Genomic DNA, 113578 nt, shown 5'->3' with positions numbered 1-113578 from the left:
AGCGCAGGCCGTTCCGACGCGGTTCGCCCGCGGCTGGCACTGCCTGGGCCTGACTCGGGGTTTCGGTGATGGGAAGCCGCACGCCGTCAACGCCTTCGGACAAAAGCTCGTTGTCTTCCGCAGCGCGAACGGCACCATCAACGTCCTTGACGCCTTCTGCCGGCACATGGGCGGTGATCTCTCGCAGGGCGAAATCAAGGGCGACGAGATCGCCTGCCCGTTCCACGACTGGCGCTGGGGCGGTGACGGGCGGTGCAAGCAGGTGCCCTACAGCCGGCGGACGCCGAAGTTGGCGCGCACCGCGGCGTGGACCACGCTGCAGCAGGACGGGATGTTGTTCGTGTGGAACGACCCGGAACGAAAACCGCCGCCCGCGGAGGTCACGATCCCGCGCATCGAGGGTGCCACCAGCGACGAGTGGACCGACTGGCACTGGTACACCACTGTCGTGCACAGCAACTGTCGCGAGATCATCGACAACGTGGTGGACATGGCCCACTTCTTCTACATCCACGGCTCGTTGCCCACCTATTTCAAGAACATCTTCGAGGGGCAGGTGGCCACCCAGTACATGAACGGCGGGAGCCGACCCGACATCGGTAGCCCCGAGGGGACCACGATGCTGGGGACCACGTCGGTGGCGTCCTACTATGGGCCGTCGTTCATGATCGACGACTTGACCTACCACTACACCGACGGCGACGCCAAGACGATCCTGATCAACTGCCACTATCCGATCGACTCGAATTCCTTTGTGCTGCAATACGGCATCATCGTCAAGAAGTCGGACAAGTTGCCTGGCGATGAGGCGCTGAAGACCGCGATCAGCCTGGGCGACTTCGTCAAGATCGGGTTCGAGCAGGACGTGCAGATCTGGCGGCACAAAGCGCGCATCGACAACCCGCTTCTGGTCGAGGAGGACGGGCCGGTCTACCAGTTACGTCGCTGGTATCAGCAGTTCTACGTCGACGCCGCCGACGTCCAACCGGACATGGTGGACCGCTTCGAGTTCGAGCTCGACACCACCCGGCCCTACGAGGCGTGGATGAAAGAGGTCGAGGCCAACATGGCCGCGCAGGGTGCCGGTTAGTGTGATGCCGCTCGATTCGCCTGTCCGGCAGGACAATCGCCTCGACGAGATGCCGATGTGCCCCGTTTGGTGCCGGAGGTGCGGCGCGCAGGTACTGGCTCGCAAAAGTAGCTGGAATCAGACCAGCGTGCAGTGGAACGCCGATGCGACGGCCCGGTGCGTCGAGCGGGCCGAAGCACAGAGGATTTCCACGCCCGGCGGTCGCGGCGTGTTCCTGGCGTGTTCGGCGTTGCAGGGGTCGATGCTCGAGGCCGTACGGCGTGGCGGTTTGGCGATCGTCGACGAAACTGTTTGACCCTTATTCCGCCGGCCGTCGAATTATGGTGGCGGTGAAGGAGTTTCCGTGCAGACAGGTCGACGTTCGGCGGTGAGGTGGTCCGTCATGCGAGCTGGAATGCGCTGATGGGCGCCTCTTCGGGGTAGACGGCGGGGCCGCCCAAGTCATAGCCGGCGTTGAGCGCGCCGATGAACGCCGGGTCGTGCAATGGCTCACTGGGAATGTCGAGCTTGATGCCCCTGCCGTTGAGGTCGTCGACCATGATGTCGATGGCCTTCTCGATCGTCAGGTCGTGCGAGCCCTCCATGTTCTTCTTCAGCTCGTCATGGTCGGTGAACACCTCTGCGGACCAGTGCACCAGGAACCGCAGTTGGCCGGTGGGGTGGCGGGCGATCACCTCGTCGCCGTTCTTGAGCAACCATTGATGCCGATCACCGGGGTCACCGGAAAAGACGGTGTCGAACGACAATCCGGCCGGAACTTGTTGTTCGAGTGGTCCGTTCGCTTCGCCGCGATGCACCATCATTTCGTTCTGCACCACCACGCCACGGTTGTTGATCGGCGGCAACACGCGTTTGGGGGCCTTGAGCGGCCCGTCGGGCCAGTAGGTGAATCCGCTCCCGGGATCGAGCGAGAACCAAGTGATCACCTGCGCCATCTTGATCAGGTACTCGCCGAACAGGCCGGACTTGCCCATCACGCTGGTGAGCCAGGTCGGCGCGTTCTCATGACGCACGCCGCGAAAGCTCGGCGAGTCCAGATGTCCCGGGTCGCGGTTGGCACAGGGCCCGTTGATGTTGAAGAGCATCAGCTGCGGCTTGGCGTACTGGGCGTTCCAGTAGCTTTTAGCCATCTCGAGGAACCGCGCGTTGTAAAAGCAGTCGTACAGCTCGGGGTAGAGCACCGCACCGTAATTGGCGAGGTAGCCGCGGAAGGTCGGGGTCAGGAACAGGTCGAGCGATGGGGTGAAGCCTTCTGGGAAAAGGCCGCTCATGGTGGCGATCAGCTCATCGGGTGACGCGAAGTGTTGCGCGATGATCAACCGCCACGGCCCTTCGGTGCGTACCACGTCGAGCAGGCGTTCGCGCTGATCGTCGGTATAGACGTTGTCGATCTCGCGCGGCGGCGCGGCCGGCCGTAACACGTCGGAAAGCTCCATCCGCCGGTCGTCGGTGAGCATCAGCTGTCTCCTCTGGAAGTTCGTGGTCTGATTGTGGGCGGCGTGGTGGCGATGCGCGCGGCGGTGACCCGGTCACCGGGACGTCAAAACTTCGACCGGATGGCCGAACTTGGCCCGTAGTAGCGCGCCGATCTCGGCGATGGCCAGCCGGCCCCGCGCCGTGGCATCGGAACGCATCAGAAATCCGTGGCACATCCCGGGATAACGGGTCAGGGTGGTCTGCACGCCGGCGTCCCGCAGCCGATTCGCATACCGCTCACCCCAATCCCGGATCGGGTCGCACTCCGCGGTGACGACGATGGCCGGAGGGAGCCCGGCGAGCTCGGATGCGTATGCGGGAACCAGGTATGGGCTGCTGGGCGCACCCGCATCCCCGTCGACCAGGGAGTGCATGTAGTCGATGTCATCGCGGGTGAGCATCGGGGCGTCGGCCAAGGAGGTGACCGACGGAGCCGTCATGTCGCGGTCCAGGCCTGGATAAAGCAGCACCTGCGTTCGGATCGGCGGCCCGCCGCGATCACGGGCGGCGAGCGCGACGCCGGCCGCCAGTGCGCCACCGGCGCTGTCGCCGATCACCCCGAGTCTTTCGGGGTCGACCCGGAGATGGCGGGCGTTCCGTGACACCCATTGCGTCGCGGCGTACGCATCGTCGAACTGCGCGGGCGGCGGCCACTCCGGGGCCAGGCGGTAGTCGACCGCTACGACGGTGGCCGCCGACGCCGCAGCCAGCTCACGGGCCAGGGGCTCGAACGAGCGGTTCGACCCCATCACGAGCCCGCCGCCGTGCAAATACACCAGCACGGGTCCGGCGCTCCCGGTGTCGGGACGGTAGACCCGTGCCGGGAGGTCGCCGGCGGGACCGGGAATGGCTTCTTCCGTGACGGCGGCCATCTCGGCCATCGACTCGGGCGGTGGCGCGGATTCGAGCGCGGCGCGCACCGCCGCGAGCCCGCGCTGGCGCATCGGTGGGATGTCACCGAACGAAGCGATGCGAGCGGCGGCATCGGGGTCCAGTCCGCAGGTCCCCGCCTCAGAGCTGGTCGGCACCGAACCGGCGTTCCGTGCGCAGTGCCGGGGGTCGTTGCGTGGCAAGCACTTCCGCGCGCTCCGCCATCGCCGCCCCGACTTGGGGATGGGTGAGCAGGTAGAATCGGTCCTCGGCGGCCTGTTGGAACAGCGTCTCGGCGGCCGCCAATGGGTCCATCCCCACCGCTTTGATGTCCAGCATGGCCGCGCGATGCGTCTCGGCGGCGCCGACATCGGCGGCCTCCGTGGCATCGACGCCGCCCGCGGATTCGAAGATGTTCGACACCACCGGTCCGGGCAACACCGCCTGCACATGTATGTGGTGGTCGTGTCCCGCCAATTGAACCTCGGTGCAGAGGCATTCGGTCATCGAGAGCACGGCGTGCTTGCTCACGATGTAAGGCGTCTGCAACGGCATTGCCACGACGGCGCCGACCGACGCAACGTTCCACACCCACGCCTGCTCGTCGACGGACATCATTTTCGGCAGAAATGCCCGCACGCCGTAGAAGACTCCGCTGATGTTGACGTCGACGACGCGCTGCCAACTCGTCACCGGCGTGTCCCACAGATAGCCGAACTGTTCGATCCCCGCGTTGTTCACCAGCAGCCGCACCGCGCCGAAATCCCGATAAACCCGGTCCGCGAGGTCCTGCACCGCCTCGGGATCACGCACGTCGCAGACGATGTCGACGGCCGTGCCGCCGGCCGCGCGCAGTTCGCCGCGCAGCGCTGCGATCCCGTCGGCGTCGATGTCGGCGAGCACCACGGTCATGCCCAACCGGTGGGCGTGCCGCGCCAAACCGGCACCGATCCCTGATCCAGCCCCGGTGATGACGGCGACGCCGCCGGAGAATGCGTCGCCGGCGGTCATGACGGTGCGGTGCTGTCGGCATGCAGGTCGGCCAGCAGGACCGAGTTCGTCGCATCCAGAACCACGTCCATCTCCGTGAATTGCAGTCCGTCTGCGCCGCGCCGCACGCCGACGTTGACGACCCCGCTGGACACCGCGAACGGCACGAAGTTGGCGATCTGGTTGACGAGGATGTAGAACCGCGCCCGGGTGATCGCACCGTCGGTCCCGGTGCGGTGGATGTTGGTGGCGTGGTGTCGCAGTGGGTACGGGCTCTGCTTGCGGTGCTCGGACAGCCAGTCCATCACCGCATCGCGGCCGTTGAGTTCGGGCGACATCAGTTCCTCGAAAGGGCTTGCGCCCGAATCGCTTCTAGTCACGTAGCGCACGTCATGGGCGTATCTAACCGCAAGCTCGTCGTAGTGGGCCTCGTCGTAGTGGTACCAGAACTCGCCGATGAACTCCTGCAGTTCCGACAGCGTGACGTCGTTGTTCATGGCATCGAATCAAACCCCATTGTGACCGCGGCGGCACCGCGACCGCCCGATCAGTGGAACACCGTCCGTGTCACTCGGTAATGAGGCTCCACAAGCCCCCGGCGCTCGCGTGCATTGCGGCGTCGGTGACGACGTCGTCCCAGTAACGCATCGAACCGAACTCCGATCGCCACGCGAGCGCAGCCCTGGTGAATTCATGCAGGCGGTGCTCACGGGTGGTGCCGATGGCGCCGTGCACTTGGTGGGCGTTTCTGACCACCACGGATGCCGCGTAGCCCGCACACGAACGCGCCGCGGCCACAAGGAATTCCAGCGTCGGGCTCGACCACTCCGCCGTGACGCCGGCCGTCAACGCCGCCTCGGTTGCGGCCCTGGCGAGCGCGGCCTCGGCGGCAATGTCGGAGACCAGGTGCTGAACGCCCTGGAATTTCGACAGCGGGCGCCCGAACTGGGTTCGCGAGCTGACGTGCTCGATGCACAGCTGCAGTATCTCGTCGAGGGCGGCGCACACCTGGATCGCCCGCACCAACCCTGACTTCAGCCGCAGCTGGCGCAGAAGGGTCGGGCCGATTGTTTTTCCCTGTAAGCCGGAGAGCTCGGCAGCCACGGTGTCGCGTGGCTCACCGATCAGATTGACGCCGGGGGTGATGCTGAGCCTTTCGGGGGCAACGTCGGTGACGCGATATTGTCCGTCGGCGCGCCATACGACCACTACCCGTTCGGCCATGCTCGCCCACGGCACCTCCGTCGCGACGCCGTGCGTGTCGACGACGCAGACCGTCCGCGCCGCGCCGTCGGCGGCCGACCCGTTGGCCTCCAGGAGCCAGCATGCCAACAAGTCGTGCTCCGCCAGTGGGATCCGGATACCGCTGCGCACCGACGCCTTCAGGAGTTCGGCCGCCTCGTACCACCCGGCCCCGCTGCCGCCGTGCTCGACCGCACCGGTGAGGCGCAGAAGACCGAGTTCGGCGAGCTGGCGCCACAGATCAGAGCCCCGCTCGACGAGCGTTGCGCCCGCGAGCTTTTCGCGGTGACCGGCAAAGACGGCACCCATCATGTCGGCCAACGCTTCGTCGACGGACGGCCGGGCGCTCACCGCAGCCCCAATCCGCGGGCGATGACTCCGCGAAGCACCTCGTTGGTGCCGCCGCGCAGGGTAAACCCGGGCCGCTGGTCCACGGCGGCACGCACCAAGTCCGCGAAGATCCGATCGGGGGAGTCCTGCAGGTCGGCAAACTCGGCGATGTCGCCTTCGGTGCTGGTGCCGAGCACCTTTACCAGGGCGGCGGGGATGTCGGCCGGCTCGCGCCGTTCCAACGCGCCGGCCACCGCGGTGGACATGTGGTGCAGGCCGGTGACCCGCGCAACGAGCCTCCCCAGATCCGCGTTGCGGGGAATGGCGTTCGCCGCCATCCGGTCGGCGCAGGCGGCCAGCAGGACGAAGGTCGACAGGTACCGCTCGGGTCCGCTGCGCTCGAAGCTCAGCTCGGAAGTCACCTGCCGCCAGCCGTCGCCGATTGCGCCGAACACCATGTCGTCGGGGACGAACGCCTCATCGAGTATCACCTCGTTGAAGTGGTGGGCGCCGTTCATCGAGACGATCGGGCGCACTTCGACGCCGGGCCCGCGCAGGTCGACGATGAATTGGCTCAACCCGGCATGCCGGTGCTCTGGATCCGGTGGCGTTGTGCGGGCGAGCACGATGAACGCGTGCGCGAGGTGTGCGCCCGACGTCCAAACCTTGGTGCCGGTCAGCGACCAGCCTCCGTCGACGCGCCGCGCCCTGGTGCGCACGCCGGCCAGGTCGGAGCCGGACTCCGGTTCGCTCATGCCGATCGCGAAGAAGCACTCGCCGCGCACGATCCGCGGCAGGAAACTCAGCTTTTGCGACTCCGTGCCGTATTTCAGCAACGACGGCACGATCTGCCGGTCGGCGATCCAGTGCGCGGCGACGGGGGCGCCGGCGGCGAGCAACTCCTCGGTGACGGCGAACCGCTCCAGGAACGAACGCCCGTGGCCGCCGTATTCGACGGGCACCGTCATTCCCAACCAGCCGCGCGCCGCGAGCGCGGCGGTGAAGTTCTCGTCCCATCCCGACAGCCAGGCGTCCACCGACGGGGTGAACGCCCCGGCCGCCCGCTGGTCGTCGAGGAACTGCCGCACCTCGTCGCGAAGGCCCTGCGTCGACACCGGGTCGATCGAGTTAGGGGGCACCAACCGGGTGAACGCCATCACCGTATCTTCCACCCTGTGCGTTTCACCGCTCAGCTGATCCCGAGCTGAATCGCTCGCGCAGCATCCGTTTCAACAGCTTGCCGCTGGGGTTCTTCGGTAGCGAATCGACGAAGAAAATTCGCTTGGGCGTCTTGAACCCCGCCAGGTGCGCGCGGCAGTGCGCGAGTATGTCGCCCTCGGCGAGGTTGACGCCGTCGCGCAGCACCACCGCGGCGACGACGGCCTCGACCCAAACGGGGTGGGCCAGCCCGAACACGGCGGCTTCTTCGACGCCGCTGTGGCGGTAGATGACTTCTTCGACTTCCCGGCTTGCGACGTTTTCCCCGCCGGTCTTGATCATGTCCTTCTTGCGGTCCACGACATGCAGCAGCCCGTTCTCGTCGTAGTAGCCGAGGTCGCCGGAGTGGAACCAGCCGCCCCGGAAGGCCTCGGCTGTCTTCTGCGGGTCGTCCAGGTAGCCCAGCATCAAATGCGGGCTGCGGTGGGCGATTTCACCGACGACGCCCGCGGCAAGCGGGGCGCCGTTGTCATCCAGGATCGCCGTCTCCACGTTGGCGACCGGACGCCCCGCCGAACCTGCGTGTGCGTCCTGTTCGTCGGGGGCGAGCGCGGAGGCCAGCGGCGCCATTTCGGTCTGGCCGTAGAAGTTCCACAACCTCAGGCGCGGCAGGCGCTCCCGAATCTCGCTGAGGATCTCAACCGGCATCGCCGAGGCGCCGTAATACCCTTTGCGCAGGCTGGACAGGTCGACGGTGTCGAAGACGGGTGATCGCAGCAACGAGATCCAGACCGTCGGTGGGGCGAAATAGTTGGTGACGGCGTAGCGCTCGATAGTGCGCAGGACGAGTTCGGGATCCGGCCGCGGCAGGATGATGCTGGTGGCGCCGAGATAGACATCGGTGGCCAGGAAGTTGTCGAGCTGTGCGCAGTGGTAGAGCGGCAGGGAATGGATCTCGACATCGTCGGCGGACTTGTCGCCGGCCAGGATCGTGCTGATGTAGTTCCACATCAGGCTTCGGCTGGTGTGCATGGCGCCCTTGGGTCGCGATTCGGTGCCGCTGGTGTACATCAGGCGCACCAGTTGGTCGTCGTCGATGTGGGGGCGTGGGGCCGTCGAGGTGGTGCTCAGCCACTCGGCGAAGTCGGGCCAGCCACGCGCGGCGGACTGCCCGGGCGGCAACAGCACCGCCTTCGTAGCCACCGATCCACCCAGTCGCATGGCCCGGTCAGCGGTGGGGGTCAAGGCCGCTTCGACGATGAATCCTCGTGCGCCACTATGGCCGAGGATGTAGGAGACCTCCTCGGCGGTGAGCATGAAGTTGACCGGGACGAGGACAACCCCCGCCCGCGCGGTGGCGAATACCAGTACGGCGTATTGCCAGCAGTTGTGGGACAAGAGCGCCAGCCGGTCGCCGGCTCTGAAACCGTTGTCGGCCAAGGCCGCGGCCGCACGGTCCACCAGGTTCTCGAGCTCGGCGAAACTCAGCACGACGTCACCGTCGACAATCGCGATCTTGTCCGGGTGCCTGCGCGCCGGCCGGCGGGGGATATCGCCGAGCGCGTGGCTGCGCGCGCGCGTGATGGTGACGTCAAGGTCGCCCGACTGCATGCGCGCCACCGTAGGCGCCGATACTCGACGGCTTGTCGCCGGTGTCCCGCTGAGTAGACAAGGGCCGCCCGGTAGCGGTGGGCGGCGGCGATACTCGGCGTCATGAGCACTGGCGCAACCGCGAGGGCCGACCGCACCGGGCGGGTGGGCGATGATCGCGACGAACTGCGGGCCAACCTGGCCCGGGCCGACCCCGGCGTGCTCGTCGCGGTGCTGGCGCAACTCACCGGTGACGCCGGGGTGGTCGACCGCTTCGCGCCGAAGATCACCCACGTGCCCGACCCGCCGGAGCAGGCGGGCGCTACCGATCCGGTGACGAGGGCGGCCATCGTCGAGGCCGTGGTCAGCGCGCTGCAGATACCCCGGTCTCGTCACGCCGCCCGTGCCGACGACCCCGACCTGTTCGCGCGCATCGCGCCGGTCGCACTCGGCGGGACGATCGACCCCGAGTACATCCCGCTGCTGTTGGAGCAGGGCGGATTCCAGCCGCCGCAGCCGGTGTTGCCACGCACCGCGAAGCTCCCCGACGACTTCCGGGTGGCGATCATCGGCGCCGGTATCGCGGGATTGACCGCCGCATTGGAGTTGGCCGACGCCGGCGTGGACTACCAGATCTTCGACCGTCACGACGAGGTAGGCGGGACCTGGTACACCACAACCTATCCCGGAATCGGTGTGGACACCCCTTCGGCGTATTACTCGTTGTCGCGCGACATCAACGGCGACTGGTCGAGTTATTACCCGATGGGGGCGGAGTATCAGTCCTATCTCGTGTCGGTGGCCGACAAATACGAACTGCGGCAACGCACCCGCTTCGGTACCGAAGTCGAAGCCCTCCGCTGGGACGACGAGCGCCGTCAGTGGCAGATCCGTGCGCTGGGCCCCGGCGGCGCCCGTGAGATCAGTTACGCCAATGTGGTGATCCCGGCCGCCGGCTACCTGAACCGGCCCCGCTGGCCGCAACTGGATGGACGGGGGACTTTCTCGGGAGTCGAAGTCCATTCGGCGCGGTGGGACCCTGGTCTGGATCTGACCGGCAAGCGGGTCGCCATCATCGGTGCGGGGTGCACAGCGGTGCAGATCGTCGACGCGTGCGTCGACCAGGTGTCGCACCTGACGGTGTTCCAGCGCCAGCCGCACTGGGTGGCGCCGCGGCGGCGGCTCACCGATGACGTGCCCGACTATCAGCGATGGCTGGGTACCCGATTACCGTTCTACGCCAATTGGATTCGGCTCAAATCCTATTGGGGAACCGCCGACAACAACTACCCGGTGATCTTGTACGACGCCGAATGGGCGCGTGGCCATCTGTCCATTTCGCCGGCCAACGACGCGCTGCTGCAGATGTGCCTGAAGTACATCGACGACGTCTTCGGCGCCGGCAGCGAACTGGCGCGGAAGGTCACGCCGGACTTCGCGCCGTACGGCAAGCGGATCATCCGCGATCCCGGCGGATACTATGCGGCGCTGGCCCGCGAGCACGTCGACGTCGAACCGAGCGAGCCGGCCCGAGTCAACGAGGCGGGCATCGTGACGTCCGACGGCCGGCAGATCGACCTGGACGTCATCGTCTACGCGACCGGTTACCATCTGGATTTCCTGTCGACCATGGACATTCAAGGGCGAGACGGCAAGAAGCTGGCCGACGAGTGGGGCAACCGACCGCGGGCGTACCGCGGTGGGACCGTCCCCGGGTTCCCGAACTTGTTCATCTCGTCGGCGCCCAATTACAGCCCGGGACACGGCGCGGGCCACAATTTCGGCGTCGAGGTGATGGTGCACTACGTCATGGAATGCCTGCAGCTCATGGCGCTGCGAGCGGCGTCGACGATCGAAGTCACGCAGCGCGCATACGACGACTACGTCGCCGACATCGACGCGACCATGCAGGGCACGGTGTGGTGCCACACCCCGTCCGCGCACACGTACTACCGTTCGGGCGGCGGACGGATCGTGACGGCCTTCCCATACAGGCTGCTCGACGTATGGCGTGATCACCGTGCACCGGTCGAGGGCGATTTCGAGTTGCGATGAGCGAGTTGCTCTCCGGGAGGACGGCTTTGGTCACCGGCAGCAGCCGCGGGATCGGCCGGGCGATCGCCCGGCGCTTGGCTGCGGAAGGCGCCACCGTGGCAGTCACGGCCCGCTCGCACGCCGCGTCGGCGTCCGTCCGCGGCGGGGCGGCCAGCACGCTTCCCGGCACCGTCGGCGAGACGGTCGGGTTGATCGAGGCCGCCGGCGGGCAGGCATTCGCCGTCGCGGCGGATCTCGAGGATGCCGCGCAGCGCGACGGGCTGATCGACGCGGTGCTCGATCGCACCGGCCGCATCGACATCCTGGTCAACAACGCGGGTTTCGCGGACTACTCCCTGGTCCAGGACATGAGCCTGGATACGTTCGACCGCACGGTGGAACACTACCTGCGCACGCCGTTCGTCTTGACGAAAGCGGCTGTGGCGCAGATGCGCAAGCAGGGAGCGGGCTGGATCGTCAACATCGGCTCGGTGACCGGGGTCGCACCGGTACGGCCGTATCGCGACTACAACAAGACCGCGGGCGACGTGATCTACGCGTCCTGCAAGGCCGCGCTGCATCGCTTCACCCAGGGCGTCGCCGCCGAATTACTCGATGCCAACATCGCGGTGAACTGCGTAGGCCCGTCGACGGCCGTTCGCACTCCCGGTGCGGCCCAGCTCATTCCGAATGGCTTCCCGACCGAGCCGGTGGAATACCTCGCCGAGACTGTGCTGGCGATGTGTCACCTGCCCGCCGCTGAGCGCACCGGGCTCGTCGCGTTCAGCCTGCACTTTCCGTGGTCGCAGCACCTACCGGTGCACAGCCTGGATGGAACCGCGGTACTGCCGCCGCTGCCGCCACCTCCGACGGCCAACCCTAATATCCGGGACGCGGGGCTTTAGCTCGCCGCGTCCACGACGCCCGCCCGTCAGCCGAGAACCGGGTCGTGGCAGGCGCAGAAGCTGTGGCAGACGCGGTCGTGGATGATGACGTCGGGACACTCCGGGTCGAACCAGCGGTCCACGACGGCCCAGTGGATCGGATGCATCAAATAGGGTCCCAGCAGTCCGTCGACGTCGGAGAACTCTTGCTCGAACACATGGGTCCAGGCGGAGGTGCCGACGCCCTCGGAGACCCGGCTCAGTTGCCATGCGCGGATGGACGAGACATAGCGCGCCATCGATGACAGTTCGTGCTCGAAACGTGCGACTGTGTCCGGCGCGGCCTGGGGTGCAACGCGAAGCAACAGCGTCCGGTACACCGTGCCCCTCGGCTCGCCGGATCCGACGGGCCGACCCGAGTAGTTCGCGCCGTTGACGCGGGTAACCGCCGAGTCGGACATCAAGGCATCGAAGATCGGTGCCGCACAGTCCCATTGGGCAGGTGTGCCGAACCGCAGGTGGACCAGGACGTCACCGCCGTTGCGCGCGCCCGGCAGCGTCGGCGCCACCACCCACCGCACAGCGCCGCTGTCGGCCGCGGCGGCACGCATCTCGTCGAGCAGTCGGTCGCGGTCGTCCTCGACGATGTCGAGCAACCTTGTGACGCTATACATCGCAGAGATCGTCGACATCATCGGCGCTCGCCGCGAAGGAGCGCGACCGCTCCTGCACGAACTCGCCGATCCGCGACCACCATTGGCCGAGGGCCGGGTCCGGCCTGCCCTTCCACGTCATCTCCCACCACGCCCGCACGTCGGGCAGCGTCCAGGTGATCGTCACGGTGTTGGTGTCGTCATCGAACCAGATCGGCGGGCTGACCAGAACATCGCGCAACGTCATCCCGCGCTCCCGCGCGCCAGGGGCGTACTCGGCGAGGTAGGCGTCGACGAACCGCCGGGCGCAGCCGGGCCGGGTAACCACCCGGTCGATCACGAAGACGTGGCCGTCCGACATGTGCACGCGTTCACGCGTACTGAAGGGCGGGACGCGACGGCGGACCTGCGGGACGCAGCGGGCGCAGCGGCTGCAGGGTTGGAGCGACGCGCTGCGGGCCGTCCTCGACGTTGCGCCAGATGCCCATCGCGGTCATCCGCACCGGGGCCGTCAACCGCTGGTCGAACGTCATGCGGTTCATCGGACCGCACACCGACACCGCGGCTACCGCCTCGCCCGGCGCCCCGATCGGCGCCGCGACGCAACCGAATCCGAGCAGCGACTCCTCGCGCTCGAAGGCGACGCCATGCGCGCGCACCTTTGCCAGTTCAACGGCCAACTGGGCGCCGCTGGAGATCGAGTATCTCGTCTTCCGAACCCGCAGATCGATGTCGGCATCCTCATCGCGATAGGCGAGGATCGCCTTGCCGACCGCGGTGCAGTGGGCGGGTTGGCGACCGCCCACCCGGGTGGGAATTCTCTGGTCGCCGATCTTGTCCAGGTACACAACGTCCGGGCCCTCAAGCACGGCCAGGTGCACGACAAGGCCCGTGGCGCGGTGCAATTCACCCAGCAACGGGCCGGCCGCCCGCACCAGCCGGTCCTGATGCACGGCGAGCGATCCTAGTTCGACGAGGCGCATCCCCAACTCGTAATCGCGGCCGCTGCGGCGCAGCCAGCGCAGCTGCACCAGGCGTTCGAGCATCCGATGCGCCGACGAGCGCGGCAGGCCGGTACGCCTGACGATCTGCGCCAAGGTGAGCCGCCCCGGACCCTCGAAGGCGTCGAGAACCAGCGATATGCGGTCGATGACGGCCGTGGGGGTGGCGGGTTCAGCGATACCTGACATCGATTCTCCAAATGTGCCTGACCGATATATTCCTATTAGGAATATATTCCTAGCACACTGGTGTGGCGGTTGTCACGCATAACGGACCCGGGCTTGGCGGCTCTGTGGTTGCGGCGATGAAGGATGCGGCCGGGCTCAGCCCTTGGTCGCGGACCGGCCCGCGCGCCGGCCGTAGAAGCTGCCGTCACCGAGCGAGACACCGCTGGCGTAACCCCACGCGGCCAGGCCGGCGGTGCAGCGGCCGGCGGCGAAGAGGCCGGGGATGGTTTCTCCGCTGACGTGGAGCACCTCGGCGTCGAGCGTGGTGGCCAGGCCGCCCAGGGTGAAACCGCCGGTGTTCTCCCGTAAGTCGATGGCGCCGATCGGGGAACCGATGGGCTTCAACCACTCCGGCTTCTTGTGCAGCAGCGGGTCCTCGCCGCGGGCGGCGGCCTCGTTGTAGGCGGCGACGGTCGCCTGCAGGGATCCCGGCGCCAGGCCCATGTCGCGTTCCAGGTCGGCGACGCTATCGGCCACCCAGGTCGCCGGGCGCAGCATGAATTTCGGGGACCACGACGCCATCGCCTCTTGTTGGGCGTCGTCGTCGATGATCAGGTAAGCGATGTTGTCCTGCTGGTAGAGGGTGAGCTGGCCGATGCGGCCCGGGTAGGTGTCCTCGGCGACGTAGCGCTGGCCGCGGCTGTTGACCAGGATGCCGCGCACCAGTTGCTGGGGGTCGATGAAGATGGCGACCTCGGTGGCGTCCATGTGCGCCAAATCGGCGCCCAGCGCCTGCGCCATCCGGATCGCCTGGCCGTCGTGCTGCTCGATCGAGGCGGCCGGGCGGCCGGCGATCCGCGGGGCATAGCGTGCCACCATCGCGTCGTTGTAGGCGAAGCTGCCCATGGCCAGGACCACCCCGCGCCGCGCCCGGACCGAAATTTCGCTGCCGTACCGGCGCCCGCGAATCCCGACCACCCGGCCGTCGGCTTCGACGACGAGGCGTTGCACCCGCACGTCGTAGATCGCACGCGCGCCGGCGGCGGTGGCGGTTTCGACGAGTGGCTTCATCAGCATGTAGCCCGCGCTGGCTTCGCCCTGTTTCTTGTTGGACATCTGCGGGACGTGTCCGCGCGGGGCGGGGGAGGCGATCGTGTTGAACGGGTAGGCGTTTTCGCCGCCGCTGTACATCAGGCCCTGGTCGCCCATCGGTTCCCAGCCGGGCTCGGAGAAGAACTCGGCCTTGAACGGCACGCCGCAGCCGACCAGCCAGTCGTAGTGGGCCACGCTGCCGGCGCAATAGTCGGCGATCCGGTTCTCATCGGCGCCGGGCCCCATCGCCACGTTGAGGAACGCGGCCATGTTGTCGACGGAATCGTCGAAACCGCAGGCCTTTTGCAAGGGCGTACCGCCCCCGAGGTAGATGAACCCGCCGGCCATTGCCGCCGCCCCGCCCCACGACCCGGTGCGTTCCAACACCAGCACGTCGGCGCCGGCGCGCGCCGCCTCTACCGCCGCGGCGGCACCGGCCACCCCGTAGCCCGCGATGACCACGTCGGCCTCGTCATCCCACGCCGTGATCGACGCGGCCGGGACCGGCGTGACATCGGTATCCGGCGTCATAACCGCATGGCCGCGGGCATTTCGCCGATCCACTGATGACCCCAGTAGCTGTCGGCGGTGATTTCCTCTGCGGTGTAATATCTTTCGTCGACACGCATGCCGTCGGTGCCGAACTCGATGTCCCAGTCGCCGGGGGCACGCACGTAGAACGAGATCATCTTGTCGTTGGTGTGTCGGCCCAGCGTGGAGGACAACTGGAAGCCCTCGGCGTTCACCCGGTCCAGCGCCTGCCCGACGGCGTCCAGGCTGTCGACCTCCACCATGATGTGCACCAGGCGCGGGTCGCGCTGATGTGCGGCCGGCACGATCGCCAGGCTGTGGTGTCGTTCGTTGATGCCCATGAAGCGAACCCGCACGGGCCCAAACTCTTTCGGCAGCGGCACACGGAACGCGCCGCGGGCGCGGAAACCGAGCACCTCGGTGTAGAAGTCGAACAGCCCGTTCGGGTCCATCGCCGGCACCACGACGTGGCCCATGCCCTGGTCGCCGGTGACGAATTTCGCGCCGAACGGGGTGACGACGGGGCTGTGGTCGAGCACCGCACCATGGAACACCTCGAGGGTGGTGCCGGCGGGGTCCTCGAAGGTAATGACCTCTTCCACGCGGCGGGCCTCGGCCTCGTCGGTGGACAGCTGCTTGAACGGGGTCCCGGCGGCGTCCAGGGTCGCCTTGACCCGTTGCAGCCCCGGGCGGTCACGCACCTCCCAGCCGATCGTCAGCACCCGGTCGGTCTCACCGGGCACCACGATGAGCCTGGCGGCGCGCTCGTCCATCCGCAGGTACAGCGCCTCGGGGTCGGGGCCTCTAAAACTAGGGGAGCCCTCGGCGAAACCCAGTACCCCGAAGGCGAATTGCCGCCAGCGGTCGATGTCGTTCGTTGAAATCGTGATGTAGCCCAGGCTTTTCAGATCGGTCAACGTGCTCTCCTAGATCAAAGCCCGCAGGGGGCCCTCGGGCGGATCGATACCCAACGAACTCAGCGCCGACGCGTGATAGGTGGTGCCCGGCATGTGGATGGCGTGCAGCTGGCCGACGTGCATGTCGCGCCAATACCGTTGCAGCGGCTTGTCCATCCGGGCCGCGTTGCCGCCCGAGCGGGCGAAGATCTCGTCGACCGCGGCCACCGCGCGCCACACCGCGCGGATCTGGGTGCGCCGACCGGCCGCGCGGTCGGCGAACGACACCTCCTTGCCCGCGGCGACCATGTCGTAGATGCGGTCGGCGTTGGCCAGGAGTTCCTGGCGGGCGGCGTTGATGTCCGCGGCCGCCTCGCCGATGGCGAACATGACGTAGGGGTCGTCCTTGATCGCGGTTCCGGTGGCGCCGACGCGCTCGCGCTGGTAATCCAGGTGCGCGGCCAGGGCCCCTTCGGCGATGCCGATCGTGGCCGCCGAGATGCCCAGCGGGAACATCGTCGACCACGGCATCAGATAGAGCGGTTCGGTCATGCCGGCCTCGCGCTGGGCGGTGCCGTCCATCACCTTCGTCGCGTCCATCGTCCGGTAGGACGGGACGAACGCATCCTTGACGATGACGTCCTTGGAGCCGGTTCCGCGCAGCCCCACCACGTTCCACGAGTCCTCGACGATCTCGTAGTCCCTGCGCGGCAGGATCATGTGCAGCATCTGCGGCGGCATGATGGGAATGCCCTTGTCGTCGCCCAGCATCGCGCCCAGGATGATCCAGTCACAGTGGTCGGTGCCCGAGCTGAACTGCCAGCGGCCGTTGAAGATGTAGCCACCGTCGACGGGCTTGGCCACCCCCTGCGGTGCGTACGGCGAGGCCATCCACGTGTCGACGTCGTCGGCCCAGATTTCGGCCGCGACCTTCGGGTCGGCGTACGCCAACTGATAGGGGTGCACACCGACAACGCCGACGATCCAGCCGGCCGCCGGGTCCAGCGCCGCGGTCGCCATCGTCGTCTCGGCGAACTCGCGGGGGTGGACCTCGAACCCTTGGTACTGCTTGGTCTGCAGTAGCCGGATCAGGCCGGCGCCCTTCATCAGCTTGACCGTGTCGTCGGTGAGTCGGCCGATCCGCTCGGCCTCGGGGGCCTGGTCGCGCAACTGATCCGCCATCGCCACGACCCGGTCGAGTACCCGTTCGCTCATGTTGGTGTCCTTACGTCTGGAGGCTTAGTAATGGTCTACCGCAGTTCGTGCCGCAGCCGAAGCCGTTCCCGATGAGCGGAAGCAAAAGCGCTCAGAATTCAACTGACGATGCGCCGCTCACCGGCCGGGTCTGCACATGGGAACCGGGCCGTCCAGCCGGCTCCAGGTTGCCGTGCGCGCCGACGAGCGGCCGATGGCCGGGACAACGTCACCGCAGTGTCCGGTCACCGGGATCCGGCCCCGGCGGTCGAGGTGGCAGGACATACCGTCGGCGCCTGTGAATAGCGCGGAGCTGGTCGACGTTGTCGTGGTCGGCGCCGGGTTCGCCGGCCTCTACGCCCTGCACAAGCTCCGCAGTCAGGGATTGTCCGTGCGGGTCCTGGAGGCGGCGCCAGAGCTGGGAGGCACCTGGTACTACAACCGATACCCGGGGGCGCGCTGTGACGTCGAAAGCGTCGATTACTGCTATTCGTTCTCCGATGAACTGCAGCAAGAGTGGAACTGGACCGAGAAGTACGCCACCCAGGCGGAGATTCTCGCCTACCTGAACTGGGTGGCCGACAATCTCGACCTGCGCCGCGACATCACATTCCGCGCCCGCGTCGTGTCCGCGGCGCTCGACGAAACTACGCTGCGCTGGCTGGTCACCACCGACGGCGATGACGTGCTGTCCGCCCGGTTCTGCCTGATGGCGACCGGTCCGCTGTCAGCCGCGTTGACCCCGAACTTCCACGGCCTCGATTCGTTCGCGGGCGAGATCTATCACACCGCCGCGTGGCCACAGCATCCCGTCGATTTCACCGGAAAGCGGGTCGCCGTTATCGGCACCGGTTCGTCTGGCATTCAATCGATTCCGATCATCGCCGAACACGCCAAGCATCTCTTTGTCTTCCAGCGCACGCCCAACTACAGTGTCCCGGCCGGCAACAAGCCGTTGAGCGAACGGGAACTCGATGACATCAAGGCGAACTACGCAGAACGGCGGCGGCTCTCGTGGCGCAGCAGCGGCGGGTCACCACACATCACGGCGCCGAAGCCGACGATGGAATTCACGCCGGAGGAACGTCGGGTGGCGTTCGACAAGCGTTGGCAGCTGGGCGGTGTGCTGTTCTCGAAGACGTTCCCCGACCAGATGACCGACTTGACCGCCAACGACGAGGCCCGAAAGTTCTACGAGGAGAAGGTGCGCGCGGTCATCGACGACCCCGCGCTGGCGGACTTGCTTATCCCCAACGATCACCCGATCGGCACGAAACGGATCTGCACCGACAGCAACTACTTCAGCACCTTCAACCGGCCGAACGTGTCACTCATCAGTGTCCGCGACACACCGATCGAATGCGTGGACACCGCTGGGATCAGAACCGTCGACGCGCACTACGACGTCGACATGATCGTGCTGGCAACGGGTTTCGACGCTCTCACCGGTGCGCTGGCCAAGATCGACATCATCGGACGCGGCGGTCGTCGGTTGCGGGACGACTGGGCACAGGGGCCGCGCACCTACCTGGGGCTGAGCGTCGACGGATTTCCCAACCTGTTCCTGATCTCCGGTCCCGGGGCGCCCGCCGTGCTGGCGAACATGGTGCTGCACGCCGAGGCGCAGGTGAATTGGATCGCCGCAACCATTGTCTACCTCGATGGCCACGGGTTGGCCGCGATCGAGGCGACCCGCGATGCCGTCGACGGCTGGGGGGCCGAATGCGCCCGCCTCGCCGAGGCCACGCTGTTCACCAAGGCGGAGTCCTGGTACATGGGCGCCAACGTGCCCGGAAAGCCAAAGGGATTCATGTTGTTCGTCGGTGGCTTCGCAACATATAACGACATCTGCGACGAGGTGGCTAAGGCCGGTTACCCGGGCTTCGATCTGGTTAAGATGCCGCGATGAAGAGACTGCTTGGCAAGGTAGTGCTGGTCACCGGCGCGGCCAGGGGCACGGGACGGGTGCATTGTCAACGCTTCGCCGACGAGGGCGCAGATGTGATCGCGCTCGATGCCACCGCGGCGAGCGACGAGTTGCTTGACACCGCAAGGGATGTCGAAAACCGCGGGCGACGCTGCGTGACGGGTGTTGCCGACGTGAGTCATTTGGAGGCTGTAACGGGCGCCGTAGCCAACGGCGTCGCGGGACTGGGACGCCTCGACATCGTCGTCGCGAATGCCGGAATTCACCTTGCCGGTGGCCGGACATGGGAACTCGACCCCCGGGACTGGCAGCGCACGCTCGACATCAACCTGACCGGCGTATGGCACACGGTCAAGGCCGGTGTACCGCACATGGGCGAAGGCGGCGCCATCGTGATCATCAGTTCGACCAATGGTCTTCGCGGGACGCCCAATACCGCGCATTACACGGCGAGCAAACACGCGGTGGTGGGTTTGGCGCGCACCCTGGCGAACGAGCTCGGGCCGTCGAGCATCCGGGTCAACACTGTTCATCCCGGGCCGGTCGCGACTCCGATGGTGCTCAACGACAAGATGTTTCGGCGCTTACGCCCGGATCTCGAAAACCCGACCGCCGCGGACGCCGCGGAAGTGCTGCGGGCGCGCAACCTGCTGCCGGTGCCGTGGGTAGAGCCCGTCGACATCGCCAATGTGGCGGTGTTCCTGGCCTCCGAGGAGGCCCGCTACATCACGGGCACGCAGCTCGTCGTGGACGCCGGCCTCTCGCAGAAGGCGACATGAGCGGCGGACCGGATGAGCGGTCTCCATGCTCGTGGGGGTGGCGCGATCATCCGTGCTCGCCAAAACCGCACGCTTCGCGCAGCAAGGGCTGGCAGGGATGAAGGGCAACGATGACAGCGGCGCACCGGCGTATGAAGCGCTCACCCAGTCCGTTCGCCGGCTGATCGACGCGACCATCCGCACCGAGGCCGACACCGGTACCGTTGCGGCCGCGAAGACGCACATCGATTGCGCGATAGAGCAATTGAGCGAAAGCCTGATGCCGGGATCGTTCGGTGTTCGCCATCCGTTCGACGGCCAACCCGTGGCTTCCGGCAACGTCGTGATCGGCGTACGCAACCCGATCGCACCTCCGCTGGTGATTCACCGCGACGCCGGTGGCGCCGTGTGGACCGAGATCACCCTCGGCGCCGCCTACGAAGGACCTCCGGGACATGTCCATGGCGGAGTGTGCGCGTTGGTCCTCGACCACGTCCTGGGCGCGACCGCGCACGAACCCGGCCGACCGGCCTACACCGGCACGCTCACGCTGCGCTATGTGCGGGGGACCCCGTTGGGTCTGGTGCGGGCAGAAGCGTGGGTCGAGCGCGTCGAGGGCGTGAAGACCTTCGCGAAGGGGCAGATCACCGATAGCCAAGGGCTCACGGTCGGCGCGGAAGGTGTGTTCATCAAGCCGCGCGGTGCCCACGACTGATGGACTCACGGGCTATCGGTGACGGCCTCCGCCGAAATCCGATGCTGGTGTCGGTCCACCAACTTCAGTGCACGGGCGGCCTTGGCGGGAGCCGCGAGGACCGCGGTATGCGGCGCCCGGGATGCGTTGTGCCGCGGTGCTGGTGGGGCGGACTGGGCGGGCTCGGCGAGTTCCGGGTCATCGGTCAGTGGTGACTCCTCGTCCCCGCGACCCGGCCGCAACCGATTCGTGGCGGCGACGGCGAGCACGGCGGCCGCCGCGGTGCCCAGCCCCTGCGCCCAGCCCACCGGACCGACCGGTGTGCAGCCCAGCAGTTGGCTGATCCCCGGGGTGCTGATCATCGCGGTGAATGCGGCGAACGAGCCGGCTGCGGTGAGGAGCACCAGGGGCGCGTGCGAGTCGACCACGGTCTGACCAAGCTCGACGGCGACCAACGAGATCAGCGCGACGGTGGAGGCGCGCTGGGGCAGCCCGGTGACCGACGCCATCACCCAGGCGGTCGTGGCGGCGGTGGCGGTGAGCGCCCCCCGCGCGACAACGGTTCGCCGAAGCGCGCGTTCGTCGATGCCGCGGCCGACTCGTTGCACCGGCCCGGCGGGCGTGCTGACGGCGACCGCGGTCGCGGGCAACGCGTCGGTGAGCATGTTGATCAGCAGCAGCTGCCGGGTGTTCAGCGGCGACGTGCCGGTGAGGGCCGTGCCGATGACCGAGAAAATCACCTCGCCGGCGTTGCCGCCGAGCAGGCCGGCCACGGCCGCCTGGACGCCGCGCCACAGTCGGCGTCCCTCGTCGATGGCGGCCACCAGCGTCTCGATGCGCCCGTCGGTCAGGACGAGGTCGGCGGTCGTGTGGGCGGAGTCGCTGCCGCGGGCGACCACACCGACGCCGACGCTTGCGGCCCGGATCGCCGCGGCGTCGTTGGCGCCGTCGCCGACCATGGCGCACACCCGCCCGGCGCGCTCGAGCGTCTGGACGACCTGCACCTTGTTCTCCGGTGACATCCTGGCGAAGATCACCCGTTCGGAGACCGCGCGCTGCTGATCGTGGCGCGACAGCGCGTTCCATTCGGACCCCGTGATCACCTGGTCGGCGCTCACCGCGACCCCCAGTTCGCGGGCGATGGCCGTGGCGGTGACGGGGTGGTCGCCGGTGATCAGCCGGATTGCCACGCCCCGCTTGGCCAGGTCCGCCAGCAACCGTGGCGCCTGGGGGCGAGGCGTGTCCGACAGGCCCAGGAATCCGGTGAGCGTCAATCCCGTCTCGCACAATCCGGTGATGCTGTCGGGGTCCTTCCGCAACGATCGCGCCTGCGCCGCGGTCAGGCGGCGTTGGGCCACCGCAATCGTTCGCAGCCCGGCCGTCGTCAGGGCCGTCACCGCGTCCTCCGCCTCCGGGCCCGCTTGCCGGCACGCCGCCAAGACCACTTCCGGTGCGCCCTTGATGGTCAACTGCGTGCCCGTCACCGAGGCCGAGAACGCCCTGCCGGACCGGAACGGCAGGTGCGCGTCGGGCTCGGGTCGTGAACCGGACCCCGCGACCGCCTCCGCCGCCTTGATGATGGCTTCGTCGGTGGCATGGACGTGGGGATTGCCATCGTCCGCCGGCGCGGCCTGGGCGGCGCACCGCAGGATGTCATCGTGGGAATGGCCCGCCACCGGGTGCACCTCGGCGACGCGAAGACGGTTCTCGCTCAGCGTTCCGGTCTTGTCGAAGCAGACCACCTCGACGCGACCGAGCGCCTCGGCCGCGCGCGGGACCCGCACCAGCGCCCCGCATTCGCCCAGCCGCTGGGCCGACGCGGATTGGGCGAGGGTGGCCATCAGTGGCATGCCCTCGGGGACGGCCGCCACGGCGACCGCGATGGCGCTGCCGAGGGCTTGGCGCAGACCGCCGGCGCGCAGCAGGCCGAGCGCGCCGACCAGGACGCCGCCGCCCGCGCTAAACGGGAACGCGCGGCTCATCAGGTGGCTGAGTTGATGGTGCAGGCCGACCGTCGGCAGTTCACCGGACGCCAGTTCGGCCGCGCGGCGGCTCTGGGTGTCGGGCCCGACGGCGGTGACCAGCGCGACCGCGGTGCCGGCCACCACGGTGGTTCCGGCGTAGATCATGCAGCGGCGCTCGGCCAGTTCGGCCCCGGGCGTGGGCTCGACCTGCTTCTGGACTGACAGGGATTCACCGGTCAGCGACGATTCGTCGACCTCGAGGTCGTGTGCCTCGATGACCCGTGCGTCGGCGGGCACCACCTCGTCGCTGCGTACCTCGATCACGTCGCCTCGCCGCAGCTGTTCGACGACGACTTCGCGGTAGCCGGGTGGGGCGTCGGGCCCCTGGGTGAGGACGCGGGCCGGCGGGGTCTGCTGAGCGAGCAGGCGGTTCAGCCGGTTCTCGGCGCGAAGCTGTTGGGCCGTCGAGAGCAGCGCGTTCCCGGTCAGCACGGTGCCGACCAGCACCGCGTCGGTCGGTGACCCCAGCACCGCGGTGGCCGCCGAACACAATCCGAGGATTGGCGTCAACGGGTCGCCGGTCAACTCGGCGACGGCGGCCCTGGCGAACTCCCACGCGGCGGCGGGCAACCCCGCGCCGTCTTGTGCGGAATCCGTTGCGGCCGAGGGTTCTCCGGGGTCGCGCAGCGCCGCCAGCACTTCGCGGGCCCGCTCGGCCGACATCGCGTGCCACTCGAACGCCGGCGCCGGCCTGGGTACGGGCGTGCGAATCGTGCCGAGCGCCAACAGGTATCCCGACAGCAGCCCCGCGACCGCGCCGACGGTCACCGGGCCGGGCCCGCGCAACCGGCGCACCCCGGGCACCATGAACAACGCGCCCAGCGCCGATGCGCCCACCGAGATCGCGATGCCCTGCTGGCTCGCCCTCCTGGCCGCCGGTAGCGCGTGCAGCACCCGCCACGCTCCGGCCAGGTCGTCGAGCATCAGGTCGGCAGTCCAGGGCGGAGCAGCATCCGCGTCCGGCCTGATCCCCAGCGCCACGTCGGCGCCCGAAAGGGCTTGCGCACCAGAACAGGACAGCACCGCGACGGTGTGGCCGTCGCGTTGCAGTGCGGACACCGCATCGGCGAGCGCGCCGTCGATGTCGCCGTCGCCGACAGGGTGGACGTCGTCGAACGCGGGACGCAGGTCACCGAGCAAGTCGGTGTCAACGGACACCAGGCGCGCGCCGGAGTCGCGCGCGCGGGTGATCAACGCCGACGCGAGAGGGTGTGGGGCCGGGGCGATGAGCGCCTCGACCGCGCCGCCGCCATCGTCGTCGTTGGGAGATGCGGGAATCCCGTGCCAGCCCGGGGCCGGGGCGTCGTCGAGCAGATCCTGCGCGCGGGTCCAGGCGGTCAGTAAGTCGTCGTCGCGGGCGCCGCGGACGCGAACCACCCGCATCGAAGCGTCACACAGCACGCGCGGATCGACCAGCAGAGCGTCGACCTTGTCGAGCCTGCGCAGGCTTTCCGGCCGCAGCGGAAGCACCGCGTGGTGGTCCGCCAAACCTCGCCCGAGTGTGGCCGCGAACGCCTCATGGGTGGTGCGCATCGCCTTCGGCGAGGCCGCGAGCGCGGCGTTCGACGCCATCGTGACGTTGCGCGTGAGGGCCCCGGTCAGACCGACGCCGATCATCTGCACCCACGCCACGCGCTGCCCATGACGGTCGATCGGACCGGCCGGTGGGGGAACCGGGCGCAGGGAGCGGTGCACTTCCGGCTCGTCGGCATGCCGGGCCAACTCCGGCTCATAACGGGCCCATGCCCGCGCCGCGGCCCGGCACTCGGCGGCCTTGAACGCCTGCATCGCCAAGTCGACCGAGAGCTTCGCCGGTGACAGCGTGACCACATGCGCGGCCGTGCCGAACACCGACAACGCGGTGTCCGTCGCGCCGGGGCCGATCCCGCCCTCGAGCACACGACGCAGCCACGGTTGGTAATTCGCGATCGCGGACGCCGCCTCGACGGCTATGGGGGCCGCCGGCAACCGCAACGCGCGGCCCGCAACGGCGACCGCGAACCCGGCGGCGTTGACGGCCACCATCGCGCTGCGATGGGCCAACAACAGCCCGTCGCCGGGCAAGCTTTCGGCACGCGTGGAATGGCTTACGCCGCCGGCATTTTCGGCGGCATCGAGCGCGGAGCAGAGTGCGTCGAGCGACGCCCCGGCGTCGATGTCGACAACCACCCTCGACAGCGGACGGTTCAGCCTGACCTGCGTGACGCCGGGTTGCGCCCGCAGCGCATCAACCGCAGCGCGGCCACGTGCCGCACCGCCCGTGCCGTCGAGGCCGCGCACCTCGATCCACACGCGACCGTCGCCGCGCCCGCACCGCCGCGTCAGCGTGGAGTGGGAGATCTCACCCGAGAGCACCCTCGCGCCCACCCGGACCGGCAGCGCGACAACGTCGAGGCCGGCGGTCGCCAGCCTGCCGACCGCTTCGCCAAGTCCCGCGGCGGCGCCGAGCCCTGTCGACATCACCCGCAGCGGCGAAAGCTGTCGCACGCGCAACCCCTTTCCCGCACATGACGAATGGTGGCTTCGCGGTTTTCCGCGACGAGGCCGCCGACCGACGCTGGCCGCGACTGCAAACCCGACCAACCTAACCCGAGGTCAAGGACCCAGCAACTTGAGATTGCCGCGCGTAAACAACATGTAAAAAGTGATCGCGCCTGTTAGGAGGCCTCGATCAAAATGTTCGGGTTGGCCGATTTATGGATTGAGCAAACCAAAATGGGCCGTTGTGGTTACGCGGGATCGAGACCGGTCGGCCCTTGAAGCGCATGCCGTCCCTCCTAACGTGTTGGGATCGATAGTGGTCCGCTGCCGCGATCCCGACGATGAGGAGCAATTATGAGCGACATCGACGAGTTGGCGACTCGGCTGCGCCGGCTCGAGGACGAACGCGATATCGCGCGGCTGATCGCCTCCTATGGCCCGGCGGTCGACGCGGGGGATCCCGATGCGGCCGCGCGGTTGTGGGCACACGACGGAATCTACGACGTCGACGGCTGGCGCATGGAGGGCCAGGCGGAGGTGCACGCCATGGTGAGCTCGTCGGCCCATCAGAACCTGGTGGCGAAGGGATGCGGGCATTTCCTTGGGCCCTGCGTCGTCACGGTCACCGGCGAATCGGCGGTGGCGGTGTGCGAGTCCTTGGTCCTGGTCCGCGACGGCGATGGATATCGCGTATGGCGTTGCGCCGCAAACCACTTCACACTGCGACGGATCGACGGCCAGTGGCGGATCGAGGTCCGTACCACCCGTGTCCTGGACGGCAATCCCGACGCGCACGACCTATTGAGCAGAGGCCTGGCCGGGTCGGTTTAGCCTCGATGGCGGCGACCCGCTTCGCCCGGCTGCGCCGCGCTCGCGATCGCCGCTAGCGGGACAGGAACGCCAGCACCGTGCTCTCGAACGCCTCGCGGGCTTCGATCATCGCCCAGTGGCCGGAGTTGGGGAAGATGTGCAGCTCCGCGTTGGGGATGGTGCGCATCGGGATGAGCGCCATGTCCGGCGGGCTCACCCGATCGTCGCGTCCCCAGGTCAGCAGGGTGGGCGCGGTCAACTTGTGCATGACGGCCCACGGCAGCGGGCGGTCGGAGGCGGCCATCGCGGCGTTCATGGCACCGAAGGCCGCTTTCCCGTACATGCGGCGCGCGGCGGCCAGCGTGTCCGGGTCGGTGGCCAGCTCCCAGCGTTCCTCGATCAGTTCCTCGGTGATCAGCGCTTCGTTGTAGACCATCGACTTGAGCCAGTCGACCAGCCGCTGCCGGGTGGGGTCCTCGACGAACTCCTGCAGCAGCCGGATGCCCTCGCTGGGGCTCGGGCTGAAAATGTTGGTCCCGATGCCGCCGATGGTGACCAACCGGTGGACGCGGTCCGGGTTTCCGGTGGCGAAGTTGATGCCGACGCCGCCGCCCATCGAGTTTCCGACGATGTGCACCCGCTCGACGCCGAGCGCGTCCAGGAAGGGCGCCACGGTGCCGAACGCGGTCACCATCGGGTGACCGCCGAAGTCGTCGCTGACGCCGAACCCGGGGAACTCCAGGATCAGGCAACGGAACCGCTCGGCGAACGCGGGCAGTATGCCGCGGAAGTTCCGCCAGCCGGTGACACCCGGTCCCGAGCCGTGCAGGAACAGCAACACCGGAGCTGATTCCGGGCCGCAGTCGTAGTAGCGCAAAGCTCCCTTGGGAGTGCTGATTTCGCTCAGGTCCTGCTGCGTAACGGTGTCTGTCACGGGTGCCACCTTGCCATGCCGTGGCGGTCAGCTCCGCTGGTGGCTCGATTCGCTGCAATTCAGCAGCTCTTTGAGCGCCGCGGGAAACGCGTCGGCGAGGTCCCAGAGATCGGCAACCAGGTCGGGGCAGGAGATGAGGCCGACGCCGAGTCGGCCATTGAGCGACATGACGGTGATGTTGAGTCCGGCACCGGCGATGATCGGGCCGAGCGGATAAATCGCATCGACCCGGCAGCCCATGAAGTACAGCTGTTCCTGCGGCCCGGGCACGTTGGACAGCACCAGGTTGTGCGGCGGCTTCTCGGGCAGCGGGATACGGGGCAGCAGCTTCATCGCGGCGCCGAACATGGTCTGACCGGTCACCTGCGTCCAGTCCTGCAGCAGGCTGGAACCCATTGCGGCGGCGTGGTCCTTGGCCGCGGCGTTGCCCTGCGCGATGCCGCTCAGTCGTTCCGCCGGGTCGTCGATGTGGGTTTCGAGGCGGCAGAGCATCCAGGTGGTCTGGTTGCGGCCCGGCCGGTCGGATTTGCCCCGCACCGAGACCGGCACGCTGGCCACCATCGGGCTGTCCGAAAGTTCGTTGCGGTCCAAGAAGAACTGTCGCAGGGCGCCCGCGCACAGCGCCGTCACCACATCGTTGATGGTGACTCCGAACCTGTTCTTGACCTTCTTGACGTCCTCGAGGTCAAGCGACGTGAACGCGACGTTGCGGCGCCGGGTGAAGGGGCCGTTGAACGCCGTCGGCGGCGCAGCGAACGGGGCGGCCATCGTGGGTCTGCCGCCGCGGGCGCGCAACAGCGTCTGCGCGAGCGTCAGCGCGGTTGCCGGCACCACCTTGGCCAGGCGCCACGGCCGCAACGCGGCGCCGATGAGTCCGGACGCGGCGATCTGTAGGGGATTCGCCCCACCGGAGCGGGCGGCGGGCTCCGGGGCTGGGGCGTCCTGCGCGGTGCTGCACAACTGGGCCAGCAGGTTGGCCCCGCCGATCCCGTCGACCACCGCGTGGTGGGCCTTGAGGACGACCGACAGCGCGCGGCCGTGCAGGCCCTCGATCACCCACATTTCCCACAGCGGGCGATCGCGGTCCAGCGCCAGCCCGGCGATGTGCCCGCAGATCTCCGCTAACTCCCGGGATCCCCCGGGCGCCGGCAGGGCAACCCGGTGGAGATGCCGCGCGAGGTCGAAAAGTTCGTCGTCCACCCAGACCGGGTGGTCGAAGTTCAGCTGGGTGTCGGCCAGCTTGAGGCGGAATTCCGGCACCGCGTCCACTTGCGCCGACAGCGCCCCGCGAAATTGCTCGAAGGTGTAGCCCTCGGGCAACTCAGCGGGGTCCAACTCCAGCACGCAGCAAACATTCAACGGCTGCGTTGGGGATTCCAGGTACAGAAAGAACGCGTCTAATCCACTCAGTCGTTGCATTTTTGCTCGTCTCGATTGTGTGGCCATGACCGCTGGTCACGTGACCTGCGGTCAGCCCCGGGCCCCACCGGGGAACGCAATCACGGTTGACTGCAATCTCAAGGTCTGATCCCTATCTGTAGCCGTTGAACGGTCTGCGGCAAACATTTGAGCGAGAGATTCAACGAAATTGCCACCGACGTTCATCTCGGCGCAGGACTCAGTCACCGCGCGACCGCCTTGCCATCGTCGACCCGCGCGCCGCCCAGTCGGTCGACACCTTGCGATGCTTGATCAGCCAGGCGTCACCGTCGGGCACCAGGGTGTCGCGATAACGGCCGAAATGGTCGAGGCCGATGTCGGTGAGCACGGTGAAGTAAGACGAGACCTGCGCCTGATCGGCATCCAGTGCGGTGAACACCACGTTGGTGACGTTGTGCCGGACGACGGGCTTCACGCGGGCGCCGGCGGCGACGGTCCCGGTGATGCCGCCGAGGAAGGTGACGATCGCGGATCGACCGCGCAGCGGCTCGAAGCCTCGTATCTCGAGGACACCGTCTGGGCAGAACGTCTCCGCGAGACCCTCGAGGCGGCCCGCGTCACCGGACCAGTTGTATCTCGCCAACGTCTCGCGGATTCGTTCACGGGCGACCAGTTCCCAAGTCTCCACCGTCGTGACTCCTCGCCAGGAGCGCTCTCGCGCTGCGTATCGCCGGGTCTTTGTGTTGGATGACTAGCGTAGGCAGGTGGCGAGCAAGCAGGGGGCAGTCATTACAACAGGCGATCTCAAACGTGTCGTCGGCACCGACATCGAAGTCGAGGTGACGGCGCCGACGACCCTGGAATTCCAGGTCACCGTTGCCCAGCAGCCGGGTGTCGACGTCAGCGAATCGCTGGCGATCACCTTGGACGGTAAGCCAATTGAGCCGCGTGAGATCGTCGGTGAGCACGGCACCCGGATCCATTCCATCGAGGCGGAAGCCGGGATCGTCACGCTTTCGTACTCGGCAACGGTGGCCGGACAAGCTGAGCCCCCGCCCGTGCGCGACATCGACTTGATCACTTATCTGCGCCCGAGCCGGTACGCGGAGGCCGACAAATTCTTCGGCTTCGCCGCCACGGAGTTCCAGCAGTATGCGACCTCGGAGAGGCTGCTCGAGAGGGTCTCGTCGTGGGTGGGCACGCGGCTGAATTACGTTCCCGGCTCCAGTGATCCGATCGACGGCGCCACCGACACGTTGCTGGCGGGCGCCGGTGTGTGCCGCGACTACGCCCACCTGGTGATCGCATTGCTGCGCGCTTTGAACGTCCCCGCCCGGCTGGTGGCGGTCTACGCGCCGGGATGCCAGCCGATGGATTTCCACGCGGTGGCCGAGGCATTCGTCGACGGCGTCTGGCGTGTGGTCGACGCGACGTGCCTGTCGCCGCGGCAGTCGATGGTGCGGATCGCCACCGGTCGTGATGCCGCCGACACGGCGTTCCTGGACAACCACAAAGGCTCCGTCACGCTGAACAACGCGACGGTCACCGCGGTGGTGGACGGGGAGCTACCCAAGGATTCGGTCGATCAACTGGTGAGCCTGTGGTAGCGGCTCTGCGAAGTCACCGCACGATGTGAGGCCGGAAGCCTCGTGGGGCGGCCGGCGTCACGCCGTTCAGATCGAAGACGGCGATCAGGGCGCGCAGCAGGGCGGGGGACCAGTCCTCGAACGGTTGCGCGTCCAGTCGGCTGAGGACTTCATCTCGCAGATAATCGATGCCCGACGGGTGCCGTGGTTCGCTCAACGCGCCAGCTCCCTTCCCGAAGATCTACTGCGTCGAAGCTAGGGCCGGGGCGTCGCGCTTGTACAGCCGACTGGTCGAACTCAAATGTGTTTCAAAAGCCGCCCTGCCCACCATCAACCCGCCATCCGTCCATGCTTATTCCGGACACGGGAATGAATCCCGGCCCCCGGCAGTCACATCAGGCATGAAGCTGAACGACGCCGCCCGCGACCTGATCGGCAAGGGCGCCGATGCCACCCTGGTCACCCTCAACCCCGACGGCAGCCCCCAGGTCAGCCTGGTCTGGGTCGCTCTGCAGTCGACGCCCGACGGAGACGAACTCGTCACCGCGCACCTCGCCGCCCACAAGAAGGTTCGCAATGTCCGTAACGACCCGCGGGTGGCCGTCACCGTCGTGTCGCTCGACGAGCCGAGCACGGGGATGCGGCCGTACCTCTCCATCACCGGCACGGCGCGAATCGTCGAGGGCGGCGCTCCCGAGCTTCTCGAGGAGCTCAACCCGATCCTCGGGGACCCGAACACGAAATTCCCGCCGGACGGCGCGCCGGCCGGATTCCTGACCCGGATTCGCATCGAAAAGGCCGGCGGCATCGGCCCCTGGGCGTCCTGACCCGGATTGCCACTTCCGCGACGGTGAGTAGCGGAATACAGTGAGTGGGTGACGACGGGCCAAGACGGCAGGCATCTGCGCACCTGCCCCCTGTGTGAAGCCATGTGCGGCTTGGAGATTCAGGTCGACGGCGGCAGGGTCACCAGCATCCGGGGAAACCGCGACGACGTGTGGAGCCGCGGACACATCTGCCCCAAGGGCGTCTCACTTGCGGCGCTCCACGACGACCCGGACCGCATCCGCCGGCCCATGATCAAGGTAGACGGCCAGTGGCAGGAGGTCAGCTGGGACGCGGCCTTCCGTCGCTGCACCGAATTGCTGACGCCGGTGATCGAGAAGTATGGAATCGGGGCGGTCACCGCCTACACCGGTAACCCGCTGGCGCACTCGTTTTCACTGGCCCGGTACGCGGGTGTGCTGATGGGCATGTCCGGCATGCCGATCACGTATTCACCGGGGACGGTCGACCAGTGGCCCAAAAACCTGTCGTCGCACCTGATGTACGGCCTTTGGTGGAACTTCCCGGTGCCCGACATCGAACGCACCGACCTGATGGTGATCATGGGCGCCAACCCCGCCGCGTCGCAGGGGTCCTTGCTGGCGGCGCCCGATGTGATGGGTCTGATCGACCGGATCCGCCAGCGCGGCAAGGTGATCGTGATCGACCCGGTGCGCACGCAGACCGCGGCGCGCGCCGACGAGTGGCTTCCCATCGTGCCCGGGACGGATGCCGCGCTGCTGCTGGCCGTGGCGCACACGCTGTTTGACGAGGGCCTGATCGATCCCGGACCACACGTCGACGGGGTTGACACGATGCGCCGGGTCGCCGCGGAGTGGCCGCCGGAACGGGTCAGCGCCGTCACCGGCATCGACGAGGACCGCATCCGGCTCTTGGCCCGCGAGCTCGCCGGCACCGAAAAGTCGGTGGTGTACGGCCGAATCGGTCTGTGCAATCAGGAGTTTGGCAGCCTCGCCAGCTGGCTGGTCGACGTCATCAACATCTTGACCGGCCATTTCGACGTTCCCGGGGGAGCGATGTTCCCCAAGCCGGCGGCCTGGTCGATCACCACGCAACCGCTGCCCGGCCTGGAAGGTGGCCTCCCGGAATTCGGCCGCTGGCGCACCCGCGTGCGCGGGGCGAAGGAAGTGCTCGGCCAGGCGCCGGTGTCCTGCATGGCCGAAGAGATCGCCACCCCGGGCGAGGGACAGCTCAAGGCCCTCATCACGGTCGCCGGCAACCCGGTGTTGTCCACTCCCGGCGGCGACAAGCTCGACGAAGTCCTGCCGATGCTGGAAGCGATGATCTCCGTTGATCTTTGGCTCAACGAGACGACGCGGCACGCCGATGTGATCCTGCCCGGCCTATCCCCGCTCGAACAACCCCACCACGATGACCTGATCCTGCTCTTTGCGATCCACAGCATCGCGAATTACTCGGCGCCGGTGTTCGATCCGGGGGACCGCCCGCACGAATGGGAGATCCTGATCCGGCTGACCGGCCTGTGCACCGGCACGCCGGCCGAAGATGTCGACGTCACGGCGATCGACGACGGCTTCTTCGATTACCTGGCCTTCACCCGCCGCGTCGACGGCGCTCAGATCCGCAAGCTCTACGATCAGGGCGGTCCCGAGCGCATGCTTGACCTCACGCTGCGAACCGGGCCCTTCGGGGATCAGTACGGGAAAAACCCGGGCGGGCTGACGCTGGACCTATTGAAGGCCAACCCGAACGGCATCGACTTCGGCCCGATGGCCCCGCAGCTGCCGGACATCCTCGGCACCCCCGACAAGAAGATCCGGCTCGCCCCGCAATACCTGCTCGACGACCTGCCCAGGCTGGCCGCCCGGATGGAACGACCGGCCGAGCCGCTCGTTCTGGTGAGCCGCCGACACCTGCGCTCGAACAACACCTGGCTGCACAACGTGCCGGCGCTGATGAAGGGAAAGGACCGGTGCACGTTGCTGATTCACCCCGACGACGCGGCCCGCTGCGGCATCGAGGACGGCGATGTCGTCACCGTGAAATCGGACGCCGGGGAAATCAAAGTGCCGGCCGAGGTCACCGACGCGATCAAAACCGGCGTTGTGTCGATGCCGCACGGCTGGGGGCATGGCAAGCCGGGCACCCGCATGGCGGTGGCCAACAGCTCGCCGGGCGCAAACACGAATGTGCTCTCCCTGCCGACGTTTATCGACGAGCCGTCCGGCAACGGCGCGCTCAACGGCATCCCGGTGACGATCATCGACGATCAAGCCCGATTCCGGTCCGCGCAAACAATCTGATCGCGTTGGCCCGCTGCCCCCGGCATACCCCCTCGCTTGGTTAACGCTTAGCGCAGGACTGTGGTTCATCTCACCAGGATGACCCTCCGATGAACCGTTGAGCGGAACCCGTCGTCGGCTTAGGCATGACTGCAACATCGCATCTCACATCCACATCGCGGGCCGTCCAGCGTGGCAGCGGCGCGCCGCACATCGTCGGCGCCGCGGTGGCCTTCACCTCGCACCGCTACAACCAGGACGAAGTCGCCCGCGAGCTAACCGAATTCACCGACCCGCGGTTTCTGCGCTTCGCGCAGACGACGGGGGTGGACCAGCGCAGCCTCGCGCTGCCGCTGTCGCGTTACCCGCGGTTGAGCGGCTTCACCGAAGCGAACGACGCCTATCTCGAGGTCGCCGTCGACCTCGGCGAGCGGGCGATACGGTCGGCGCTGGCCGACGCGGGCATAGAACCACACGAGGTGGACACCATCGTGATGGTATCCAGCACCGGGATCGCGGTGCCCACCATCGACGCACGGCTGATGGCCCGAATCGGATTGCGGCCCAATATCAAACGTGTCCCGTTGTTCGGTCTGGGCTGTGTCGCCGGCGCCGCCGGGATGGCGCGCGTGCACGACTACCTGCATGGCTACCCCGGGGATGTGGCCGTGCTCCTGTCGGTCGAGTTGTGTTCCCTCACGCTGCAGCGCGACGACACCTCGGTTCCCGCCCTCATCGGTGTGTCGCTGTTCGGTGACGGCGCCGCCGCGGTGGTAGCCACGGGCGCCGATCGAATCCCTCAGGGCCGCAGGGATCGTCGGGCGCCCCGAATCCTCGGGACCCGCAGCTGCGTCGTGCCCGAGACCGTCGACGTCATGGGCTGGAACGTCGGTTCCAGCGGTTTTCAACTCGTGATGTCGCGCGACGTGCCGAAGATGGCCGACGCCCATCTGCGCAAAGAGGTTGACGGATTCCTGGCCGACCACGGCCTGTCCCTGCCGGACGTCTCGACGTGGGTGTGTCACCCCGGCGGACCCAAAGTCCTCGACTCGATTGAGGACGCACTCGGACTACCGGCGGAGGCGTTGATCCACAGCCGGAACTCCATGCGCGACAACGGCAATATCTCTTCGGCATCCGTGCTCGACGTGCTGCGCCGAACGGTGGCGGAGCCGCCGGCCGAAGGGAGCTTCGGGGTCATGCTGGCGATGGGTCCGGGCTTCAGCTTCGAGCTGCTGCTGCTGCAGTGGTGAGGGGCGAGGCCGTGTACTACTACCTGTTGATTCTGGCGATCGGCGGCGAACGCCTGGTCGAGCTGGCGGTCGCGCAGCGAAACACCAAATGGTCATTCGCGCACGGGGGCAAGGAGTTCGGCCGCGACCATTACCCGGCGATGGTCAGCATGCATGCTCTGCTGCTGGTTTCGTGCGTCGTGGAAACCTGGGCGCTTCACCGGCCGTTCATTCCGTGGCTGGGCTGGCCCATGCTCGCGGTCGTGGTGCTCAGCACGATCGTGCGGTGGCGCTGCGTGAGCATCCTCGGCAGACGTTGGAACCCAAGGCTAATCGTGATCCCGGATGCTCCGCTGGTTAGCGACGGGCTGTATCGGTGGGTGCGCCACCCCAATTACACGGCGGTCGCGGCGGAGGTGGCGGCGTTGCCGCTGGTTCACTCGGCGTGGCTGACGGCGACCGTGTTCACCATCGCGAACGCGCTCGTGCTCAGGGTGCGCATCCGCGCGGAGAACGCCGCGTTGGGCCTGGCCTGAGGGCTGTCCGCGTGATCAGGGCGCGATGGGGCGATTCGTCCACTCGCGGTCGGGCCGGCGCGACGAGCGGAACCAACCGCCCGCCGCGCCGGTACCGCCGTCGGTCGGGATGGTGTGGCCGGTGACGAAGGCCGACAAGTCGGAAGCCAGAAACAGGATGACGTGGGCCTGATCCTCGGGCACGCCCATCCGGCCGAGCGGCACCCACTGCGGCCACTGGGTCTGCTCGTCGGCCGACAGCCACTGCGAGTAGGGCACCTGGAGGGATTCGGTGACGTCGGGGGCGATCGCGTTGACTCGCACCCCATGCACGCCCACCTGCACCGCAAGGCTGCGGGTGAACTGGATGACGGCGGCCTTGAATGCGGCATAGACCGGGTCCTCCGGGTAGCCGCGCAGGCCCTCGACGGAGGAGACGTTGACGATCGCGCCGGCCCGCCGGGCCACCATCTCCGGCAGGAACGCGTGGGTGACCAGGAAGACGTGGTGCAGGTTGATCCGGTACAGCTCGTCCCAGAACTGGGTGTCGGTGTCGACGAAATCTCCCGGATGGCGCAGCCAGTGGCCCACGTTGTTGACCAGAACGTCCACCCGGCCGTAGCGGTCCAACACCGATCGCGCCAGGTCGTCCACCGCATCCGCATCACGGACGTCGGTAACCACCGCCACGGCCGATCCACCCGAGGCCGCGATGTCATCGACGGTGCCCGCGGCAAGTCCGCCGTCGATATCGACGATGACCACGTGTGCGCCGTGCTGAGCGAAGACCCGGGCGGTGGCCGCGCCGATGCCGCCGCCACCGCCCGTCACCACCGCCACCCGGCCGCCGAGCAGCGGCTCAGCGCGCGTTTCGTCGCTCATCGCTCATATCTTGGCGTAGTGGGCGGATATCGGCCGGAAATCGGCCAAGGCCAAGGCGCGGCAAGCCGCGGAAAGTTCCCTTGTACCCATCCGCCCGCGCCGATAAACCGTGATGTAGCCAACATTCATGCGACCTTAACTCGCAGTTTTTCCCAGCCGTTGCGGGGTATTCCCTGCCCACTTAGGAGGGATTGCATGGTTAGCACCACCGATCCGCGTCGCGTATTGCCAAGTCTCGCAATGAAGCGGCGAATCCACCATCGCCACAGCCCGCAATCGGTCGCGGTCTCGTTGGCCAGCCGCCTGATTGTGAAGAACACCGTGCGCGCGTGGGCATTCAGCCCGAACCTGCACTGGCCATTCGAATACGTCGACGGGCTCGCGGGATTGGCGCCGCGCCTCGGCATTCCGGCGGATATCGAACCGGTGCAGCTGGAAAACTGTGCCGCCGAGTGGGTTTGCGCCCCCGGCGCGTCGACCGATCGGGCCATCCTCTATCTGCACGGCGGTGCCTTCCTGACCTGCGGGCTGAACACCCATCGCTCGGTGGTGACGCGTCTTTCGAAAGCCGCGGACGCCGCCGTGCTCACGGTCGGATACCGAAAGCTGCCCACGCATCAGATAACCGACGCGATCGACGATGGGCTGAGCGGCCTACGCTGGCTGCAGGATCGCGGCTTCGACGGCGACCAGGTAGTAGTGGCCGGCGATTCCGCCGGCGGATATCTCGCGTTCATGACCACGCTGCTGGCCATCAGCAGTGAGCTGATGAGGCCCGCGGGGATTGCGGCGATCTCACCGTTCACCGACGCCGACCCGGCACGAAAGCTGAAGCACCGCAACGCGCGCAAATGCTCGATGTTCACCCGTGGGGCTTTGTCGATGTTCGCCCAATACCTCAGCAGGGCACAGCTTTTGGAGGGGCGCGGCGACTCCACCGTCGCCTCACCCGTCGACGCCGATCTCTCGTCGTTGCCGCCGGTGACCATCCATGCCAGCTCCGACGAGTTGCTGCTTCCGGATGCCGAATTCATGGCAAAGCGCTTGGAAGCCAGCGGAATCCCGTGCGATCTGCACCTATGGGACGGACAGATCCACGACTTCCCGCTGGCGGCGGACATCCTGCCCGAGGGCCGACGGGCCATTCGCTACATCGGGGATTTCATCAAGGACGTCACCGCAGCGCGCGAGTCGTGGCGCTATAGTTTGCAAGCCACCGCAGCCGCGGGGTAGCAGAACTCCCGGAAGTGCCTGCAGCCCAAGCTGATTCGATAATGACGAGCCGGGTCACCTACTGGTCGACATCCTCGGATTCGTGGTCCATCAGACTGCTCCTGCCAGTCGGGCGGGGCGTCTCGAGTGACCCGGCACTCGCGGGGCCGGCGGCGGGCGGATCGTCGGCGGTGGCGCGCAGGGAGACGTCGGCGACGAACGCTCCTCCCATGCACGGCGGGTTCCCCACCCATACGGCAAACCCGGGGCCCAACGCGTCGCGTCCTAGCTGGTGGCGAGGTCCGGCCGAAATTCGGCGTCCCGATTCTTGCGGCTGCCGATACAGTTGGTCCTGATGAGCCGACCAGCCCCGCCCGTGTTGACCGTGCGGTACGAGGGATCCGAGCGCACGTTCGCCGCAGGCAATGATGTTGCGATCGGGCGTGACCTGCGGGCCGACGTACGCGTGGCGCATCCCCTGATCTCCCGCACCCACCTCATCGTCCGATTCGACCAGGGCCGATGGATCGCCGTCGACAACGGCAGCCTGAACGGGCTGTTCGTCAACCATCATCGCGTGCCCATGGTCGACATCCAGGACGGCACGCGCGTCAACATCGGCAATCCGGACGGCCCGGCGCTTACCTTCGAGGTCGGCCGCCACCAGGGCTCGGCCGGGCGCCCCCCGCTGACGACGTCGATACCGATCGTCAACCCGGCCAGCATGGCGAACCCTCAGGTGCCCCAGACCCAGCCGCCCGGCGCGCACTGGCCCGGCCAGCCCCAGCAGTCACCGTCGGCCGCTTTCCGGCAGCCCAGCGGACCGCAGCCCGTCCACCCGCCGAGCGGATCGATGCCGAGCTACCCGTCGGCCCCCCAGCCCCGATACCCGACCGGTGGCCATCCCGCGGCACCGCCCAGCGGACCACAACAGGCACCGCACATCTACCGCTCGTCGCCGGTGAATGTTCCCCCGACCCACGCCCAGCCCCCGACGGGGCTGGAGACCGGCCGCGTCGGCGCTGATGCGTCGAACCTCGCGACATCGATGCTGAAGATCCTGCGGCCCGGCAAAGCCGCGGCGGAGTCCGCGCCTGGCGCGATCAAAATCGGCCGGGCCAACGACAACGACATCGTCATTCCCGAAGTGCTGGCGTCCCGCCACCACGCCACCCTGATTCCGACGCCACACGGCACCGAGATCCACGACAACCGCAGCATCAACGGCACCTTCGTCAACGGCGCCCGGGTCGACTCGGCGGTGCTGCACGACGGCGACGTCGTCACGATCGGCAACATCGACCTCGTCTTCGCCGGCGGCACGTTGGCCCGCCGCGACGAGAGCGCGACCGCCACCCCCACGGGCGGCCTGGACGTGCGCGGGGTGACCTGGACGATCGAGAACAACAAGACGCTGCTGGACGACATCTCGCTGGGAGCGCAGCCCGGAACGCTGACGGCCGTCATCGGCCCCTCGGGTGCGGGCAAGTCGACGTTCGCCCGGTTGGTCGCGGGATACACGCACCCGACCAGGGGCACGGTCGCGTTCGAGGGCCACAACGTGCACGCCGAGTACGCCTCGCTGCGCAGCAGGATCGGCATGGTCCCCCAGGACGACGTGGTGCACGGACAGCTGACGGTGCAGCAGGCGTTGATGTACGCCGCCGAGCTGCGGCTGCCCCCGGACACCACGAAGGACGACCGGGCTCAGGTGGTGGCCCGGGTCCTCGAGGAACTCGAGATGACCCAGCACCTGCACACCCGGGTCGACAAGCTCTCCGGCGGCCAGCGCAAGCGCGCCTCGGTCGCCCTCGAGCTGCTGACCGGGCCGTCGCTGCTGATCCTGGACGAGCCGACCTCGGGGCTGGACCCGGCGCTGGACCGCCAGGTGATGACGATGCTGCGGCAGCTGGCGGACGCCGGACGTGTCGTGCTCGTGGTCACCCACTCGCTGACGTACCTGGACGTCTGCGATCAGGTCCTACTGCTGGCGCCCGGAGGCAAGACCGCATTCTGCGGGCCGCCTGGCCAGATCGGGCCGGCCATGGGCACGACCAACTGGGCCGACATCTTCAGCTCGGTCGCGGGCGACCCGGATGGGGCGAAGGCGCGGTACCTGGCGCGCACGGGCCCGCCGCCGCCACCACCCCCGGCGCAGCAGCCCGCCGACCTGGGCGACCCGTCGCACACGAGCCTGTTCCGGCAGTTCTCCACGATCGCCAGGCGGCAGGTCCGGTTGATCTTCTCCGACCGCGGCTACTTCGTCTTCCTGGCGGTGCTGCCGTTCATCATGGGTTCGCTGTCTATGTCCGTGCCCGGCGACGTCGGGTTCGGCATCCCCAATCCCATGGGCGCCGCACCCAACGAGCCCGGGCAGATCCTGGTGTTGCTCAACGTGGGCGCGGTGTTCATGGGGACCGCGCTGACCATCCGCGACCTGATCGGTGAACGCCCGATCTTCCTGCGCGAACAGGCGGTCGGCCTGTCGACCAGTGCCTACCTGATGGCGAAGGTCTGCGTCTACACGATTTTCGCGGTCATCCAATCGGCGATCGTGACCATCATCGTGCTGCTCGGCAAGGGCGGTCCGTCTCAGGGGGCGGTGGCGCTGGGCCGGCCGGGTCTCGAGCTGTTCGTCGACGTCGCGTTGACGTGCGTGGCCTCGGCGATGCTTGGGCTGGCGCTGTCGGCCATCGCCAAGTCGAACGAACAGATCATGCCGCTCCTGGTGGTGGCGGTCATGTCGCAGCTGGTGTTCTCCGGCGGCATGATCCCGGTAACCGGGCGGCTCGGACTGGACCAGATGTCCTGGGCGACGCCGGCGCGCTGGGGGTTCGCGGCGTCGGCCTCCACCGCCGACCTGACCAAATTGGTGCCCGGTCCGCTCAGCCCGAAGGATGCCCACTGGCATCACACGCCGGGCGCATGGTGGTTCGACATCGCCATGCTGGTGGTTATCAGCGTGTTCTACCTGAGCTTCGTCCGCTGGAAGATCCGGCTCAAGGGCGGCTGAGCTCGCGCCGGGTCAGGCCCCCTTGCGGATTACCTGCTCCGCGGCCGTCCGCATGCGGTCGGACAATTCCAGGAGCGCATGCTCGCCAACGCCCAGCGGCAGGGTGTACGCCAGCTGGCGCAACTCGACGGCATAGTTGTGCATGTCTTCGCGGAGGCGGGTCTCAAGAGTGGGCATGACTTCTCCCTCAGGCTGCGGCTGGGCAGAGTGCCTGGTCAGCATCGACCGGCCGATGTAAAAAGCTTGGCAGCCCGACCGCGCATCTGCGAGAGCGCCGACGCGAATTAACGGGAGTTTGACAGCGTCTTTACAGTCGGAGCGATCAGATCGCGCCCCGCGCCGAGGGTGACGTCACGACGAAATCCCTGGCGTGATCTCACCGTGGCGATACGCTGGCGCTGCTTGGTGATAAGCCTTTCAGAAAGGCTGCAGAAAGGCAGAGGCGCCCGAATGGATTTCGAACTCGATGCCGGGCAGCGCGCCTGGCTCACCGAGATCCGCGAGTTCCTCCACGACAACGTCACCGCGGAGCTGCGGGCCGAACTCGTCGAGCACGATCTGGAGTTTCCCGACGGCGAGGTCGCCCGGTTCCGTCGCAGGATCGGGGAGAAGGGCTGGTTCGGGCTGAATTGGCCACCCGAGTACGGCGGACTGGGCCTGGGTGCCATGCACCTGCATCTGCTCATGAGCGAGTTCGAGTACTGGGGCGTCCCCGGGCCCGACCTGACGGTCACGTCCGTGGCGCCGATGATCATGCGGCACGGCACCGAACGGAACAAATCCGAATGGCTGCCGCTGATCGCCAAGGGCGAAATGATCTGCGCCGTGGGCTATTCCGAACCCGACGCCGGCACCGACCTGGCCAGTCTGCGCACCAGTGCTGTCCGCGACGGCGACGAATGGGTGATCAACGGCACCAAGACCTGGAACAGCGGCGCACAGCGCGCCACCCACGAGTGGCTTTGCGTGCGTACCGACCCCAACGGCGTTCGGCATCGGGGCATTTCGGTCATCATCGTGCCGATCGACAGTCCCGGCGTGACGATCCGCCCCCTCTACGCGTGGTCGGGGTATCGCACCAACGAGGTGCACTTCCGCGACGTCCGGGTGCCGGTCACCAACCTGGTGGGCGAGGTCAACCGCGGCTGGACGTACATCACCGGCGCGCTGGACCTGGAACGCGGCGCGCTGACCAACGCCGGCGACCTACGCCGCGCCGTCGATGAGCTGCGCGAGCTGGCGCGAACGCCGCGCCGCGACGGCACGGTGCCCGCCGACACCCCGTCGCTGCGGCACCGGCTCGCGCAGGCGGAAGCCGACGTGGCGGTGGCCACCCTGATGGGCTATGAGGCCGCGTCGATCCTCGACAGCGGCGTCATCCCTTCTCTGGAGGTCAGCGTCGAGAAAATCTTCACCAGTGAACTGCGCCAGCGCATCGCGGTGCTCGCGCTCGACCTGCTCGGCCCGGACGGTTTGTTGGCGCACCGCAGCCAAGAGGCGCCGCTGGGCGGCAAGTTCGAGCGGCTCTATCGGGCTGCGCCCCTGATGCGTTTCGGCGGCGGCACCAATGAGGTGCTCCGCGACATCATCGCCCAGCGCGGGCACAAGATGCCCAGCTATGGGCGCTGACGCATGAAAGCGATACCCACCGCTGAGCGGCGCGAGTTCGCCTCGGCGTTGCGCGCACTGTTGGCGGCCGAGAGCCCCGTGCCGTTGGTGCGCGCGCTGAACGAACCGGACGCGGACCGTCGCACCCCGGCGCTGTGGAAGGCGCTGACCGACGCGGGCATCCTAGGGCTGGCCATCGCCGAGGAATACGGTGGCTCCGGCGGCTCGCTCGACGATCTCGCCGTCTTCTACACCGAGGCGGGGCGCGCGCTATGCCCGACGACGATTCACAGCAGCATTCAAGCCGCGCTCGCGGTCGACCAGCTCGGCTCCCCGAATGCCAAGGGCACCTGGCTGCCGCCGCTGGCCCGCGGCACCGTTCGCGGCACCACGGCGCTGTGCAGCGCACGCGACGCCGCCGTGGTGTCGGCGGCACTCCGCGCCGACCCGGTGTCGGGGCAATGGCGGCTGAACGGTATCGCGGACTACGTCGCCGACGCCGACGTCGCCGACATCATCGTGATTTCGGCTGCGGCGCAAGAACATACGTTCGCTTTCGTCGTCGAGACCAAGGCAACCGGGGTGGCCACGGAACCGCTCGCGATGGCCGGCGGGAACCGGGCGTTCACCGTGCGCTTCGACGACGTTGTGGTCCCCGCCGACGCGCTGCTCGGTGACGTCTCCGCCTTGCAATTGCGCCGAGTGGCCAATTCGGCGGTGGCATTGGGATCGCTGGACCTGGTGGGAGTCGGGCAGGCGGTCCTCGACCGCACCGTCGACTACACCACGCTGCGTCACCAATTCGGCCGGCCCATCGCGTCGTTCCAGGCCGCCCAGCACCTGGTCGCCGACATGCACATCGCCGTGGCGGCGGCGCGGCTGGCCGCCCACGCGGCGGTCTTCTGGATCGCACGCGGCCGCACGGCGACCCGGGAAACCGCCATCGCGCGGATGCACGCGGCCGGCGCGGCCAGGCTGGTCACGCTAAATGCCCACCAATTGCACGGCGGCATGGGGTATGTCACCGAAACCGACCTGCATTTGTGGACGGAGCGGGCACGGCTGGGCTCGACGTGGGGTGGCGGGGCGGACGTAGCCGCATCGTGGCTGGAGGAGACGCTGGACTCGGAGGAGCCTGGATGAGCTCGAATGAACATGACAGCTTGATCGATGCCGAATCCGCGTCGCGCGTCGGCACCGTCGCCGCCACGGCGACAGGCGAAATGAACCGGCGCGACTGGCAACGCTGGGCGGCGGCGATCGGTGACCACAACCCGTTGTGGTTCGACCCGGACTACGCCAGGGCCAGCGGCTTTCGTGACATCATCTGCCCTCCGCTTTACCTGCAGTACGCGGTGCTCGGTGTTACGCACCTCGAGGCACTGCGGCCCGACGGTTCCTCCGGCGCGATCTCGGGCAGCCTCGCGTTCCCGCGCGCGCCGAAGCGGATGGCCGGCGGCGAGAGTTTCACCTTCCACCTGCCGGCCTATCACCGCGACGACATCGAAATGGTGCGCAGCGTCGAGTCCATCGTCGAAAAGCAGGGCCGCTCCGGCAGATTCGTGTTGGTCACCTGGCGCACGGTGTACCGCAACCAGCACCGAGAGCTGCTCGCCGAAGCATCGACTTCGATGATCGCCCGTCCCTAGGAGCGTCATGGCCGACCAAGTCTTTTATGAGGACGTCGAGGTGGGTGACGCGATGCCCGACCTCACCGTCACCGTCGACGAGACGCAGTTGTTCTTTTTCAGCGCCGCCACCTACAACGGCCACCGCATCCATTACGACAAGGACTGGGCGCGCACGGTCGAGGGCTACGACGACGTGCTGGTGCACGGCCCGCTGCAGGCCGCGCTGCTCGGCCGGGCCATCGGGGACTGGATCGGCGCCCGTGGCCGGCTGGTGTCCTTCTCCGTCCAGAACCGCGCGGTCGCCCACCCCGGCCAGCCGTTGAGCTTCGGCGGCACGGTCACCGGCAAACGCCTCTCCGACCGGGGCGCCGGGCTGGTGGACCTCGACATCGCCGGCCGCCGCGAGGCGACGGTGCTGATGCCCGGCACGGCGACGATCGAACTACCCCGCCGCCGAACGCCTCGGGGAGCCGATCGGTGACCGGCCTGCGGGGTGAGGCCGCGATCGTCGGCATCGCCGAGTTGCCGGCGCAGCGGCGTCCCACCCGCCCGCCGCTGTTCACCCTCGACCAGTACGCGCTGCTGGCCAAGATGGTGATCGAGGACGCCGGCGTCGATGCCGCGTGCGTCAACGGCCTGCTGACCCACGGCATCGCCGAGTCGGCGATGTTCGCACCTGCCACCCTGTGCGAATACCTCGGCCTGCCACTCGATTTCGGTGAGCGCGTCGACCTGGGCGGCGCCACGGCGGCGGGCATGATCTGGCGGGCCGCGGCCGCCGTGGAGCTCGGCATCTGCGACGCGGCCCTCGCCGTGGTTCCGGGATCGGCTTCGCAGCCGCAGTCCGAGAAGCGGCCACCGCCGGCCGCCAATTGGTATGGGGCGTCGTCGAACAACTATGGGTCGCCGCAAGCGGAATTCGAGATCCCATATGGCAACGTCGGCCAGAACGCACCCTACGCGCAGATCGCGCAGCGCTATGCGGCCGAGTTCGGCTACGACCCTGCCGCGGTGGCCAAGATCGCCGTCGACCAGCGCACCAACGCGTGCGCCCATCCGGGCGCGGTCTTCCACGGGACCCCGATCACGGTCGACGACGTTCTCGCCAGCCCGATGATCGCCGACCCCATCCACATGCTGGAGACCGTGATGCGGGTGCACGGGGGAGCGGGCGTGCTGATCGCCAACGCCGACATCGCCCGGCGCGGCCGCCACCGCCCGGTGTGGATCAAGGGCTTTGGCGAACACATCGCCTTCAAGACCCCGACGTACGCCGAGGACTTGCTGCGCACCCCGATCGCCCGCGCCGCCGACCGGGCGTTCGCGATGGCCGGCCTGAACCGGTCCGAGGTGGACATGGCGTCGATCTACGACTGCTACACCATCACCGTGCTGATGAGCCTCGAGGACGCCGGGTTCTGCGGGAAGGGCGAGGGGATGTCCTGGATCGCCGGCCACGACCTGACCTACCGCGGTGACTTTCCACTCAACACCGCCGGCGGCCAACTGTCCTTCGGCCAGGCCGGCATGGCCGGCGGCATGCACCACGTCGTCGACGGTGCCCGGCAGGTGATGGGCCGGGCCGGCGATGCGCAGGTGCGCGACTGCCACATTGCTTTCGTCACCGGCAACGGCGGCATCATGAGCGAGCAGGTCGCGCTGCTGATGCGGGGGGACTAGCGGTGAGCATCCCGGTTCCCGAGCCGACGCCGGTGTCGCGGCCCTTCTGGGACGCCCTGGCCCAGCACCGCATCCTGGTGCAGTACTCACCCTCGCTGGGGCGCTACGTGTTCTACCCGCGCACCCTTGCACCGGGAACATTGGCCGACGATCTGGAATGGCGCGAAATCGACGGCGCGGGAACGCTGTACACGTTCACGATCGCCCGCAGGCCCACCGGCCCGCCCTGGGCCGGCTCGCTACCGCAGCTGCCGGCCGTCGTGCAGTGGGACGCGGGACCGAAATTTAGCACCGAGCTGGTGGACGTCGACCCTGGCGACGTCGGAATCGGCATGCGGGTCGAGCCGGTATTCTACGATCTGCCCGAAGACGGAATCACCCAATTGAAGTACCGGCCGGCGTGACCGACTCAACGAGGAGTTCGGGAGGTGTACATGGACGATCCGTTTGACGGCGTCCAGGCGATGCTGCGCGAGTTGGACGCGGGATTCCCGCGCGTCGAGGCCATGACCGCCGCGCAGGCCCGCGCCGCCGTCGCCCAGCGGCGCCAGCCCGTCGACAACATCGACGACGTCCACCGCACCGAAGACCGGTCGATCCCGGGGCCCGGCGGCACCATCCCCGCGCGGGTCTATTACCCGCACGGCGAGCCGCAGGACGACCGCGCCGCGGTCGTGTTCTGCCACGGTGGCGGATTCGTGTTGTGCGACATCGACTCCCACGATGGCTTCTGCCGCGCCCTGGCCCGCGGCACCCAGGCCGTCGTCGTATCGGTCGGCTACCGTCTCGCGCCCGAACACCCGGCCCCCGCGGCCGCCATGGACGCCTTTGCGGCGTTCTCCTGGGTTGTCGGCCACGCGTCCGAACTCGGCATCGACCCGGCGCGGACCGCCATCGCCGGCGACAGCGCCGGCGGCAACCTCGCCGCGGTCACCGCCATCCTGTGCCGTGAACGTGCCGTCGCCGGGCCGGCCGCGCAGCTCCTGATCTATCCGGCCATCGATCCGTCTTTTGACACCGAAAGCTATCAACGCTGCGCCACCGGCCACTTCCTCACCAGCGCTGCCATGCAGTGGTATTGGCGGCAATATCTCGGCGCCCAAACGCTTCCGGAGCAGGCCCACCTGGTGGCACCGGCGCGCGCGGGGTCGCACGCCGACCTGCCGCCCGCGGTGATCGTCACCGCCGGCCTCGATCCGTTGCACAGCGAGGGTTGCGGCTATGCGCGCCGGTTGCGCGAGGCGGGCGTGCGCGTGGTGCACCGCGACTTTCCGGACCTGTTCCACGGCTTCCTGACCATTCCGTCGTTTCCACCGGCGGCCTCGGCGCGTGACCTGATCTGTTCCGACCTGCGGGAGTTACTGCAGCCCACCCTCTGCGAGTCGGCATGACGCAAGCCGACGTGATCGTCATCGGCGCGGGGTTCGCCGGGCTCTACGCCGTGCACCGGGCGGCGGCGGCGGGCCTGTCGGTGCTCGGCCTCGAGGCGGCGCCCGACGTGGGCGGCACGTGGTACTGGAACCGGTACCCGGGCGCCCGGTGCGACGTCGAAAGTGTCGACTATTCCTACTCATTCGACGAGGAACTGCAGCAGAGCTGGACGTGGACCGAACGCTTCGCCGCCCAGCCGGAGATCCTGGCCTACCTGCGCCACGTCGCCGACCGGTTCGATCTGCGCCGCCACTACCGATTCGGCGTCGACGTCGACGGCGCCGCGTTCGAGCAAGGCCAATGGCGGGTCCGTGCGCGCGATGGTCAGGCCTACGCCGCGCAGTTCCTGATCTGCGCGACGGGCTGCCTGTCGGCGGTCAACCGCCCTGACATTCCCGGCGTAGACGATTTCGCGGGCGAGGTGTACTTCACCGCCGCGTGGCCGCGCGAAGATCCCGACTTCCGCGGCAAGCGCGTGGGCCTGATCGGCACGGGATCGTCTGGCATCCAAGCGGTTCCGATCGTCGCCGCGCAGGCGGATCGGCTGGTGGTATTCCAGCGGTCCGCGAACTACAGCATCCCGATGCCCAACCGCCCCTGGACTCCGGAGGAGCAGCAACAGATCCGGGAGCAGTATCCCGAGCGCCGCCGCGCCTCGGCCTACGCGGCCGCGGGCACCCCGCACGGCACGTACCACAAGAACGCGGTCGACACCGAACCGCAGGAACGCGCCGAGGCACTCTGGCGGCGCTGGCGCGAGGGTGGGGTGCTGTTCGCGAAGACGTTCCCCGATCAGAACTCCGACCTCGCCGCCAACCACATCGCCCGGGAGTTCGCCGAAGAGCGGATCCGCGAAATCGTCGCGGATCCGGTCGTGGCCACCGACCTCATACCCGTCGACCACCCGATAGGGACGAAGCGAATCTGCACCGACGGCGGTTATTACGCCGCGTTCAACCGCGACAACGTGTCGCTGGTGAACCTGCGCCGCGAGCCGATCGAGGCGGTCACCGCCGGCGGCGTGCGAACCAGCGCGGCGACCTATCCCTGCGACGTGCTGATCTTCGCCACCGGCTTCGACGCGCTGACCGGCGCGCTGACCCGCATCGACCCGGTGGGGCCCGGGGGAGTGCGACTGCGCGACGTCTGGGCCGACGGCCCCCTGACCTTCCTCGGGCTGATGGTGCCCGGCCTGCCGAACCTGTTCACCATCAGCGGACCCGGCAGCCCGTCGGTGCTCGCCAACATGGTGCTGCACGCCGAGGTGCAGGTCGACTGGGTCATCGGGCTGGTGTTGACCACCCGCCGCCTCGGGGTGACGGAGGTGGAGCCGCGCCGCGACGCCGCCGAGGCCTGGACCGACCACGTCGCGCAGGCGGCCGAGCGGACACTCTTCCCCAAAGCGGCCTCGTCGTGGTACTTGGGCGCCAATATCGAAGGCAAGAAACGGATTTTCATGCCGTACGCCGGTGGGTTCGGCACCTATCGTCACCACTGCGACGATGTGGCGCGTCGCCACTACGCCGGGCTGGTGCTGACCACCCGATGATCGAGACGGTTCAGCAGCTGCTGCGGCAACGCCGCGACGACGACGCCCCGGCCCTCGCCTCCGGCGAGCGCACCTGGACGTGGCGCGAACACCTCGCCGAGGCGGAGGCGGAGGCCGCCGCGCTGATCGGGATCGCCGACCCGGCGCGTCCGCTGCACGTCGGGGCCCTGCTGCCCAACTCCCCGGCGATGCTGCGCGCCATGGCCGCCGCCGCGCTGGGCGGCTACGTGCTGTGCGGGATCAACACCACGCGGCGCGGGGCCGGGCTGCTGGCCGACATCCGGCGGTCCGACTGCCAGCTGCTACTCGTCGACCCGGAACACCGCGAACTGTTGGATCACCTGGACCTCAACGGGATTCAGGTGCTGGACGTGACGGGTCGGCGCTACGCCGAACTGGTGGCCGCCGCGCCGCCCCTGGTTCCGCACCGCGAGGTCACCGGCGGGGACACGCTGATGATGATCTTCACCTCGGGGACCAGTGGTGATCCGAAGGTCGTCCGGCTCGCCCACGCGATGGCGGTCATGTGCGGTGCCAGCCTGATCTTCCAGTACGACGTCACCGCCGACGATGTCTGCTACCTGTCGATGCCGCTCTTTCACTCCAACGGCATTGCCGCCGGATGGGCGGTCGCGATCGGTGCCGGCGCCACCATGGTCCCGGCCCGGTTCTCGCCGTCACGCTTCCTCGACGACGTGCGCCGCCACCGCGTGACGTACCTCAACTACGTCGGCAAGCCCCTCGCATTGATCCTGTCCACTCCCGAGCGGCCGGACGACGCCGACAACACGCTGCGGGTGGCTTTCGGCAACGAGGCGACCGACCGCGACATCGCCGAATTCGCAAGGCGTTTCGGTTGCCGCGTGGTGGACAGCTTCGGTTCCAGCGAGTTCGCGGTGATCGTCGTCCGCGAGGACGGCACCCCGCCCGGATCGATCGGCAAACCATACGCGGGAGTCGGCATCTACAACCCGTCGACGCTCACCGAGTGCGCCGTCGCGGAATTCGACGAACACGGGGCGCTGACGAACTTCGACGACGCGGTCGGCGAGCTCGTGAACACCCAGGGCGCGGGCCCGTTCGTCGGCTACTACAACGATCCGGCCGCCACCGCGCAGCGGATGCGGCACGGCATGTACTGGTCGGGCGATCTGGCCTACCGCGACTCCGACGGCTGGATCTACCTGGCCGGCCGCACCGCGGATTGGATGCGGGTGGACGGCGAGAACCTGGCGGCGGGGCCGATCGAGCGGATCCTGGAACGCCTGCCGGAGGTGAGCCAGGTCGCGGTCTACGCGGTGCCCGACGAGCGGGTCGGCGACCAGGTGATGGCCGCCCTGGTATTGCGAGACGGGGCGCGGCTGGGGCCCGACGACTTCGCGAGCTTCCTCGCCGCGCAACCGGACCTGTCGCCCAAGGCCTGGCCGCGGTATGTGCGCATCAATGCCGAGCTGCCGACGACGGCGACCAACAAGATCCTCAAGCGCGCGCTGACGGCCGCCGGCGTCAGCGCCGAGGGTGGCGTGTTGTGGACCCGGCCGGCCCGCGGGACGGCCTACCGTCAGCTGACGGCTTCGTCGGCCTGAGCCGATTCGGCAACCTCCTGCGGCGCTTCCCCGAACCGCGCCAGCACGAGTGTCGCCGACACCGCCACCACAAAGCCCGCGATGACCAGCCAGCCAAGCCCGTCGCGTGCGCTGTCGCCCAGCCACACCACTCCGACGAACGCGGGCGCGATGGTTTCACCGACGACCATCCCGGCGACGGCCGTGGTCACGGACCCACGGTGCAGGGCGGAGGTCAGCAGCAGGAAACCCGCGGCCCCGCCGGCGGCCGCCGCGTACAGCGCCGGATTGGTGTAGAAGGCGCGTTTGGTCGGATCGATCACCTCGATCAACCGCACGCCGACCTCGATGACCCCGAAGCCCGTCCCCGCCGCCAGCCCCAGCGCCAGCGCGCGCGGCCGGTCGGGGAGTCGGCCCGTCACCGCACCGGCGATGAATATCGCGGCCACCACGCCCAGCAGAGCCCACCCGAGACCGGCCGGGGCGTGCCGGAAGTGCCCGGGCCCGGCCGCGAGCGCGAGGATCACCAGGCTCGCGCAGACCACACCCACCGCGGTCCATTCGGACGGAGACAGCCGCGCCGACAGCAGCCAGGCGGATGCGATGCCGGTGACGGCGATCGAGGCGGCCAACGCCGCGGCGACCACGTAGATCGGCACCAGGCGCAGCGCCGCCACTTGAAGGAGGAAGCCGACGCCGTCCAGGCCGACGCCGACGAGGTACCGCCACTGCCGGGCGGCGCGCATCAACAGCACGGTATCCACGCCCGAGCCGCTGCCCGCTTCCACCGATCGCGTCGCCGCCGCCTGCAGCACCGACGCGGTGCCGTAACAAACCGAGCAACCCAACGCGAGGAGGAAGCCGATCAGCACACCTCGAACAATAGGCGTCGGCGCGGAGCGGCGCGGGCGAGCGGCCGGCTGAGAATTCTCTGAACAAATGTTTGGGCAGGGTGCCCTCCGGGCACGTCTCACCTACGCATGGCGTCAACTCCACCCAGGTCCCGATCGCGAGTAGTGAACAGCCATGCGTAATTTCTATGGCCGTTGAGTGTCTGTTGAACAATGCACCACAAGGCAATTCAAAACGGACGTTTAAAGTGAGTGTACAACTGTGTACTCTGACGGCATGGCTGAACGAGGCGCCCAGCCCCAGGTCCCACGGGGACGACGGTTGTTCCTGCGCGCGGTACGGCGCTTGTTCAGCCCGCTGCAGCCGGACGACTACCTCGAGATGATCAACCCGCTGTGGACCACCAAGGAGCTGCGCGGGAAGGTCGAAGCCATCGAGCAGCAGGGCTCGGAAGCGGCCAGCGTTCTGATCCGCCCCGGATACGAATGGCCGGGCCACAAGCCCGGTCAATATGTGCGCCTCGGCGTGGTCATCGACGGCGTCTACCACTGGCGCGCGTACTCGCTGACGTCGGATCCCACACCCGAAGACGGACTCATCAGCGTCACGCCCAAGAGGGTCGACGGCGGCGCCGTGTCGCCGTATCTCGTCCACAAAATTCAGCCCGGCGATCTGGTGCGGCTCGGCGAGATCGAGGGCGTCTTCACCCTGCCCGAGCCCGTGCCGGACAAGATGCTGTTCATCAGCGCCGGCAGCGGCATCACGCCGATCATCAGCATGCTGCGCAGCCTCGATAGCCGCGACGAGATGGGCGACGTGCTGGTCATTCACTCCGCGCGCACCCGCGAGCAGGTCATGTTCGCCGAGGCGCTCGAAGAGCTCGCCGGCCGCCACGACGGGATGCGGCTGGACCTGCGCCTCACCTCCGAACAGGGGCGACTGACACCCGAGGACCTCGATGAGGTGTGCCCCGACTGGCGCGAGCGCGAGGCGTTCTGTTCGGGACCCGGCGAGATGCTCGACGCCCTGATCGAGCACTGGGAAGAAAACGGGGATCGCGAACGCCTGCACTTCGAGCGGTTCCAACCGAAGATTGGCGGCGACGCCAACGCCGGCGAGGGGGGCACGGTCTGCTTCCTTGACAGCGACAAGAAAGTCGAATGTGACGGCGGCACATCGATTCTCGAGGCGGGCGAGAAGGCCGGCCTCAACCTCGCATTCGGCTGCCGGATCGGCATCTGCCACACCTGTGTCGGCACGCTGAAGTCAGGCAAGCTGCGCGACCTGCGCTCGGGTGACGTGATCGAACCGACCGAACAGGACGTCCGAATCTGCATCAACACCGCCGAGGGCGACGTCGAACTCGAACTCTGATCGAAAGGAGCGGCTTGTGACAACTGCCGTGAAGAGGGCCGGGGAGAGCCCGCTGTCCCGACTGGGGGAGCAAGAACTCGAAAAGCTCGCAAAGGAATTCGACGCGATCCACGACGACGTGTTCGCCGATCTCGGCGACCGCGACCGGCGCTACATCAAGAACGTCATCTCGGCACAACGTCAGATCGTCGTGGCCGGCCGGGTGCTGTTGCTGGCATCGCGCTCGAAGACCGCGTGGCTGCTGGGCACCGCCTGCCTGTCCATGGCCAAGATCCTGGAGAACATGGAGATCGGCCACAACGTGATGCACGGCCAATGGGATTGGATGAACGATCCCGACATCCACTCGTCGGTGTGGGACTGGGACACCGCGTCGACCGCCGAGTCGTGGAAGCACTCCCACAACTACATCCATCACACCTTCACGAACATCCTCGGCAAGGACAAGGATCTCGGCTACGAGATCATGCGCATCGACCCCAACCAGAAGTGGGCTCCGCGCTATCTGGGCCAACCGATCTACAACCTGCTGCTGACGCTGCTGTTCGAGTGGGGCGTTGCCGTCCACGACATGGACATCGACGCGATACGCAAACGCGAGAAGCCGTGGTCGGAGGTGCGCAAGGACCTCAGAGGCATCGGCGTGAAGGCCCGCGCGCAGATCTACAAGGACTACCTCGGGTGGCCGGCCATCAGCGCCGGGGCCTTCGCCCTGACCCAGCTGGCGTTGCGCGGCCGGCTCGAGCAGCCGGCGCGGTCCCGCATCGGCAGGCGGATCCGTCGGGTGTCCAACAAGGGCAGGGCCGCCAAGGCGGCGAACTTCCTCGACAAGGTCGCGCCCGGCGTCGAAAGCACCTACCTGCGCACCCTGACCGCCGACGCGCTGGCCAACGTCATCCGCAACGTGTGGGCCCACGCGATCATCTTCTGCGGCCATTTCCCCGACCAGACGTACACGTTCACGCAGGACGAAGTCGAGAACGAAAGCCGCGGTGGCTGGTATGTACGCCAATTGCTGGGCGCCGCGAACATCGATGGCGGCCCGCTGTTCCACATCATCAGCGGCAATCTCGGTTATCAGGTCGAGCACCACCTCTACCCGGACATGCCGAGCAGTCGATACTCGGAAATCGCGCCGCAGGTCAAGGAAATCTGCGAGCGCTACGAGTTGCCGTACAACTCCGGCCGTTTCTCGAAGCAGTGGTGGATGGTGCACCGCAGCATATTCCGCCTGGCCTTCCCGGGCGGAAAGCCACGGCCGAAGCCGGGCCCCTACCACGGCAACGTGCATCGACCCGATCCCGATCGGCCCAGCGAGGGCACGCGGTTCCGTGAGCGTGTCCCCGCCGAACACCCGGCCGCGGGGCCCGAACACGTTTCCACGGGCGTCGAGGTGGAGCCCCCGCCGCGGGGCAAGGACTGACGCGCGGCGCTGATCCGCGAATCTGAACCATTTCCGTCGGCCGGTCGTGGATGATCATCGATGGTGCAGGGCATCCGCGGGTCCGACAGCGAAGAGACCGAGCCGACGGCCGATTCCGGCGGCTTCGGGTTTCCGGCGCGGCTGTGGAGCTTGCTGGACAAGCACCCGCCGCCGGGTGTCAGGCAAGCACAACGGTGGCGCAGCCCGCTGCGGGGTCCGTGGCTGACATCCGTGTTCGGTTCGGTGCTACTGGTCACGCTGCCGGTCGTCATCGTCACCGGTCTGCTTTCGTACATCGCCTACGGACCCCGGTTCGGCCAAGCCATCCCGGGCGACGTCGGTTGGCTCAAGCTGCCCACGTTCGATTGGCCCACCAACCCGTCATGGCTGTATCGGCTGACCCAAGGACTGCACGTCGGGCTCGGGCTGGTCCTGATCCCGGTGGTGCTCGCCAAGCTCTGGTCGGTGATACCGAGGCTGTTCGCATGGCCGCCGGCCCGATCGATAGCCCAACTGCTGGAACGGGTTTCGCTGCTGATGCTGGTCGGGGGCGTCCTGTTCGAGATCGTGACGGGTGTGCTGAACATCCAGTACGACTACATCTTCGGATTCAGCTTCTACACCGCGCATTACTTCGGCGCGTGGGTGTTCATCGCCGGATTCGTCGTGCATATCGCGATCAAGATCCCGACCATGTGGTCGGGCCTGCGCTCGATCGCACCGCGCGACGTCCTGCGCACCCGGCGTGCGAACACTGCAGCCCAGGCGTGGGAGCCGGACGGGCTGGTCGCCGCGGACCCGCACCCCGCGACGATGAGCCGCCGCGGGGCGCTCGCGCTGGTGGGTGGCGGCGCGCTGTTCATGGCCGTCATCACCGCGGGCCAGACGCTGGGTGGTTTCGCGCGACCCGCCGCGCTGCTGCTGCCGCGTGGGCGCACCCGTGGCGACGGGCCCAGCGACTTCGAGATCAACCGAACCGCGGTAGTCGCCGGCATTTCCGCCGAGAACACCGGCGAGCGCTGGCGGCTCACCCTGACCGGCGGTCCCCGCCGCGTGGTGCTGGACCGCGTGGCGCTGCTGGCCATGCCGCAGCACACCGCCGTCCTGCCGATCGCCTGCGTGGAAGGCTGGTCGACCACCCAGACCTGGACCGGGGTGCGGCTGGCGGACCTGACCCGGCTCGCCGGCGTTCCCACGCCGGAGTCGGCGCTCGTCTCATCGCTGGAGCGCTCCGGCGCATTCGGCCGAGCGACACTGCAGCGGAACCAGGTGCTGCACCCCGACGCGCTGCTGGCATTGCGCGTCAACGGCGCCGACCTGTCCCCGGATCACGGCTTCCCGGCGCGCATCATCGTGCCGGCGCTGCCCGGGGTGCACAACACCAAGTGGGTGGAGTCGATAGCCTTCCGGGCGGCCGCAAATGTCTAGCGCCCGAGCGGGTTTCGCAAAGCTCTACGGGTCTCGCCCGGTGCATCTGCTGACCCTGATCGCCGGGTTTGCGCTCTTGGGCTACGTCGTGGTCATGATCAAACCGGTCGCACTGTGGAACCCACAAGTGTGGTGGCAGTCGATAATCGTGTGGTTCGCCGCCGCCATCGTCGCCCACGACCTGGTGTTGTTCCCGATCTATGCGTTTTTCGACGGGCTGCTCTCTCGGACCGTTGTCCGGCCCGCAACGCCGCCGGCGATCAACTACATCCGGGTGCCCGCGCTGGGTGCGGGGCTGACGCTGCTGGTGTTCCTTCCGGGCATCATCAAGCAGGGCGGCGCCACCTATTCGGCTGCCACCGGTCAGACGCAGGACCCCTTTCTGGGGCGCTGGCTCCTGCTGACTGCGGCGCTGTTCGGGGTCAGCGCCACGATCTACGCGATCCGCGTGGCGACGGCGCGCCGGCGCACTGACGCGGCCGACCTAGATGTCGGCGATGATGTGTAGCCGCCGGGCGCTGTACTCGGTGTCGGAGATCGCGCCTCTGGCGTGCAGTTCGTCCAGCTGCCTGAGGCGCTCGGAAAGCGGCGGCTCGGAGAGCGGGAGCGCGGCCGGGTGGGCGTGGGCGCCGCCGTTGTGCTGCAGGGTCGCGCTCTTCGTGCTCCACCCCGAGCCCAGTTCGATAAGCCGCAGGGCGAACAGCACGCCGGCGCCGGTGACGGGCAGGCCGAGGTAGAGCATCCACCCCAACGGCACGCCGGCTCGGCTCAGCGCGAAATAGCGTGTCAGCAGCACTACCGCAAGCATCCCGCCGGCCAGTAGCACGACGACCTTGCTTCTCATTGGCGATGTACCTCCGGGTAGGTCGCTGCGGGGTCACAGCGTTGGTGGGGCAAGTGCAAACGCCCCGTGGCGCTACCGATCCCAAAGCGCACTGGGCAGACTTCACCGTGGGGGACCGCCCTTGGAGGATTCTTGGCGATTTCTATGAGTGTTCTTTCAAGTCCGCGCGCGCTCTGCGCATCGCGCGGCGAGTAACTAAAGTGGGGAGGCGTGGGAAACGGACAGGCCAGGACTGCGGCGGCGCTGTGTGCCTGCGGGGCCGCGCTGGTCCTGGCCTTCGGTTGGTCGGCCGGCGACGCGGCCATTTCGGTCGCATCTTCATCGAGCGTGACGCCGGCGCCGCCGACCCCTGGTGGGGCCTTGCCGGTGCAGCCCGTCGGCGGGGGCGGTTGCATCATCGGCCTCAACTGCGGCTGCACTCAGCACTGCCACCAGCCGCCGCGCCCGCGTCCACCCGCGATTGCCGGTGACCCGCAGCACGCCGCTCCGGCTCCGGCGCCGCAGAACCCCTAGCGGGCGTCACCGGGCGGGGCCGCCCGTGGGCTTCCGTATCATCTGCTCATGCAGACCGTGGGCCCGCCGGCATTCACCGACGAGGATCCGGCCCGGTTCCGGGCCGCGGGCTATTGGTCTGACACGACGCTGTCGGACGCGGTGCGTAGCAACGCCGAAGGGTCACCGGACCGCTTCGCCTACGTCGACCATCCGGGGACGGCGCTGACGTGGCGTGAATTCGACCGGGCGGCAAGCGATCTGGCCGAACAGCTGGCCGGGGCGGGGATATCGCCCGGCGGCCGGGTGGCGGTGTGGCACGGTGACTCCGCCGCCCTGCACGTGCTGTTCGTGGCGATCGAGCGGTGCGGGGCCGTCGTCGTCGGTGTCGGGGCGCGCGCCGGCACCCGTGAGGTCACGGCGATACTGCGCGGCGCGCAGCCGGACATCCTGATCAGCGATCAGCGGCGCGGCGGGGAAGCGGCGACTGTCGCCCACGAGCTTTCGCTGCCCACCCTGGTCTTGAGCGGTGACGCCGGCGCGCCGCGACTGAACATCCGGGTGGCGCCCAGGGCGCTTACCGGCGAGTCCCGACTCGGGCCAGACGATGTCTTCCTCATCAACTCCACGTCCGGGACCACCGGCGTGCCCAAGTGTGTGGTGCACACCCAGAATCGTTGGTACTACTTCCACCAGAAGGCCGTCGCCAACGGGCGGCTGACGCCGGAGGACACGTTCCTGCCCGTCATACCGACGCCATTCGGCTTCGGACTGTGGACCAGCCACACCACGCCGATCTATCTCGGCGGCACCGCGGTGATCCTGGAACGGTTCAGCACGAGGGCGACCTGCGAGGCGATATCCCGGCACAAGGTCAGCGTGTTGTGTTGTGTCAGCACACAATTGACCATGCTGATGGCCGACCCCGCCACCCGCGGGTACGACCTGAGTTCGCTGCGCGTCGTGTTCACCGGCGGCGAGGCGCTGCCATACCGGCCGGCGGTCGAGTTCGAGGAGCTCACCGGTGCGACGATTCTGCAGTTCTACGGCTCGAACGAAACCGGGATGCTGAGCGCGACCACGATCGATGACCCACGCGAACGCCGGCTGCGCACCGGTGGCCGGATCGTCCCCGAGATGGCCGTCCGGCTCTTCGACGGGGAACGGGACGTCACCGCGACGGGACGGGGCCAGCCCGCATGCCGCGGCCCCGCGACCAGCCTCGGCTACCTCGGCGGGACCGACCACGACAAGCTGTTCACCCGCGACGGGTGGATGCGCATGGGCGACATCTGCGAAATCGACGCGGACGGCTATCTGACCGTCACCGGGCGAACCTCCGACTTCATCCTGCGCGGCGGCAAGAACATCAGCGCGACCCAGGTCGAAGATGCCGTCACAACCCACCCCGCCGTCGCGGTGGCGGCCGCCGTGGCGATGCCCGATCCGGTGTTCGGCGAAAAGGTCTGCCTCTACGCCGAACTCGTCGACGCGGCCACCCTGGACCTGCCCGCGCTGGTCGAACACCTGCTGTCGCTGGGAGTGTCGAAGGAGCTACTGCCCGAGCGACTGATCGTCGTCGATGAGCTGCCACGATCTTCCGGCGGGAAGGTTGCCAAAGGCCGGCTGCGCGAGGATATTCGAGCCAGAACGGAGGCCTCATGACGAATGCCCCTAACCCGCGCCGGGGCGGCCTGGAAGTGTGGGCGCCTTCGGTGGTCCCGCCGATCGGCGTCGAGCTGTCCGAGGAGCAGGCGCTCGCGGTGGCTTTCCGCCACCTGGCCGGCATCGGATTCGCCGAGAACATGGCGGGACACATCACCTGGCAGCCGGACGGACAGACGCAGATGTTCGTCAATCCGTGGGGGCTGTGGTGGCAGGAAATCACCGCGTCCGATATCTGCGTCGTCGACGCCGACGCCCAAGTGTTGCGCGGGCGTTGGGATGTCACTCCGGCCATCCACATCCACACCGAGCTGCACCGCGTCCGCGACGACGCCCGGGTAGTCATCCACAATCACCCGTACTACGTCTGCGTGCTCGCGGCGCTGGGCAGGCTGCCCGAATTGGTGCACCAGACCGGTTCGTTGTTCCTCGATGACCTGTGCCTGGTGGACACCTACGACGGCGAGATCGACAGCCCCGGCCGCGCGGCCGAACTGGCGGCCCGCATCGGGCCCGCGAACCTGACCATCCTGGCCAACCACGGCGTCATCGCCACCGGCCGCAATCTGCCCGAAGCCGTCTACCGGGCGGCGTCGATCGAACGGGTATGCAAGCTGGCCTACGACGTGCTGCTCACCGGCATCCAGCCGGTGGCCATGAAGTGGTCCGACATGGCGGGCATGCAGCGGTCGCTCGTCGAACGCGCCGCAGACGTGTACTGGGCGGGGGCGGCCAGGATGACCATCAAGGCCGACCCCGATGTGCTGAAGTGATGAGCGTGCATCCTGGGCGGCGACACGCCGACAGGCGTCGCCGTCGCCGCACACTGAACTCCGTCACCACACACTCAACGACGCCATCCCGCAAGGAGATTGACGAGTGAAATCGATCGACGAGCTGGCCGCCGACCTGAGCTTCACCACCGCGAAGACGGGCGAACAGCGCTCGGTCACCTTCCTGCCGGACCCGCCCCGCGCACCCCGGCGCTACACGGTGCTCTCGGTCGACGACCACATCGTCGAGCCGCCGGACACCTTCACCGGGCGGCTGCCGCGCAAGTTCACCGACCGCGCGCCCAGAGTCGTGGAGACCGACAGCGGGGGCCAGACCTGGGTCTACGACGGCCGGGAACTACCCAACGTCGGGTTCAACGCGGTCGTCGGCCGGCCGGTGGCGGAGTACGGCTTCGAGCCGGTCCGGTTCGACGAAATGCGCAGGGGCGCCTGGGATATCCACGAGCGCGTCAAGGACATGGACCTCAACGGCATCTACGCCTCGCTCAATTTCCCGTCCTTCCTGCCCGGGTTCGCCGGCCAGCGGTTGCAGCAGGTGACCACTGACCGCGACCTGGCGCTGGCCTCGGTGCGCGCATGGAACGATTGGCACCTCGAGGTCTGGGCGGGCTCATATCCCGAGCGCATCATTCCCTGCCAGCTGCCGTGGTTGCTTGACCCCGAGCTCGGCGCGAAGATGATCTTCGAGAATGCCGAGCGTGGATTCCACGCCGTCACCTTCAGCGAGAACCCGGCGATGTTGGGACTGCCGAGCATCCACTCCAAACATTGGGACCCGATGATGGCGGCGTGCGCCGAGACGGACACCGTCGTGAACCTGCACATCGGCTCGTCGGGGTCCTCGCCGTCCACCACCGAGGACGCGCCGCCGGACGTGCAGGGCGTCTTGTTCTTCGCCTACGCGATCTCGGCGGCGGTCGACTGGCTGTATTCCGGCTTGCCCAGCAGGTTCCCCGACCTGAAGATCTGTCTGTCGGAAGGCGGAATAGGCTGGGTCGCCGGCCTGCTAGATCGCCTCGACCACATGCTCAGCTACCACGCGATGTACGGCACCTGGCAGACGCTGGGCGAAAGCCTCACTCCGGCAGAGGTTTTCACGCGAAATTTCTGGTTCTGCGCGGTGGAGGACAAGTCGTCGTTCGTGCAGCGCGACCGGATCGGCGTGGACAACATCATGCTGGAAGCCGACTACCCGCATTGCGACTCCACCTGGCCACACACCCAGCGGACGGTCCACGAACAGATCGGTGACCTGCCCGAGGACGTCATTCGCAAGTTCAGTTGGGAGAACGCCTCTCGCCTGTACCGCCACCCCGTTCCGGAAGAAGTGCAGCGCGATCCCGAGGCGTTCTGAACGCGGGCGAGTCCGCGCGGGGGAGTCGCCTGCGCGAAATTTGAGCGACGTTCCATCGACGCCGCCTCTGGCGTACGCTACGTTAAGTACGTACTGAACGTACGTGGGGGAGGGTCCGTGTCGCCGGAAGAGTCCGAGTTCGTCGATCGCCTCGGCCTGTTCTTCGAGTTGCTCGGCGCAACCCGCACCATGGGCCGGGTTTATGGCTGGCTCCTGATCTCTCATCCGCCCCAGCAGTCGTTGACCCAGCTGGCCGACGCGTTATCGGTCAGCAAGGCCTCCATCAGTACGGTTGCCCGCCAGCTGCTGGAGGGCGGCATGGTGGAGCGGTTGCCGAGCCCGGACCGTCAACACCTCTACCGGGTCACGCCCGGCGGCTTCACCAGTGTCCTGGAAACGCAGCTGTCTCTCATGCGGCTGGGGATCGAGCCCGCCGAGTTCGCGCTTTCCGTGCTCGGCGAGGACCGTGCCGAACAGCGGCAGCGCGTCGAGGATTTCCGCGATTTCTGCGAATTCTGCACCCATGCCTACCGCGACCAGCTCATGCAGATGTGGACCGAATATCGGGCGGCAAGGAGAAAGCCATGACTACGGCCAAAGTCGATTTCAGTTCCGTCCGCTGGGGCTCGGTGGAGTGGACGAACCTTGTCACACTGTACCTGCGCGCTCATGAAAGCCGTTCCCGCCGACCAATTTTGGGTGACACGGCGGCCGCGGAGGCGGTCGACCGGATCGACTACGACTTCAAGAGGATCCATCGCAGCTCGCTGCCGGTGTCGAACCAGTACCTGGTCGCGTTGCGGGCGAAAGCGCTCGACGATTGGTGCGCGGACTTTTTGCGGCGTCACCCCGACGCGGTGGTCCTGCACCTGGGTTGCGGCCTCGACGGCCGCGCTTTCCGGCTCGACGTACCGCATTCGGTTTCGTGGTTCGACATCGACCAACCAGGTGTCATCGAGCTGCGGCGGCGACTCTACGACGATACGGAGTGCTACCGGATGATCGGCTCGTCGGTGACCGATCCGAAGTGGCTGGAGCAGATCCCGACCGGCCGGCCCACGTTGGTGGTCGCCGAGGGCCTGCTGATGTATTTGACCGAGCCGCAGGTGCGGCAGCTGCTGCAGCGGCTGACCGATCGATTCGATTGCGGCGAAATGCATTTCGACACGCTCTCGGCCCTGGCGCCGCTGATGTCGAAGCTTTTCACCAGGGGGATCATCAAGTGGGGCATCCGCGACGCGCGGGTACTACAGACGTGGAACCCGAGGCTGCGGTTGGTCGAACAGGCGCCCGCGCTGGCGGGCTACCGAAAAATCGAATCGACGGCGGTGCGGTGGATATACAAGCTGACGTGCGCATCGCCCGGCGGCAAGTACGACATGCTGAACCGCTTCGATTTCTGACGGCGTCACAACCCGGAAGCCAGCCGCCGCAGGATGTCGGACGTCGGTTCGGCGGTGGCGCTGCGGTATCCGGTGCCGGCCCACAGGTGGACATAGTCGGGCTTTCCCGCCGCGGCCGCGGCTTTGCGCAGCGGGCTGGTGAGGTAGTGGATGGCGGGATAGCCCAGCGGCGCCTGCGCCTCGTGGGCATCGATGAATGCGTTGCGCAGCCCGCGGGCGGGGCGCCCGGTGAAGGCGTGCGTGAGCACCGTCTCGCTGTAGGCGGGATCGGTCAGGGCTGCCTGATGCGTGGCCGAGGCGCCGCTTTCGTCGGCGCGCAGCAGGATCGTCCCGACCGCGGCCGCCGCGGCCCCCGCGCGGATCACCTCGGCAACGGCGCCGGGGGAGGCGAGCCCGCCGGCGGCGATCACCGGCAGCGGCACCGTCGCGACGATCCGTTCGACCAGCTCGGCGGTCGGCACCGGCGTCAACGGCTTGCGCGGCGAGAGCGTGCCCGAGTGACCGCCGGCGGCCGCCCCCTGAACGGCGAGCATGTCCACCCCGGCGTCGCGCGCCTGCACCGCCTCCTGGGGCGCGGTCACCGTCTGCACGACGACGGAGCCCGCCTTGCGCAGCGCCGCGATCACGCCGTCCGACGGGATGCCGAAGGTGAACGACACCATCGGAACCGGGTTGTCGAGCAGCAGCGCGATCTTCTCGTCGAACTTGTCGGTGTCCTCGACGGGCCCCGGGGGCAGCGTCACACCGAACTGGTCGGCGTCGCGCTGAACGATAGCGGCATACGCCCGATACGCCTCGGGGTCAACCGGTAGCGGATTGGGTGCAAAGAGGTTGATACCGAATGGGATTCCCTCGGAGCGAATTTGTTTGAGCTCCGCCTCGACGGCCTCCACGGTCTTGTAACCGGCGGCGAGCATGCCCAGGCCGCCCGCACGATTGGCGGCCGACACCATCGCGGGGGTGGTCGGGCCGCCCGCCATCGGGGCGGCGACCAGCGGAATGGACATCCCGAACTGTGCCAGCATCTCAAAGCCCTTCCGGTGTAGCAGTGTCGCAGGCGCGGAGATCGCCGCCTCGACAATAACGACGTGCCGTTGCGGCAGCATTCCGCCCGGGGGCGGGACCTGGCAGGATGCTTGAGCGTGAAGAGGCCTAACTTCCTCGTGATCGTGGCGGACGACCTCGGGTTTTCCGATATCGGCGCGTTCGGCGGCGAAATCGAGACGCCCAATCTCGATCGGCTCGCCCACGCGGGGATCCGGTTCACCGATTTCCACTCCGCGCCCGCGTGCTCGCCCACCCGGGCGATGCTGCTGACGGGAACGGACCACCACATCGCCGGGATCGGCACCATGCTGGAGGTCGCGGGGCCGGCGTTCCGCGGCGCACCCGGCTATGAGGGTTATCTGAACGACCGGGTCGTGGCGTTGCCCGAGCTGCTCCGCGACGCCGGATACCTGACGCTCATGTCGGGCAAGTGGCACCTGGGCGCGACCATCGAGACATCGCCGTGGGCGCGCGGCTTCGAGCGCTCGTTTGCCTTGCTGCCGGCGGGGGCCAGCCATTACGGGGGCCGGGCGGCCGGCGGCTTCTCGCCCATTCCAACGCTTTACACCGAGGACGACCGGTTCGTCACGGTCGGGGACGACTTCTACTCGTCGGACTTCTACACCGACAAGTTGTTGCAGTACCTGCGCGAGCGCGCACCTGGCGAGGACCGGCCCTTCTTCGCTTATCTGCCGTTCCAGGCGCCGCACTGGCCGCTGCAGGCGCCGGACGAATCCATCGCGAAATACCGTGGCCGCTACGACGCCGGTCCGGATGCGCTCCGCGAGGAGCGACTGGCGGCCCTCAAGCGGCTGGGCCTGTGCCCGCCGGACGTCGAGGCGCATCCGGTCGTCGCCGACGACGCCCCCGAGTGGGCGGACATGACCGACGAACAGCGCGCGGTATCTGCCCGCAGCATGGAGGTCTACGCCGGGATGGTCGACCGGATGGACTGGAATATCGGCAGGGTGATCGAATACCTTTCGGACAGCGGCGAACTCGACGACACCGTCGTTATCTTCCTGTCTGACAACGGTGCCGAAGGTGCCATTGTCGAAGCGATGCCGCTGCACGGTGCGCGTATCGCAGCGCAGATCGAAAAGCATTGCGACAACAGCGTCGACAACCTCGGCCGGCCCTCCTCGTTTATCTGGTACGGACCGCGATGGGCACAAGCCGCCACCGCGCCGTCGCGGCTGCACAAGGCGTTCACCACCGAGGGCGGGATCCGGGTGGTCGGCTTCGTCACCTGGCCCGGCTTTGACCGGCAACGAGACGTCGGGACCGCGTTCAGCACCGTCATGGACATCGCCCCGACGGTGCTGGAACTGGCGGGGGCCGCGCATCCCGGCGCGGCCTATCGCGGACGCGAGGTGGCACCGATGCGCGGCCGCTCCATGGTGCCGTATCTGTCGGGAGGCGCGGAGACCGTGCATGACGCCGAGACCGGCACGGGCTGGGAGTTGTTCGGCCGCCGTGCGATTCGCCAGGGGGACTGGAAGGCGCTGCACCTGCCCGCACCATACGGTCCGGGCAGCTGGCAGCTCTACGACCTCGCCACCGATCCGGGCGAGATCCACGACCTCGCCGGCTCGCACCCAGACAAACTGGCCGAACTGCTGACGTTGTGGGACCGCTACGTCGAGGAAAATGGCGTCATCCTCGATCCCGTCTCGGTGTTCGACGTCGAGTTTGACCTCTGATGGCTGAGACAACCTCGTGTGCGATCGTCGGTGGCGGCCCGGCCGGAATGGTCCTAGGGCTGCTACTGGCGCGGGCGGGTGTCCAAGTCACGCTGATGGAGAAGCACGGTGACTTCCTGCGGGACTTCCGCGGCGACACGGTCCACCCGACCACCATGCGGTTGCTCGACGAACTGGGCCTGTGGGAACCGTTCGCGGCCTTGCCCTTTACCGAGGTCCGCACCGCGAAACTCGAATCCAACGGGCAGGCGGTGACATACGTCGACTTCGAGCGGTTGCGCCAGCCCCACCCCTTCGTCGCGATGGTGCCGCAGTGGGACTTGCTCAAGCTCCTCGCCGGTGCGGCACAGGAGGAGCCGAGCTTCTCACTGCGGATGAACACCGAAGTCACCGGGCTCCTGTGGGAGGGCGGCAGGGTTGCCGGTGTGCGCTACCGCGGGCCCGAGGGGCCGGGCGAATTGCGGGCCGAGTTGACCGTCGCCTGCGACGGCCGCTGGTCGGTCGTTCGGCACGAGGCCGGACTGAAGGCGCGCGAATACCCGGTGAGGTTCGACGTGTGGTGGTTTCGGTTGCCGCACAAGGAAGACACCGAATACTCCTTTTTGCCCCGCCTTGGTCCGGGCAAGGGGCTCGCGGTGATCCCACGGGAGGGTTACTTCCAGATCGCCTACCTCGGGCCGAAGGGCACCGACGCCCAGCTGCGGGCGCGCGGCATAGACGCGTTCCGGCGCGACGTCGAAGAGTTGCTACCGGATATGCCGGAGTCGGTCGCGGCGCTGCAATCCATGGACGACGTCAAACATCTGGACGTGCACGTGAATCGGTTGCGGCGCTGGCACACCGACGGGCTGCTGTGCATCGGGGATGCGGCGCACGCGATGTCGCCGCTGGGCGGGGTCGGGATCAACCTGGCCATCCAGGATGCTGTCGCGGCCGCGACCGTACTGGCCGAACCGCTGCGACGACACCGCGTCGGTGATCGCGAACTCGCCGCGGTCCACCGCCGCCGCGTGTTCCCCACGGTGGTGACCCAACTCGTGCAGCAAGTGTTGCACCACATGTTGCTCGGGCCGTTGTTGCGCGGCGCGGACCCCACGCCGCCCGCGGCGCTGCTGGGCCTGATGAAGCGGCTGCCGTGGCTGTCGGCCGTGCCGGCCTACTTCGTCGGCGTCGGCGTGCGGCCCGAGCATGCGCCGGCATTCGCGCGCCGCGCGCCCGGGCCCCGTGCTGGCTGAGTCAGCGTCCCGGACGCGTCCGCCGCCCACCGAATCCGGATCCCCTTGCCGGCCGCGGAGGCGGTTTGACTTTTCGTGAGCGGGGGTAACCATCTTGTGACATTTTCGAGGTCGCGAAATTGGTTCTGTCTCCGCGGTTCGGACGCCGCCAATGGCGAGCCATAGACCGAGAGGAGGCCAGCAATGAATCTCAAGAACTTCGCAGGTAAGGCCATCGTCGCCGGCGCATTGAGCGCGGCGGCACTGAACCTCGGAAGCGGTATGGCGCAGGCCCACCCGGGACCGTGGCCGCCGCCGGTTCCGCCGGGTCCGCACGTCGTCGACAATGGTCATTGGAATCCGCTGCCGCCTGGGCAGGTCAAGCAGATTTGTCCCTGGCAGGCGCCGCCCGGTCAGTGGGTTGGCGGGCCGCACGGCGTTCCGTGCACCTGATCTCCGCAGAATTCATGCACGATTGCCGCGCGGCGTCGCCGTCCATGCCGATGCCGAGTCCAGCCTCTCTCGTGCTGACGTCATGAGGGCCGGCTGGCCAATTGGGCCAATTGCGCTGCGCCCTCGGCGGTTTGGGTGGTCAACGCGATCCGCCCGGAGGCGACCTGGTCTTCGATGATCGGGGCCTCCAGAACGAGATTGTCGCGGATAAAGGCCACGTGGTCCTTGAGATGCGCGGCGGTGTAGGACGCCCACGCGGTCGCCGACGGTGGGTCCAGGGTCAGGGTCACGTCGTAGAAACCCGCGGTCAGCGACTTCGGTGGGTCCACGTGTAGCAGCCCGAGCTGCATGCTCTCCGGGCCGAGCATGTACAACGTGGTCCGGGCGATATCACAGGTGGTGAGCGCATCCGTCGGTGCCGCCACCCGATTCGCGTCCGGGCACTTCTCGGGGCTGGTCGGTTGAGACTTGTTCACCGGCCGGACGGGCAACGGTGCAATCTTCACAATCGGAGTGGGCGATGCGGTTGTGGTGGCCGACGGGGTGGTGGTGGTCGTGGTCGATGTGGTGGGCGCGCCCTGATGGCGCGTCGGGCTGCAGCCGCATATCAGCACCGCGAGCAGGCCGGTGCACGCCAACGAAACGGCCGTGACGCGCCCTCGGCGGCGCGCGCAGCGATGCCTCCCCACGCCCTCTGTCTCTTCACTCCGACGTCCAATCATCGGACCATTGTTCCAGTCGAACACACGCCGTCCCGCCGATGCCTGATAGTCGTTGCATCGCAGACGTTTTCGTGCGGGGCGGGGAAAGCCCGCCTGGTGGCCCACCGGCCCGCCGTCATAGGCGATCAGACCGGCCCTTTACCGACACTACGAATATAGAGTAAGGTCTCGGTCCGAGACGGATTGCCATGGACAAACGCCGAAAACCTAATCCCGGGGAGCGCCGCCGCGACTTGTGCGACGTGGCGATTCAATTGTTGGCCGACGACGGGGCCAAGGGATTGAGCCACCTCAAAGTCGACCGCAAAGCCGGCGTGCCCGACGGCACCACGTCGTTCTACTTTCGCACCCGCTCGGCGCTGCTGCGCGCCGTGGCCGAGCGGTTGGCCGAGCTCGACCTCGCCGACCTACAGTCCGTGGCCGACGACTCCGACGGCCGGGGCGACAACCCCTCGCCCTCGCGACTGTCCCAGGTGGTCATTCGATCCGGTAGCGAGCCGCAATTGTTCCGGACCAAGGCGCGCTACGAGCTGACCATGCAGGCCGCCCGCGACCCGTCGCTGGCCGCGATCCTGCAGCGGGCCACGGACGAATTCACCAAACTGCACCGCGAAATCCTGGTCCAGCTGATGCCGCACGGCGCGGACCTGGACCCCGCCGTGGTCGAGGATCTGAGCAATGTGACGTTGACGTTCATCAACGGGCTGCTGGTGCGGTTCGCGCACGGCGACCGGATCGTCGACAGCCCCGAGCAGCTCGACGGCATCTTGTCGGCCATCGCCGCCGGCATTCTGCGGAGCCCGCAGCAGGGCCGGCTGACCGAAACGGCCCGCCGGCGCACCACGGGCCGGGACCGGGCGACGGCGTTCGGCTGAGCGGGCCGAACATGCGTGAATCGGTGGCGGGTGATGCGGCATGGGGTCTTGCCAGACCATTCGCCGTATGGTTCTCTACGAGAATAGAGTTAGGCCGTGCTGACGGGCCGATTTCAGCCCAGCCCATGCGAATGTCACAGCAACGCAATTAAGCGGAGTGTATAAATTGCCCCGAACCGGATCCAGGGCTGCCAGGCCCTCGGCATGCCGGTAAAAGGCAGCGGTAGGAGGGATTTCGTGACGACGAGCACCGATAGCCATGTGCGATTCGACCCGTACGACGTCGAGCTGATTGCCGACCCATATCCCATGTTCAAGCGCCTGCGTGACGAGGCGCCGCTTTACTACAACTCCGAATACGACTTCTACGCGCTGAGCCGATTCGCCGATGTAAACAAGGCCATCATCGACTACGGCACTTACAGCTCCGCTCGGGGCGTGATCATGGAACTGATCAAGGCCAACCTCGAGATCCCGTCCGGCATGTTGATCTTCGAAGACCCGCCGATCCACGACGTGCACCGCAAGCTGCTGTCGCGCATGTTCACCCCCCGCAAGATCGCGGCGTTGGAGCCGATGATCCGCGAGTTCTGCGCGCAATCGCTGGACCCACTGGTGGGGACGGGGCGGTTCGACTTCGTCACCGACCTTGGCGCGATCATGCCGATGAAGGTCATCAGCGCACTGCTCGGGATTCCCGAAGAAGATCAGGAGTACATCCGCGATCGCGGCAACGCCCAACTACGCACCGAGCCCGGCAAGCCGATGAGTGCCGCCGAGCACGGCTTGTCAGTGGGCGAGCAGTTCGAGGCCTATATCGACTGGCGTGCCGACAATCCGTCCGACGACATCATGACCGAGCTGCTGAACGTCGAGTTCGTCGACGAAACCGGCACCACGCGGCGGCTGAGGCGTGAAGAGATCTTGGTCTACCTCAACGTGGTGGCCGGAGCGGGAAACGAAACGACAACGCGGCTTATCGGTTGGGCGGGCAAAGTTCTCGCGGAGCACCCCGACCAGCGTCGCGAGCTCGTCGAGAACCCCGGACTCATCCCGCAGGCCATCGAGGAGCTGCTGCGCTTCGAGCCCCCCGCGCCGCACATGGCACGCTATGTAACTCGCGACGTCAGCCTCTATGGCCAGACGGTGCCGGAAGGCAGCGTCATGCTGATGCTTCTCGGGTCGGCCTGCCGCGACGAGCGGCAGTTCGGTCCCGACGCAGGCGAATTCAACATTCATCGCGCCGCCCGGCCGCACCTCACGTTCAGCGTCGGCGCCCACTTCTGCTTGGGTTCGGCGCTGGCCCGGCTGGAAGGCCGGGTCGCCCTCGAGGAGATCCTCAAGCGCTTCCCGGAGTGGGAGCCCGATCTGGCCAACGCAAAGCTGAGCCCGACGTCGTCGGTGCGAGGCTGGGAAACCCTGCCCACCGTGGTGCCCTGATGACCGGGAGCGTTGAGGGCCGGGTAGCGGGAAAGGTCGCGTTCGTCAGCGGCGCGGCCCGCGGCCAGGGCCGCAGCCACGCGGTGCGCTTGGCGCAGGAGGGTGCCGACATCATCGCGATCGACGTCTGCGGGCCGATCGAGAACCTGGCGTACCCGCACTCGACGCCGGAGGACCTGGCCGAGACGGCCGATTTGGTGAAGGCCCAGGACCGTCGGATCGTCACCGCGCAGGTGGACGTCCGCGACTACGACGCGCTGAAATCCGCCGTGGACGCCGGTGTGGAACAACTCGGGCGGCTCGACATCATCGTCGCGAACGCGGGTGTGGGTACCGACGGCAGGAAGCTGCACAAGATCCGCGAGAACGTCTGGCAGGACATGATCGACATCAACCTGAGCGGCGTCTGGCATACGGTCAAAGCGGGCGTCCCACACCTACTTTCGGGTGGTCGCGGCGGATCGATCGTGCTCACCAGCTCGGTCGGCGGACACAAGGCCTACCCGAACACCGGCCACTACGTCGCCGCCAAGCACGGCGTCATCGGCCTGATGCGTGCGTTCGCCGTCGAGCTGGGCCAGCACATGATCCGCGTCAACGCCGTGCTACCCACCCAGGTGAGCACCACGATGGTGATGAACGACAACACGTTCCGCTTGTTTCGCCCAGACCTGGAAAATCCGGGCCCCGACGACTTCGCCCCCATATCCCAGATGATGCACACCCTGCCGGTGCCCTGGGTGGACGCCGCGGACATCAGCAACGCGGTCCTGTTCCTCGCCTCTGACGAATCTCGTTATGTCACCGGCGTTTCGCTTCCCGTCGACGCGGGCAGCTTGCTCAAATAAACGCTAATTCAAGAGAAGTTGGAGAAGACGATGCCCGAATACGATTACGAAGAAATGAAAAAGGAAGCTGAGCAGTACATCAAGTTCGAGAAGGACAAGAAGAACCGGATCGCTTACATCACCTTCAACCGCCCCGAGGAGCTCAACTCCACCACGTTGGGTATGCGGCAGAACTACGCCGACCTGATCCACAAGTGCAACGTGGACGACGACGTCAAGGTCGTCGTGATCCGTGGCGAGGGAGATGATTTCGGAAGCGGCGGCGACCTGCCCGAGCAGCGGGGGATGCTCGAGAACCCTGGCATGCCGCTACTGCACGAGGTGGCCATCAACGATGACGACGTCAAGTACCCGCCCGGCGGATCGTACCGCTACCTGTCGACCGTCACCGACTTCTACGCCAAGGCCCGCGCGGGAAACCGCCCGCTGCAGGAGCTGCGCAAGATCAGCATCATCGAGGCCAAGGGCTACTGCTACGGCTGGCACTTCTACCAGGCCGGCGACGCCGACCTGGTGGTCTCGTCCGACGACGCCCTCTTCGGCCACCCGGCGTTTCGCTACGTGGGTTGGGGACCGCGGCTGTGGTGGTGGGCCGAGACGATGGGTCTGCGCAAGTTCTCCGAAATGCTCTTCACCGGAAGGCCGTTCAGCGCCAAGGAGATGTACGAGTGCGGCTTCGTCAACAGCGTGGTGCCGCGGGAGAAGCTGGAAGAAGAGACGCTGAAATACGCGATGGCCTGCTCACGTTCCCGCCCGACCGACACCGTAGCGGTGCAGAAGACCTTCCTGGAGCTCTACAAGCAGCACAAGGGTGAATACTTCGGCAGCCTGCTCACCGGAATGGTCGAGGGCATGCTGCCGATGATCCAAAACGACGCGGAGGAAGTGGACCTGACCGCGGGCACCTTCGAGAAGGGCCTCAACAACGTGGTGAAGGACAACGACCTGAACTTCCCGCCCGAGTGGCGGCTGAGCCGCTCGGGACGCGCGAAGCCCTGACCGTCAGAGCTCGCATGTCGGCGCTGACCGGTTTCCGGGTCGTCGAGCTGGCCGGGTCCGTCGCGGGGGAGTACTGCGGAAAGTTGTTGGCCGACTTCGGTGCCGACGTCCTCAAGGTCGAGGCGCCGGAGTGCGGCAGCCCGACGCGCGCGATGGCGCCCATCGTCGCCGACGGTCCCGAGGGCAGCGGGCTGTTCGCGTATCTCAACACCAACAAGCAGTCCGTCGTGCTGGATCTCCGTTCCGCCGCCGATGTCGACACGCTGCACCGGCTCGTCGGCAGCGCGGACGCGGTCATCGACGACGGGGCCTTCGATTGGGCCACCGGCTGGGCGCGGCTGCACCCGGACGTGGTGTTCTGTTCGATTACCCCGTTCGGGCGGGACGCGCCCACCGAGTTCGGCAATGCCAAGAGCATCAACGTGTTCCACGCCAGCGGTTGGGGATACCACACGCCCAGCCACCCCGACCCGGCCAAGCCGCCACTGCAGGGGCCGGGTCGATTCCTGGCCGACTACGAAGCCGGACTGGACGCCGCGCTGTGCGTGACGGCGGCGCTCTTCGGGCGTCTGCACAGCGGACACGGCGATTCCATCGACGTCTCCGAACAGGCGGTGCTGGCCTCCCGCGCCGACTGCATCATCGGCCGGTTCGTCACCGGTGAGGTGACCGCCGAAGGCCACCGCGGCGACTACGACCAGGCGGGCCCGGCTGCGTTTTTCGCATGCGCCGACGGTTTCGTCTTCCTGTACATGACCAGCCGCGCCCACTGGCTCGGCCTGAAAGAACTCATGGGGCACCCGGAGTGGCTGGACGCTTTTCACGACGACTGGCTGGAGTTTTCCGTTACCCCGGAGAAGGTGGCCGCATTCCAGCGGGGCTTTGCCGCGTGGATCCGGCACCTTGCCAAGGACGACGCGTCCGATCGAGCCCAGCGCCTGGGCGTGCCGCTGGTGCCGGTGAACGGCGCCGCGGACCTGCATGATTCGCCGCAGTACCGGCACCGGGGATTCTTCCAGCAGGTTCGGCACCCCGTGTTGGGCGACGCGGCGTATCCGACGGTGCCATACGCGTTCAGTGCGTCACCGGCTCGAATCACCTCCGCCGCACCGGCCCTCGGCGAGCACACCGGGCAGATTCTGGGCCTCATCGATACCCCGCGCCCGCGTCCGCGGGTCAAGTCGGCGCAACTCAAGCCGCCGAGGGATCCGCGCGGTGGGCCGCTGCAAGGGGTTCGGGTCGTCGAGCTCACCAAGGTGTGGGCCGGGCCCTACGCGGGCAAGCTGCTGGCGATGCTGGGCGCCGAGGTCATCAAGGTTGAAACCGCGGGCAGCCCCGAGGAGATGCGCGCCTACGGCGGCACCGACGTCAACCACGCGCCGTACTTCCTCAGCATCAATCCCGAAATCCTCAGTGTCGACCTCGATATCAAGTCCACCGAGGGCATGAGGCAGCTGCGTGAGCTGGTCGCCCGCAGCGACATCGTGATCAACAACCTGCGCCCGGGCGCGATGGAACGCCAGGGCCTGGGCCATGCGCAGCTGATCGAGATCAAGGCGGACATCATCTCCGTGTCGATCAAGATGTGGGGCAACGACGGGCCGCTCGGCCATCAAACCGGTTACGCGCCATGCTTCGCCGCCCTGGCCGGGCTCGCCCCGCTGGTCGGCTATCGCGGCGGACCGCCCCTCGGGACGAGCATGCGCTACGGCGACTCGACCGTCGGCGCGGCGGCCGCGTACGCCGCGGTGGTCGCATTACTGCACCGCGAACTCACCGGCGCCGGGCAGTTCGTCGACCTGTCGGCAGTGGAAACCCTGTCATCGATGATCGGCGACCGTCTGCTCGAACACGCCCTCACCGGACAAGCCTTCGCGCCCGGCGGCAATGACCATCCGGACCTGTGCCCGCATGGCTGCTACCCGTGCGCGGACGGTGGCTGGATCACGGTGGCCGTCGCCGACGACTTGCAGTGGCGCGGGTTGTGCGACGTGCTCGGCGCGGGATCGCTGGCCCGAGAACGCCGCTACGCCACCATGGCGGGGCGACGGTGCGACACCGAGACGCTCGATGCCTGCCTCGCGCAACTCACCCGGTGCCATCGCGCCGAGCAACTGGCGGACCGATTGCGCGCGGCGGGTGTGCCGGCCGGCAAGAGCGCCACCTCTCTCGACGTGATCGGCGATCAACGACTGTGGGACCGCGAGCTGTTCAGGTTCGTCAGCGACCATCGAGAGGGCCAGCGCCCGATCGTCGGGCCATCCTGGCGGATGGCCGGCGGCCAGGCGCGCATCGCCCGCGGCGCGCCGGACTTGGGCGAGCACACCGAGTACCTGCTACACGAGATACTGGGCGCATGACGGGGACACTCGCACATACCGCGGCCCTGGTCACCGGCGCGAGTAGCGGCATCGGGGCCGCGACGGCCAAAGCGCTCGCCGCGGAAGGCGCGGCGGTGGCCCTGCTCGCGCGTCGCGCGGACCGGCTCGCCGAGTTGCAAGCCGATATCGAATCCGCCGGTGGCACAGCGCTGTCCGTGGCGGCCGACGTCACCGACGCCGAACAGGTGTCGGCGGCCGTGCAGCGCGCCGTCGCGCAGTTCGGCCGGCTCGACACCGTGGTGAACAACGCCGGACTGATGCAATCCGGCCCGGCGGCCGAGGCGTCGCTGCAGGATTGGGACGCCATGGTGACGGTCAACGTGCAAGGCGTCCTGTACGTCACCCGCGCGGCGCTCCCGCACCTGATCGATGCCGCCGCTAACTCGCCGCGCGGTGTCGCCGATCTGGTCACCATCAGTTCGACCGCCGGATGGGTGGCCCGGCCGAACACCGCGGTCTATTCGCTGACGAAGTTCGGGGTGAACGCGTTCAGCGAGGGCATTCGGCAGGAGGTGCTCGGGCAGCGGGTCCGGGTTGGCGTGGTGGGCCCGGGAACGGTCGATACCGAAATCTTCGACCATCTCGCCGAATCGTCGCGGGAGGCGTTCGAGCGCCAGACCGCCGGCATGGTCAAGTTGCGCCCCGAAGACATCGCCGACGCGGTGCTGTTCATGGTGACCCGGGACCGCCGGGTGGCCGTCAACCACATGCTGGTGCGCGCCGCCGAACAAACGTGGTAAGCAATTGACTCCACATTGGGCCGCGGGCGACCGGTACGGGTTGACGTTCCCGGCCGACCCTGCGGCGCTGGAAAGCGGCGCGGCGCCGTTCCTTACCGCGGCGTTTCTCGCCTCGGGCGCGTTGCGGGACAACGGCATCGCGCGGGTTACCGAGTTTGCCGAAGTGGCAGGCGGCAGCACGGGGCGCAAGGCGATCCTCTCCGTCGAATACGCCGGGCCCGCCCCGGAACTGCCCGCCGACTTGTTCGTCAAGTTCTCGCGCGACTTCGACGACCGGACGCGCGATCGCGGCAAGACCCAAATGGAACCCGAAGTGCGATTCGCCGCGCTGTCCTGTGCGCCCGAATTTCCGATCGCCGTACCCCGGGTGCTGTTCGCCGACTATCACCGCCAGACGGGCACGGGAATACTGGTCACCGAACGGATCCGATTCGGCGGCAACGGGATCGAACCGCAGTATCACAAGTGCCTCGACTACGAGATGCCCGAACCGCTCGAGCACTACCGGGCGCTGCTCACCGCGCTGGCCCGGCTCGCCGGCACCCATCGATCCGGCAGGCTGCCGACCGAGTTGACCGCACCCTTCCCGCTGGACGTCGCCGCCGCGACGGTAGGGGATCGTGCGCCGCTCTCCCCGGACAAGCGGGAGCGCCGGGTGGACCAACTGGCGGAATTCGCCGATCTCCGCCCAGGGCTGCTGCCCGCTTGTTCACCGGAGTTGGTCGCGCGGCTGCGCGCGGATGTGCCACGGTTCGCGCATTGCGAGCAGACTGTCGCGGGGCTGCTGGCCGATGATTCCGACTATGTCGCGCTGTGCCATTGGAACGCCAATATCGACAACGCATGGTTTTGGCGTGACGGCGACGGCGTTCTGCGTTGCGGCCTGATGGACTGGGGATGCGTCAGCCAAATGAACCTCGGCATGGCGATCTGGGGAGCCATGTCCGGCGCCGAAACCGACCTGTGGGACTCCCATCTCGACGAGCTGCTACGGCTGTTCGTCACCGAGTTCCATCGTTGCGGCGGCCCGCAACTCGATCCGGTTCGATTGCGCCGACACACGCTGTTGTACGCGGCGGCGATGGGCGTCGCCTGGCTGCTGGGCGTGCCGGCGTTGATCCGCAAGCGATTCGAAGCCATACCGGACAGTCGACGCCATCCATTGATCAGGAACGACGAGAGCGTGCGCGCCCCGTTGCAGATGCTCTCGAACCTGCTGTTCCTGTGGGACCGGCATCGCGTCGGGGATCTGCTCGACGCCGCGCTTGCGGAGTGGAGCACCTGAGCTAAGGCCCGTCGTCTTCGTCCCGGAGCAGCTTCTCCGGATGATGAAAACTGTTGGTACGGGGCTGGCCTCGATCCAGATGCGGGGGTGGGATCCATTCGGTGTCACCCTTTGCGTTCTTGCGGGTGCTCCAGCCGCCGGGTTTGAGCAGGCGGTGATGCGGTCCGCAGGCGAAGGTGAGGTTGTCGGCATCGGTGCGGCGGCACTTGGCCCAGTCGGCGACGTGGTGGACCTCGGAGAGGTAGCCGGGCACGGTGCAGCCGGGAGCCGAGCACCCCCGGTCTTTGGCGTAGAGGACGATGCGCTGACCGCGGGCGGCCAGCCGTTTGGTGTGATACAGCGCCAGCGCCTTGCCCTTGTCGAAGACGGCTAGATAGTGGTGGGCATGGCGGGCCAGCCGGATCACATCGCTCATCGGCAGCATGCTGCCGCCGCCGGTCAAACCCCTGCCGGCGGCGGCCTCCAGATCTTGTAGCGTCGTGGTGATGACGATCGATGCGGGTAACCCGTTGTGCTGGCCTAATTCTCCCGAGGCGAGCAACGACCTGAGCCCCGCATTGAGTCCATCGTGGTTGCGTTGCGCAGCCGAGCGGGCGTCGCGGTCGATGGTCTCTTGGCTGGGGGCGCCATCCACGCAAGGGGTGTCCTCGAGCGGGTTGCACATGCCGGGCGCGGCCAGTTTGGCCAACACCGCCTCCACGGTGGCCCGTAGCTCGCGGGTGATCATGCCGCGCAACTCGGACATTCCATCAGGGCCTTGCTTGCCCAAGGTGAGGCCGCGACGGCGGGCGCGGTGGTCGTCGGTGTAGGTGCCGTCGGGGTTCAGGCAATCGGCGACGTGATCGGCGAGCTGGGCTAATTGTTCGGGGCGGTAGTTCATTCCGTGAGCGACGAGGTCGGCTTCGACGGCCTGGCGGGTGGCGAAGTCCACCCAGCCGGGCAGCTGACGGAAGAACCGGCGGATCACCATCACCTGTCCGGTGCCCAGCTTTCCGTCTCGTTGGGCGTCAGCGGTTGCGGCAAGGATCGGCGCCAAGGGCTCCCCGGTCAGCCCGCGCCGCGGCCCGAGGTCGGTGGCTTCTTTCACGCGGCGTGACGCCTCCGCGCGGCTGATCAACGTGGCCTCGGCGATGGCACGCGGCAGCGTGCCGCCGAGCTCTTCGGGGGTGGCCTTGTGGGCCAGGGAATTGATCAGCGGGTGCTCGATGGCGGGCAGCCGGCGGCGCACGCTTTCGCAGTGTTCCAACATCGCCAGCTGCTCGCGGGTGGCCAGGGCGTCGCAGTCCGACCTGACCAGATCGTCGACCGCAGCGTTGATGACGGCAAAGGCCGCCGACAACGCCTCCGGGTCAACACTCATACCTCGAAACTATCGGGACCCACCGACAAAAAACGCGGTCTTGGGACCGCTGAAACTGAAGTGACGCAAGTGAATTCAGCAAGCCCACGCCGGGCTGGTGGTCATCACGTCGACGCCGCCTTCGGTGATGTGGACGGTGTCGCGCCGGAACACCGCTCCGACACCCTCTTCCCAGACATACCCGGTGATCGCCAACACCATGCCCGGCTCCAGCTCGTCGCGTTCGCCTGCGGCCAACAGTGTTTCGGACACCACCGGGGGATCGAAGCCCAGCCCCAAGCCGTGTGCGATCGGCATCGGCGGAATCGGTTCTCCGGCCGCCTGATAGGCGGCCACCAAGTCGGAGGTGGGAGCGCCGGGCCGACAGGCCGCAAGCATGTTGTCGTACAACACATCCGAGCGGCCGAATAGCGTATGGGGAGAATCACCGGCCGGCCAGGTCCGACCCACCTCCGCGACGTATCCGTTCGCCAGGGCCCCCGCGGCGAACGCGACCAGATCACCCGGGCGTACCTCGCCCGAATCGGCACGGCGCCAGGGGTATTCCTTCGACGTCACCCAGGCGGCGTCCTGCGTGGCCGGCGTGCTCACCCCGCCCGCGGCCATGGCCTGCATCATCGCCCCGGCCAGCGTCCGCTCCGACACTCCCGGCGCGAATTCGGCCAGGGCGGCGGCAAGTCCGCGTTCGGCGACCCGAAGTGCGGGGCCCATCGCCGCGATTTCATCGGGAGTCTTGACGCGCCGCGCCGCGCGCATCGCCACCTCCGCGTCGACGAGCTCGGCATTGGGGAACGCCTCGGGCAGCAGCGCGGCGAAAGTGGGTGTGATCGCATCGGTTCCGACCCGCCGGGCCCTATCGGCCCCGTCGATCTTCTTCAGCACGTCGATGAGCGTCATCGGGTTCCAGGCCAGCCCGTAGAGGTGATCGTGCCCGATCTCCTCCGGAACCCCCTCGTCATCGGTGCTATTGAGGTAGATGTCCCCGGAGGCGCGCACTACGACACACATGGGACCGAACGGCCGCGTCCCGGCTATCCAGAGCTGCGGTGCGCCGGTGACGTAACGAATGTTGGCCTGCCGCCCGAGCACCAGGATGTCGAGCCCTTGTGCGTCCATTTGCGCCAGCGCCCGTTCCCGACGACCCGTCCGCAATGCGCGGGGGTCGGGCAAAACCTCAGTCGCCATAAGGGGCATAGGGGTAGTCGGTGATCGGCAGGTAGCCGTCTTCGGTGATCACCACGATCTCCTCACTGCGGTAGCCGCCTGTCCCGTCTTCCCACACCACGGGTTCCAGAACCAGAACCATCCCGGGTGAGAAGACGAAGTTGTCGTCGAATTCTTCGCCGAGATCCGTTCCGATCATGGGCGCTTCGGCGGGGTAGGTGCCGATGCCGTGGCCTAGATAGAAATGCGGCAACCACGGTTTGCGGCCACCGTTGGCGGCGATCGCCGCCCGCGCCAGATCGCCGGAAGTGACACCGGCTTTGGTCACGGCGAGCACCGCATCCAGGATGGCACGCCATTGCCGGAACTGATCCTGCTGCCGCGGCGTGGGCTGTTCGCCGACAACCCAGGTCCGGCCGAAATCGGAGCAGTATCCGAGGTAGGTCATGCTGATATCGGTCCAGAGCACATCACCGGCGGCGAGTTCACGATCGGTGGGCAACAGCGGCAACGCAAGATCGCCATGGGTCGTCCAGACTCCGGCTTCGCGCGAACTGGGCATGACCTGCCAGATGGCCTCCAGCATGTTGGTGGTGGCGCCCAGCTCGAAGGCGCGACGCACCAGCGTGGCCGAGAGATCGATCTGCCGCACTCCCGGCGCCAGGGCCCCCTGCACGTCCACGATCGCTTCCTCGGTGATGCGGGCCGCCCGGCGAAGGCAGGACAGCTCATCCCGCGTCTTCACCAACTGCGCGGCACCAACCACGATCGCCGCATCCGTCGGCGCGCCCGCGGGGAACAGCTTGGGGCCGGCCCTGCGCATCGCCCCGGTCAATTCGTCGACGGCGATGTTCGCACCCGGCGGGATCAGTCCCGCTAGCTCGCGCGCGAATTGCTCTACCCCATGGTCGAATTCGAGGTAGACCGGGCCGTGCAGGTGGTCGTCAGGCACCGGTGGCCGCGCGGACGCACCGCCGCGGAACGGCATGAACAGGTGCGGGTGTTCGTCGTCGGCGAGCACGACCGCGACCGGGCGCTCCACGTGCGAGAGGCCCGCGTCCACCAGGGGCCAGCTGGCCCCCGTCGCGTACCCGACGTAGCCGTTCATCAGCAGGATCAGCGCGTCGACGCCGTGGTCGGCCATCGCGGACCGCAGGCGCGCCCCGGTCTCCGCGCGCATGCGCGCCCGATCCGGTTCATCGGGTATGTCGATCACAGAGCCACGTGCTGTGGAAGAAGCCATCTCAGATACCCAGGAAGCTTCTGATGTTTCCGCTGACGACGCGGACGGCGTCCTCGGGACCGACGGCATCGACCACCGCGGCCAGGGACCGCTCCGAATATCCGTAAGTGCTTTCGTTGTGCGGGTAGTCGGACGACCACATCACCTTGTCGATGCCGATCTCGTCGATCTGGGCGAGCCCAAGGCCGTCCACCATGAACGAGGCGCACATGTGGGTGTCCCAGTAGTAACGGACGTCGTGTTCGGGTTGGTGTGCGAGCATGTGCCGGTACGAGGCCAGCACGTGCTCGGCGTCCTGCAAAGCCGGTGGGACCCAGGCGATACCGCCCTCGAACCAGCCGACCCGCAGCCGCGGATGGCGGTCGAGGATGCCGCCGAAGACGTACTTGGAGAACATCTCCCGGAACGAGTCGATGTTGACCATCATGGCCACCGCGACGCTGTTGACCTCGCTCGGAACCTTCGGCTGGCTCTCGCCGATGTGGTGGGCTACCGGCAGCCCGGCGTCCTCGATTTCGTCCCACACCGCACTCATCGCGGCACCGGAGAAGTCGATGGCGTGGCCGTTGTCGTCGATGCCGGGGCTTATCGGCATCAGAAACGTCTTGAGCCCCAGCGATTTCAGCTCGTTCAGCGTGCGCCGGGCTCCGCGCGGATCCCACCAGTTGATCAGACCGACACCGTAGCAGTGGCCATCGGAGCGCTCCTGGAAGGCGGCGATGTGTTCGTTGTAGATGCGGAAGATGCGCTCCCGAAGGTCCTTGTCGGGATAGTGGAACAGTGCCAACACCGCGTTGGGAAACACCAGTTCTTTATCGACGCCGTCCTCGGCGAGCTCGCGCACGCGGGCGTCGATGTTGCTGCTGACCGCCCCGGCCAGGTCGTCGTACTGCATCAGCACCGCGCTGAAATCGCCGACCACCATCGACTGCCCCGGCCGGCCGAGCAGGTAGGCGCCGTCCTCGTACCAGATTCGCGGCGCGTAATCCTTCAGGTCGTCGGGGAAGTGGTCGTAGAAGATGTCGTCGGCCACCGAAATGTGGTTGTCGGCGGAAAACACCTCAGTACCGGGGGGCAGGCCCGTGCTGACGCCGGCGGCGTGACCCCGCCGGTGCTTGGGCGCGCCGATCACGCCCTCCGGGTACAGGGCGCGAGTTTGCGATGACATCATCGTCCACTCACCATGTCACTGGCAGCTCGTAGAGGCCATAGGCCAGCGCGTCGTGTTTGAACGGCAGCTCTTCCACGGGCCCCGCGAGCCGCAGTGTCGGGACGCGGCGTAGCAAGGTGGGCAAGACGATCTGCAGTTCCATCCGGGCCAGCTGCTGCCCGACGCACTGGTGCCGGCCGTAGCCGAACCCGACGTGCGCGCCGTCCTCCCGGCGCAGGTCGAGCCGGTCCGGGTCGGGGAATTGCCGGGCATCCCAGTTCGCCGGCGCCACGTCGAGGATGATGCCCTCGCCGGCCCGGATCGTCTCGCCGCCCACCTCGATGTCCTCGACGGCGATGCGGCGCTGCCCGGTCTGAATGATGCTGAGGTAGCGCATCAATTCCTCGACCGCGACGGCGATCACCTTCGGGTCGTCGGTATCGCGCATCAGCGCCAGCTGGTCGGGGTGGTCGAGCAGTGCCGCGATGCTCAGACTGATCATGTTGGCGGTGGTCTCGTGGCCGGCGATGAGCACGCCGGTGGCCAACTGCGCGGCCTCGCGCACGCTGAGCTCTTCGGCGTTGACCCGCTCGGCCAGGTCGGACACCAAATCCTCCGACGGGTCTTGCATTTTGGCCCGCACCAAGTTCGCCAGGTACTTCGCCAACGACGCGGCGCCCTGCGCCGTGTCCTCCTCGGTGGCGTAGCGGCCCATGCCCCGCTGGGCCTGGGCCTGGAAGAAGTCGGCGTCCTCGTATGGCACGCCCAGCAATTGGCTGATGACCAGCGACGGGACGGGCAGCGCCAAGGTGCTGACGATGTCGCCCGGCTTGGGGCCGGCCAGCAATGCGTCGATGTGATCGTCGGTGATCTGCTGCACCGCGGGCCGCAGCGCCTCAACCCGCTTGAACGTGAAGGGTTTTGACAGCATCCGGCGGAATCGGGTGTGTTCTTCGGCGTCGGAGGTGAAAACCGATCGCGGACGCTTGTGCACCGTCGCGAGCATGCCCGCATTCCAATGCGGATAGCCGGGCAGTCGGTCGTCGACGCTGGCGCGTGAATCGGTGAACAACGCCCGGATCGCCTCATAGCCGTGGATCAACCACGGTGTGCTGTCGTCCCAGATCCGCACCCGGCTCAGCTGCTTGTCGGTGTTGAGCTCCAACACCTTTGGCGGCGGGGCGAACGGGCAACCCGGCGCGCGCGACATCGGGAACTCCGGAATATCCGTGGCGGTCGAGACGTCGGTCATCGTTCTCCTTGCTGGCCTGGTTTGGTTTTCGGTCGACTAGCCGGCTGCCGCGCCCACGTGGACCGGTGCGCGCCACAGGCCGACGATGGCGTCGATCAGGCCTTCGCCGGCGACCGGCCAGGCCGAACGCGAACGTGGCCCGTGTTCGGCCAGGGCGCCTTCGTGCTCGGCGCAGGTATGCATGAGCAGGTTGCGCACCATGACCATGCGTTCCGAACGCACCCGCTTGGGCAGGTCGGGGAGGCAGTGGTTGATGCCGTCGATGGTCTGCACCAGCAGTGGTGACGTGAGCGCGTCTTTGGTGACGACGTGGCGGTAGGTGGGGTCGGCCATCGCTTGGGCAGCGAAGCGCGCGTACCAGCTGGGCACCCCGAGCGCGTGCAGGTGATCGGTGAGGGGCCGCACCAACGCGCCCACCCAGTCGCGCAGGTCGGTCGAATCGTCGATGGCGGTCAGCATCTGCGCCCGCAATTCCTCGATCGGCTCCCGATGCTTGCTCTCGATCGCTCGGAGCAGGTCGGTCCTCGTCCCGAAGTGGTAGCACGCCGCGGCGTTGTTGCCCTGCCCGGCCGCCTCGCTGATCTGCCGGTTCGATACGGCGTACATGCCACGTTCGGCGAACAGCACTTCCGCGGCCGACAGGATCGCCTCCCGGGTGCCTGTCGACCTGTCGGAACGGGCGATCCGCTCGGCGGTCATCGCCTCAGTGAACACCGCGTGCCCGATTAAATCAAGCAGTTTATTTAACGGCGTGGCGGCCGCGGCGGTGTGCTGCGCGTCGGCATTGGAATCCCGCCCCGTCAAGGCGATTTCATCGTTGCGACGCCCAAGCCGGCCCGCACGGGAATACAGTCACCGTATGAATCCGCTCCAGCGGTTGGCCGGCAATCCGGTGGCCTACCGCCGGTTCGTCCTCAATGGCCGGCCGGTCGCGGAAGCTGTTGAGGCGCTGTTGCGGTTCGCGACCGGTGGGCGGCTCGGCGTGCTGGACCTCGCCGGCCTGCCGAACGTGCGGATCACGACGTCGGGTCGCAAAACGGGCCTCGCCCGCACGGCGACGGTGCAGTACGTGCCCGTCGAGAATGGGTTGTTGCTGGTCGGTTCCAACTGGGGCCGGGACCGCCACCCGTCGTGGTCGGCGAATCTGAAAGCCACGCAGCGAGTTACCGTTCGCAGGCGCGGACAGCGCTTCGTCGCGACGGTGCGGTTGCTCACCGGCGAGGAGCGCGAAAAGGCGTGGTCCGAGGTGCTGGCGCACTGGCCGAACTATCAACTCGCCCAAGATCGCGCGGGCGGGCGCCAGTTCCGCCTGTTTCTGCTTACGCCCATTGCATAGGCGACGTGACGACCGTTAACCAGGGTGGTGGGATTGTTCCAGCCGGGTGATTTCGCCACCCCAAACCGATTGGGCCCCAGCATCACCCACGCGGTAGATCTGGACCGTCGATGCGATGGCGACGGCGAGCACCAGTATCGCGATGGTCGCGCGCACGACCACGCGGCGCTTGTCTGAGCGGCGTTCGATCAGCCGCATCGCCACCAGCACCAGCGCGGCCGCGAGCAGTGCGGCGGAGAAGTAGGTCATCGTCGCGCCCAGCGCGGCGTGCTTCTGCAGGATGGCGGTGGGTTTAGCCCTCAGGTCGTAAAGCCATTCCCCGGCGTTTACCGTGATCGGCGTCAACACCATGGTGGCGGCAGCCGATATCACCGCGAGCCACAACAGTGGGCCCCGCCGCGCCGTCGGCCAAATCACGCAAACGATCTCGAGCAGGGCGGTCAGCGGTACCAGCACGACCACGAAGTGCAGCAGCAGGGCATGGGCTGGCATGCCGTTGATGATGGTCATCGGGCTCCTTTGTGGTGGGCGGTCAGTTCCCGCTCAGCCGCCGAGCCCCTTCTTGATGGCCGCATCTTGTTTCTGGCCCACGTCGTTGACGAAATCCGCGGGGGCCAGGGTGTCGGGCGGGCCGTCGAACTGCAGCGTGACGAAGGCTCTGCCCTCGGTGAACAGCAGAATCGTCACGCCCTTGCTCTTGTCCGGATTATTGCCCAACAACGTTGTTCCGCCGGTTCCGACGTTGGCAGCTTGCGTCGTCGGGGTCTTGATCACGTCACCCTGAGCGCCCTTGGCCGTGTTCAACGCGTCGGTGGCGGCGCCGGGGTCCGCGAACACCTGGATGGTGTCCTTGATGACGTGGCTGCCGTCCTCGTCCTTGAACGTCGTCGCGACGCCCGGCTGGCCATTCGGGTTGGAGGTCGGTGGGGTGGCGGTGAACGGTATCGGCGCGTTGATGTCGCTCGCCTGGATCAACAGTCCGGTGTACTCGCTCGGCTGAGCGGCGGCCGACGACGTCGGTGCCGAGCTGTGCGCACTGGTGGCCGAGCTGGACGACCCCGACTTCGACGGCGTTGACGACGTCGGATTCTTGCCGCACCCCGCTACCGCCACCGCAAGCGCCGTCGCCACCGCGACGCCCGCGGCCACCGTCCGTGAAGTCCTCATAGCTCGAGCTCCCTTCCAGGCTGCCTCCGGCGCCACCGTCGAGTTCGTTCCCGAATCGCACAGTACATTGCGGCGCGGCGCCACCGTGGCACCGAAGGCCCTGGGAGAGATGAAGGGGCTAATCCAGTTGGTCGCGTAGGCCGCGCAGGGTGCTGGCCAGAATGCGGGACACCTGCATCTGCGAGACCCCGATGCACTCGGCGATCTGGCTCTGCGTCATCGATTCGAAGAATCGCATGCGCAAGACCTCGCGTTCACGCTCGGGGAGTGCGGACACCAGGACGCGCAGCGCTTCCCGGTTGGTGATGTGTTCGATCTGCGGGTCGATGCCGCCGACCGCGTCCGCGACCAGTCGCGGCGTGCCCGAGCTATCGGTGCCCACCGGCGCGTCCAGGGAATCCAGGCGGTAGGCGTCGCCCGCCACCAGGCATTCCACTATTTCCTCGCGGGAGACTTCCAGCGCTTGCGACAGCTCGCCCGCGGTGGGCGCGCGCCCCAGCTTCTGGGCCAGATCGCCGGTCGTCCTGCTGATCTGCACGTGCAATTCCCGCAGTCTCCGCGGTACCCGCATGCCCCAGCTGTAGTCGCGGAAGTAACGGCGAACCTCGCCCATCATGGTCGGAACCGCGAAGCCGATGAAGCTGGGCCCTTTATCGGGATCAAACCTGTTTATGGCGTTCATCAGCCCCAGTCGTGCCACCTGGATGAGGTCATCGAGACCCTCGCCGCGGCGCGCGAAGTGGCTGGCCACATGGTCGGCCAGGGGCAAACAGCGGGTCACGATCCGTTCGCGCTGGCGACGGTAGTCGTGCGACTCAGCCGGCATCTGGCGCAGCAGCACGAACATTTCGACCACGTCGTCGTACGAATCGTCGGCTTTTCTGTCACGGCTCGGGGCCGAAGGGGCGGAAGCAGGTCGGGCGGGGGCGATCACACTGGTCATAGGCGCACGCGCCCATTCTCGGCGCGGCTGATCCTGAAAGCTTTGGTGCACAAACATTTCTGCATTACTGACTCACTCCTCTGAGTCGTGTGCCGCGAGGCTGGCAGCTATGCGCACGTCGCCTCACCGCACCTGTATCCGCAGGACTGGTCACTTATCGAACGCGCGGGGTTACCGACGGGAGATGACTCAGGTGTTTGTCGCCGGAGCCATGTCGAGCTCAGTAGCCATACGGCTGACTGGCCGCTTTGAGCTAAACGGCGACACATCCAGAACGGACTTCGTTTACGACTATACGCCCCATTGCGTGCGCCCGCGATCGCTTACCCCAACCGGGTCCCGGCTCATGTCCCACCCGTTTCCACCGAATAAACCAACCGCATTGCAGCAAACCTCCTGGCGCTTGCCCATGCCGGCGCTTTCAGCTGGCGGAACTGGACCGTCCAGGTTTTTCCGGTTCGAACCGGCGACCGTCGGCAAAGCGGAGCGGCATTTCGAGGATCAACCGGAGGCGCCCGCGCTGCTCACGTTCCGCGCGTGTCGAAAGGTGTCGACCGCGGTTCTCATTTCTGTCCCGGCTGGGTACTGTTCGCCTAATGTTCGAGACCGATCTCCCGCGACTCACCCTCGGCTCTGACCGAGAGCTGTTCGCGCACAATGCATTACGACAGTCACGGCGATGAATGTCGGTGGGCGCCTGCTGGACGGGCGCGGCGTGGCGGTGGTCGGTGGCAGCCGTGGGATTGGGCGGGCCGTCGTCGAGCTGCTCTGCGGCCTGGGCGCCGGCGTGATCGTCAACGGGCGCGACGCGGGCCCGGTCGAGGAGACCGTCGCCGCGGTCACGGCGTCCGGCGGGCGCGCCGGTGCGGTGGTCGGACCCGCGGACGACGAGCGCATCGCCGGCGTCCTGATCGACGACTGCGTGCGCAGGTACGGACGGCTTGATGCCCTAATCAACTGCGCGGGGATCGCGGAGCCACCCGGCTCTTCGATCCTGAACATTTCGTCGGGCGACTTCGACCGCCTGATCAGCGCGCACCTCGGCACCGTGTTCCACACGTGCCGGGCGGGGGCTCGCGTCATGGCCGCCCAGGGGCACGGCGCCATCGTCAATACCAGTTCGGTCGCATTTCTGGGCGACTACGGCGGCACCGGCTATCCCGCGGGCAAGGGCGCCGTGAACTCCCTGACCCTGGCCATCGCCGCCGAACTGAAGGGCCACGGCGTGCGAGCCAACGTGGTGTGCCCGGGTGCCCGGACACGTCTGTCCACCGGCGCCGAGTACGAGAAGCACATCGAGGACCTGCACCGGCGCGGCCTGCTGGACGAAACGACCATGCAGGCCTCGCTCGACAGCGCGCCGCCCGCCTTCGTGGCTCCGCTCTACGCGTATCTCGCAAGCGACCTGGCGCGGGCCGTGACGGGTCAGATCTTCGTCGCGGCAGGCGGATTCGTCGGTAGCTTCGACCGGCCGACACCGCGGGTCCTGGGCTACCGCGACCACCACGACGCCGGACCCTGGTCGGTCGAGGAGCTGCACACGATGATCGGCGCCGCGCGAGCCGCGCACTGAGCGCCCCGAACCGCCGGGCAACAGCAAATCGATCTCATCGACGCCGCGGCGGTGCCCGCGCGGGGGGGGCCCGGCGCCCCCGGGCACCCTGATTTTGCCGCCGGTGCACCGGAAAGACGCACGTTGCGGGTGTGCGAGGCGGTCCGGCGGCCTAGGCTGTCCTGCGAACCGCAGGAGGGTGTTTTGACAATGCAACCGAACCCGCTCGACCCAGTTGCCAGCGAACGGCTGTCGCACGCAGGCAAAGTGTTCACCTCCGATCTGTCGATCAACGAATTCGCCTTGCTGCACGGGGCCGGGTTCGAGCCGATCGAACTCGTGATGGGTGTCTCGGTCTACCACGTCGGTTATCAGTTCACCGGGATCCGGCAACAATCCGAACTGCCCGTGCTCACCGACGCGACCTACCGGGCGCGCTGGAACGCGATGTCGCGGATGCAGGCGGAGGCCGATTCGCTGGGCGCGGACGGCGTGGTCGGCGTCCGCCTCGAATGGCGTCATCAGGGCGAGGGCGAGCATCTGGAGTTCATCGCGGTCGGCACCGCGGTGCGATACACGGAGAAGCCCGGGGCCTATCGCCGCCCCAACGGGCAGGCGTTCACCAGTCACCTGTCCGGGCAGGATCTGACCACCCTCCTGCGATCGGGATTTGTCCCGGTGGCGTTCGTGATGGGCAACTGCGTATTCCACATCGCCGTGCAAGGGTTCCTGCGCACGCTCGGCCAGGTTGGACGCAACGCCGAGATGCCCCAGTGGACGCAGGGGAGCTACCAGGCGCGCGAGCTGGCGATGTCGCGCATGCAGAGTGAGGCCGAGCGCGACGGCGGAACCGGCGTCGTCGGGGTGCACTTCGCCATTTCCAACTACGCCTGGGGGCATCACACCGTGGAGTTCTATGTCGCGGGTACCGCGGTCCGCCGCGGCGGTGAGGCGCAGACGCTGACGCCGTCGTTCGTCCTGCCCATGAGCGATTGATGACGAGCCTCGATTACGAGCGGGTCGGCGAGTCCATCGGAACGGCCTTGTCCGGTCCCGGGGGAGTCGGGCTGGTCCTGAGAGTCTTCTCGGGCGTTCCGGGGGTGATTTTCGCTCCGGCGCGCCGCGGTTTCTTCCGGTCGCAGCCGGAGCGGGTGCAGATCGGCCATTGGCGTTATGAAGTCACTCCCGACGGCCGCCTGAGCGCCGCCCACCTGGTGAACGGCATCGTCCTGGCCGAAGAGGTCCTCGCCGCCGGCGCCGTCGGACCGCACATCGCTCGTGCCCTCGGGCAGCTGGTGACCAGCTACGGCCCGACGATCATCCCCAACATCGATGCGGCCCTCGAGGTCCTCGAGGCCGGGGCCGGACCGCGCTGAAAGCCGGTTCAGACGCGACCGGCGGCGAAATCGGCCGCCTGGTCGACCATGCCCGCCTCGACGTACTGCCGGTGCGCGACGGGGTTTCCCGCGTCCGAGCAGATCGGGTCGCCGGGCACGCATAATTCGATGGTCTTGGCCGCGTACGAGGGGCCGATCGTCACGGGCGGCTCGTTGATGATGTTCATGAACTGGCTCGACGGCTTTCCGAACAGCGCGACCGCCGACACGTGGTTGGAGACCTCGGCCGGCATCGGCTGCAGCGCCTGCACCAGGTGCACCCCGTCCGGTACCGCGCTTTCGGTGACGAAGCCAATCACGGCCGCGCCCTGGGAGTATCCGCCCAGCACCATCCTCGTTCGCGGGCAGGAGACCGCCATGTGTTCGACGTGCGCGCCCGCGTCGCTGATACCGTCCACTGCCCTGGGGAAGTCCGTGGTCGCCGGGTAGTCGACGGGATACACGCCCAGGGACCTGCCGCCGACGCGCGGGCGCAGGCTGTCGACGAAGCTCTGCCCGATCCGGCCGACGCCGGGCGGCTCGTTGGTACCCCGGGCGAACACCACCTCGACATCGGGACACGGCTCGGCGGCCGCGACGGGAGCGACCGGGAACCCCCAAAAGGGTGCCAGCACAGCACAAATCAAACTGCCGAGACGAAGCGCCTTCACAGCGTGATTTTGTCACAGGGTGACAAAGGGCGCGCGTTATGCGGCGGCGGCCCCCGGGCCGGGCTACCGCGGCGAGTCGGCCCCGGGCGCGTGGGATCGTCTGTGCACCAACGAGCCGGCGGAGCGCAGCACGCCGCGAAACGCGTAGGCGGCGGTCACGATGGTCAGCAGGATCAGCAGGACGAACATGGGCAACCAGTTGCCCCGGCTGTGGTCGACGTCCCACCAGATGATGGTGAACAGCACCGCGCAGACCAGGAGCACCACGTCCCGCCAGTTGCCCCGGTAGGACAACGCCGCCTTGCGCAGGGCCCGGCCCCGGTCGGCGGTCTCGATCAGGTCGTCGATGCGGGCGTCGATGGTGCGCTGCAATTCGGCGCGCCGCGTGGCGGCCTCCGGCGGCAGCCGCTCGAGCAAGTCCATGTCCTGCGCGATCAGCCCCCGATAGTCCGGGCCCCGGAATTGGCCGGCCGCGACGGCCAGCATCGCGCCACCGAACACCGGCGCACTATTCAGAGCGATCTGTCCGAGACCCGTCATGCCCGCTCCTTCCGGTCGTCGTCAACGTCGCTCGATGACGGGGTCAGGATGCCTTGAAAGGGCGGCGTCGTGTTCGCGGCGGCTCCGGGCTTTGCAGCGCATCCATCGCGCGCACCAGCTGCGGGTAGGCGATCGCCGGTCCCAGCCAACGCGTGAGATAGCGCCGCAGATCGGCACCGCTGCGCGGCGCCCGCCCCGGGTCGGCGAGGAACGAATGCAGCACCCGCAGGCTGAATTCGTTCAATTCGTCGAGGCCGGATTCGTCGAAACCGTAACGCTCCCAATCGATGTCGTAGCGATGCAGCATCGACCGGCCGAACGCCAGGGCGGTGTCCGAGATGATGGAGACCTTCTGCCCGCCGCGATGGCGTTGGCTGAGCACGAATTCGACCTGGTTGTCCGAGGCCAGCTCTTCGATGGCGTACGCCATTCCTTCGGTCATCGCCACGACGGGATCGGTGACCCCCTCGAGGTGTGCCGCCATCCGGTCCAGGAACCCGTCGGCCGATCGCATCGCCGAGGCCACCAACAGCGCCTGCGTCCCGGGGAAGTACCGATACACGGTCTGCCGGGTGACGCCGAGCGCCCGCGCCACGTCGGCGATCCGCAGCGCCGACCCGCGTTCGTCGATGATCTTGTCGGCGGCATCCAGGATGCGCTCGATCGCCTCCTCGTCGGAGGCGGGCGTGTTCCCTGCCCAACCGTGACTGCGCATCTATCGAGCGGCAAACCCGTAGTCGGTGATCCCCACAGCCGGATCATAGCGGCTGGGAGCAGGCGATCGTGGCTGGTTAACACGACCGGACACTTCCGTCGTTATGTATGCTCATTGCGAACCATGGGGGTGCCGCGCGGCAGGAAGGCCGACCTTTGCACTACGACACCGTGATCACCAACGGCCGTTGGTTCGACGGGACGGGCGCGCCGTCGGGGCGCAGAAACATCGGGGTGCGCGACGGCCGGGTCGTCACCATCACGCCCGAACCGCTCGACACGGCGGGCGCCGACGTAATCGACGCGACGGGCCAGTGGGTGATCCCCGGAATAATCGACATCCACACTCACTACGACGTCGAAATACTCTGTGAGCCCGAGCTTTCCGAATCGCTGAGGCACGGCGTGACGACCGTGATGCTGGGATCGTGTTCGCTGTCCACGGTGTATCTGGACAACGTCGACGCGGGTGACATCTTCGGCCGGGTCGAAGCGATTCCGCGGCGCTATGTCATCGAGCACCTGGATGCGGCCCGCTCGTGGACCAATCCGGCGGAGTATGTCGCCGAACTCGAGCGGCGGAACTTGGGTCCGAACGTCGCGGCCTTCATGGGCCACTCCGACATGCGCGCCGCGACGATGGGCCTGGACCGGGCAACCCGCAGGGACGTCCGGCCATCGGCAGCCGAGTTGGCGCGGATGGAGTCGATGCTGAACGAGGCGCTCGACGAAGGCTTCGTCGGGATGTCGTCGCAACAACTGCTGTTCGACAAACTCGACGGCGAGGTCTGCCGGTCGCGCACCCTGCCGTCGACCTACGCGAAGTCCCGCGAACTGCGCCGGTTGAACGCTATCTTGCGGCGGCGCAACAAGATTCTGCAGTCGGGGCCGGACATCAAGAACCCGCTATCGGTGGTGTCACAGCTGGCGACGTCGCTGGGATTCGGCCGGCCCCGGTTGAAGACCAGCCTGCTCTCGGCGGCCGACATCAAGGCCATACCGCCGGTGATCCACCTCATGGACTCCCTTGCCCGGGTGGTGAACGCCCTGGGCGGCGACTTTCGTTGGCAGCATCTGCCCGTCCCGTTCGAGGTCTACGCCGACGGCATCTCGCTGGTGGTTTTCGAGGAGTTCGGCGCCGGTGCGGCGGCGCTGCACCTGCAGGGTGAGATCGAGCGCAATCAGCTCATGCGCGACGAGGACTACCGCCGCTGGTTCCGCGAGGACTACGACAAGAGGTTCGGGCCACGGGTGTGGCACCGCGACTTCTTCGACGCCGAGATCGTCGCCTGCCCGGACGCGTCGGTGATCGGCAAGTCGTTCGGCCAGGTGGGCCTGGACCGCGGCGGGCTGCATCCGGTCGACGCATTCCTCGACTTGGTGGTGGAGCACGGCGAAAACCTGCGCTGGCGGACCACTATCTCCAATCATCGTCCCCAGGTGCTCAGGAAGCTGGCGCAGAGCGGAACCGTCCAGATGGGTTTCTCGGACGCCGGCGCACACCTGCGCAACATGGCCTTCTACAACTCCGGACTGCGGCTGTTGCGGCACGTGCACGAGGCGGATAAGCACGGCTCCCCGTTCATGTCGATCGAGCGTGCCGTGCACCGGCTCACCGGCGAGCTCGGGTCCTGGTACGGAATCGACGCGGGCACCCTGCGCGAAGGGGATCGCGCCGACATCGTCGTGATCAACCCGGACAAGCTCGACGGTTCGCTGGATCGTTACGCCGAGCATCCGGTGCAGTCCTACGGCGGCTTGACCCGGATGGTCAACCGCAACGACGACACGGTCAGCGCCGTGTTGGTGGCGGGACAGTTCGCGTTCGGTGCCGGCGAGGCCGCACCGGCGCTGGGCAAGCGGAAGTTCGGCCGCTTCCTGCGGGCGGGCGAGTCGTCCAGGAGCTTGACGCCGGTCGCTTAATCGTTGCCGCGCAGCGGTTTATGCCACGGATGCACCCAGAATCAGGTTGACGGCCTCGTCGAGTTGTCCCGCAATCTCGTCGAAGCTGACGAACCGGGCGGTCATCAGAGCGCCGGAGAACGTCATCTGCAGCGTCGATTTCACGGCGCGGGGCCAGCCCGGCCCCAGTGCGGCGCCGATACGGGTGGCCACCTCGTGGCCGATCTGCTCCCGAATCGGCTCCACCGCCGGATCGTCGGCCATTAGGGCCGCGCCGCACGCGGCGGTCAGTTCGGGCTCGTCGGCGACCACGACGGCCATGTCGCGCAGCGTCGCGCTGACGCGCGTCTTCGTCGTGTCGTTGACATCGGTATGCAGCGGCAGCTCGCGGAGAAAGCGCAGGTACACCGCCGCGACCAGCGCGCTTTTCGACGGAAAGTAGGTGTAGGCGCTGGCGGGCGACACTCCGGCGCGACTCGCGACCGAACGCATCGTCAGGTTGGCGTACGACGACGCGCGCAGCTCGTCCAGCCCGGCATCCAGGACCTTGCGGATCGTCTGGCCGGGCCGGCGATCGGACCGGCGAGCCGCATCTTTAGACACCCGTCCAGTGTAGGAAGGCGGCGAGAGCGCGAACAACTTCCGTCCGGGTCGTGTCCAGGGACCGATCCGCGCCCCGCGCTGTTGTTTTGCGTCAGCCGCCGAAGGGCGATCCGGTATCCGTCGGCCGAGATTTACAGACAGCTGTCCAGAACAGCGGGTGCCTCTAGAGTGGCGGCTATGGCCGAGGCGGACCGGCAGCGCTGGGACGAGCGGTACGCGACGAGAACACCGCCGTCAGTGAACGCGGTGGGACCACCCGACTTCTTGGTACCCCATGTAGATGTAGTGCCTACTGCGGGAAGGGCTCTCGATCTCGCTTGCGGACCCGGAGCCGGCGCGGTGTGGCTCGCGATGCGCGGGCTTGAGGTGGTGGGCGTGGACGTATCCCCGGTGGCGGTCGGCCAGGCGCGCGAGCTGGCCCAGCGCGCCGGCGTGAGCGGCCGGTGCCGCTTCGACGTCGCCGACCTCGATGACGGCCTGCCGGCCGGGCCGTCCGTCGACGTCATCCTGTGCCATAGATTCCGGGACCGCCGCCTCGACCGGGCGATCGTCGAACGCCTGGCGCCCGGCGGCGTGCTGGCGATCGCTGTGCTGAGCGAAGTGGGGGCCGCCGCGGGACCGTTTCGGGCGGTCGCCGGTGAGCTTCCCGCGGCGTTTGCCGATCTCGACCTGTTGGCCGCCGGTGAAGCCGAGGGCTACGCTTGGCTGCTGGCGCGCGCACGGCGCGAAGCTCGCTGAGTAGCAAGAGTTTTCCGCACGAATCGCGGCACGCCGAAATGGCGTTTGGCGGTGCCGTTTCGGCTGCCGGCCGGGTAATGTCACGCAAATGGAGCGGCGCGTTCTCGAAGCGGTCATCTATGAGCGCGAGCCGCCGATTGCGCGGATCATCCTGAACCGGGTCGACAAGGCCAACACCAAGGACGCGGTCCTGGTGACCGAAGTCGACGAATGCCTGCATGAGGCCGACCGCGACAAGGAGATCAAGGTCGTCATCCTCAAGGCCAACGGAAAGGGTTTCTGTGGCGGACATGTGGCCCGCTGGGGCCCCGACGAAAACCCGTATCCCGACTTCGGCGAGACGTTCGAGGATCTGTACAAGGGCACGGCCGACCTGTTCCTGTGGCCGACGCTGTACCTGTGGGAGTTTCCGAAGCCGACCATCTCCGCGATTCACGGCTACTGCATGGGCGGCGGAATCTATCTCGGTCTGCTGACCGACTTCTGCGTCGCGTCGGAGGACGCGTATTTCCAAATGCCGCTTGCCCAAAGCCTTGGCGAGCCCGGCGGGCACACCATGATCGAACCGTGGTTGCTGATGAACTGGCATCGCACCATGGACTGGCTGCTGCTGGCTCCGACGCTCTCCGCGCAGGAAGCCCTCGACTGGGGCCTGCTCAACAAGGTGGTGCCGCGCGAAGACCTCGACGAAGTGGTCGAGCAGATGGCGCGCAAGATCGCCCAAATCCCGTTGACCACCCTGATGGCGGTGAAGAACAACGTGAAGCGCGCGTGGGAACTGATGGGCATGCGGGTCCACCTGCAAGTCAGCCACATCCTGACGAACATGGTCGGCGCCGCCTCCGACGTCCAGGCGCGGCGGGCCGAGCTGAAGCAATCGGGTATGAAGCCACGCGATTTCGTCGGCCGCGACGAAAAGGATGCCGGGACCTAGCGCCTTGGATCGCCGGCGACACCCCGGCCGCCGGCGTGCCGGGCGGCGACATAGCCGAACACCATTGTGTAGGCGATGCTTCCGCCCGCGCCCAGATAATTGCGGCCCATGACAGTCGCGGTGATGTTTCCCGTCGCGTACAGTCCGTCGATCACGCGGTCGTCCTCGTCGAGCACCTGGGCGTGCTCGTTCGTAATCACCCCGCCGCACGTTCCGACGTCGGCCGGAACGACTTTGGTGGCGTAGAACGGTGACCGCTCGAGCGGGCCGAGGGCGGCGTTCGGGCGATGCCCGGGATCACCCAGACAGTCGTTGTACGCCGACTGACCGCGCCCGAAGTCCGGGTCAAGGCCCTTGGCCGCAAAGCCGTTGAAGCGCTTGATCGTCTGCTCCAACGCGTCGGCCGGTACGCCCATCTGGCGCGCCAGCTCGCCGACGGTGTCGCCCCGCATCACCGCGCCCCGCGCGATGAGTTCTTCGGGCAGGCGACGCTTCTTGAACGGGTTGGCCCCCGAAACGTACCGGCTGATGTAACCCTCGTCGAAGACCATCCAGCACGGCACCGCCTTATTCGCGTACATCGCCTTGCCGACTTCGACGTACGAGTTGGACTCGTTGCAGAATCGCCGGCCGGTTCCGTCGACGTAGATGGCGCCGGGACGCTGCCGCCCGCTGCCCAGCGCCTTCGCGGCGTCACCTCCGTCGGCGATGAAAACCGAGGGCAGCCACCAGGCCTCGTCCATCAGGTCGGTCTTGGCGCCCAGCCGGATCGCGGTCTGCAACACCTCGCCGGTGTCGCCGGCGTTCGCGATCGACCAGAGCCCCTCGTTGGGCTGCTCCCCACTGTAGCGGCGGCGCATGTCCGCGTTACGGCTGAAGCCGCCCGCCGCCAACAGGACGCCCTTGCGCGCCTCGATGTTCAGCGCCTCGCCGTGACGTGAGACGCGCGCGCCGACGACCCGGCCGTCCTCGACGATCAGGTCCTCCATCGCCGCGCCGGTCCAGATCGGCGGCTCGCCGCGCAGATCGATCAGCACCTTGAGCATCTGACCGATGAGCGAGGCGCCGTTGGTGAGGATCTCCCGACGGCGGAGCCGGGCGGCCCTGGTGCGCGCGAACACTCGCATCGCCACCGCGAAGGCTCGCGGCGACCGATTGAAGTACTGCACCGAACGCAGCTCGTTGGTCTTGAGAACGAACCCGCCGTAAGCCTTGGCCATCGAGGGCTGGACCCGGTCACGCCAGTTGCCCAGCGCGGCGGCATCGTACGGGACGCACTCGATGGCGCGACCGGCTTCGTTGCCCCCCTTGTGGTTCGGGTAATAGTCGCTCCAGCCGGGGCACCGCACAAACCGAACACCCTTGCGGGTGAGGAAGTTGATCATTTCGTATCCCGCGCTGAGGAACGTCTCGCGGCGCGCCGGTGACGAGGCCGGACCGATGTCGCCGACGACGTCGTCGAAATATGCCAGGCCGTCCTCGTGCGAGTCCGGGATGCCGTCGGCGCGCATCAGCGGGTTGTTCGGCAGCCACACCATGCCACCCGAAAGGCCGGTGGAACCTCCGACCAGGGATTGCTTTTCGATCACCAGCGGCTCGATGCCGGAGTCGAGCGCCGCCAGCGCCGCGACCATGCCGCCCCCGCCGCTGCCGGCGATGAGCAGGTCCACGGAGCGGTCCCACCGGGTGGTCATCGTGCCTCCGCGCGCAAGGCCAGGTCGGCGACCGGTACGTCGATGGTGGTGTTGGTCTTCTGGATCGCGGGGACCAGCGCCTCGTGCGGCAGCCCGGCGAGGAAGCCGTCGACGACGCGTTCGAAGTTGGAGATCAGGCCCTCGATCTGGTCCGACAGCCGCATGTATTCGAAGCCCTTGGAGTGCAACCCTTTCTGCTGTCTCGGCAGATTGGAGAAGTCTTGCGCGGGGATCGGCGGCCAGCGCGGGTCGTCGGGCGCCATCGGCTCCGGGGGCTGGGGCCTGCCTGCGGGAACGTCGTCGGGAAACCGGGTGAGGGACCAGATCTCGAACAGGGTGTCCTCGGGGCCGAGCGGGCGGATGCGGTACGACGACGCGCTGCTGTAGGTGGGGAGGATGAAGTAGTGCGGGAAGCAGAACCCGATCGCATCGGTGATCCCGCGGCGGACCAGCTCGTTCAGGTCGGGCATGGTGCTGCCCCGGGCCCGATGCCAGCTGACGACGGCGTCGTTGAGGGCGCTGCGCCAGGCATTCATCGCCGCCGCAGGATCGGCGGGCAGCTCGATGTTCTGCAGCCCCTCGGCGATTCGGATGTCGTTGTCGTGCGTCATGCCGCCCATGCCGGTGCCGAGGGTGCGCATGAAGTACAGGCTGCTCGCGACGACGGGATGCACCGCCGATTGGGCGGGGTCACCGTTCTGTGCGGATGGCAGCAGCTGAGGATGGGTTTGGGGGACGTGGTAGCCCTCCATGAACGCCGCCGCCGCCAGCTTCCAATTCACCGGCAACCGGCACGACTGCCACCACTCGACCCGCAGCGATTCCACCTGCCAGGCGTCGTAGGTCGACGCGAAGGGCTCCAGGCAGTCGCGCAGCGCGGGGGCCCCGTCGTCGAGGTTGATCCACGCGCATCCGCCCCAGGTCTCACACCGCACCGAAACCAGCTGCAGATCTTGGGGATTCATGTTTTCCGCGGCGAACGCCTCGGGCCGCAACACGAACGTGCTGCGCCCGTCGATGCCCCAGCACCAGCCGTGGAAGGGGCAAACGAAAGTCCGCCGGGAGCCGCTGCCTTCGACCAGCTTCACCCCGCGATGGCGGCACGCGTTGTGGTAAGCCTGCACCGTGTCCGCGTCGACACGCACCACGATGATCGACTGATCGAGGATCTCGTATTCGACGAAGTCGCCCGGCTTGGGAATCTCCTCGAGCCGGCACGCCATCTGCCAGACGCGCGGCCAGAAGGCCTCCGCCTCCAGCGCGTAGAACTCGGGGTCGTAATAGCGCTGCTTGGGAATGCGGTCGACGGACTGGACCGCCCACGGCACCGGTAGCGGTGTCCAGTTCCTGGCCGTGCTCACCGAGCTGGTCGCTGAGTCTGTCTTGGAAGCCATCTCGCCATTCCTCTTCGATTACACGATCCGCGTTGACCGCCCCTGCCAGTAACGCTCGCGAATGCGTCTCTTGTACAGCTTTCCGTTCGGGTCCCGGGGCAGTTCCGGAACGAATTCGACGGTGCGCGGGCACTTGTAGCCCGCCAGGTGCGCTCGGCAGTACTCGATGAGTTCGGCCTCGAGGTCGGGCCCCGGCCGGACACCGTCGACCGGCTGTACGACGGCCTTGACCTCCTCGCCGAACTCGTCGTTGGGGACGCCAAAGACGGCCGCGTCAACAAGCTTGGGATGCATGATCAGAAGGTTCTCGACTTCCTGGGGGTAGATGTTCACCCCGCCGGAAACGATCATGAATGTGGACCGGTCGGTGAGGTAGAGATAGCCGTCGTCGTCGACGTACCCCATGTCGCCCAGGGTGCGCCAGCCCCGGTCGTTGAACACCGAGGCGGTCTTGGCGGGGTCCTTGAAGTATTCAAAGGCGGGCCCGCCTTCGAAGAAGAGCTCACCGGCGTGGCCGGCGGGCAACTCGACGCCGCCGTCTCCGATGACGTGCACCGGCGACATGGGTTTGCCCACCGAACCGGGATGGGCCAGCCATTCCTCCGGACCGATGGTCGTGCCCGCGAATCCCTCGGTGCCACCGTAGTATTCGTGGATGATCGGCCCGAACCACTTCATCATGTGGTGTTTGACGTCGACCGGGCAGGGCGCGGCCGCATGGATCACACATCGCAGGCTCGACACGTCATACCTTTCCCGAACCGCCCTGGGCAGCTTGAGCATTCGCACGAACATGGTGGGCACGAACTGGGCATGCGTCACGCGGTGCGTCTCGATCAACCGCAGGACGGTCTCGGCGTCGAACTTGCGCATGAGGATCGCCGCGGCGCCGACGCGGTTGACCGCCATGGTGTAGTTCACTCCGGCCGCGTGGTAGAGCGGTGCGGGGGAGAGGTACACGCTCGACGGGCTCATCCCGTACTTGTGGGTGAGCGCCAATTCCAGCACCGCCTGAGCCCAGGAACCGTTGCCGTCGGTCGGAAGGGGCCGGCGGACCGCCTTCGGCCTGCCGGTGGTGCCCGACGAATACAGCATCTCCGACCCGTCCGACGCGGGCGGTGCGGCACCGGCCGTCGCCAGCGCCTCCTCGTACGCGCGCCAGCCGGGCAAGGCTCCCCCCACCGCGAGGTGAACGGTGACGGCCGGGTTGGCCGCGCGGACGTGGGCGGCAAGTTCGGGCATGGTGGCGTCGACGAAGACCGCCCGCGCATCGGAGTCGTCGATGACGTAGGCGACCTCGTCCGCGGTGAAGTGGGTGTTGACCGCGGTGTAATAGAGGCCGGAAAGCTGGCAGGCCCAGGTGATTTCGAGGAACTCGGGTCGGTTCGGCAAGATCAGGGCCACGCCGTCGCCGGGGCGCAGCCCGGCGCCGTGCAGCACCGCGGCGACGCGCTGGCTGCGGGCGTACAGCGCGGAGTGCGAGATCGTGTCACCGCCCGCGACGATGAGGGCCGGCGCCTGTCCGGCCCTCGTGGCGTGATCGGCAAGGTTCACTTGCGCGAGCCCCGCGGAACCCTAAGTGGCCGTGGCGCCGTCGGTCGACGCGGCCGCCGCGGCCTGCCGCCGGGCGTGCTCGGACGGCAACACCTTGTCCTTGAACACCGTCTGAATCAGCTGCTGGACGTCCTTGCTTATCGAGGCCAGCGCGACCAGGTCATTGGAGCTCTGCCAGTGCACCCGCATGCCCATCAGCTCCCAGGCCCGCTTCAGGTTGGCCTTCGTGAGCATCAGCGTCGTCAACGGAGCCTGGGCGATGTGCCGGGCAATGGCCTCGACACGGTCGTCGAGCTGATCACGTGGAACGACCTCGTTCACCAGGCCGACCTCCAGCGCCTTCTTGGCGTCGATCACCTCGGCGGTGAACAGGTAGTAGGCCGCGCGGCGCCAGTTCATGAAGACCCAGGGCTCGATGGAACATTCGCCCGAGGGCATCCCGAAGCCCTGCAGCGGCGGGTAGGAGAAATAGGCGTCCTCGGCGGCGATGACGATGTCGGTGGTCAGGCCCATATGGGTGCCGCCGCCGACGCAGTAGCCGTGCACCTGCGCGATGGTGGGCTTGGAGAACTCCCACAGATTCAGGGTCGGCTTGACGAACAGGTCCGACTGCGCCTTCCAGGGGTGGCCGGTCACCATGGCGTTCTCCACGAACGACGGGTAGTCGACGGCGTTGTTGCCGATGGCGTGTCCGGAGCAGAAGCCCTTGCCGTTGGCCTTGAGGACGAGCACCTTGATGTCGTAGTCGCGGTCGGCGTCCAGCAGCGCGGCATCCACCTCTTCGGCCAGCTTCTGATCCTGGGCGTTCGCCTTCTCCGGCCAGTTGAGGATGACGCGGGCGATGGGCCCCTCTTTCTGGTAGATGATTCTCTCGCGAGTCTCGTTGAGATCCATACGTGCTCACCTTTCCTGGTTCAAGAAGTGATGACGCCGATTTCGGCGCCGATGTCGTAGGTGGTGCCGACCTGGCCCGTCCATTGCACGGTGCCCGACGCCCCCGCTTCGATCTCCTGTTCCACCTTCTCGGTGGCGATCACGTAGAGGGGCGTGCCCGCATCCACGTGCTGGCCGGCGTCGACGAGAAGGTCGGTGAGCTCGGCCTCCGACACGGCCACCGAGACCCGCGGAATGCGGATGATGAAGTCAGCCATGCACTCTCGCTCCCGTCAGGGTCCTCCCTAAGGTCTTCAGCGCCGCGGCGACGATTCGTGCCGGGGAGGGGTACACCTGCGCTTCGAGCGCCGCCGCGGCCGGGTTGGGGACGAATCGGGCGGCCACCCGTTCGACGGGCGCCGCCAGCTCGGAGAACAGCTCCGCGTGCAGGATCGCAGCGAGCTCCGCTCCGGGGCCGGCGAATTGGACCGCGTCATGGATGATGACGGCACGGCGGGTACGGCGGGCGGAGTCGACGATGGTCTCGACGTCGAGCGGTACCAGCGTGCGCAGATCGACGACCTCGGCGCTCACACCCTGTTCGGCCAGCGTGGCCGCGGCGGTGAGGGCGTCGTGCACGCAGCGTCCGTAGCCGATCAGGCTCACGTCGGTGCCCGGCCGCTTGATGTCGGCGAGGCCCAGCGGGATGGAGAACGCGGGATCGACGGGGACGGGACCCTTCTTGCCCTGCAGCCGAATGGTTTCGACGAAGAGGCAGGGATCCTCGTCGAAGATCGCCGATGTCAGGAGGCCCTTCCCGTCGCGGGGTGTGGACGGCACGATCACCTTCATGCCGGGGATGTGCATGAACCACGCCTCGAGGCTTTGCGAATGCGTGGCACCGGTGGCCAGCCCGGCGTAGACCTGGGTGCGAATGGTGATCGGCGCCGTCGTGCGTCCGGCGGTCATGAACCTCAGCTTGGCCGCGTTGTTGATCAGCTGGTCGGCCGCGATGCCGATGAAATCCATGATCATGATCTCGGCCACCGGCAGCAGGCCGTCGATGGCGGCGCCGATGGCCGCGCCGACGATCGCCGCCTCCGAGATCGGGGTGTCCAGGACGCGGTCGTGACCGTACTTCGTCGACAGTCCCGCGGTCGGTCCGGACGCGCCCGGATCGGCGATGTCCTCACCGAGCAGGAACACCCGATCGTCGGCGGCAAGCGCTTGATCCAGTGCGAGGTTGAGCGCCTCGCGCATCGTCATCTCCCGCTCTTGCGTGTTCATACCGGGAACCTGATCGGGGTCGCGTACACATCCATATCCAGCTCTTCGATAGACGGGGAATCGGCGCCCATCACGGCTTGCAGCGCAGTTTCCACCGCCGCCAGCGCCTCGTCGTCGATGCGGTCGAGTTCGTCCGGAGTGCAGATGCCGGTGTCGGCGAGGTGGCTGCGGAACCGGGGGACCGGGTCGGCCTCCATCGCGGCGGCAAGTTGATCCTTGGGAATGTAGGGCATCCGGTCGCCGAAGTAATGGCCGCGGAAGCGAAACGTCACGCATTCGATGAAGGTGGGGCCGTCACCGGAGCGGGCCCGCCGCAGCGCGTCCTCGAGTGCGGATTTGACTGCCAGCGGGTCGTTTCCGTCGACACGCACCCCGGGCATGCCATAGCCGGCCGCCCGGTCGGCGACGTGTTCGAGCTTCATGGTGTCGGCCGTGGGCGTCATCTCGGCGTACTGGTTGTTCTGGCAGACGAAGACCATCGGCAGGTCCCACAGCGCCGCCATGTTCGCGGCCTCGTGGAAGGACCCGGTGTTCGTCGCGCCGTCACCGAAACTGACCACCGTGACGCGATCGGAACCCTTGCGTTTGGCCGCCATCGCCAATCCCACCGCCACCGGTGGTCCGGCCCCGACGATCCCGGTCGAAAGCATCACGCCCTTAGCGGGATTGGCGATGTGCATAGTGCCGCCCTTGCCGCGGCTGGCGCCGACGGTGCGGCCCATCATCTCGCCGTAGATCTCCTCGAGCGGGACGCCCTTGCCGATGAGGTCGTGCAGCCCGCGGTAGGTGGTCACCAGCCGATCGTCGGGGCGCAGCGCCACGCCCATTGCGGCGGCGATGGCCTCCTGGCCGCGCGAGGGCCAGTAGACGCACATGAACTCGCCGGTGCCGATGCCTTTGGACAGCCGGTCGTCGGCCGCCTTCATCAGCACCATCAGCTCATAAAGCCGGCGCTGGGCGTCCGGTGCGGAGTCGGTCATCGGTATCACGCACCCGACCACGGCTTGACCTTGAGGAAGCCGCCGCCGTCGACGCGGAGCTGCTGGCCGGTGATGTAGCGCGCCGCGTCGGAGGCCAGGAACAACACCGCCTCGCTGATGTCCTCGGGTTCGACGTAGGGGATCGGCATCGCCTGCACGAGCGGGAAGACCGGTTCGGCATCCTCGCGGGTCGGATCTTTCAAGTCCGGCCGGAAGGCCCGATACATCGGCGGGCTGTGCAACATGTCGGTGTTGACGTTGGTGGGGTGCACCGCGTTCATCCGGATGGAGAACCGGGCGAGCGCCAGGGCGAAGTCGTTGACGTAATGCGCGGCAGCCAATTTCGCGAAGGCATATCCGGCACCGCCGGGCCCCCCGTCGATGCCGGTGGTGTTCATCGACGACATGAACGCCGCGTTGGAACCGATGACGATGATCGACGCGCCGGCCTGCAGGTGCTTGAGGCTCGCGTGCACCAGGTTCAGCACGCCGACCAGGTCCACGTCCACGGCGTCGGCGAAGGCCTGCGGCGGCAGGCCCGCGGTGAGCGGGCAGATGCCCGCGTTGGCGACGACGACGTCGAGATGCCCCAACTCGGCGACGCCCCCATCGATCGCCGCGGACAGGGCCACCCGATCGCGAACGTCCGCGACCGCGGTGAACGCGCGCTGGCCCTCCTTCTCGACCAACCGGGCCGTCTCGTCGAGGTCTTCCCGCCGGGCCAGGGGATACTCATTGGTCTCGATGTCGGCGCACAGGTCCACCGCGATGATGTCCGCGCCTTCGGCGGCCAGCATCCGCGCGTGCGAACGGCCTTGGCCGCGTGCGGCGCCACTGATCACGGCCACCTTGCCGGTTACCCTGCCCATCGCCCGTCCTTCGTCCGTGTATCTACACCGCGACCCACGTTGGGGCCCAACACCATTCGTCGGTGCGGCCGCAATGACTCCGCCGGCCGTCCCGTTTCGCCGGGATACGCGGGGTCACGGGTGTTGGAATCGGGCCAACGGTCGGATCCATCGCATCTCTTCCACGAAAAACTGCTCTGACCTGCAGCTGGGCTACCACTACGCCCTAGACTAGCTAGAATATCTAAAATAGCAAGGAATGAACTGGTCGACCGAGGGAGTTGGCGATGTCTGGCGTGCGCGGTGGTGTCCTGCAAGGGGTGCGGGTGGTCGAATTGGCGTCGTGGACCTACGTGCCGTCGGCCGGTGCGGCCCTGTCGGACTGGGGCGCCGACGTGATCAAAGTCGAGGGCGTCGCCTCGGGTGACCCCGGGCGCGCGCTGGTCGTCGGCGGCTTCACCCGGCAGGCGGCGCGCCCGGACGCCGACTTCATCCTCGAGCTGGGCAACCGGGGCAAGCGCAGCATCGCCATCGACATCAAGTCCGAAACCGGTCGCGAGCTGTTCGGCCGCCTCTTGGCGAGTGCGGATGTGTTCCTTACCAATTGGCTGCCCGGGGCGCTCGAGCGGGCCCGGCTCACCGTGGACGACATCCGTTCGTTCAACCCGAAAATCATCATCGCGCGCGGCACCGGGCTGGGCGTGCGGGGACCGGACCGCGACCGCGGCGGGTTCGACGCGGCCACCTATCTCGCGCGGGGCGGCGTCGCCTACACGCTCACGCCGTTCGGCACGGACACGCCCGCGGTGCAGGGGCCGGGGTTCGGCGACCTCCAAGGCGGGGCGACGCTCGCCGGTGGCGTCTGCGCCGCGCTCTTCCACCGCGAGCGCACTGGTGAACCGACGATCGTCGACTCCTCGCTGCTGGCCCAGGCGATGTGGGCGATAGCGCCGTCCATCTCGGCGGCCGACTTCTTCGACATCGACGGGATCCCGGGGGCGCCGCCGGGGCTGGCCATCAACCCGCTCGTGAACAGGTACAAGACCCGCGACGGCAGGTGGATTCAGTTGGTGTTCCTGCAGCCGGACAAGTTCTGGGCAGGGTTCTGTGAACGTGTGGGCCTGGCTGACCTGGTCACCGATGAGCGATTCGTGCCGTCGAGCAACTTGATCGCCAACGCCGCGGAGGCCACCGAGATTCTGGCCAACGTGTTCGCCCGGCACGATCTCGCCCACTGGCAGAAGGCGCTCGAAGACGAGCCGGGCGTGTGGGGTGCCCTGGCGACGCCGCGGGAAACGCTCAACGATCCGCAGGTCGAACCCAACGGGTACGTGGTGACCAACGTCGACGACCACGGCGAGAAGTACCGGATCGTCGCCGCGCCCGTTCAGTTCGACGAGACCCCGCCGGCGCCCGCGCGTGCGCCGGAACACGGTCAGCACACGGAAGAGATCCTGCTGGAACTCGACGTCGATTGGGACGACATCGCCAGGGCCAAGGATCTCAAGGCGATTCTGTAGGACGCCGGGACGGTCGACGAAAGGCGCTATCTGTGGTGACCAAAGTCATCGGCTGCCGATAACCCGGTGACCCAGGACGCTCGCCGACGTACGTTCGGTGCAAGGAGCACCGACATGACTGCATTCATGCGCGCCACAGACGCGTTCACCTGGGCGATGGAGACTGACCCACGGCTGCGATCGACCGTGGTCAGCGTCATACTTCTGGACCGGCCCCCGGACTGGGACGAAGTGCGGAAGCGATTCGACTTGATCAGCCGCACGCTCCCGATGTTCCGGCAGCGCGTGGTGCAGTCACCTCCGCCGGCCCCGCCGCGATGGGAGCGTTACCGGGACTTCGACCTCGATTACCACCTGCGGCGAGCGACAGTTTCCGCCCCCGGAACTCTTGACGACGTGCTCGAGATGGCCCGATTGGCCGAGATGCAGGATTTCGATCGGGCCCGCGCGTTGTGGGAAACGACGTTCGTCGAGGGTCTGGAAAACGGCGGTGCGGCCGTGATCTGCAAGTTTCACCACGCGCTCACCGATGGGGTCGGCGGGGTCCAGATCGCGATGCACCTGTTCGACCTCTCGGAAGATCTGTATTCCGTGGAACCCATGCCGCCCGAGCCACGGGTCACGGCCCCGGCGCTGCTGGGGGGTTACCGCGACGCCGTGCGCTACGACACCGGCTTGCTCAACAGCGCCCTGACGGGCGCGGCCACGTTGGTGCCACGTCTGATGTACGACGGCGTCCGCCGGCCCGTCGCCACCATCCGGTCCGCGGCGAACACCGCGGCATCGGTCTACCGAACCGTCCGGCCGATCAGCCGACCCGGGTCACCGCTGGCGACGGACCGTGGCCTGATCCGGCGTCTCGGGGTGCATCAGGTGCCGACGCGGCCGCTTCGGGAAGCGGCGCACCGTTGCGGTGGGGCGTTGAATGACGCTTTCGTCGCCGGGGTGGCGGGTGGACTGCGCCTCTATCACGAGAAGCACGGCGTCGCGGTGAACGACTTGCACATCACGATGCCGATCAGCCTGCGGACCGAAGCCGATGGCATTGGCGGGAACCGGATCACGCTGATGCGCTTCGACGTGCCCGTCGGCGAGGCGGATCCAGCAAAGCGGATCGCGGCGATACGCCAGCGCACCGCGGCGGTACGGAACGAAAGATCGCTGCCCTACACGCAATTGATCGCCGGAGTGCTCAATCTGGTGCCCCGTTGGTACATCGGCTCGGTTCTGCGCCACGTCGATTTCGTGGCCAGCGATGTGCCGGGCGTTCCCGTGCCGGTCTACCTCGGCGGTGCAGCGGTGCGGGCCCAGTACGCGTTCGGACCCACCATCGGCGCGGCGGTCAACGTCACGCTCCTCACCTATGTCGACACGTGTGGTCTCGGGTTGAACGTCGATACCACCGCGATACCCGACTACGACGTATTCCATGACGCTATCGTCGGTGGCTTTGACGAATTATTGTCTTTGGCAAACTGATCCGAAGATCACGGATTCCGGCACCGACCAGGCACTTCACCGGATTGGTTGATTAGCAACCGATCCCGGAACGGTCACAGGCGGGTATCGATCGCGGCGGTGGTCTGGCACAACGCGAAAGATCGACAAATCATGGCACAGGGCGCCTTTGAGGTTTGCGGCCGCGATGATGCGTAGCGCAGGAATTCCTCGTCCGCTGTGCGAGTGGTGGATTCGTGACGGCGCCGCAGGAGGTATCCACAACATGACAACGAATTGGGTTCCCGCCCAGACCTCGTGTGGCCCACACTCTGGTCGCATCCTCGACACCGCGCGGGGCATTCTCATCGGCCTTCGCCGGTGCCCGTCGGAAGCGGCCCTGGACGAATTGCACAGCGCGGCATTACGGCACAAAGTGCCGGTATTCGCGATGGCGTGGGCGCTGGTACACCTGGCCGGCGACGGCGAAAAGACACCGAGCTTCACCGACGCGCAATCCGCGGCTCGGCACGAGTGGGGAACGCTGTTCTCCTCCGCCGCAGTGCCCTGCTGAGCGGGCATCAAGACGTTGGGACGGCCGAGCTTTCGAGGGGTAACCCGGCCGTCTCCAACTCCAATCACGCCGGCATCGACGAGCTCCGCCGAGGCTAGCGCGGCCAGGCCGCCGATTCGCCGGCCGCACGCAATGCCGCCACGATGCGCTGCTCCTTCTCCCGGAAGCGCTCCGTCGGTGCCGGCACCGAGATAGCAATCAGGTTGTCGCCCACCCCGCGTCGCGCGATCGCGGCCGCCGAGATACCCGGCGTGTGTTCGCCTCGGTCGAAAGCGATTCCGGTGCGCCGGATCTCGGCCACCTCGGCGCGGAGGCGGTCGGCGGACCCGGGATCCAAGCGGGAGATCACCGCCTCGGCGTCGGCGTCGTCGAGGGCCGCGAGGGCCGCTTTGCCGTTGGCGGTCGACTCCAGCGGGAACCGGACGCCGACGGCCGACACGGCGCGCAGGCGATGCGACGATTCGATCTGGTCGACGAACCACATTCGCCGGCCACGCAAAACCGAGAGGTCGACCGTCTCGCCGTCGGTCGCGCGCGCTACCCGTTCGATCGTTGGGCGGAACACCGCCGCGATGTGCGCGCCGTCGGAATTGCCCAACCCCAGCAATCGGTCGCCGAGGGAGAAACGGCCCTGTGGATCGACACTGGCCAGTCCGACCTCGACCAGGCCCACCAGCAGCCGGCGAGCCGTCGACTTGGCCAGCCCGAGACGCTCACCGAGGTCCACCAGACGCAACCGGCCCGGCTCCGCGGCGATCTCGTCCAGCGCGGCGGCGGCGCGACGCAGTACCTGGATGCCCTCGTCGCGCCCGGCTGCAAAATTGTCCCCGGAGGACGGCATCCGTCCACTATAGTGTTCCGCATTGCGGATCACAAAGATCCGAACTGCGGATCACGGGAGGTTCCAGATGAGCGGGCTACCGGCCGGGCGGCACCATTTCCGCGGCGATGACGGCTACGAGGCGGCCCGTCGTGGCACCGTCTGGCACCAGCGGGTACCGGAACGCTACCCCGAAGTGATCGTGCAGGCCGTCGACACCGACGACATCATCGCCGGCATCCGCCGTGCGACGGCCCACGGTCTCAAGGTCAGCATTGTCTCGGGCGGACACAGCTTCGCGGCCAGCCATCTGCGCGACGGCTCCGTCCTGCTCGACGTCAGCCGCCTCGACCACGTTTCCATCGACGCCGAAAAGGGCCTTGCCCGAGTGGGTCCGGGCAAGGGCGGCAGCCTCCTCATGGCCGACCTCGAGGCGCAGGGCTTGTTCTTTCCCGGCGGTCACTGCAAAGGGGTCTGCCTCGGTGGCTACCTCCTACAGGGCGGATACGGCTGGAACAGCCGAATCTTCGGCCCGGCCTGCGAGAGCGTGGTGGGCCTCGATGTCGTCACCGCCGAGGGCGAACGGATTCACTGCGACGCCAGCAACAACGCCGACCTCTACTGGGCCGCCCGTGGTGCCGGACCCGGTTTTTTCGGCGTGGTCACGTCGTTCTATCTGAAGCTTTATCCGCGCCCGGGCGCCTGCGGCACCAGCGTCTATGTCTATCCGTTCGAGCTGGCCGACGAGGTTTTCGCGTGGACCCGCGCCGTCAGCGCCGAAGTGGACCCCCGGGTCGAGCTGCAGGCCGTGGCATCCCGCGGCGAACCGAACATGGGCATCGACACCCCGGTCATCTCGCTAGCGTCGCCCGCCTTCGCGGATTCCGATGCTGAGGCGGAAAAGGCGCTCGCCCTGTTCGGCACCTGCCCGGTCGCCGATCGGGCGCTGGTCAAAATCCCATACATGCCAACCGATCTCGCGACCTGGTATGACGTCGCGATGAGCCATTACCTGTCCGATCATTACTACGCGGTTGACAACATGTGGACGTCGGCGCCCGCGGAAGACCTGCTGCCGGGCATCCGGACGATCCTGGACACCATGCCCCCACACCCGGCGCATTTTCTGTGGTTGAACTGGGGCCCGTGCCCTCCCCGCCAGGACATGGCTTACAGCATCGAAGGCGACATCTACCTGGCGCTCTACGGTTCGTGGAAGGACCCGGCCGACGAGGCGAAGTACGCCGACTGGGCGCGGTCCAACATGGCCGCGATGTCCGAATTCGCCATCGGGATTCAGCTCGCCGACGAGAACCTCGGCCAGCGTCCGGCGCGGTTCGCCAGCGACGCCGCAATGGCCAAACTCGACCGCGTGCGCGCCGAGTACGACCCCGACGGTGTGTTCAACAGCTGGATGGGGCGACTCTGATGGCGGGCGATCTGTATCTGGGGTATCGCGGTGACGACGCGAACACCCCGTTCGGCAAGTTCTTCACGCCCGAAATGGCCGCGCTGCCACGCCATGTCGTCGAGGCACTCGAACACGGGCCGCAAGGCGCCATGGCGCTGTTGGCCTTCGACGACGCCGCGCGCGTCGCCGACGACGGCTACCAGCGGACCGAGACCGGCTACGGGGTCCTTGACGACGGCGGCTATCAGGTGTCGGTACGCACCGACATGCCGGGGGTCACGCCGGAGATGTGGTCGTGGTGGTTCGGCTGGCACGGCTGCGACGCCCGCCGCTACAAGCTGTGGCATCCCCGGGCCCATCTGCACGCCGCCTGGAAAGGTCAACGGCAGGACGGCCGGGACGACGCGGCCGTCGGCCTACGGGGCGCCGACCGCTACGTCGGCCGCTGGTCGTTGATCAGCGAGTACATCGGCTCGACGATGCTCAATGGCGCAATCCAATTCGTCGATCCTGCGGCGATGGGCTGCCCACCCGACAGCGACGGTGCGGTGGCGATCTGCGCCCGGCTGGGATCCAGCGAGGCCCCGGTGGACGTCGGATGGTTCATCCACCACGTCCGGTCGACGCCGAACGGGTCCGAGATGCGGTCACGATTCTGGATGGGCGGCCGGCACATCGAAGTGCGCAACGTCCCCGGCGTCGCTTCGCGCGCGGTGCGCCCGATCGCCTCGCGGGTGCTCGGCAACGCGGAAACCGGCGCCCGCAATCTGATGGTGCACTGCGCACAGGAGATGAATCACCTGGCGGCCTTCCTCCCGGAACTCTATGCCGCCTTCGGCAACGAGTAGCCGCACCGTTAGCGCCGAGCGCTCGCCGACGGATGCGTTGCACGAACCGCCGGAACCTCGGGCGTGCATGCATCGTGTGATGCGTTGGAAGATAGGGAAATTCGTGTGCTGCCGAGATATCCCGCCAACATCACGAGTGCGCAACCGGCAAGCTGAAGGGGAGACGGGCGTTCACCGAGCGCGACCGCGCCGAGCGTGATAGCACCCACCGGGGTGAGCAACAGGAGGGCGGAGCTCACGGTGCTGGGTAGGCGGCCCGAGCAGAAGGCGACGAGCAGCCAGCCGAACAATTGCCCGGTGATGGCAACCAGGGTCAACCATGCGAGAGCTCGCCAGCCCGGCCAGACCAGCAGGCCATGCCACCACGGGCCGACTGCCACCGCCACAATCGCGGACGTCGCGAGCACGACGCTATATGTCTGCATCGGCCTGCCGGCTTGCCCGCCGCGTCGCAGCAGGAACAGAAACCCGGAGTAGCACAGCGCTGCGCCCACGGCGTGCATCGTTCCGCGGATGGGATCAGAGCCCGAAATCCCTTGCTCGAGTGGGCCGCCGGCGAGCAACACGCCGACCAGCAAGGCGGGCAGCGACAGCAGGAATCGGCGCGAAATGCGTTCCCCGTCGGCCAGCCAGCTGAGCACCGGGACAACGGCGACCTGGGCATTGACGAGGACCGTCGACAAGCCCGCTCCCACTTCCGGGATGGCCTGCGTCCACAGCAACATATCGCCGGCGAACAAGGCGCCACACAGGATCGCCGACAGCAGCGCCCGCCGTGGCAAGCCGCCGCGGCGCCGCCATTCCGGGGCCGCAAGGAGCATGACCACGGGCAACGCGATCAGGCAGCGCGCGGCCGTGGCGGTGGCCGGTGTGGTGGCGGCCAACTTGAGCAGCACCGCCGACGCCGACACGGACAAGGCGCCCGTTGCCAATCCGACCCGATCCAGTGAGGGTGCGGGAACATGTCTCATGGTCGGGGGATACCCACCATGCTAATGGGTAAATCAGTGCTTAACCATTAGCATGGTTGCTTATGGCACGGTCGGAAGCGGCCAATCTCGATTTGCGCGGGGGCCATCCCGCAGTCGATTTGGTCAACACGGTGGCATGGCGGGGCGACCCCCATCGCCGTACCGACTATTTGTCGGACTATCCGGACCTGGTCGCTTGGGCGGAGCACGCAGGGGTGTTGTCGCTCCGCGAGGCGCGCACCCTCGCCGCGGGCGTCACCTCGGACCGCGTTGCTTGCGACGGAGCGCTGCATCGGACGAAGCAGCTCAGGGAGGCCCTCCATCGCATCTGGACGGGGTGCGGGTCCGCCCGCGATGCCGGCAAAGTCGCTGACGCCTACCGATCCGCGCTGCGGGCCAGGCGCCTGGTCGTCGGTGCGGATGCCGCCGACTGGCAGGAGCCTGCGTTGATGGCGCAAACCCCGCTCCACCGGCTCGCGGTCGAAGCGGTGACGTTCCTGACGGGGGTCCCGGGCTCACGTATCAAGCGATGCGGCGACGACGAGTGCGGATGGCTGTTCCTCGACACCAGCCACCGGCAGAACCGTCGCTGGTGCAGTACGGCCGACTGCGGCAACAGGGCCCGGGTCCGTCGGTTCTACGAGCGCACCAGGGACAGCTCAGATCGTTAAGCCGGCGGGAGCCGACGCGGGCCGGTCGGCGAATCCAGTTCGGCCGGACCCTCCCGCTGCGCCAACTCCGGGTTGTCGGCGCGCGCGCCCAGCGACGGGCCGCGCGGCTCCTGGCCACCCAGGTGGGTCACCGCCGCGCGCTCGACCCGCGACGAATCGATGAATCCCGCCTGACCGGGAGGGGCTTCACCGGCCTCAGCGGGCCGGGTGGGCCGACCGCCCGCGTCGGAACTTTCGGCGTCGACCGTCACCTTGTGGGTGCGCCTGAACGCGAACGTGATCTCCTCGACCTCTTCGAAGACGTGACGCGCGGTGCGCAGCGGCGCGGTCGTGGTGTCGATGACCCGGGCCACGAACGGCGGCACCAGCGGGCGTATCCAGCGCGCCGCGGCCTTGGTGGCGTCCGGAATCGACGGAATCGACGAGTTGTCCCGATCTTTGCGCGGCTCCACCTCGCGCGCGATGGGCGCCGGCAAGTTCTCCACATCGGCGGTGTGCACCGGGACGGGGGGGCCGAGGGCCGCACGGCTGGCGGCCTCGGCTTCCGCGGCGATCGGCAGGTAAATGTCTTCGTCGGCGGGCTCGAAGGCGCGGTGCGACGACGCCAGCACCGGGGGATCGAACGCGTCCACGATGCGCCGGCGTTGCTGCTCGCGGTCGATCTCGGTCTGAGCCTCGATCGCCAGCCGGGCCTGGGTGAGTTGGTGCTCGGCCCACATGATTTCGGCCTCGCGGCGAACCTCGGCCCGCTTGATCGCGATCGCCGTGTCCGCCTCGAGTTCCGCGCGTTCCCGCTCCGCACGCGCCGCCGCACGGCGATCGTGGCTGGTCTCGCCCCGCCACCGCCCCAGGATCAGCGGCAGCAAGTAGAGCAGCACGCAGAACGCCATGGTCAGCAGCCGCATCGCCAGCGCACCGAAGTCGGCGGAGGTCAGGTCGTTCATGGCGACCCAGCGCGCACCCAGACCACGATCCGCGTCCGCGGTGACGCCGTGGCGTGCCTCGTCGAGCGCGTGCGCTTCGCGGGAGATTTCGGCGTCCAGCCCGGGCGCCTGGCGATCCCGGGCCGCCAGCGCGTCGTCGAGTTCGCGCTGGGCGTCCGCGAGAAGCTCGTTCGCCGTGCGCGTTTCGGGCCCGGCACCGGGCACACCGGTGATCCGGGTCTGCGGGCAGCCGGGCGTGGGGTGGTATTCGCAACGCGCGATGACCAGGGCCTGGTCTTGCTGCTGGTGAGCGCGGTCGACAGCCGTGTCGAGCGCGCCGCGTGCATCCCTGCTCTGTTGCAGGGACGCCGTCGCCTGCGCGACCGCCGGCGCGGAGCCGGCGTTGCGCAGGGCGCGTTCGTCGAGACGGTGGTCGATCGAGCCGGAGAGCAGGATGACTGCGGCCAATTCGCCGACGGTGACGCCGAGGGCGGCCGCGACCACCGCCCGTGCCGCGAGTCCGGCGCGACTCCGGCCGGAACCGGAGGTGACGGCGCGGGTGACCGCGCCGGCCAGCAGGCCGAAGAGCAGGGTCAGCAGCACCACGAACAGGAGCGACCAGTGGGCCGATTCGCTCACCGCCAGCGCTGCGACGAGCCAGGCCAGCATCGCTCCGAACAACACCACCGCGCCGGTGACGGCGTGCGTGGACCGCTCATGGCGCTCATCCAGCTCCCGCCGGTGCCCGCCGCCAAGCCAGGTGAGCAGGCCCGCGGGCGAGAAGTCCGAGCGCCGCTCGGGGATTTTCCGGGCACACATCGAAATCACCTCCCAAGTCATCAAGCCTCCCAGGCCACCACCCGCAGGATCGAATCGAAGCGCCCGGCCTGTGGCGTGCTTCACAGCGCGCCCGGATCACCGATGATCCCGGCGGGGGTGTAACGAACGCGGATTTCTGCGACGCGGGCAGATCAGCGACGGTTCCGGCGGCCGGCGTGAGACGGTATAAGCCTATGGAGACTCACGATTATGTCACCTACGAAGAGTTCGGACGCAGATTCTTCGAGGTCGCTGTCACCCCCGAGCGTGTCGCCGCCGCTTTGGCCGACATCGCGGGCAACGAGTTCGCCATGGAGCCCATCGCTCAGGGGCCTGGCGGGATCGCCAAGGTCAGCGCCAACGTCAAGATCCACGAACCCAAGGTCACCCGCCGCCTGGGCGACAGCATCACGTTCGTCATCCACATTCCCTTGTCGATCGATCTGCTGCTCGACCTTCGGCTCGACAAGCAGCGGTTCGTCGTCTCCGGGGACATCGCGCTGCGGGCCACGGCCCGAGCCGCCGAACCGCTGCTGCTGATCGTCGACGTCGCGAAACCGCGGCCTTCCGATATCACCGTCAACGTGTCGTCGAAGTCCTTCCGCGGCGAGGTGCTGCGCATCCTCGCCGGCGTCGATGGCGAGATCCGCCGATTCGTCGCGCAGTACGTCGCCGAGGAGATCGACGCGCCCCAGTCGCAGTCCGCGCAGATCATCGACGTGGCGAAGCAATTGCAGGAGGTCTGGCCCTAAGGGCGCGGCGAACGCGTAGGCCCGGCCCCACCGGGGTATCCAGTGCATTGCGCGCTGGTCGCCTGTGTTGCCGTGCCGGTGCCAACCGCAATCGTGGGGAGGAGCGACAAGGCGTGGCACGAGTAAATGTTTCGGTGTCGTCGGAGGTAGACCCGGAGGCCGCCTGGAAGCTGGCGTCCGACCTGAGCCGATTCGACGAGTGGATGACCATATTCGCCGGGTGGCGCGGACCGGTGCCCGACAAGATCGAGGAGGGCACGTGCGTCTCGTCGTGCGTGAAGGTGAAGGGTTTCCGCAACGTCATCCACTGGACGGTCACCAACTACGATGAACCGAAATCGATTGAGCTGCAAGGCCGCGGTCGCGGTGGGATCCGCCTCGGGGTCGCGATGACCGTCACCGATCAGCAGCCCGGAACCGATTTCCATCTCACCGCCGACCTCAGGGGCGGATTACTCAGCGGCCCGATCGGCGGGTTGGTCGCCCGGATCCTGCGCTCCGATGTGGAGAAGTCCGTGAAAAATCTCGCCTCGCTGCAGTAGGCGTTGCAACCGGCGGTGCTACCGCGCAGCGTGGCCGACGGGCCAGTCTCGTTCCGCCTGGCGAATCCGCCTGCGGTCCATGCCAAGCCACGCCAGCCCGGCCCCGAACGTGAGCATGGCGACGATCGCGGCGGCGACACCCGCGCCGGCGTCACCGAGGGCGAAGGTGGCCACGCACATCACGAGTGCCAACACCGCGGCCCCGACGACGATCAGCCCGGGCGTGCGCCCCAAGTCGTGCGCCGGTTCGACGCTACCGGAGCGAGGGATCCGATCATGATCGACAGGGCGGTGGCTCATGGGCGTCTCTCCTCCGGTCACTTCCGTTCGGCCGCTTCCGTGGAGCTACCCGGATTGCCGAAGGGACAAACGACCTGGGGCGGGGGGGGGGGGGGGGGGGGGGCGCCCCCCCCCCCACGCGACTGGGGGGCCCAAAGTATTTGTGGTGGCGGGGTACCCCCGCGACGCGCGCGCGGGGG

Annotated in this window: 108 protein-coding genes (1 of these 108 cut by a window edge); 58 read left to right on the top strand and 50 right to left on the bottom strand. The window is 67.6% G+C overall.

The genetic code is table 11. From position 1 onward, the window contains the following. Positions 1-1090 carry the 3' portion of a Rieske 2Fe-2S domain-containing protein gene (locus A5750_RS07655; protein ID WP_066953668.1) on the top strand. The gene continues 41 nt to the left of window position 1, outside the view, so 1090 of the gene's 1131 nt are visible here — the last part of the coding sequence; the start codon falls outside the window, past its left edge; its stop codon occupies positions 1088-1090. Positions 1091-1094: 4 nt separating this feature from the next. Continuing rightward, the gene (locus tag A5750_RS07650; RefSeq protein WP_066953938.1) at positions 1095-1385 is read left to right on the top strand and encodes a ferredoxin; all 291 of its coding nucleotides are present in this window, start codon (positions 1095-1097) and stop codon (positions 1383-1385) included. A gap of 85 nt (positions 1386-1470) precedes the next feature. On the opposite strand, the gene A5750_RS07645 is transcribed toward A5750_RS07650, so the two are convergent. The 7 genes from A5750_RS07645 to A5750_RS07615 form a co-directional block, all read right to left on the bottom strand. After that, positions 1471-2547, bottom strand: coding sequence for a hypothetical protein (locus tag A5750_RS07645; RefSeq protein ID WP_066953670.1), 1077 nt, complete (start codon positions 2545-2547; stop codon positions 1471-1473). 72 nt (positions 2548-2619) lie between these two features. Beyond that, complete coding sequence (locus A5750_RS07640; RefSeq protein ID WP_082948211.1) at positions 2620-3510, bottom strand: alpha/beta hydrolase; 891 nt, start codon at positions 3508-3510, stop codon at positions 2620-2622. Positions 3511-3577: 67 nt separating this feature from the next. Next, on the bottom strand, positions 3578-4447 hold the full coding sequence (locus A5750_RS07635) for an SDR family NAD(P)-dependent oxidoreductase (protein ID WP_066953672.1): 870 nt from the start codon (positions 4445-4447) through the stop codon (positions 3578-3580). Then, a complete protein-coding gene (locus tag A5750_RS07630; protein WP_066953673.1) occupies positions 4444-4923 on the bottom strand; it encodes a nuclear transport factor 2 family protein in 480 nt (159 codons plus the stop codon). The genes A5750_RS07635 and A5750_RS07630 overlap by 4 nt, the downstream gene beginning before the upstream one ends. Before the next feature lie 70 nt (positions 4924-4993). Further along, positions 4994-6019 (bottom strand): acyl-CoA dehydrogenase family protein, encoded by a 1026-nt coding sequence (locus tag A5750_RS07625; protein ID WP_066953674.1) that lies wholly within the window; start codon positions 6017-6019, stop codon positions 4994-4996. Further along, a complete protein-coding gene (locus A5750_RS07620; protein ID WP_066953944.1) occupies positions 6016-7155 on the bottom strand; it encodes an acyl-CoA dehydrogenase family protein in 1140 nt (379 codons plus the stop codon). The genes A5750_RS07625 and A5750_RS07620 overlap by 4 nt, the downstream gene beginning before the upstream one ends. 25 nt (positions 7156-7180) lie before the next feature. Then, on the bottom strand, positions 7181-8767 hold the full coding sequence (locus A5750_RS07615; RefSeq protein WP_066953675.1) for an acyl-CoA synthetase: 1587 nt from the start codon (positions 8765-8767) through the stop codon (positions 7181-7183). 102 nt (positions 8768-8869) lie between these two features. Between A5750_RS07615 and A5750_RS07610 the strand changes: the two genes are divergently transcribed. Together A5750_RS07610 and A5750_RS07605 are read left to right on the top strand one after the other, a co-directional pair. Continuing rightward, positions 8870-10801, top strand: a complete 1932-nt coding sequence (locus A5750_RS07610; protein ID WP_066953676.1) for an NAD(P)/FAD-dependent oxidoreductase — start codon at positions 8870-8872, stop codon at positions 10799-10801. After that, on the top strand, positions 10798-11685 hold the full coding sequence (locus tag A5750_RS07605; RefSeq protein ID WP_066953677.1) for an SDR family NAD(P)-dependent oxidoreductase: 888 nt from the start codon (positions 10798-10800) through the stop codon (positions 11683-11685). The genes A5750_RS07610 and A5750_RS07605 overlap by 4 nt, the downstream gene beginning before the upstream one ends. A 26-nt stretch (positions 11686-11711) precedes the next feature. Here A5750_RS07605 and A5750_RS07600 read toward each other — a convergent pair whose 3' ends face one another. From A5750_RS07600 to A5750_RS07575, 6 genes are all read right to left on the bottom strand, one after another. Then, a complete protein-coding gene (locus tag A5750_RS07600; protein ID WP_066953678.1) occupies positions 11712-12338 on the bottom strand; it encodes a Dabb family protein in 627 nt (208 codons plus the stop codon). Then, positions 12331-12678 (bottom strand): hypothetical protein, encoded by a 348-nt coding sequence (locus A5750_RS07595; protein ID WP_066953684.1) that lies wholly within the window; start codon positions 12676-12678, stop codon positions 12331-12333. The genes A5750_RS07600 and A5750_RS07595 overlap by 8 nt, the downstream gene beginning before the upstream one ends. 10 nt (positions 12679-12688) lie before the next feature. Continuing rightward, on the bottom strand, positions 12689-13498 hold the full coding sequence (locus A5750_RS07590) for an IclR family transcriptional regulator (RefSeq protein WP_156659559.1): 810 nt from the start codon (positions 13496-13498) through the stop codon (positions 12689-12691). 144 nt (positions 13499-13642) lie between these two features. Further along, entirely contained in the window at positions 13643-15109 is a 1467-nt protein-coding gene (locus tag A5750_RS07585; RefSeq protein WP_067261858.1) for an FAD-dependent oxidoreductase, read from the bottom strand. Then, on the bottom strand, positions 15106-16026 hold the full coding sequence (gene bphC, locus A5750_RS07580) for a biphenyl-2,3-diol 1,2-dioxygenase (RefSeq protein WP_067261856.1): 921 nt from the start codon (positions 16024-16026) through the stop codon (positions 15106-15108). The genes A5750_RS07585 and bphC overlap by 4 nt, the downstream gene beginning before the upstream one ends. 9 nt (positions 16027-16035) lie before the next feature. Beyond that, a complete protein-coding gene (locus A5750_RS07575; RefSeq protein ID WP_066953695.1) occupies positions 16036-17220 on the bottom strand; it encodes an acyl-CoA dehydrogenase family protein in 1185 nt (394 codons plus the stop codon). 193 nt (positions 17221-17413) lie between these two features. Here A5750_RS07575 and A5750_RS07570 point away from each other — a divergent pair, with 193 nt between their 5' ends. The 3 genes from A5750_RS07570 to A5750_RS07560 all read left to right on the top strand — a co-directional run bounded on the left by A5750_RS07570 (position 17414) and on the right by A5750_RS07560 (position 20599). Beyond that, a complete protein-coding gene (locus A5750_RS07570; RefSeq protein WP_369817358.1) occupies positions 17414-19108 on the top strand; it encodes a flavin-containing monooxygenase in 1695 nt (564 codons plus the stop codon). Further along, a complete protein-coding gene (locus A5750_RS07565) occupies positions 19105-19905 on the top strand; it encodes a mycofactocin-coupled SDR family oxidoreductase (protein ID WP_066953702.1) in 801 nt (266 codons plus the stop codon). The genes A5750_RS07570 and A5750_RS07565 overlap by 4 nt, the downstream gene beginning before the upstream one ends. Positions 19906-20002: 97 nt before the next feature. Then, on the top strand, positions 20003-20599 hold the full coding sequence (locus tag A5750_RS07560) for a PaaI family thioesterase (RefSeq protein WP_066953947.1): 597 nt from the start codon (positions 20003-20005) through the stop codon (positions 20597-20599). Between the two features lie 5 nt (positions 20600-20604). On the opposite strand, the gene A5750_RS07555 is transcribed toward A5750_RS07560, so the two are convergent. After that, entirely contained in the window at positions 20605-25062 is a 4458-nt protein-coding gene (locus tag A5750_RS07555; RefSeq protein WP_231989156.1) for a cation-translocating P-type ATPase, read from the bottom strand. 375 nt (positions 25063-25437) lie between these two features. On the opposite strand from A5750_RS07555, the gene A5750_RS07550 reads away from it, so the two are divergent. Beyond that, positions 25438-25914 (top strand): nuclear transport factor 2 family protein, encoded by a 477-nt coding sequence (locus A5750_RS07550; protein WP_066953707.1) that lies wholly within the window; start codon positions 25438-25440, stop codon positions 25912-25914. 52 nt (positions 25915-25966) lie between these two features. On the opposite strand, the gene A5750_RS07545 is transcribed toward A5750_RS07550, so the two are convergent. The 3 genes from A5750_RS07545 to A5750_RS07535 all read right to left on the bottom strand — a co-directional run bounded on the left by A5750_RS07545 (position 25967) and on the right by A5750_RS07535 (position 28895). Then, positions 25967-26827 carry an alpha/beta fold hydrolase gene (locus A5750_RS07545; protein ID WP_082959064.1) on the bottom strand — a complete coding sequence of 287 codons (861 nt, stop codon included), beginning with the start codon at positions 26825-26827 and terminating at the stop codon, positions 25967-25969. A gap of 27 nt (positions 26828-26854) precedes the next feature. Then, entirely contained in the window at positions 26855-28246 is a 1392-nt protein-coding gene (locus A5750_RS07540) for a wax ester/triacylglycerol synthase family O-acyltransferase (RefSeq protein WP_066953710.1), read from the bottom strand. Between the two features lie 199 nt (positions 28247-28445). Next, a complete protein-coding gene (locus tag A5750_RS07535) occupies positions 28446-28895 on the bottom strand; it encodes a nuclear transport factor 2 family protein (RefSeq protein ID WP_066953713.1) in 450 nt (149 codons plus the stop codon). Between the two features lie 76 nt (positions 28896-28971). Here A5750_RS07535 and A5750_RS07530 point away from each other — a divergent pair, with 76 nt between their 5' ends. Then, the gene (locus A5750_RS07530) at positions 28972-29814 is read left to right on the top strand and encodes a transglutaminase family protein (protein WP_066953716.1); all 843 of its coding nucleotides are present in this window, start codon (positions 28972-28974) and stop codon (positions 29812-29814) included. 13 nt (positions 29815-29827) lie between these two features. Here A5750_RS07530 and A5750_RS07525 read toward each other — a convergent pair whose 3' ends face one another. Further along, on the bottom strand, positions 29828-30010 hold the full coding sequence (locus A5750_RS07525; RefSeq protein WP_066953717.1) for a hypothetical protein: 183 nt from the start codon (positions 30008-30010) through the stop codon (positions 29828-29830). A 184-nt stretch (positions 30011-30194) separates the two neighbouring features. Here A5750_RS07525 and A5750_RS07520 point away from each other — a divergent pair, with 184 nt between their 5' ends. The 4 genes from A5750_RS07520 to A5750_RS07505 all read left to right on the top strand — a co-directional run bounded on the left by A5750_RS07520 (position 30195) and on the right by A5750_RS07505 (position 34650). Then, positions 30195-30620 carry a PPOX class F420-dependent oxidoreductase gene (locus A5750_RS07520; protein WP_066953720.1) on the top strand — a complete coding sequence of 142 codons (426 nt, stop codon included), beginning with the start codon at positions 30195-30197 and terminating at the stop codon, positions 30618-30620. A 48-nt stretch (positions 30621-30668) separates the two neighbouring features. Further along, on the top strand, positions 30669-32903 hold the full coding sequence (locus tag A5750_RS07515) for a molybdopterin-dependent oxidoreductase (RefSeq protein WP_082959062.1): 2235 nt from the start codon (positions 30669-30671) through the stop codon (positions 32901-32903). Positions 32904-33028: 125 nt separating this feature from the next. Next, positions 33029-34135: a type III polyketide synthase gene (locus A5750_RS07510; RefSeq protein WP_082959061.1), complete on the top strand. Its 1107-nt coding sequence runs from the start codon at positions 33029-33031 to the stop codon at positions 34133-34135. Further along, the gene (locus A5750_RS07505; RefSeq protein ID WP_231989153.1) at positions 34129-34650 is read left to right on the top strand and encodes an isoprenylcysteine carboxyl methyltransferase family protein; all 522 of its coding nucleotides are present in this window, start codon (positions 34129-34131) and stop codon (positions 34648-34650) included. Before A5750_RS07510 ends, A5750_RS07505 begins: the two co-directional genes overlap by 7 nt. A gap of 15 nt (positions 34651-34665) precedes the next feature. Here A5750_RS07505 and A5750_RS07500 read toward each other — a convergent pair whose 3' ends face one another. Beyond that, on the bottom strand, positions 34666-35511 hold the full coding sequence (locus A5750_RS07500; protein WP_066953724.1) for an SDR family NAD(P)-dependent oxidoreductase: 846 nt from the start codon (positions 35509-35511) through the stop codon (positions 34666-34668). Between the two features lie 195 nt (positions 35512-35706). Between A5750_RS07500 and A5750_RS07495 the strand changes: the two genes are divergently transcribed. Then, positions 35707-36744 carry an alpha/beta hydrolase gene (locus A5750_RS07495; RefSeq protein ID WP_066953727.1) on the top strand — a complete coding sequence of 346 codons (1038 nt, stop codon included), beginning with the start codon at positions 35707-35709 and terminating at the stop codon, positions 36742-36744. A 58-nt stretch (positions 36745-36802) separates the two neighbouring features. Here the strand turns inward: A5750_RS07495 and A5750_RS25765 are convergent, their stop codons facing one another. Then, a complete protein-coding gene (locus tag A5750_RS25765) occupies positions 36803-36955 on the bottom strand; it encodes a hypothetical protein (protein WP_156659552.1) in 153 nt (50 codons plus the stop codon). A 123-nt stretch (positions 36956-37078) separates the two neighbouring features. Here A5750_RS25765 and A5750_RS07490 point away from each other — a divergent pair, with 123 nt between their 5' ends. Then, on the top strand, positions 37079-39736 hold the full coding sequence (locus A5750_RS07490) for an FHA domain-containing protein (protein WP_197505380.1): 2658 nt from the start codon (positions 37079-37081) through the stop codon (positions 39734-39736). A 12-nt stretch (positions 39737-39748) separates the two neighbouring features. On the opposite strand, the gene A5750_RS26055 is transcribed toward A5750_RS07490, so the two are convergent. After that, a complete protein-coding gene (locus tag A5750_RS26055) occupies positions 39749-39913 on the bottom strand; it encodes a hypothetical protein (protein ID WP_197505379.1) in 165 nt (54 codons plus the stop codon). A gap of 273 nt (positions 39914-40186) precedes the next feature. Here A5750_RS26055 and A5750_RS07480 point away from each other — a divergent pair, with 273 nt between their 5' ends. From A5750_RS07480 to fadD1, 9 genes are read left to right on the top strand one after another with little or no spacing between them, the layout of a single operon-like run. After that, on the top strand, positions 40187-41365 hold the full coding sequence (locus A5750_RS07480; protein WP_066953732.1) for an acyl-CoA dehydrogenase family protein: 1179 nt from the start codon (positions 40187-40189) through the stop codon (positions 41363-41365). Between the two features lie 3 nt (positions 41366-41368). Further along, positions 41369-42487 carry an acyl-CoA dehydrogenase family protein gene (locus A5750_RS07475; protein WP_066953735.1) on the top strand — a complete coding sequence of 373 codons (1119 nt, stop codon included), beginning with the start codon at positions 41369-41371 and terminating at the stop codon, positions 42485-42487. Continuing rightward, complete coding sequence (locus A5750_RS07470) at positions 42484-42993, top strand: MaoC family dehydratase N-terminal domain-containing protein (RefSeq protein ID WP_066953738.1); 510 nt, start codon at positions 42484-42486, stop codon at positions 42991-42993. The genes A5750_RS07475 and A5750_RS07470 overlap by 4 nt, the downstream gene beginning before the upstream one ends. A gap of 7 nt (positions 42994-43000) precedes the next feature. Next, positions 43001-43456 carry a MaoC/PaaZ C-terminal domain-containing protein gene (locus A5750_RS07465; protein ID WP_066953741.1) on the top strand — a complete coding sequence of 152 codons (456 nt, stop codon included), beginning with the start codon at positions 43001-43003 and terminating at the stop codon, positions 43454-43456. After that, positions 43453-44655: a thiolase family protein gene (locus tag A5750_RS07460; RefSeq protein ID WP_067261851.1), complete on the top strand. Its 1203-nt coding sequence runs from the start codon at positions 43453-43455 to the stop codon at positions 44653-44655. The genes A5750_RS07465 and A5750_RS07460 overlap by 4 nt, the downstream gene beginning before the upstream one ends. Positions 44656-44657: 2 nt before the next feature. Continuing rightward, positions 44658-45059 carry a Zn-ribbon domain-containing OB-fold protein gene (locus A5750_RS07455; protein WP_067261850.1) on the top strand — a complete coding sequence of 134 codons (402 nt, stop codon included), beginning with the start codon at positions 44658-44660 and terminating at the stop codon, positions 45057-45059. 30 nt (positions 45060-45089) lie between these two features. Next, positions 45090-46046: an alpha/beta hydrolase gene (locus A5750_RS07450; protein WP_066953963.1), complete on the top strand. Its 957-nt coding sequence runs from the start codon at positions 45090-45092 to the stop codon at positions 46044-46046. Further along, a complete protein-coding gene (locus A5750_RS07445) occupies positions 46043-47635 on the top strand; it encodes an NAD(P)/FAD-dependent oxidoreductase (RefSeq protein ID WP_067261848.1) in 1593 nt (530 codons plus the stop codon). The genes A5750_RS07450 and A5750_RS07445 overlap by 4 nt, the downstream gene beginning before the upstream one ends. Beyond that, positions 47632-49221 carry a fatty-acid--CoA ligase FadD1 gene (gene fadD1, locus A5750_RS07440; protein ID WP_066953753.1) on the top strand — a complete coding sequence of 530 codons (1590 nt, stop codon included), beginning with the start codon at positions 47632-47634 and terminating at the stop codon, positions 49219-49221. The genes A5750_RS07445 and fadD1 overlap by 4 nt, the downstream gene beginning before the upstream one ends. Here fadD1 and A5750_RS07435 read toward each other — a convergent pair. Then, positions 49197-50072, bottom strand: coding sequence for a DMT family transporter (locus tag A5750_RS07435; RefSeq protein ID WP_231989152.1), 876 nt, complete (start codon positions 50070-50072; stop codon positions 49197-49199). The genes fadD1 and A5750_RS07435 overlap by 25 nt on opposite strands. A gap of 256 nt (positions 50073-50328) precedes the next feature. On the opposite strand from A5750_RS07435, the gene A5750_RS07430 reads away from it, so the two are divergent. Genes A5750_RS07430 through A5750_RS07415 form a run of 4 tightly spaced genes read left to right on the top strand, consistent with a single transcriptional unit; the run spans position 50329 to position 54785 of the window. Continuing rightward, positions 50329-51426, top strand: coding sequence for a ferredoxin reductase (locus A5750_RS07430; RefSeq protein ID WP_066953756.1), 1098 nt, complete (start codon positions 50329-50331; stop codon positions 51424-51426). Between the two features lie 28 nt (positions 51427-51454). After that, positions 51455-52849: a fatty acid desaturase gene (locus A5750_RS07425; RefSeq protein WP_369828656.1), complete on the top strand. Its 1395-nt coding sequence runs from the start codon at positions 51455-51457 to the stop codon at positions 52847-52849. A gap of 60 nt (positions 52850-52909) precedes the next feature. Further along, positions 52910-54277: a molybdopterin-dependent oxidoreductase gene (locus A5750_RS07420; protein ID WP_082959060.1), complete on the top strand. Its 1368-nt coding sequence runs from the start codon at positions 52910-52912 to the stop codon at positions 54275-54277. Next, a complete protein-coding gene (locus tag A5750_RS07415) occupies positions 54270-54785 on the top strand; it encodes a hypothetical protein (RefSeq protein WP_066953762.1) in 516 nt (171 codons plus the stop codon). Before A5750_RS07420 ends, A5750_RS07415 begins: the two co-directional genes overlap by 8 nt. Here the strand turns inward: A5750_RS07415 and A5750_RS07410 are convergent. Beyond that, positions 54762-55121 (bottom strand): SHOCT domain-containing protein, encoded by a 360-nt coding sequence (locus tag A5750_RS07410; RefSeq protein ID WP_066953765.1) that lies wholly within the window; start codon positions 55119-55121, stop codon positions 54762-54764. The genes A5750_RS07415 and A5750_RS07410 overlap by 24 nt on opposite strands. 561 nt (positions 55122-55682) lie before the next feature. Between A5750_RS07410 and A5750_RS07405 the strand changes: the two genes are divergently transcribed. The 5 genes from A5750_RS07405 (at position 55683) to A5750_RS07385 (ending at position 60829) form a co-directional block, all read left to right on the top strand. After that, positions 55683-57278 carry a class I adenylate-forming enzyme family protein gene (locus A5750_RS07405; RefSeq protein WP_066953769.1) on the top strand — a complete coding sequence of 532 codons (1596 nt, stop codon included), beginning with the start codon at positions 55683-55685 and terminating at the stop codon, positions 57276-57278. Then, positions 57275-58051 carry a class II aldolase/adducin family protein gene (locus A5750_RS07400; protein WP_197505378.1) on the top strand — a complete coding sequence of 259 codons (777 nt, stop codon included), beginning with the start codon at positions 57275-57277 and terminating at the stop codon, positions 58049-58051. The genes A5750_RS07405 and A5750_RS07400 overlap by 4 nt, the downstream gene beginning before the upstream one ends. A gap of 106 nt (positions 58052-58157) precedes the next feature. After that, a complete protein-coding gene (locus A5750_RS07395) occupies positions 58158-59426 on the top strand; it encodes an amidohydrolase family protein (protein WP_067261845.1) in 1269 nt (422 codons plus the stop codon). A 117-nt stretch (positions 59427-59543) separates the two neighbouring features. Beyond that, entirely contained in the window at positions 59544-60014 is a 471-nt protein-coding gene (locus A5750_RS07390; RefSeq protein ID WP_066953775.1) for a GbsR/MarR family transcriptional regulator, read from the top strand. After that, positions 60011-60829 carry a class I SAM-dependent methyltransferase gene (locus A5750_RS07385; protein WP_067261843.1) on the top strand — a complete coding sequence of 273 codons (819 nt, stop codon included), beginning with the start codon at positions 60011-60013 and terminating at the stop codon, positions 60827-60829. Before A5750_RS07390 ends, A5750_RS07385 begins: the two co-directional genes overlap by 4 nt. A gap of 5 nt (positions 60830-60834) precedes the next feature. Here the strand turns inward: A5750_RS07385 and A5750_RS07380 are convergent, their stop codons facing one another. Next, a complete protein-coding gene (locus tag A5750_RS07380) occupies positions 60835-61854 on the bottom strand; it encodes a nitronate monooxygenase family protein (protein ID WP_067261840.1) in 1020 nt (339 codons plus the stop codon). Between the two features lie 117 nt (positions 61855-61971). On the opposite strand from A5750_RS07380, the gene A5750_RS07375 reads away from it, so the two are divergent. The 3 genes from A5750_RS07375 (at position 61972) to A5750_RS25220 (ending at position 65246) form a co-directional block, all read left to right on the top strand. After that, the gene (locus A5750_RS07375; protein ID WP_067261838.1) at positions 61972-63579 is read left to right on the top strand and encodes an arylsulfatase; all 1608 of its coding nucleotides are present in this window, start codon (positions 61972-61974) and stop codon (positions 63577-63579) included. Continuing rightward, a complete protein-coding gene (locus tag A5750_RS07370) occupies positions 63579-64814 on the top strand; it encodes an FAD-dependent oxidoreductase (RefSeq protein WP_067261836.1) in 1236 nt (411 codons plus the stop codon). The genes A5750_RS07375 and A5750_RS07370 overlap by 1 nt, the downstream gene beginning before the upstream one ends. 183 nt (positions 64815-64997) lie before the next feature. Continuing rightward, entirely contained in the window at positions 64998-65246 is a 249-nt protein-coding gene (locus A5750_RS25220) for a hypothetical protein (protein WP_082948206.1), read from the top strand. 80 nt (positions 65247-65326) lie between these two features. On the opposite strand, the gene A5750_RS07365 is transcribed toward A5750_RS25220, so the two are convergent. After that, complete coding sequence (locus tag A5750_RS07365) at positions 65327-65752, bottom strand: preprotein translocase subunit SecD (protein ID WP_066953990.1); 426 nt, start codon at positions 65750-65752, stop codon at positions 65327-65329. 404 nt (positions 65753-66156) lie between these two features. Between A5750_RS07365 and A5750_RS07360 the strand changes: the two genes are divergently transcribed. From A5750_RS07360 to A5750_RS07330, 7 genes are all read left to right on the top strand, one after another. Further along, the gene (locus A5750_RS07360; RefSeq protein WP_066953789.1) at positions 66157-66843 is read left to right on the top strand and encodes a TetR/AcrR family transcriptional regulator; all 687 of its coding nucleotides are present in this window, start codon (positions 66157-66159) and stop codon (positions 66841-66843) included. 237 nt (positions 66844-67080) lie between these two features. Continuing rightward, positions 67081-68283, top strand: coding sequence for a cytochrome P450 (locus tag A5750_RS07355; RefSeq protein ID WP_066953792.1), 1203 nt, complete (start codon positions 67081-67083; stop codon positions 68281-68283). After that, the gene (locus tag A5750_RS07350) at positions 68283-69131 is read left to right on the top strand and encodes a mycofactocin-coupled SDR family oxidoreductase (protein WP_067261834.1); all 849 of its coding nucleotides are present in this window, start codon (positions 68283-68285) and stop codon (positions 69129-69131) included. Before A5750_RS07355 ends, A5750_RS07350 begins: the two co-directional genes overlap by 1 nt. Before the next feature lie 30 nt (positions 69132-69161). Then, positions 69162-70130: an enoyl-CoA hydratase/isomerase family protein gene (locus A5750_RS07345; RefSeq protein ID WP_066953798.1), complete on the top strand. Its 969-nt coding sequence runs from the start codon at positions 69162-69164 to the stop codon at positions 70128-70130. 14 nt (positions 70131-70144) lie between these two features. Beyond that, positions 70145-72490: a CaiB/BaiF CoA-transferase family protein gene (locus A5750_RS07340; RefSeq protein WP_067261870.1), complete on the top strand. Its 2346-nt coding sequence runs from the start codon at positions 70145-70147 to the stop codon at positions 72488-72490. Continuing rightward, positions 72487-73251, top strand: a complete 765-nt coding sequence (locus A5750_RS07335; RefSeq protein ID WP_066953801.1) for an SDR family NAD(P)-dependent oxidoreductase — start codon at positions 72487-72489, stop codon at positions 73249-73251. The genes A5750_RS07340 and A5750_RS07335 overlap by 4 nt, the downstream gene beginning before the upstream one ends. 4 nt (positions 73252-73255) lie before the next feature. After that, entirely contained in the window at positions 73256-74536 is a 1281-nt protein-coding gene (locus A5750_RS07330; protein WP_067261833.1) for a hypothetical protein, read from the top strand. Between the two features lies 1 nt (position 74537). Here the strand turns inward: A5750_RS07330 and A5750_RS07325 are convergent, their stop codons facing one another. From A5750_RS07325 to A5750_RS07300, 6 genes are all read right to left on the bottom strand, one after another. Beyond that, on the bottom strand, positions 74538-75896 hold the full coding sequence (locus tag A5750_RS07325) for an HNH endonuclease signature motif containing protein (RefSeq protein WP_067261832.1): 1359 nt from the start codon (positions 75894-75896) through the stop codon (positions 74538-74540). 75 nt (positions 75897-75971) lie between these two features. Further along, entirely contained in the window at positions 75972-77081 is a 1110-nt protein-coding gene (locus A5750_RS07320) for a Xaa-Pro peptidase family protein (RefSeq protein WP_067261829.1), read from the bottom strand. Continuing rightward, positions 77071-78303 carry a Xaa-Pro peptidase family protein gene (locus tag A5750_RS07315; RefSeq protein WP_067261827.1) on the bottom strand — a complete coding sequence of 411 codons (1233 nt, stop codon included), beginning with the start codon at positions 78301-78303 and terminating at the stop codon, positions 77071-77073. Before A5750_RS07315 ends, A5750_RS07320 begins: the two co-directional genes overlap by 11 nt. A 1-nt stretch (position 78304) precedes the next feature. Next, entirely contained in the window at positions 78305-79471 is a 1167-nt protein-coding gene (locus A5750_RS07310) for an amidohydrolase family protein (protein WP_067261867.1), read from the bottom strand. 10 nt (positions 79472-79481) lie between these two features. Further along, positions 79482-80705, bottom strand: a complete 1224-nt coding sequence (locus tag A5750_RS07305; protein WP_067261824.1) for a cytochrome P450 — start codon at positions 80703-80705, stop codon at positions 79482-79484. Positions 80706-80741: 36 nt separating this feature from the next. Beyond that, positions 80742-81419, bottom strand: coding sequence for a TetR family transcriptional regulator (locus A5750_RS07300; protein WP_066953818.1), 678 nt, complete (start codon positions 81417-81419; stop codon positions 80742-80744). A gap of 145 nt (positions 81420-81564) precedes the next feature. Here A5750_RS07300 and A5750_RS07295 point away from each other — a divergent pair, with 145 nt between their 5' ends. Beyond that, positions 81565-82041 carry a nitroreductase family deazaflavin-dependent oxidoreductase gene (locus A5750_RS07295; protein ID WP_067261821.1) on the top strand — a complete coding sequence of 159 codons (477 nt, stop codon included), beginning with the start codon at positions 81565-81567 and terminating at the stop codon, positions 82039-82041. Between the two features lie 15 nt (positions 82042-82056). Here A5750_RS07295 and A5750_RS07290 read toward each other — a convergent pair whose 3' ends face one another. From A5750_RS07290 to A5750_RS07280, 3 genes are all read right to left on the bottom strand, one after another. Beyond that, a complete protein-coding gene (locus tag A5750_RS07290) occupies positions 82057-82551 on the bottom strand; it encodes a DUF2231 domain-containing protein (RefSeq protein WP_066953823.1) in 495 nt (164 codons plus the stop codon). A gap of 33 nt (positions 82552-82584) precedes the next feature. Next, positions 82585-83208: a hypothetical protein gene (locus tag A5750_RS07285; RefSeq protein WP_066953826.1), complete on the bottom strand. Its 624-nt coding sequence runs from the start codon at positions 83206-83208 to the stop codon at positions 82585-82587. A gap of 118 nt (positions 83209-83326) precedes the next feature. Next, positions 83327-84151: a SigB/SigF/SigG family RNA polymerase sigma factor gene (locus A5750_RS07280; protein WP_082948205.1), complete on the bottom strand. Its 825-nt coding sequence runs from the start codon at positions 84149-84151 to the stop codon at positions 83327-83329. A gap of 679 nt (positions 84152-84830) precedes the next feature. On the opposite strand from A5750_RS07280, the gene A5750_RS07275 reads away from it, so the two are divergent. The 3 genes from A5750_RS07275 to A5750_RS07265 all read left to right on the top strand — a co-directional run bounded on the left by A5750_RS07275 (position 84831) and on the right by A5750_RS07265 (position 87079). Then, positions 84831-85724, top strand: a complete 894-nt coding sequence (locus A5750_RS07275; RefSeq protein WP_066953828.1) for an SDR family NAD(P)-dependent oxidoreductase — start codon at positions 84831-84833, stop codon at positions 85722-85724. Positions 85725-85913: 189 nt separating this feature from the next. Next, on the top strand, positions 85914-86699 hold the full coding sequence (locus tag A5750_RS07270) for a heavy metal-binding domain-containing protein (protein WP_067261819.1): 786 nt from the start codon (positions 85914-85916) through the stop codon (positions 86697-86699). Further along, on the top strand, positions 86699-87079 hold the full coding sequence (locus A5750_RS07265) for a DUF5073 family protein (RefSeq protein ID WP_066953831.1): 381 nt from the start codon (positions 86699-86701) through the stop codon (positions 87077-87079). The genes A5750_RS07270 and A5750_RS07265 overlap by 1 nt, the downstream gene beginning before the upstream one ends. 8 nt (positions 87080-87087) lie before the next feature. On the opposite strand, the gene A5750_RS07260 is transcribed toward A5750_RS07265, so the two are convergent. From A5750_RS07260 to A5750_RS07250, 3 genes are all read right to left on the bottom strand, one after another. After that, a complete protein-coding gene (locus A5750_RS07260) occupies positions 87088-87723 on the bottom strand; it encodes a cutinase family protein (protein ID WP_369817356.1) in 636 nt (211 codons plus the stop codon). 90 nt (positions 87724-87813) lie between these two features. Continuing rightward, positions 87814-88290, bottom strand: a complete 477-nt coding sequence (locus A5750_RS07255) for a hypothetical protein (RefSeq protein ID WP_066953834.1) — start codon at positions 88288-88290, stop codon at positions 87814-87816. A gap of 43 nt (positions 88291-88333) precedes the next feature. Beyond that, positions 88334-89005, bottom strand: a complete 672-nt coding sequence (locus A5750_RS07250; RefSeq protein WP_066953837.1) for a TetR/AcrR family transcriptional regulator — start codon at positions 89003-89005, stop codon at positions 88334-88336. A 155-nt stretch (positions 89006-89160) separates the two neighbouring features. On the opposite strand from A5750_RS07250, the gene A5750_RS07245 reads away from it, so the two are divergent. Beyond that, on the top strand, positions 89161-90927 hold the full coding sequence (locus A5750_RS07245; protein ID WP_066953840.1) for an amidohydrolase family protein: 1767 nt from the start codon (positions 89161-89163) through the stop codon (positions 90925-90927). 18 nt (positions 90928-90945) lie between these two features. Here the strand turns inward: A5750_RS07245 and A5750_RS07240 are convergent, their stop codons facing one another. Beyond that, the gene (locus tag A5750_RS07240) at positions 90946-91509 is read right to left on the bottom strand and encodes a TetR/AcrR family transcriptional regulator (RefSeq protein WP_197505377.1); all 564 of its coding nucleotides are present in this window, start codon (positions 91507-91509) and stop codon (positions 90946-90948) included. A gap of 177 nt (positions 91510-91686) precedes the next feature. Between A5750_RS07240 and A5750_RS07235 the strand changes: the two genes are divergently transcribed. Further along, positions 91687-92247, top strand: a complete 561-nt coding sequence (locus A5750_RS07235; RefSeq protein ID WP_066953845.1) for a bifunctional 2-polyprenyl-6-hydroxyphenol methylase/3-demethylubiquinol 3-O-methyltransferase UbiG — start codon at positions 91687-91689, stop codon at positions 92245-92247. 88 nt (positions 92248-92335) lie between these two features. Next, positions 92336-93181 (top strand): enoyl-CoA hydratase/isomerase family protein, encoded by an 846-nt coding sequence (locus A5750_RS07230; protein WP_066953848.1) that lies wholly within the window; start codon positions 92336-92338, stop codon positions 93179-93181. On the opposite strand, the gene A5750_RS07225 is transcribed toward A5750_RS07230, so the two are convergent. Genes A5750_RS07225 through A5750_RS07190 form a run of 8 tightly spaced genes read right to left on the bottom strand, consistent with a single transcriptional unit; the run spans position 93178 to position 101832 of the window. Beyond that, positions 93178-94875 carry an FAD-binding protein gene (locus tag A5750_RS07225; RefSeq protein WP_067261815.1) on the bottom strand — a complete coding sequence of 566 codons (1698 nt, stop codon included), beginning with the start codon at positions 94873-94875 and terminating at the stop codon, positions 93178-93180. The genes A5750_RS07230 and A5750_RS07225 overlap by 4 nt on opposite strands. Next, positions 94872-96269, bottom strand: coding sequence for an SRPBCC family protein (locus tag A5750_RS07220; protein ID WP_067261813.1), 1398 nt, complete (start codon positions 96267-96269; stop codon positions 94872-94874). The genes A5750_RS07225 and A5750_RS07220 overlap by 4 nt, the downstream gene beginning before the upstream one ends. An 18-nt stretch (positions 96270-96287) precedes the next feature. Beyond that, the gene (locus A5750_RS07215) at positions 96288-97823 is read right to left on the bottom strand and encodes an acyl-CoA synthetase (protein ID WP_066953856.1); all 1536 of its coding nucleotides are present in this window, start codon (positions 97821-97823) and stop codon (positions 96288-96290) included. Between the two features lie 21 nt (positions 97824-97844). After that, positions 97845-98717 (bottom strand): enoyl-CoA hydratase-related protein, encoded by an 873-nt coding sequence (locus tag A5750_RS07210; protein WP_066953859.1) that lies wholly within the window; start codon positions 98715-98717, stop codon positions 97845-97847. Positions 98718-98737: 20 nt separating this feature from the next. Then, the gene (locus A5750_RS07205) at positions 98738-98974 is read right to left on the bottom strand and encodes a lipoyl domain-containing protein (RefSeq protein WP_066953863.1); all 237 of its coding nucleotides are present in this window, start codon (positions 98972-98974) and stop codon (positions 98738-98740) included. After that, positions 98967-99983, bottom strand: coding sequence for an alpha-ketoacid dehydrogenase subunit beta (locus A5750_RS07200; RefSeq protein ID WP_066953866.1), 1017 nt, complete (start codon positions 99981-99983; stop codon positions 98967-98969). The genes A5750_RS07205 and A5750_RS07200 overlap by 8 nt, the downstream gene beginning before the upstream one ends. Further along, on the bottom strand, positions 99980-100963 hold the full coding sequence (locus A5750_RS07195) for a thiamine pyrophosphate-dependent dehydrogenase E1 component subunit alpha (RefSeq protein WP_066954010.1): 984 nt from the start codon (positions 100961-100963) through the stop codon (positions 99980-99982). The genes A5750_RS07200 and A5750_RS07195 overlap by 4 nt, the downstream gene beginning before the upstream one ends. Before the next feature lie 5 nt (positions 100964-100968). After that, a complete protein-coding gene (locus A5750_RS07190) occupies positions 100969-101832 on the bottom strand; it encodes a mycofactocin-coupled SDR family oxidoreductase (RefSeq protein ID WP_066953869.1) in 864 nt (287 codons plus the stop codon). 266 nt (positions 101833-102098) lie between these two features. On the opposite strand from A5750_RS07190, the gene A5750_RS07185 reads away from it, so the two are divergent. The 3 genes from A5750_RS07185 to A5750_RS07175 all read left to right on the top strand — a co-directional run bounded on the left by A5750_RS07185 (position 102099) and on the right by A5750_RS07175 (position 105342). Beyond that, a complete protein-coding gene (locus A5750_RS07185) occupies positions 102099-103331 on the top strand; it encodes a CaiB/BaiF CoA-transferase family protein (protein ID WP_066953872.1) in 1233 nt (410 codons plus the stop codon). 114 nt (positions 103332-103445) lie between these two features. Beyond that, positions 103446-104810: a wax ester/triacylglycerol synthase domain-containing protein gene (locus tag A5750_RS07180; RefSeq protein ID WP_066953875.1), complete on the top strand. Its 1365-nt coding sequence runs from the start codon at positions 103446-103448 to the stop codon at positions 104808-104810. A 244-nt stretch (positions 104811-105054) separates the two neighbouring features. Beyond that, positions 105055-105342 (top strand): ANTAR domain-containing protein, encoded by a 288-nt coding sequence (locus A5750_RS07175; RefSeq protein WP_066953878.1) that lies wholly within the window; start codon positions 105055-105057, stop codon positions 105340-105342. A 94-nt stretch (positions 105343-105436) separates the two neighbouring features. On the opposite strand, the gene A5750_RS07170 is transcribed toward A5750_RS07175, so the two are convergent. Continuing rightward, the gene (locus A5750_RS07170; protein WP_067261810.1) at positions 105437-106183 is read right to left on the bottom strand and encodes an IclR family transcriptional regulator; all 747 of its coding nucleotides are present in this window, start codon (positions 106181-106183) and stop codon (positions 105437-105439) included. Positions 106184-106250: 67 nt separating this feature from the next. Here A5750_RS07170 and A5750_RS07165 point away from each other — a divergent pair, with 67 nt between their 5' ends. Then, positions 106251-107591, top strand: coding sequence for an FAD-binding oxidoreductase (locus A5750_RS07165; protein WP_067261808.1), 1341 nt, complete (start codon positions 106251-106253; stop codon positions 107589-107591). Continuing rightward, positions 107591-108421 (top strand): DAPG hydrolase family protein, encoded by an 831-nt coding sequence (locus A5750_RS07160; protein ID WP_066953888.1) that lies wholly within the window; start codon positions 107591-107593, stop codon positions 108419-108421. The genes A5750_RS07165 and A5750_RS07160 overlap by 1 nt, the downstream gene beginning before the upstream one ends. Before the next feature lie 8 nt (positions 108422-108429). On the opposite strand, the gene A5750_RS07155 is transcribed toward A5750_RS07160, so the two are convergent. After that, complete coding sequence (locus A5750_RS07155) at positions 108430-109392, bottom strand: DMT family transporter (protein ID WP_082959059.1); 963 nt, start codon at positions 109390-109392, stop codon at positions 108430-108432. A gap of 62 nt (positions 109393-109454) precedes the next feature. Between A5750_RS07155 and A5750_RS07150 the strand changes: the two genes are divergently transcribed. Beyond that, positions 109455-110063, top strand: coding sequence for a CGNR zinc finger domain-containing protein (locus A5750_RS07150; protein WP_066953894.1), 609 nt, complete (start codon positions 109455-109457; stop codon positions 110061-110063). On the opposite strand, the gene A5750_RS07145 is transcribed toward A5750_RS07150, so the two are convergent. Then, positions 110060-111805 (bottom strand): DUF4407 domain-containing protein, encoded by a 1746-nt coding sequence (locus tag A5750_RS07145; protein ID WP_067261864.1) that lies wholly within the window; start codon positions 111803-111805, stop codon positions 110060-110062. The genes A5750_RS07150 and A5750_RS07145 overlap by 4 nt on opposite strands. A 194-nt stretch (positions 111806-111999) precedes the next feature. On the opposite strand from A5750_RS07145, the gene A5750_RS07140 reads away from it, so the two are divergent. Further along, positions 112000-112557 (top strand): hypothetical protein, encoded by a 558-nt coding sequence (locus A5750_RS07140; protein WP_066953897.1) that lies wholly within the window; start codon positions 112000-112002, stop codon positions 112555-112557. A gap of 113 nt (positions 112558-112670) precedes the next feature. Beyond that, on the top strand, positions 112671-113099 hold the full coding sequence (locus A5750_RS07135; RefSeq protein WP_066953901.1) for an SRPBCC family protein: 429 nt from the start codon (positions 112671-112673) through the stop codon (positions 113097-113099). A gap of 18 nt (positions 113100-113117) precedes the next feature. On the opposite strand, the gene A5750_RS07130 is transcribed toward A5750_RS07135, so the two are convergent. Next, positions 113118-113399, bottom strand: coding sequence for a hypothetical protein (locus A5750_RS07130; protein WP_066953904.1), 282 nt, complete (start codon positions 113397-113399; stop codon positions 113118-113120). Between the last annotated feature and the right edge of the window lie 179 nt (positions 113400-113578).

The organism is Mycobacterium sp. 852002-51613_SCH5001154, from assembly GCF_001667425.1.
In the GTDB taxonomy this organism is placed as follows: domain Bacteria; phylum Actinomycetota; class Actinomycetes; order Mycobacteriales; family Mycobacteriaceae; genus Mycobacterium.
Note: the sequence above shows the minus strand (reverse complement) of the source record. Positions and strands in the feature narration are given on the sequence as shown.

Bases quoted from the DNA above. Each gene is read 5' to 3' on its own strand.
- A5750_RS07650 (WP_066953938.1), top strand. From the start codon at position 1,095: ATGCCGCTCGATTCGCCTGTCCGGCAGGACAATCGCCTCGACGAGATG.
- A5750_RS07645 (WP_066953670.1), bottom strand. From the start codon at position 2,547: ATGCTCACCGACGACCGGCGGATGGAGCTTTCCGACGTGTTACGGCCG.
- A5750_RS07640 (WP_082948211.1), bottom strand. From the start codon at position 3,510: ATGCGCCAGCGCGGGCTCGCGGCGGTGCGCGCCGCGCTCGAATCCGCG.
- A5750_RS07635 (WP_066953672.1), bottom strand. From the start codon at position 4,447: ATGACCGCCGGCGACGCATTCTCCGGCGGCGTCGCCGTCATCACCGGG.
- A5750_RS07630 (WP_066953673.1), bottom strand. From the start codon at position 4,923: ATGAACAACGACGTCACGCTGTCGGAACTGCAGGAGTTCATCGGCGAG.
- A5750_RS07620 (WP_066953944.1), bottom strand. From the start codon at position 7,155: ATGGCGTTCACCCGGTTGGTGCCCCCTAACTCGATCGACCCGGTGTCG.
- A5750_RS07615 (WP_066953675.1), bottom strand. From the start codon at position 8,767: ATGCAGTCGGGCGACCTTGACGTCACCATCACGCGCGCGCGCAGCCAC.
- A5750_RS07610 (WP_066953676.1), top strand. From the start codon at position 8,870: ATGAGCACTGGCGCAACCGCGAGGGCCGACCGCACCGGGCGGGTGGGC.
- A5750_RS07605 (WP_066953677.1), top strand. From the start codon at position 10,798: ATGAGCGAGTTGCTCTCCGGGAGGACGGCTTTGGTCACCGGCAGCAGC.
- A5750_RS07600 (WP_066953678.1), bottom strand. From the start codon at position 12,338: ATGTATAGCGTCACAAGGTTGCTCGACATCGTCGAGGACGACCGCGAC.
- A5750_RS07595 (WP_066953684.1), bottom strand. From the start codon at position 12,678: ATGTCGGACGGCCACGTCTTCGTGATCGACCGGGTGGTTACCCGGCCC.
- A5750_RS07585 (WP_067261858.1), bottom strand. From the start codon at position 15,109: ATGACGCCGGATACCGATGTCACGCCGGTCCCGGCCGCGTCGATCACG.
- A5750_RS07575 (WP_066953695.1), bottom strand. From the start codon at position 17,220: ATGAGCGAACGGGTACTCGACCGGGTCGTGGCGATGGCGGATCAGTTG.
- A5750_RS07570 (WP_369817358.1), top strand. From the start codon at position 17,414: ATGGCCGGGACAACGTCACCGCAGTGTCCGGTCACCGGGATCCGGCCC.
- A5750_RS07565 (WP_066953702.1), top strand. From the start codon at position 19,105: ATGAAGAGACTGCTTGGCAAGGTAGTGCTGGTCACCGGCGCGGCCAGG.
- A5750_RS07560 (WP_066953947.1), top strand. From the start codon at position 20,003: ATGAAGGGCAACGATGACAGCGGCGCACCGGCGTATGAAGCGCTCACC.
- A5750_RS07555 (WP_231989156.1), bottom strand. From the start codon at position 25,062: ATGTCGACAGGGCTCGGCGCCGCCGCGGGACTTGGCGAAGCGGTCGGC.
- A5750_RS07550 (WP_066953707.1), top strand. From the start codon at position 25,438: ATGAGCGACATCGACGAGTTGGCGACTCGGCTGCGCCGGCTCGAGGAC.
- A5750_RS07540 (WP_066953710.1), bottom strand. From the start codon at position 28,246: ATGCAACGACTGAGTGGATTAGACGCGTTCTTTCTGTACCTGGAATCC.
- A5750_RS07520 (WP_066953720.1), top strand. From the start codon at position 30,195: ATGAAGCTGAACGACGCCGCCCGCGACCTGATCGGCAAGGGCGCCGAT.
- A5750_RS07510 (WP_082959061.1), top strand. From the start codon at position 33,029: ATGACTGCAACATCGCATCTCACATCCACATCGCGGGCCGTCCAGCGT.
- A5750_RS07500 (WP_066953724.1), bottom strand. From the start codon at position 35,511: ATGAGCGACGAAACGCGCGCTGAGCCGCTGCTCGGCGGCCGGGTGGCG.
- A5750_RS07495 (WP_066953727.1), top strand. From the start codon at position 35,707: ATGGTTAGCACCACCGATCCGCGTCGCGTATTGCCAAGTCTCGCAATG.
- A5750_RS25765 (WP_156659552.1), bottom strand. From the start codon at position 36,955: ATGGGAGGAGCGTTCGTCGCCGACGTCTCCCTGCGCGCCACCGCCGAC.
- A5750_RS07490 (WP_197505380.1), top strand. From the start codon at position 37,079: ATGAGCCGACCAGCCCCGCCCGTGTTGACCGTGCGGTACGAGGGATCC.
- A5750_RS26055 (WP_197505379.1), bottom strand. From the start codon at position 39,913: ATGCCCACTCTTGAGACCCGCCTCCGCGAAGACATGCACAACTATGCC.
- A5750_RS07480 (WP_066953732.1), top strand. From the start codon at position 40,187: ATGGATTTCGAACTCGATGCCGGGCAGCGCGCCTGGCTCACCGAGATC.
- A5750_RS07475 (WP_066953735.1), top strand. From the start codon at position 41,369: ATGAAAGCGATACCCACCGCTGAGCGGCGCGAGTTCGCCTCGGCGTTG.
- A5750_RS07470 (WP_066953738.1), top strand. From the start codon at position 42,484: ATGAGCTCGAATGAACATGACAGCTTGATCGATGCCGAATCCGCGTCG.
- A5750_RS07465 (WP_066953741.1), top strand. From the start codon at position 43,001: ATGGCCGACCAAGTCTTTTATGAGGACGTCGAGGTGGGTGACGCGATG.
- A5750_RS07450 (WP_066953963.1), top strand. From the start codon at position 45,090: ATGGACGATCCGTTTGACGGCGTCCAGGCGATGCTGCGCGAGTTGGAC.
- A5750_RS07445 (WP_067261848.1), top strand. From the start codon at position 46,043: ATGACGCAAGCCGACGTGATCGTCATCGGCGCGGGGTTCGCCGGGCTC.
- fadD1 (WP_066953753.1), top strand. From the start codon at position 47,632: ATGATCGAGACGGTTCAGCAGCTGCTGCGGCAACGCCGCGACGACGAC.
- A5750_RS07430 (WP_066953756.1), top strand. From the start codon at position 50,329: ATGGCTGAACGAGGCGCCCAGCCCCAGGTCCCACGGGGACGACGGTTG.
- A5750_RS07420 (WP_082959060.1), top strand. From the start codon at position 52,910: ATGGTGCAGGGCATCCGCGGGTCCGACAGCGAAGAGACCGAGCCGACG.
- A5750_RS07415 (WP_066953762.1), top strand. From the start codon at position 54,270: ATGTCTAGCGCCCGAGCGGGTTTCGCAAAGCTCTACGGGTCTCGCCCG.
- A5750_RS07410 (WP_066953765.1), bottom strand. From the start codon at position 55,121: ATGAGAAGCAAGGTCGTCGTGCTACTGGCCGGCGGGATGCTTGCGGTA.
- A5750_RS07405 (WP_066953769.1), top strand. From the start codon at position 55,683: ATGCAGACCGTGGGCCCGCCGGCATTCACCGACGAGGATCCGGCCCGG.
- A5750_RS07400 (WP_197505378.1), top strand. From the start codon at position 57,275: ATGACGAATGCCCCTAACCCGCGCCGGGGCGGCCTGGAAGTGTGGGCG.
- A5750_RS07385 (WP_067261843.1), top strand. From the start codon at position 60,011: ATGACTACGGCCAAAGTCGATTTCAGTTCCGTCCGCTGGGGCTCGGTG.
- A5750_RS07380 (WP_067261840.1), bottom strand. From the start codon at position 61,854: ATGCTGGCACAGTTCGGGATGTCCATTCCGCTGGTCGCCGCCCCGATG.
- A5750_RS07370 (WP_067261836.1), top strand. From the start codon at position 63,579: ATGGCTGAGACAACCTCGTGTGCGATCGTCGGTGGCGGCCCGGCCGGA.
- A5750_RS25220 (WP_082948206.1), top strand. From the start codon at position 64,998: ATGAATCTCAAGAACTTCGCAGGTAAGGCCATCGTCGCCGGCGCATTG.
- A5750_RS07360 (WP_066953789.1), top strand. From the start codon at position 66,157: ATGGACAAACGCCGAAAACCTAATCCCGGGGAGCGCCGCCGCGACTTG.
- A5750_RS07350 (WP_067261834.1), top strand. From the start codon at position 68,283: ATGACCGGGAGCGTTGAGGGCCGGGTAGCGGGAAAGGTCGCGTTCGTC.
- A5750_RS07345 (WP_066953798.1), top strand. From the start codon at position 69,162: ATGCCCGAATACGATTACGAAGAAATGAAAAAGGAAGCTGAGCAGTAC.
- A5750_RS07340 (WP_067261870.1), top strand. From the start codon at position 70,145: ATGTCGGCGCTGACCGGTTTCCGGGTCGTCGAGCTGGCCGGGTCCGTC.
- A5750_RS07335 (WP_066953801.1), top strand. From the start codon at position 72,487: ATGACGGGGACACTCGCACATACCGCGGCCCTGGTCACCGGCGCGAGT.
- A5750_RS07325 (WP_067261832.1), bottom strand. From the start codon at position 75,896: ATGAGTGTTGACCCGGAGGCGTTGTCGGCGGCCTTTGCCGTCATCAAC.
- A5750_RS07320 (WP_067261829.1), bottom strand. From the start codon at position 77,081: ATGGCGACTGAGGTTTTGCCCGACCCCCGCGCATTGCGGACGGGTCGT.
- A5750_RS07315 (WP_067261827.1), bottom strand. From the start codon at position 78,303: ATGGCTTCTTCCACAGCACGTGGCTCTGTGATCGACATACCCGATGAA.
- A5750_RS07310 (WP_067261867.1), bottom strand. From the start codon at position 79,471: ATGTCATCGCAAACTCGCGCCCTGTACCCGGAGGGCGTGATCGGCGCG.
- A5750_RS07305 (WP_067261824.1), bottom strand. From the start codon at position 80,705: ATGACCGACGTCTCGACCGCCACGGATATTCCGGAGTTCCCGATGTCG.
- A5750_RS07295 (WP_067261821.1), top strand. From the start codon at position 81,565: ATGAATCCGCTCCAGCGGTTGGCCGGCAATCCGGTGGCCTACCGCCGG.
- A5750_RS07290 (WP_066953823.1), bottom strand. From the start codon at position 82,551: ATGACCATCATCAACGGCATGCCAGCCCATGCCCTGCTGCTGCACTTC.
- A5750_RS07285 (WP_066953826.1), bottom strand. From the start codon at position 83,208: ATGAGGACTTCACGGACGGTGGCCGCGGGCGTCGCGGTGGCGACGGCG.
- A5750_RS07280 (WP_082948205.1), bottom strand. From the start codon at position 84,151: ATGACCAGTGTGATCGCCCCCGCCCGACCTGCTTCCGCCCCTTCGGCC.
- A5750_RS07275 (WP_066953828.1), top strand. From the start codon at position 84,831: ATGAATGTCGGTGGGCGCCTGCTGGACGGGCGCGGCGTGGCGGTGGTC.
- A5750_RS07270 (WP_067261819.1), top strand. From the start codon at position 85,914: ATGCAACCGAACCCGCTCGACCCAGTTGCCAGCGAACGGCTGTCGCAC.
- A5750_RS07265 (WP_066953831.1), top strand. From the start codon at position 86,699: ATGACGAGCCTCGATTACGAGCGGGTCGGCGAGTCCATCGGAACGGCC.
- A5750_RS07255 (WP_066953834.1), bottom strand. From the start codon at position 88,290: ATGACGGGTCTCGGACAGATCGCTCTGAATAGTGCGCCGGTGTTCGGT.
- A5750_RS07250 (WP_066953837.1), bottom strand. From the start codon at position 89,005: ATGCGCAGTCACGGTTGGGCAGGGAACACGCCCGCCTCCGACGAGGAG.
- A5750_RS07235 (WP_066953845.1), top strand. From the start codon at position 91,687: ATGGCCGAGGCGGACCGGCAGCGCTGGGACGAGCGGTACGCGACGAGA.
- A5750_RS07230 (WP_066953848.1), top strand. From the start codon at position 92,336: ATGGAGCGGCGCGTTCTCGAAGCGGTCATCTATGAGCGCGAGCCGCCG.
- A5750_RS07225 (WP_067261815.1), bottom strand. From the start codon at position 94,875: ATGACCACCCGGTGGGACCGCTCCGTGGACCTGCTCATCGCCGGCAGC.
- A5750_RS07220 (WP_067261813.1), bottom strand. From the start codon at position 96,269: ATGGCTTCCAAGACAGACTCAGCGACCAGCTCGGTGAGCACGGCCAGG.
- A5750_RS07210 (WP_066953859.1), bottom strand. From the start codon at position 98,717: ATGGATCTCAACGAGACTCGCGAGAGAATCATCTACCAGAAAGAGGGG.
- A5750_RS07205 (WP_066953863.1), bottom strand. From the start codon at position 98,974: ATGGCTGACTTCATCATCCGCATTCCGCGGGTCTCGGTGGCCGTGTCG.
- A5750_RS07200 (WP_066953866.1), bottom strand. From the start codon at position 99,983: ATGAACACGCAAGAGCGGGAGATGACGATGCGCGAGGCGCTCAACCTC.
- A5750_RS07195 (WP_066954010.1), bottom strand. From the start codon at position 100,963: ATGACCGACTCCGCACCGGACGCCCAGCGCCGGCTTTATGAGCTGATG.
- A5750_RS07190 (WP_066953869.1), bottom strand. From the start codon at position 101,832: ATGGGCAGGGTAACCGGCAAGGTGGCCGTGATCAGTGGCGCCGCACGC.
- A5750_RS07185 (WP_066953872.1), top strand. From the start codon at position 102,099: ATGTCTGGCGTGCGCGGTGGTGTCCTGCAAGGGGTGCGGGTGGTCGAA.
- A5750_RS07180 (WP_066953875.1), top strand. From the start codon at position 103,446: ATGACTGCATTCATGCGCGCCACAGACGCGTTCACCTGGGCGATGGAG.
- A5750_RS07175 (WP_066953878.1), top strand. From the start codon at position 105,055: ATGACAACGAATTGGGTTCCCGCCCAGACCTCGTGTGGCCCACACTCT.
- A5750_RS07170 (WP_067261810.1), bottom strand. From the start codon at position 106,183: ATGCCGTCCTCCGGGGACAATTTTGCAGCCGGGCGCGACGAGGGCATC.
- A5750_RS07165 (WP_067261808.1), top strand. From the start codon at position 106,251: ATGAGCGGGCTACCGGCCGGGCGGCACCATTTCCGCGGCGATGACGGC.
- A5750_RS07160 (WP_066953888.1), top strand. From the start codon at position 107,591: ATGGCGGGCGATCTGTATCTGGGGTATCGCGGTGACGACGCGAACACC.
- A5750_RS07155 (WP_082959059.1), bottom strand. From the start codon at position 109,392: ATGAGACATGTTCCCGCACCCTCACTGGATCGGGTCGGATTGGCAACG.
- A5750_RS07150 (WP_066953894.1), top strand. From the start codon at position 109,455: ATGGCACGGTCGGAAGCGGCCAATCTCGATTTGCGCGGGGGCCATCCC.
- A5750_RS07145 (WP_067261864.1), bottom strand. From the start codon at position 111,805: ATGTGTGCCCGGAAAATCCCCGAGCGGCGCTCGGACTTCTCGCCCGCG.
- A5750_RS07140 (WP_066953897.1), top strand. From the start codon at position 112,000: ATGGAGACTCACGATTATGTCACCTACGAAGAGTTCGGACGCAGATTC.
- A5750_RS07130 (WP_066953904.1), bottom strand. From the start codon at position 113,399: ATGAGCCACCGCCCTGTCGATCATGATCGGATCCCTCGCTCCGGTAGC.